The sequence below is a fragment of the Nocardia sp. NPDC050710 genome (genome assembly GCF_040654375.1).
Taxonomy (GTDB): Bacteria; Actinomycetota; Actinomycetes; order Mycobacteriales; family Mycobacteriaceae; genus Nocardia.
Genome location: NZ_JBFAHV010000017.1, coordinates 1 through 115,343, shown reverse-complemented (window position 1 = coordinate 115,343; position 115,343 = coordinate 1). Strand labels below are relative to the sequence as shown.

Here is a 115,343-nt window from a genome sequence, read left to right as displayed (position 1 = left end):
ATATCGCCGAGTTCGCGCACTCCGGTCTTGTAGTAGGGCAGGTGTACGCCCAGGTGGTGCAGATTGTCTTCGTGGGCCATGGCCCAGGCGGGTACGCCGTAGAAGTCGATGCGTCGCACCCGATCCCAGATCGCGGCGTAGTCGATGGTGTAGGGGGCCAGCGGGGTGATAAGCCCCCAGTGTGTGCCGACCACCAACGCGCCGTCACGTGAGACGAACGAGGGCAGGTGGTGCGAACGCTCGGCCCGCACCTTCGGCGCCTTGCCGAGCAACTCCGAGGTGGCGAAAAGGCCCAGTTCGCGGTAGATCTCGATGGCCGTCTCGACCTGATCCAACTCGATCAGGATGTCGAGGTCGTTCATTCGCTTGTAGCGCGGGTCGTGGTAGATCTCGGTCGAGAACAGCATGCCCTTGAGCACCACGCATCGCACGCCGCGTTCATCGAAGCGGCGCAACAACTCCAGCGCCCCGGCCAGGCGCCGGTCATTGACGGCGCCGATATGCGCGGTGACGGCGGCGAAATCGGCGCGGACCGGATCCGGCACCAATGGGTAGAGCCCCTCGGCCTCCAGCCTGCGCTGGACCAACGGCACCGTCGCATTGAGCCGGGCCAGCGCGAAGAATTCGGCCCAGTCGGTGACATCCTTGGCCAACTCGGCCGATTCGGCGCGTTCGTCGGCGCCCGGCGCGGCCAGCGCCGCATGCACCAGCAGCCGTTCGACCGCGGTGCCGCCCACGGCGATATCGGTCCGGGTCATGCCGCACCTTCCTGTTCTGGATGAAAACCGAAGCTCCGGGCGACGGTCGAGATCTGATCGAGCGCGAAATCGAGTTGGGCGCGGGTGAGCGTGGCCATCATGGAGACCCGCAGGCGCTGTTGTTCCCTGGGCACCGCTGGGAATTCGACGCCGTTGACGAAGACGCCCGCCCGATGCAGTGCGGACACCACCTCCGCGACGGCCAGGCGCTGCGGCACCAGAATCGGGATGATCGCCGTCTGCGGATCCACCGCGAAACCCATTCGGCGCAGTTCCCGCACGAAATAGGCGGTGTTGTCGTGCAACTGCTGGATCCGTTCGGGATGGGCATCGATGAAATCGATCGACGCGATCACCGAGGCGACCACCGCGGGCGACAGCGACGCCGAGAACATGTAGGAGCGGGCGAAGAAGCGCAGCGTATCCACCAGATCCTTGGATCCGGCGACGAAGCCGCCGGTGGTGGCGAACACCTTCGAGAAGGTGCCCATGTACAGCTCGACCGAGCCGTCCCCGAGGCCGAAATGCTCCGCGGTCCCGTGCCCCCTCGCGCCGAGCACCCCGGTGCCGTGCGCGTCGTCGATGGCCAGCCAGGCGCCGAAGGAATCACACAGCGCCCGGATCTCGGGCAATGGTGCGATATCGCCGTCCATGGAGTAGACGCCCTCGACCGCGACCACGATATTCGCGCCGGGATTACGCCAACGCACCTGCATCAGCCGATGCCGCAGATTCCGCAGATCATTGTGCGCGAAGGCCATCGACCGGACCCGGCCGAGCTGGATGCCGTCGTAGAGGCTGGCGTGGCTCTGCTCGTCGTAGAGCAGAATGTCGCCGTTGCGCAGCAACCCGGTTACCCAGCCCACATTCGCCGCGTAGCCGGAGGAGAACACCAGCGCCGATTCACAGCCCTTGGTTTCGGCCAAACGCTCCTCCAGGCGGCGGTGCAGCGAGGTGGTGCCGTTGAGCAACGGCGGTCCACCGCAACCGATACCGAACTCCCGGGTCGCGGCGACCGCGGCTTCGATGATCTCCGGTTCGCTGCCGAGCCCGAGATAATTGTTGGAGCCGAGCATGATCAGCTCGCGGACTTCTCCCCCGTCCGGATCCCGTACCTGGACGACCGGACCGGCCGGGCCGGTGATCTCGCGCAGGACGAAGCCGGTGCCCCTGGCATTCGTGACATACGGCCGGAATTCCTCGAAGCGCTGGTCGAAGGTGTGCGCTGCGGGGTCGAGATAATGTTCGAGACTGAAGTTCTCGCCGTGGCCGACGGTCGCGGTCATGATTCGTCCTCGTGCACGATGGTTGCGGTGCCCGCGCGCCCGTCGAGCACCAGCCGATCGCCGGTGGCGACCAAGCGGGTGACGCCGGGAACGCCGACGACAGTGGGGATTCCGAGTTCGCGGCCGATGATGGCCGTATGCGAAAGCACACTGCCCTTCTCGCTCACCAGGCCGCCCGCGGCGACCATGAGGAAGACCCAACCGGGATCGGTGGTCGCCGCGACCAGGATCTGGCCGTCGATTTCCACCTCCGGGTCCGGGGTGCCCAGCACCAGCGCGGGCGCCTCGACACGCCCTGGCGCGCAGCCGATGCCGTGCAGCACTGTCTGCGCGGATGCGTCGACTGCCGAAATCGGGGTGTCGAATGCCGGGTCGTCGATACCCGCCGCGGCGATGCCGGTGGTGACGATCCGGGACGGCAATTCCGTACCGTGCCACTGCTCGTGGTCGTGTTTGCGGGTGGCGACCGTGCGGGCGGCGTCGGTGTCGACGGCGGTGCCGCGGGTCAGCGCGGCGATCTCCTCGTAGGTGAGCCAGAAGATGTCGCGCGGATCGGCCAAGAGACCCGCGGCGTGCATCTGGTTGCCGAACTCCCGGAACACCCTTTTGACCAGGCCGAAGGAGCGGCTGCGACCCAAGCGCATATTCTCGCGCTGCTTCACGTGTTCGCGGGCGCGGCCCAGTGCGATACGGAAGGCCAGGCGTTCGGCCGCGCTGTCACCGAACAGGGCGTCCGCGGTGTGCTCGGCTTCGCGGCGGATCGCCTTTTCGCGCGCTGCCATTTCGTCGATGCTCTGGCCGCCGCGCAGGTAATTGCGCAGCATCGGCACCAGACGCTCGGGATGTTCCCCGAGTGGGTCGGTTTCGAGTTTGAGCTCGTCGACGGTGCGATCGCCGAAAAGTGCGATATGACGCAGGCAATCCGAACGGAAGGCACTGAACTCGGACTGCGCCAGTGTTTTCCACACCGCCTGCGGCTCCAGCGGACCCGTGAAAAGTGCACGCAATGCCGCATCGTCACGGATCGTCGCGGTCAGTGCCAGTGCCGAGCGCACCGGGTCGACGCTGTCGACGCCCTCCTCACCGCAAAACAATTCGTTGCGCAGCGTGATCGCCTCGGTCGCGCCGAGGCCCTTGCGCTCCAGCAGCAGCCCCACGACGTGGAACAACTGCTGGGCCAGGAAGTCGTTGAAAATCTGCACCGAGTACGCGGGCACCAGCTCGTGCAGGCACCGTTCCATCCACTGCAGCAATGCCTCCGGATCGCGTTCCCGCTCGGGCGTTTCCGGGTCGAGGCGGCGGTCGAGGTCGGCGGTGAAGGCGGCCAGTTCGGTGAAGAAGGCGCGAAGCCGACGCGGTAGCCGCAGCCAGCCGACGCCGATGATCGCGAAAACCCGCACCCGCAGCGCGTACATCCGCAGCCGCGCCAGGCCGCGTTTCGGTGCGGCCGGACGCTGATACCTGTTCTCGATATTGAGCGCGGCCTCCCAGCCTTCGATCGCGAATTCCATGCCGGGGATCTGGAGGAACAGCCGGTACCAATTGCTGATGTTGTAGTAGATCCGTCCGTGCGCGGTACCGACCAGATACGGGTACAGGCTCGCCGCATTCCGGTCGACGATGGCGCCGGTCGCGCCGAAATCCCGGTGGCAGGCCCGGAAGACCTGTTCGTAGGCGGCGCGCAGGATGGAGAAGGTCAAGGGGCTCGACAGACCCGGGTAGGACTCGGCGACATTGACATTGTCGAAAATCGTTTCGCGGGCCCCGGTCGCGGTGACCGGACGGGCCTGGAGCAGGAACAGGGTGCCATCTGCGGCGTAGGCCCATTCGACATCCTGGGGTGCGCCGAAGGTTTCGGCGAGCGCAGCCGCGGTGCGCGTGAGTTCCAGAATCCGGTCGTCGGTCAGCGCGGGCGCGGAACTGCCGCCCGCGATCTCCGCCACCGTGGTGCCGGAACCGGATTCGGCGACGACGCGGCTTCGCTTGTCGACGACGGTGCGGGAAACGATGACGCCCGAGGCATTGTCGACGAAGTAGGTATCGCACTCCACCGTGCCCGCCACCACACCCTCGCCGAGACCGAGCGCGGCCGACACCACCGATTCGGCCGGATCCCCGGTTTGCGGATTGCAGCTGAAGACGACCCCGGCGACCGCGCTGTCGACCAGCACCTGCACCAGCACCGCACAGTCGACGCCGAAGTTGTCCAGACCGCGGTGCGCTCGATAGAACAGTGAACGCTCGGAGTAGGCCGAGGCGAGCACCTCCAGCACGGCTCGCGACACCCCTTCGGGCGCGACGTTCAGCACCGTATCGAGCTGGCCCGCGAATGAATCGGTCGCCGAATCCTCACCGCTGACTGAGGACCGCACCGCCAGCCGCACCGGGCCGTCAGCCCATTCGGCGATCGCGGCGTCGAGATCGAACACCACCGCCGCGGGCAGGGTGCGCCCGAGGATGAGGCCGCGGATCGCCGCCGAAACCGAGCGCAGCGACACCGGGTCGGTGTGGTCGAGCGTCTCCAGCAATTGGGCAATGCCCTCGGCGACGGGCGCGAGGATTTCCGCGCACGCCTCGGTGGTGACCACCACGAACGGCGGCACCCGGTAGCCGGCCGCCAGCAGGCGACCGAGATTCGCGGCCTTGGCCCCGAATCGCGCGGTGTGCTCCGGCGCCGCGGCCGACCGTGTGGCCAGCGTCGCGGCGGGCACCACCGCGCCGATATTCGTTGGGTTCATAGCTTTCTGCCTCTGTGTATCGAAAGGGCATGGGGGTGTGCGCCCGCTCGGCGCCCTGCGTTCATCGAGCCGACTCCGCCAGGGTGTCGGTGGCGGGCACCGCTGGTGCGCGCCGCGTCAGCCGCACCAGCACCGGGTCGGGGGTATTGGAGATCTCCGGGTTCTCACGCACCCGCAGACCGTTCACGAGTTCGATGTCGTAGCGCGACAGCAGCATCGCGAGGCCGACGCGCAATTCGGTCAGCGCCATATGCTGGCCGACGCACAGATGCGCGCCCCAACCGAACGGGAAATAACGGAACGGCGGGCGGACCCTGGTGCGTTCCTTGGTGAACCGGTCCGGGTCGAAGGTCAGTGGGGAGTCCCAGAATTCGGGGAAGCGATGGTTCACGAACGGACTGATCACCACGATCGCCCCCGGCTCCAGATCGAAACCGTCGAAGCTGTCGGCCTCGATCGCGGTGCGGCTGAAGGCCCAGGCGGGTGGGTGCAGCCGCATCGCCTCGTCGATCGACCGGCCGGTCAGCTCCAGTGCGGGCAGGGCGTGCGCCATCTCGACTCCGTCGAGCGCCGAGTCGATCTCGGCCCGAACCCGGTCGAGCACCGCCGGATTGCGGCACAGCTCGTAGATGGTCCAGGCCAGCGCGCCGCCGGTGGTCTCGTGTCCGGCCAGCAGGAAGGTCAGCACCTCGTGGCGCAGTTGTTCGTCGTCCATGGCGTGGCCCGCGTCGTCGCGGGCGGCGAGCAGGCGACTCAGCAGTGAATCGGCCGCTCCGGCATCGGCGGCACGGTGGCCTTGGATGACGTCGTCGACGACCCGGTGCAACCGCGTGAGTACGCCGCGGAAACGCCGGTTGGCCGGTGTCGGCACGGTCGGCGGGACTTGGATCGGCGCCGCCATATGTCGCATCACCCAGGACACGCCCGCGCGCACATCGTCCTCGATCTGTGGCAGCACCCCGTCGATATCGGCGCCCATGACCGCGCGACACACCACATCCGCCGCGAAACCCATCAGCTCGGGAACCAGGTCGAAGGCCGCGCCGTCGGCGGCTCGCGCGTCGAGCCGTTCCAGCATCCGCTGCCCGCAGGCGATCATCAGCGGAATCTCGGTGTCCACATGTCTGCGCGCGAAGGCCGGTTTGATCAAGGCGCGCTGGCGTTTCCAGAGTTCGCCGCCACTGGTCAGCAGCCCGGGACCGAGCAGATAGTTCAGGCTCTGGTAGCTGATGCCCTTCGAGTATTTGGCCGCGTTGGTCACCAGCACCTGGTTGATGTGATCCGGATCCACCAGCAGGTGCAGTTGCTGGTGTACCAGCCGCAGTCGCACGCTGCCGCCGTACGCCACGGCCTGCTCGTAGAACAGGGTGAGCGGATCCGCGCGATAATCGAGGTAGGCGCCGAGCGGATTCCGCAGCGCCGGCCCCGCGAGCGGGCGGCCGGTCATGCCGCTCCCCCGGCTTCGACCAGTTGCGGCGCCGCCAGTTCGAGGAAGATGCGTCGAGCCTCGGCGCGCTGCACCTTGCCACTCGTGGTCTTGGGGATGCTGCGCGGCGGCACCACCCGGACATCGGCGGCCAGCACCCCCGTGCGTTTGCTCACCGCGACCCGCACCGCGCGCCGCAGCGCGTCGTGTTCGTCGGCGGCCAGCCCGGATTCGACAATGAGGTGCAGGTCCTCGGACAGACCAGCGGCATCCGCGTGTCCGACCGCCGCGACACCACCGAGTCGCACGCCCGCCACCTGCTCGGCGGCGATTTCGAAATCGGTGGGCAGGTAGTTGGCGCCGCGGATAATGATCAGGTCCTTCTGCCTGCCGGTGATCCGCAGTCGGCCCGCACGCAGATAGCCGACATCGCCGGTGTCCCACCAGTCGTCGGTGCGTGCCGCCGCGGTGGTGTCGGGGAGCCCGAAGTACCCGATGGTGGTCGACGGACCGCGGAACTGGATCCGGCCGACCATATCCTCACCGCAGGGTGCGCCGTCGACGTCGACGATGCGCACCTCCGTGCCGAGCACCGGCTCGCCGCAGTCCACGATCTGCATCGCATCCGGATCGTCGGCCGGAACATCGAGGGCCACATGGTTTCCGGTGAGGGCGCGGCGGGATACCGAATCGTAGGCGACCGGGGCGTGCGGGCGCGCGACGGTGACGGCGAGTGAGGCCTCCGCCATGCCGTAGCAGGGCACCAGTGCGTCCGGCGGCAGGCCCCAGGCGCGGAAACGATCCACGAAGCGCTGCACGGTGGGCGGGTGAATCGGTTCCGCGCCGCAGAACAGGAACCGCCAGCTCGACAGGTCCACCCCGTCCAGTTCGGCGTCGGTCACCCGAGCCGCCGCGTACCCGTAGGCGAAATTGGGTGCGGCGGTGAAGGTTCCGCCGTATTTGCTCACCGCGCGCAGCCAGTCGCCGGGACTGCGCAGGAATCGGCTCGGCGGCATCAGCACCGCGTCGATACCACGGAATACGGGCGTCAGGAAGCCGCCGATCAGTCCCATATCGTGGTGCAACGGCAACCAGCCCACCCAGGTGTCGCCCGCCCCCATGGCCGCGGCAAGCGCGATCTGCTCGCAGTTGGCGGCCAGATTGGCATGGGTGATCTGCACCCCCTTCGGTGTTCCGGTGGAGCCCGAGGTGGCCTGGATGAACGCCAGATCGCCGGGTTCGGGCAACCGCGGAGCCAACGCGGGCGCGTCCGGGGTACCGGCCACGGCGTGCAATGCCGCACCGTCCATTCCGGCCGTGCCCGCAGGGAGCGATGCCGCCTCCAGCACGGTCGCCGTGGTGACCACCGCGGTCGGTTCGAGGTAGTCGAGCAATCGGTGGAATTTCTCGTAGAACAGCTCCGCCGAACCGAATCCGCCGGGCGTCGCCACCGCGGTGGGCACCGCGCCGAGCAGGAGCGCGCCGAAGAAGGCGGTGACGAACTCCGGGGAGGTGGGCAGCGAGAGCATCACCCGGTCACCCGGCCGCACCCCGGCGGCGGACAGCGCCGCCGCCGCCCGCCCCGCAGCTGCGGCGAGATCATCATGGCGCCACGAGAATTCGCCGTCGACGCCCCGTTCCGGCACGAAGATCGTCGACGCGCCGTCGGATCCACGATCGGCATTCGCGAGCAGTGCGTGCACAATACTCGGGTACCGCGGTTCCAGCCGCGCGGTCATGCGTCACCCCGCACGTACTCGATGATCTCGGCAACCGTATTCAACTGTGCCGCCACATCTTCGGGAATCTCGATGTCGAACGCACGCTCCAGCTGAATGGTCAGCTCGATGGCCGTCGGCGAATCCAGTCCGTAGTCGATCAGCTGCGCGGCGGCATCGATATCGTCGGCCGCCACCCACAGCACCTCGCCGACGATCGCGCGCACCCGCGCCTCGATATCGGCGACGGGACGGGTATGTGCACTCATCCGAAAAGCTTTCCTTCCATGACACAGGCGCGGACGGACTCGTCGAGGTCGACGCCGTCGCCGGTGTCGATGCGATGGAAGCCGACCTCCGGGTAGGCGACCGCGAGGGTGTCGCGCACCCGCAGGTAGCCCGCGCGCAGGGCGGCGAGCCGTTCCGCGGTTTCGTGCGCCTCCTTGAAGCCGTCGGCGGACCGTTCCGCGCAACGGGCCGCAGCCTGCTCCGGCGGGGCGTCCAGCCAGAGCACGGCATCGGGCAGGGTGGTGCGGAAGCGGGCGGCGAAACCCGCGACCGATGCGGTGATTTCGCGGCCCACCAGGTCGGCGATCTCCGACAGCAGCAGCCAGATATCGGGGGCGCTGCCGAGCCGGGTGGATTCGCGACGCTGCCAGGCCAGGATGTCGTCGAAAGTGCCCGGCCGGTGTCGCTCCAGCACCGCGGCGATCTCGGCTTCGCGATCGTGACCGTTCCATTCCGGGCGGGCCAGCGCCACGTACAGCGGGCCGTAGACCAGCAGTTCGATCAGCGGATGCCGTTCGAACACCAGGACATCCGGCGCCCAGGTGTCCACGAAGTGACGTTCCACCGGACCGAACAGCGTCATCTGCAGGTACATGGCGGTGGCTTTCATCTCCAGGCTGGAGATTTCGTCGCATCCGACGCTGAATGCCTTGAGCTGCTTGGATAGATCGGTGAGCGGAACGTCGCGCGTGTTGTGGAAGTCCGGGCAGGTCATCGCGGCGAACGAACCCGGATCCCCGGCCGGGGCCAGCTCGCGCAGCCGCGCCATGACCGATGACTTGCCCGCGCCGTCGATGCCGACAATGGCGACGCGGCGGGTCATCGGTCGTCCTCCCGCAGCTGGGCCAGTACGGCCTTGGTGATATCGGCGGGGGCGGCGGTGCCGTCCAGACGCACCCACGCCAACTCCTCCGACAGCGCCTCCAGTGCGTCGTGGCTGCGCTGCTGGAAGTCCAGGAACGCCTTCTCGTCCCCGTAGCCGCTCTCGTAGTCGCTGCGCAACTGCTTGCGCCCCAACGCATCCTGCGGGCTGACCGTCAGATAGAAGGTGCGGTCCGGCTCCGGGAAGCCCGCCGTGAGCTGCCGCAATATCGCGGGATCGCCGCCGTGGGCGACCTCGGTGGCGTAGTACTTGTACCAGTACGCATTCGCCAGCATGATGTCCACGCCGCGCGCGGCGGCCAGATCGAACGACAACTGCATGGCGTGGAACAGGAAGTGCGCGCGGCTCAGCGGCGTGAGCAGCTTGAGGTAGCCGTAGATCTCGGAGGGGCTGGACCAGGGCAGCTTCGAGGAAACCTTCGGATCCAGGAAGGCGTCCCAGATCGTGACCGCGGCGACACTGTGGCCCTGGGCCTCGAATTCCGCGGCGATCCGCGCCACCTGCGTGGTCTTGCCTGAGCCGTCGCCCCCCGCGATGCAGATCAAGCGCTTGCGTGCGGTCAGTTGTTCATCCCTTCTCGGCGCCGGGCGCGGGGGCGCCGGGCGGGCTGGTTCGTCGGCGGGCGCGGCCACCTCGGCCGGTGCACTCGACGATTCGATCGTTGTCGTGTTGTCCGATTCGACTGTGGTGGTGACTGTTTCGGGGCTTTCCAGCGACACCGGCGGCTCGCTGCGCGACTGCGCGTCCACCGTCGGCGCGCCGTCCCGCGCGGCCGCGTCGGCAACCGTCGCCGCATCGAGGACGCTGATCACGCCCGCGCTTCCGTCGACCCGGATCCGCTGGCCCGAGCGCACCGCGCTCGTCGCACCCGCGACGTTCAGCACCGCGGGGATCCCGTATTCGCGCCCGATGACGGCGGCGTGCGAGAGCATGCCGCCCACCTCGGTGACGACCGCGGCGACCAGGCCGAGCGCCGGGGTCCAGCCCGGGTCGGTGAAACGGGTGACCAGGATGTCACCCTCGCGCAGCTGGTCGATATCGGACAGCGCGGTGATGACCCTGGCGGTGCCCTCGGCGACACCGGGACTGCACCCGAGTCCGGTGAGATCGCCGTCGCCGATTTCGCGCACCGCCCCGACGGTGACCCCGCCGCCGAGTTCGTGCGGCGGCGTCAGATCCCGATATCCCGCGTATACCGCACGGCGATAGACGATCCGGGGCGTCAGCTCGGCTACCTCGACGCGCCCCGCGACGAGATCGCTCAACTCGTGGATGCTCAACTGGAACGCGTCGTCGGCGTATTCGAGCGTGCCCGCCGCGGCCAGCCGGACGCCCGCCTCCACCACGTAGGCCCGCACGATCGCGTAGCACTGCGAGGAGAATTCCCGCATCCGCTCGCGCGCGACGAGATACTGCCGCATCCGCTCGACGTGCTTATCCACGGACTTGGCGTACTTCACGCGGGTCAGCGGCTTGGCGCGCACCCGGGCCCGTAGCGCGTCGAATTCGGCCTGATAGCGCTTGCGCTGCTCCACCAGGGTCATATCGGGATCCGCGGGGGCGGTGCCGTGTTCGAGCATTACCGCGATCATCGAACGAACCCGCTCCGGGGCCTCGGACCAGCGCGGGCAGGTCAGGTCGAGCTCGGCGTCGGCGTGGAAGCCCTGCTCGGCCACGAACTCCGCTAGCGCCGCATCCCATTCGGCGCCGTCGAGACTGTATTCAACTGCCACCCGGTGCAATTCGACGATGCCGCGCTGCAATTGCATATGGCTGATGTCGGCGAGGCCGACCATCAGGTCGATGGCCGAGGTCGAGCCGCCGGTGGCGGCGTCCACCTTGTCCAGCAACTGCTTGAAGTCGGTCTGCACGCTCGAGTTGTTGTAGATGGTGGTGAAGTAGGTGCGTTCGGTGGCGGCATGGAAGGTGAGCAGGCAGTCTGCCAGGTCGGCGGCGAAGGTGGCCTCGTCGGTCTGCGGGAGGTCACGGACCCGGTCACGCCAGATCGCGTACTTCGCGGGCCATTCCGCCGCGAAGGCGTCCACCGCGGCCAGTTGGTCCCGGTAGCTCTGCTGGACGGCCAGAGCGGCGGGCAGCGCCCTGGCAATGGTTTTCGCATTGGTCGGGGTACGGTGCGGCCCGTCGGGCCCGTACTCGTTCAACACGCCGAGGTCGTCGTCGAAGTGCTGCTCGTCGAAGCCGGGGATCTTGAAGAAGCACTGCTTCACCGCGCTGACATTCCAGTAGGCGCGGCCGTAGTACATGGCCATCCAGTCCGGCCGCACGCCCGGCTCGGCGAGCTTCAACCGTTCGAAGAACTGCTGCATCGAGTACTGGAAGGCGTTGTCGTACAACGAGAACATCATCGGCGTGCAGACCCGCGCCGAGACACCGCCGTCGCGCAGGTCCGCATCGGAGAATTGGTCGATGTCGGTGCGCCAGGCGATTGCGGTGATGGCCCGCGCCTGCAGCAGCCACAGCTTGCCCGCGCCGTCGATGGCCCATTCGATATCTTGCGGGCGATGCCGGTGCGCCTGCACCGCCAGCATCAGCGCGGCCAATTCGGCGGTGGCCGTCGGCTCCAGCTCGACATCCTCGCCGCCCGCGTCGCGTTCCACCACCTCGCCGTCGAACAGCCGCAATGTGTACCGGGTGGGTGTCAACTGGCCCGAGACCAGTCGCTCCCCCAGCCCCGCACAGCATTCGACGACCGCATGTTCCTCGATGCCGCTGAGTGCGTCGATGCTGAAACCCACACCCGCGTATCTGGCGTCGACCATCCGCTGCACCAGTACGGCCACCGACGCCTTCGCCTCGGTGTAGCCGTGTTTGGCCAGATAGGTGCGGACCCGTTCGTTATGCACCGAGTCACGGCACTGCCCGATGTAGTCGCGCAGCGCCGACACCTCGGTGATGTCCAGATAGGACTCGTACTGTCCGGCGAAGCTGGCGTCATCGAGATCCTCCAGCACACCGCTCGAGCGGGCGGCGACCGGGAATCCGCCCAGCGCCTGCACCCAGCGGGTGAGATCGTCGTCGCTGATCGTGTCGAGGTCGAGTTCCGCGGGCACCACGAACCCCGGCGGCACTTCGAAACCCGCGACGATCAGCTCGTGCAGGGTCGCGGCCTTACCGCCGGCTCGGTCGGGGGTGAAGTCGGCCGCGCCGAGGAACATCGGCGCGGGTGTCGGGCTATCGGACACGGTGGGGGCTCCTGTCGGAAGCAGAACCGGGCGCACCTCGTGACGTGCCGCCAACTCGCGGGCGGCGCGCACACCGGCGACGGTGAGTCCGCCGTAGGAGGGACTCGCGGTCTCGGGCTCGAAGCCGAGCAGCACGGTCTCGGCCATGCACGCGTAGACGACGCCCGCGGGCAATCCGGTTTCGGGGAAGGGGGGTGTCTGGCCGAGCGGCAGCGCCATGCGGCCGCCGGAGACCAGGGTGATGTTGGGGCGTTCGGAGACGGCGGGATCCACGTCGCCGGGGACCGCCAGATCGCACACCAGCACCGGGTGGTCCGCGGCTAGCAGATCCGGCGTGATGAGCGGGACGGCCGAATTGGTCGCGGTGAGCACGATATGGCACTCGCGCAGGGAGGCCAGATCCTCACTGATCTCGACCACGCCCGGCGCGGTGGGCATGAGTTGTTCGGCGACCCGGCGCAGCCGACTCGCCGAACCGGGTCTCCCGACCAGGGTTACCGAATCGGCAAGGGGTGCAATGAGTTCAGCCATCACAGCACCGATATTTCCGACCGCGCCGAGAATGCCGACGCGCCGGTTCCCGGGTGCGAGCCGGGTCAGCTCGACGCGCACCACCTCGAAGGCGCAGGCGGCGGTGAGCGAATTGCCCGAGGTCACCGTGACCGCGTCCTCCACCACATCGCGGGAGGCATTGGTCACGATCGAGGTGTAGCCGCCGAGCCCGATCACCGTGGCGCCGAGCGCGATCGCCTGTTCGACGGCCTCCAGCACCAGATCGCGCAGCCAGGCCCGATGCCCGGCGCGCCGGGATTCGATGATCTGCTCGGCGGAGATCGGCACCGCGATCAGGCAGACCTCGACCGTGGCGCCGGTGGGCGAAGTGACGAGTTGCCTTGTCAATTCGAAGGGTTCGGCCACCCCCCGCAGCCGCTCGAAGAGCGCGGCGAACTGCGCGTCCGACCACTCGGCGAGTTCCGGCGCGAACCGGCGCAGATCGGCCGCCTCTGGCAGATTGGCGAGGAAGACCACCCGGTTCGGCGCGTCGAAATCCCTCGCCACCTCCGGAGTACGCCGCTCGGACGGTGGTTTATGTTCGGGCACCTGCCACTTCGTGGTGACCGGCGCCGCGAGGTGCGCGAGCAGCCGGGCCAGGTCGCCGCGGTGCAGCAGGGCGGCGAGGTCGTCCAGCGCCGATTCCAACCGGACCAGATCGGCCTCGGCGAGGAATGCGGACGGCTGGATGCGCAGCGTGGTAGGCGCGGACAGCGTGGGCAGCATCCGGATCCGGTGGGTGTGCAGCAGATAGCCCGCGACCACGTAGCCGAACATGTCCGGATCGCAGATCTCGCGCAGCAGCGCCGATTCCGGGGCGGGCGGAATCAGTTCGATGCCCTGCAACAGCCCGCGGCCTCGCACGCCCGCCAGCTCCCGCGGCCAGCGCCGCGCCACCGCGTCCAACCGGGCCCGCAGTCGTGCGCCGGTATCGGAAATCCGGATCTGGTTGTCCCGCAACAGGTCCAACGCGGCCTCGGCAACCGCGCAGGACAGTTCGTCATCGGCGAAGGTCGAGGTGTGGTAGCGGCCGAAGTCCGAAACCGACCCGGCGCGGTCGACCAAGAGCGCCGAGATCTTCACCAGTCCGCCACCCAGTGATTTGGACAGCAGGTAATAGTCCGCGGAGACCCCCGACGGCGTCGAGGCGAGGAAGGTGCCGGTGCGGCCCATGCCGGATTGGATCTCGTCGAGTACCAGTGCCGCCGCGTGCCGATCCGCGAGTTCGCGCAGGGCGCACAGGGTGGCGGCGGGTACCTCGCGGACCCCGCCCTCCCCCTGGATGGGTTCGGCGAATACCGCGGCAATCGGCGATATATGCGTCTGGGACAGCACCGGCCGACCGGTAGCGTCCACGCTGATCCGGGATACCGGTCGCAGTTCCTCGGCAAACGCACCGGCCACGTCATCGGGCGCCCAGGTGTCGAGCTTGCGACGCTCGGGCCCCGGAACCACCAGGTCCGCCGGGGTATCGGCCTGCTCGGTGAGCGCGAAGGCGCCCGCCGTCTTGCCGTGGAAGGCATTCGCCAGCGAAACGAAGACGGGTCCGCGCCGCGCGACTTCCTCGACGATGCGCAGCGAATCCTCCAGAACCGCTGCCGCCGAGCGAGTTTCCTCACCCTCCGGGCCGGATCCGCTCTCCGGGGCCGTTACCGGACGCACCGCATGCAGTCCGTCACGGCGTACCTGCCGCAGCGTGCGCCGCAGTTCGGTGCGCAGTTCGGCCAGGCCGCGGGCGTGCGCGACCGCCGCATGCCGGACGGCCGCCTCGACCGCGTCGGCGCCGGTGGATCCGAAGGTCACGACGTACTCGCGGCCGGTACTCGCGCCGACCAGCTCCGACAGCCGGCGCGCCAAACGGGCAGCGCCCGGCCGGACGCTGCCTTGCGCGACGAACGGGGTCTGCTGGTTCAACCGGGCGGTCGCCACCCGAGTCAGCGCCGGATGGTTGTGCCCGAACAGCGCCGCGCCGAAGCCGCCCACCAGATCGAGCACCCGGGCGCCGTCCGCGCGAATCAGGTTGTCGCCCTCGGCATCGGCGTACACCACATCGAGGTGGCAGGCACGCAACAGTCGCGCCAGCCCGGGCCGGTTGTACCGCGCGAAGTCATCGAACAGCTCCGGCGACGCGGCGGCCGAGTCGGCCGTCGCCGCACCCTCGTACTGAACTCTCGAGGCCACGCGACTACGCTCCGGCCCCGGTGCGGCGGCCCACCTCGGCCGTCACGCACTCGATCACATCGCGCGCGGTATGCAATGTGGCGGCCTCCGCGTCGGAGATCTCCACACCGAAGGCACGCTCGAGTTCGATGATGATTTCGGCCGATTGTACCGAGTCCAAGCCATAATCCAGCAACGGCGTATCGACATCGATATCGTCGACTCGCAGGCCGGTGCGAAACAGCTCCAGTACGCGCTCGGTCATCGCATCCGGCGAGGTCATTTCACACCCCCGGTCGCGCTCGAAACCTCCACGCCCCCCGGCGGCACAACCCCCGACGCACCGTTTGCCGATGCCACACAAAACTTAACTTTTCCCTGGGCAGCGCAGGATTCGACGACAGCCGAGACCGCGATCACTTGTCCTCCGATATCGACAACCAAGACTGTAATGCCTCATATCTCGTCACTGTGCACAACTGTCAGCAACCACAGTCGCGCCTTGACCAATCTGTACACCGCTGATCTGCGGGTTGCAATCCGAAAAGCACTGCCGGACAGCGCCTCTCGACGGCAGGCAATCTGATGGCTAATTCTTCTCGGCAAAGTGCATGAAACGCCGCGTCACCCATAAGAAACCGGGCATGACAGCACTCCGTCCCAGACAACATGGACCCCGATTTCGGGTTACGCCCATTCCCCCGAATCGATGACCGAAGACCCGGTAAGTGAGATTTTCGGAAGTTCGCTGTTCACGATTGGTTCACCGAACGGATGGGGGAGATTTGAAACCAACCTATCGGTATTTTTTGATTGAATTGAGCGCTACCATATTTCATCGATAAAGCCCAGCCGATTAACGCCTTCCTTACCCGATACCGGCGTCGCGGGGCGCCATTCGAACGCACGGCAAACTTTTACCAGCGACCATGAATGTGATGGCTTTCATTACCGGAGGGTAGACCTACCGACTATGTGAGGCATCACAATATCGACCGAGAGCCGATTTCCGATCTCACAGAAGCCGCGGAATCGGTCCATTCCCCCGATGCTGCGGTTAGTGTGAATGCGCCACACAGTAATTCCCGGGGGCGGAAGGAGTCGTCAATGACCGTCGACAGCTCGGCCCGACCGAGCCTTACCCTGTCGGGCAAGCCGATGTCGTCGCCACTGCAGGACATACGGACACTGTCACGTCAGATGGTGGGCCATTTCGTGGAGAATGTCGTGCCCTGCGGCACGCTACCCGGGGACGCGATCTCCGGGGACGTCACGGCGATCACCCGGGTATGCCTGGAATTTGCGGTCAGCATGCTGGACGGCAAGGACATCCCGGCCAAGCTGCAACGCCTGCAGGACGCCGCCGCCGGATGGGCCCGCGAGGGCGTGCCCATCGACACCATCCACCACTCGATCCACGAGGGCTTCAAGATCGGGCTCGATCTGGTCGTCTCCGGCGCGTCCATCAAGGACTACGACAATCTCGTCGACGGCGCCAAGGCCGTGCTCGAGATGCTGGACCAGATCACCTCCGCGATCTCGGTCGCCTACGTACGCGAATTGCGTGCGGTGGTCAGCGAACACCACACCGCGGTGCACACCCTCACCTCGGCGCTGCTCGGCGGGCACAGCACCTCGACAATGGCCCGGGAATGCGGCATTGCGATAGCAGATTCGTATGCAGTTGTCGCGGTGGCAATCCCGCCGCATCGTGAAGAACATAACCCGGCGGTGGACGGTCAGGTGGTGGCGCGACGCAAGTTGCGGCGGGTGCAGGCCGAACTCGCGATGCGGTGTGGGAACAGTGCGCTGTCGCTACTCAGTGTGGACGGCGGAACCATACTCGTACCATCGGCCATGTTCGACAATGTCGAACTCGACACCCTGATCACCCAGCTGTCGCACGCCGCCCAGGTCGGGATCACCGCGACCATGATCGATGCCGCGCCGCAACAGATCCCGAACGCCGCCGACCAAGCGCACGAACTTCTCGACATGGTGCAGCGGCTGCAAGCGGTGCCGGGGATGTACCGATTCGACGAGCTGGCCTTGGAATACCAGCTCACCCGCCCGGGCCCCGGGCGCGAATACCTCGGCTCGCTACTGGATCCGTTGGATGCACATCCCGAACTGCTGGAGACATTGCAACGCCACATCGGCAACAACCTCAACCGACAGCGCACCGCCCGGGTGCTACATGTGCACACCAATACCGTCGACTACCGGCTCAAGCGGATCGGCCAGCTCACCGGCTTCGATCCGTCGCAGCCGTCCGGGCTCTGGTATTTGCGGTCGGCGCTGGTGGCGCGCACCTACCGCGCGCCCTGAAAACGGCTGCGCCGGGGATGATCCCGACGGATCACCCCCGGCTCTACCATGTCGTCACAGGGAGCCATCACCGCCGATCAGCCACGGGTTGAAGGTGCAGTCGAGCTGCGGGTGCCCCGCCGGATCCAGCGCCCGCAGCACAATCGACAGCGCGCGCGGCGAATACATCATCGTGAGGTGGTCGGAGACGTCTTGTTCGCAACCGTCCTGCAGGACGATGTTGTCGACCTTTGCTCCCGGTCCCGCCTTCAGGAATGTCAGATCATAGGGATTGGTGACCCAGTCGTAGCGGGTGCCGACGATGGTGTAGTCGATTCCGGGGACGGTGTCGCCGTTGGCATTCAGCTTGTTCACGAAATCCGACCCGATGGTCTGCTGGATGCCGGAATGACCGACGAACATCTCGATGAAGCCGAGGATGTCGATCCCGAGATTGTTGATCGCTCGGCCCAGCGCGCCGATACCGTCCAGACTGGTGCCGTGGTGGGTGGCGCCGAAGGTGAGCAGACTCTTCACCTTGCCAACGCCACCCTCGTACTTGGTGTACCAGTTCGCCAGTGCGCCACCCTGCGAGTGCGCCACGATATCGACGGTTGCCGCTCCGGTGGCGGCCAGCACCCGATCCACAAAGATGGCAACCTGTTTCGCCGAATCCTGGATGTAGCCGGTGCCCATCACGCCGGGCAGTATCGAGCCGAGACCGCCGCCCTCGAGGAGGTTCGAGCGGCCGTAGTTGAAGGTGAAGACGCAGAAGCCCGCGTCTTTGATCGGCTGACCCATATACGCCAGGGCGTTGTAGGCGTTCATCCAGGTGCCGTGCAGCGCGACCACCGGACGCGGATGCTCGGCGGTGGGCTTGCAATTCCAGTCATTGGTTCCCGGCGGGGCGACATCGGGCTTCGACAGACCGTAGCCGAAGGCGGACACCCACGAGGTCATCGGCGGGCCGTAACCCACAGTGTCGCTGGCATACCCGCCCGCGGAGCCCGAACTGCTGCCGGAACCGCCGTAGCAGTTGCCCGAACCGTTGCCCGACCCCGCGCCACTGCCCGAGGTACAGGCCGAGCCGGAACCGCCCGCGCTGCCCGAGTTCGCGGCCGGGCGCCCCTTCAGCCCGGCCGAAATGTATTCCGCCAGTGTCTGTTCGGTGGGCGCGGACTCCGGCGCCGCATGCGCCGCAACGCCGGTGAAGCTCATGGCGTGACGCATACGCCCATCATGACCGCGGCGCTGGTACTTCGTTTCATCAGATGCCTTCCCGCAGAACGTCAACGTTCGAGTGCCAGTGCCCGCCGTGCCGGACGGCGGGCACTGAAACTGCGGCAACGCTAGGGCGAGCCCGATCCGGCAACCAGGCAAGAGATCGGTCTCTGGACATTTCATGAATGCCGCTGACGGCGTTCAGTGATTGCGCACAGCGCACTTCCGCGGCGACATTCCTGGAGTACTCACAGCCCCATGACAGACATATCGGTGCTGGTCACAAGCTCTCGGGCCGCGATACCAAAACTACTGCCGCACAACGATGAATTCTCCTCATATTTCGAAAACATCCGCGCCGCACAGCGATACCGGGCCGACCATGGACACAGTTACCACCACTCGAGCCAATTGATGGCTAATCAACGGAGTTGCCATGTTCGACACGATTTCGAGCGCCCTGCCGCGCCGCGGTGGCATCGCATGCCTGCTGCTCGGCGCGCTCACCGTCGCGGCCGCCCTGCTAGAAGCCCCGTACGCGCTCGCCGACGGCACCGGATCGGCCGCGACGCCGGATCCCGCGCCCGCCGCTCCGTCGTCGCTCGGCTTCCGCGGCCCCGGCACCGCGATCGTGGTGCTCGGCTACGGCCTGTTCCCCGACGGCGCCATGCGCCCGGAACTGATCGCGCGGCTGCACGCCGGATTCGCGCAGGCACTGCTCGCACCCGCCTCCCCGATCATCGTGACCGGCGGCAATCCCCGCGGGGGTGTCACCGAGGCGCAGGCGATGGCGCAGTGGCTGATCCGGCACGGCATTCCGCCCGACCGCGTACACCTCGAGCCCGACGCCTCCAGCACCGCTGAGAACGCCGGCGAGTCGGCCCGCATCATGCGGGATATCGGGGCCCGCGACGCGGTCGTCATCACCTCGACCGACCACCTCGACCGAGCCGTCGGCGACTTCCTCGACGCGGGCGTCGAGGTCGTCGGCACCGTCACCCCCGATCAGGTCCCGCTGCTCGCCGCCCCGTTCGGCTCGATCGCGTGAGTCGTCGCGATACAGGAGCAACGATGCGTGAATCCGCCACCGAAATCGCCGTCGCCCGATCCCCCGTCGACCACTTCTCCGTCACGATGTCGCCCGATCCGATACGCGGCGAAGCCATTCGGGAATTCGCGCATGCCGTGCGGGACTTCCACCCGGCGTATCGGGACGCCACCCGAACCGGATTACCCGCGCTCGTCGCCCCGGCGACCTTCGGCGCGACAATCCTCACCGGGGTGCAGCGCGATATTCTCGGTTCCCTGATACCGGACGGCAGCCCCGACCGAATACTGCACGTCGACCAGGTGCTCGACCTGCGACGACCGCTCGTCGAGGGCGATCAATTGATCTGCCGCGCCCATGTCGAGTCGTTGCGGTATTTCGCCGACTATCACGTGCTGACGATCCGAGCCGCACTCATCGACCAGCAGGGTGCGATCGCGCAGACCGCCACCACCTCGCTGCTGACCCGCATCGGCGGCGAGCACTGCCGTGCCGTAGTCCACGAGCACGCCACGGCTCGCGGAGCGGCATACGCCGATTCAATCAGCGGACCTCGACCCCGAATGCTCTCCCGTGCCATCGATATCGACGAACTCACGGTCGGGTTCGAGTTGCCTCCCTGGACGGTCGAACTCCGCGGTGGCGACCTCGTCCGCTATGCGGAATTGACCGGTACGGCCGATCCTCCGCTCGTCGCCGACGGACCGTACGGCTCCGCGGGCGCCGACCCGGTTCTCACCCCGAGCACCTTCGAGCTCGGCCTCGCCGCAACCTTTCTCACCTCCCGGCTGGGCGTCCGGACCGTCCTCACCCGGTTGCGCACCCAGTCCGCCCGGCACACCCACTACCTCACTCTCTCATCGCTGGATTTCGCCGTTGTCGAACTCCGTGGCCACGTAACCGCTCTTGACACCCCACACCGTCGCGTGACGGTCGCGATGACGGCGCACGCCAACGGCCGCGCGCTGTTCAGCTACGCGACCGCCGAGCTCCAAATTCCGCAAAGTTCCTGAATACGGCTGGTACGCAAGGAAACAGCGCGGTACTGGCACCGCGGGCATCGGGTCGATCCACTCGACCCGATCGCGGCGATTGCTCCGGTTTTGTCACAGATTTCTCAGCCGCGAGTACTGGTACACCGCACGAAGTCGCGGATCATGGTGTCCATGAGCCGTACATCTGCAAGTGCATCTGCAAGAACATTCGACTTTGATCGAATTATGAATAGCGGGCGCTGCCGTGCCGCGCGGCGGGGGTGACATCGTGCGACAGGAACGTTCGAAGCTCACGCTGGAATCGGGGATCCTCACGAGCGGACCGTTCCTACTGGTCCTGCTGCTCTTCGTCGGCATCGCCATCCTGACCCTGGTGGTCTGCCAGATCGTCGTCCTCTTCGGCGGCGGCTACTCCTACCCACCCACGACCACGCCCGATCCCCCGGCTGTCACCACGACCATCCGGCAACCGGGCCCCTGCGAACCGTTCTGCTACTGGCGCACCGACGCGCCAGCCGCCGCCGAGGCACGCTGAAGCGCACCGCCCGGCCGAAGACGGAAGGTACCGACGCTCAGGCCGACACCCCGGCGGGTTCCCACGGCGCATACCCCGCGGTCAGTCCGGTGAGCCGGGCGAGGCGACGGTGCGATTCCAGTCGGGCGGTACGGTCGTAAGTGCTGGTGTGCACCAGGATTTCGTCGGCGCCGGTGCGCGCCACGAGATGTTCGAGGGCATCCGCGACTTCGTCCTCGGTGCCGTGGATGTGGTCGCGCAGAGCCTCATCGAAGATCCGGCGCTCCCGCTCGGTCATATCGAGCTGTTCGATCTCCGACGGCGGGATCAGGACCGGGAACTCGCCCCTGGTGCGGGAGTACGCATTGGACCACGCCTCCGGCAGGAGGAGACGGCGGGCTTCCTCGGTGCTGTCCGCGATGACGACGGCACCCGAGACCATCACGTAAGGTTCACTACCCCAGGCCGTTTCACGGAAGGCGGTCCGGTAGCGCTCGATCGCTTCCACCATCCCGTCCACACCTGCGACCGCGGCGATGACCAGGGGCAGCCCGAAGCGAGCCGCGCGTTCCGCGCCGGATCCCGTGGCCAGCAGGTAGGCGGGTACGCGCAAACCCTCGGCAGGCCAGGCGTGCACGCCGAGCCTGCCGTGCGTGAAGTAGTCGAGCACCTCGGTGAGCTGTGCGTCGAAGTCCTCGGCATCGGTCTTGCCGTGACCGAGCGCCCTCCGCACTCCGTCGGTGAAACCCACCGACCGGCCGAGTCCCATATCGATACGACCGGGGAAGAGCGATTCCAGCACCCCGAACTGTTCGGCCACCACCAACGGCTGATGGTTGGGCAGCATCACACCGCCGGTCCCGATCCGGATCTGTGAGGTCGCCGCGGCCGCGGCGGCCGCGAGCACCGTGGGCGCCGACCCCGCCACACCGGGCACGCTGTGGTGCTCCGACACCCAGAACCGGTGATACCCCCATTCCTGCGCCAGCCGCGCGAACTCCACCGTCTCCCGCAACGCCTCCGGATGTCCCTGACCACGCCGTACCCGCGACCGATCCAATATCGAGAGCCGCACATCCCGCAACGCCGAAGTCATACCTGTGTCAACGCACCCGCGACCGCCTCATTCCACCCCGGGATCTGTGAGGTCGCGTCACACGGTCAGCTCGGCTGGGGTGCACCCAGCGCCGCGGCGAGCACCGACCAGGCCCGGGGTAGTTGGGCCTCGAAGTCGACCCAGGTATGCATGCCGACGTCCGCGTAGTCGACCGTCGCGGGGATCTTCAGTTCCGCCAGGCGGGTAGCGAGACGCTCGGTGCAGGCTCGGGCGCCGGCCTCCAACGCCGCGCCGCCACCGGCCACACCGAGGGCATCGACGATATTCGGCGCGTTCGCCACCGCGACCAGATCCGCGCCGGTCGGGGCGCCGGAGGCGGCGGAGAGATAGATCGCCGTACCGCGGAGTCGTTCCGCACCGAGCACCGTGTCGTGCGCCGCCCACTCCGGGGAATTCGGCGGACCCCAGAGATTTTCCGCATTGCCGCCGCGCGAGGCAACCGTAATGGTGGTGACGGCGTGGCCGAGCGGATCGGCGGTGGAATAGCAGCCGCTCATGCCCGCGACCGCGCGGTAGCGGCCGGGGTAGCGCTGGGCGAGCATCATGGCGGCCTGAGCGCCCATCGAGACACCCGCGATAGCGCGCGTGCCATTGGACTTCACCAGCGATTCGACAATGGGCGGCAGCTCGTCGGTGAGGAAGGTTTCCCAGCGGTTCAGCCCGAGCGCGGCGTCGTGACGCACCCAGTCGCTGTACATACTTCCGGTGCCGCCGCTGGTGAGCACCACATCGACCGGCTTATCCGCGAAATATTCCGCTGCCCCGCCCTTGGTGAGCCAACCCGAGGTCGCCTCACCGTCGACGCCGTCCAGCAGATACAGCGTGGGTCGTGGCCCGGATCCGCTGCCCCGCAACACATCCACCACGATGATGCGGCGCATCGCGGCCGAGGCGATCTCCAGCCGCTCGCGATGCGGTCCCACCGTCTCCCTCGAAATGAGCCCGGTGCGAGTCATTTTCGGGTCGACGGCCGGTGCCTGCGGAATCGCCTGCGGACCCGCGGGTTCCGCACTGACCTGCGCCCCGATGAATACAGCCGCCGCCGCGGCGACAGCTGCCATCGCCGCGGCGGTGATCGAAACTCGTCTGCTCATACGACCGGGGCAGCTCGTTCCGCAGGCCGCGCGGCCATCCGGTCCAGCTTCTTCTCCGAACGGTCCATCGGGGTACCCCGGACTCCGTCCAGCGAAAAGAATTCCGAGATCTCGCGGCGATAGCAGAGCAGATTGTCCTCGGTGAGTAGATTCGTGACCATGGTGGTCCGCGTCACCTCCGACAATCGGGATCGGCCGGGCTCACCATCGATTTCACCCGGCGCCGCAAAATCGCGGCCGTCGTCCCACCATACATAGTCGTGCGGATACCGTGCCTCGGCTCGGCGCAGATGTTCGCCGAGGCCGCGCTCGGCAACGGGCTCCAGCTCGCGCGGAATGTCCCCATCCGTCAACGCGGTCGTCACTCGTAACTCCTTTGTATGCCCGGGAATCCGGAGCATATTCGACAGTAGGTCGGCGAACCCGGATTCGAAAGCCGATTCACCGGGTGCTGGACTCAGTCACAACCCCGTATATCCGGCACTGTGCGTGCGACAACCGTCACGCTCTCAGATTTCGGCTCGATCACCACCCGTCGCGTCCGGCATCGCGGCGACCGGGTACCAGCCCGGCGGTCGATCGGCGGCCCGAAGGCGACCGAGCAGTTCGTGCGCGCGGGCGGCCAGTTCCGGTATCCGCGCGGTGGGCCCCGCGACGACCGCGGCGGTCAACGGCACCTCGGCGGCCGCGCTGACCAGTTCCAGCACCTCGGCGGTCATGGCCAGCGGGATCAACGCCGAGGCGGCCTCGATAGGGACCAATACGGTGCCGCCACCGGTGGACAGCAGAGACAGCGCACGCGATCCGAGCGGGTCGGCCAGCGCCGCCTGCACCCTGCGTAGTTTGCGGCGGGCGGCCGAGTCACCGCTACCCGGCCGCCGCTCATCGGGATGCGCCGGAATCGACACGGCGACCACCTGATACGACGCCGCGATGGCGATCCCGGTCCGCCTGGCCAATTCCGCGACGCCGTGCCCGCCGAGCAACGCCGAGATCAGGGTCTGCGCGGCGGTCTGGTGCTCCTTGGCGACCAGCCGATGCTCCTCGACATAGGCCGTCGAGGCCGCCATGGTCACCATCTCCAGCGCCCGCACGATGAGCTGCGCCCCGGCCATCACCTGTTCGGCGTCATCGCGACCCGCCTCGGCGGCGAGAAACTCCAGGCCGGAACGGATTCCGTCGTGATAGGCCCCGAGTACCGTCTCGAGCGCGACGCCCTCCCGCGCCCACCGGACCGCGGATCCAGCGATTTCGGCCGGCTGCCCACCGGACGAGGATCGCGGCCCGAGCACCTTCACCGCCTCCGCCAAACAATTTCGCGTGATCGTCGCGAGATCACCCGGCGCGGCGCCACGCGGACGATACGCCAAATGTTCGACGAGTCTGTTCTCCAAGGTCTCGGTGCCCGACCCGGTCTGCATGCCCACCATGACTGTTGAAGGCTAGCCATCAATGCATGGGAATTGGGTCATATGACCGCGAACTTGGTATCTCATCAGGCTTTACGCCACACCTTGGGCGAAATCACAAGTAGATAACGACATTTCGCGACGGATAATCGTCATGCCTCGGATCGTGGCCCGATGCCGCAGCGCCGACGGCGCAATTTCCCGGCGCCGCGTCGCAGCCACGGTAGGCTACCCACCGCACGAATGGGACGGCCGCTGGAGGCGTCACCGGCGGGCCGCCCGCGGACCGTGACCGAGCACTACACTCCGCCGGACCGCGGCGCCGGCGGGCGGCCCCGACCTGACAGGGAACCCGGCCCCGCTGTGAGCTGTTCCATCGGATCGACCGTACAACTGTGCGCGGCGTCTCATCACCGATAACATCGAGCGCCGCAGCCCCGGTACGGTGATCCCGGCAGCCCGGGTCGTAACGGCGAGTTCGATAGGACGACACTGAACACATGAGCGGTACGCGAGAGAAGCTGGAAGAGCTCCGGGACATCCTCGAGCTCGCCGAAGAACCGGCTGGTGAGACCGGCATCGCGAAGCGCAAGAGCAAGGGCATACCCAGCGCCCGGCAGCGCGTGCGCATGCTGCTCGACCCGGGCTCCTTCGTCGAAATGGGCGCGCTGATGCGCCAGCCCGGCAGCAATAACGCCATGTACGGCGACGGCGTGGTCACCGGCCGCGGCTACATCGACGGCAGACCCGTCGTGGTGATCGCACACGACCAGACGGTGCACGGCGGCTCGGTCGGCGAGATGTTCGGCCGCAAGGTGGCCGCCGCCATGGAGTTCGCCCAGGAGAACGCCTGCCCGGTGGTGGCGATCAACGACTCCGGCGGCGCGCGCATCCAGGACGCGGTCACCTCGCTCGCGTGGTACGCCCTGATGTGCCGACGCCAGGAGGATTTGTCCGGATTCGTGCCGATGGTGGCGGTCATGCTCGGCAAGTGCGCCGCGGGTTCGGTGTACGGCCCGGTGAATATGGACGTGCTGGTCGCGACCGAGAAGTCGTATATGTTCGTGACCGGTCCCGAGGTCATCAAGGCGGTGACCGGCCACACCGTGAGCGCGGACGAACTGGGCGGCGCCGCGGTCCAGGCCGAGATCGGCACCATCCACCACGTCGCCCCCGACGAGCAGGCGGCCTTCGACTGGGTCCGCTCCTATCTGAGCTACCTGCCGTCCAGCTGCCTGGAGCAGCCGCCGGTGGTGAATCCGGGAATCGAGCCCGAAGTGACGGCGCACGATATGGAACTGAACTCGATCATCCCGGATGCCGACAAGGTCGGCTACGACATGCACGAGATCCTGCTGCGGATCTTCGACGACGGCGAATTCCACGAGATCGCGGCCGCCACCGCACAGAACCTGATCACCGGCTTCGCCCGGGTCGACGGCCGCAGTGTCGGCGTCGTCGCCAACCAGCCGCAGGTGCTGGGCGGCGCACTCGACGCGCAGTGCTCGGATAAGGCGACGCATTTCATCCGGCTGTGCGACGCCTTCGGTCTGCCCGTCATCTTCGTCGTCGACACCCCCGGCGTACTGCCCGGCATCGAGGAGGAGCGGGCCGGCGTGATCAAGCGCGGCGGGCGCTTCTTCCGCGCCGTCATCGAGGCCACGGTGCCGATCGTGACCATCGTGACGCGCAAGGCCTACGGTGGCGGCTACGCCGTCATGGGCTGCAAGCAGCTCGGCGCCGACATCAGCCTGGCCTGGCCGACGGCCAGGATCGCGGTGATGGGCGCGGAGAGCATGGTGGGCATCATCGGCCGCAAGCAGCTGGAGGCGGCGCCGGCGGACCAGCGGGAGGCGGTTCGGCAGCAGATGATCGATTTCTACAACGCGACCATGGCCACCCCGTGGATCGCCGCCGAGCGCGGCTACATCGACGCGGTGATCGAGCCGTCGCAGACGCGCCTGGAGATCCGCAAGGCGTTGCGACTGCTGCGCGACAAGGACGCGATCCGCAAGCCCAACCCGCGCAAGCACAGCCTGTTCCCCGTCTGATCGCACCGCGCTTTGTGCACCGTCACAAGGCCACCGTGCGGTGTTGTGCGATCTCCGAGGTTCGTCCGCTCACCAGGTCATCCCAGGCTTGCGTCCAATATGCTCGGTGACGTACCGGGCCCTCGTTCGCCGCGCAGCGGCCCGGTCACGCGGTGTGCCCGCTGAGCTCGTTCCCTACCCTTGCTCGGCGGGCACGCCGCACTTCGGGCGCCGCCCGGGCGGATTCACGTCGCGTTGTGGCCACCCCAGGTGAGCCCGGCGGTCGCCCACTCGCTTTCCCACATCCGCGCCCTCCTGCGGTCCAGACCGGTGCGCAGCATCAGGTAGCCGCCAGAGCAGCCGATCAGCACCGCGAAAATGATGGCGGAGCAGGTGAACAGAGCACGGCTCAACGGGCGGGTCGCGGACGGCGGCTCCACCACGCGACCCGAATCGTTGAGCCACACCGGCACGGTCGCCCCGGGTTTCACGAGCACGGTGGAGTGGTAGTCGGCGACGCGGGTGCTGCCGTCCGTCTCACGCCAGGACACCTTCACGGGTGTGACCGGCGCGTACAACGGCGCCTGGCCGACCTCGAGTACCGTGGCGTCCACCCGGTGCAGCTGCGCAGTCTCCGCTTGCACGGCTCGATTTTCCTCCTCGTACAACGGTTTGCCGAGCAGTAGCGCGACCAGCGGTACCGCAAGGAGGACGAGCACCGTCAGCAACGCACCGACCCCGGCCTGCAGCCGGTCCTCGCGCCTGCGCATCGGATTGCGATCCAACCCGACCCGGCGGCAGGTCCGGCGGACGACATTGACCGACCCGGTAGTCATGACACTGACTCCTCGTACTGGATTTCGGTTACCAACCCCCCGAGCGTCTCGAAGAAGCCCTCGACCAGAACGGGCAGCGCGGCGGGGTCATCGCCCACGGCCCAGGTCTGCAGTGCGGCTAGGAGCAAGCCGGAGCCCGCCGCGACGGCCGCGGCGGGACGCAGGTCGACGGCGGGGTCGACCTGCAGGCGCGCGGCGATGATCTGCACCGATTCCCGCAGCCCTTCCACCCGGATGCGCTGATATCCGGCGAACAGGGCGGGCTCGGTATCGAAGCGTTGGAACAACTCCCAGCGGCGCACCAGCAGCGCCGCGCGCTCGCCACCGTATTCGGCGGTCAGCCAGTCGTGCACCGCGGCGCGGAACGCGACCAGTGGCGGCTCACCGGGGGGCCTGCGACGCAGGGCGTCGTTGAACAGGTGGATGTCCTGGTCCACGTCGCCGAGGATGGCCTCCTCGATGGAGGAGAAATGCCTGCTGAAGGTTCGCCGGGTGACCCCTGCCCGCACGGCGATGTCCTCGACGCCCACCGCGTCGAGACCCCGCTCGGTCAGCAGGTCGAATGCCGCGCGGGACATGGCCTCGCGACTGCGCCGTGTGCGCAGTCTACGGCCGTCCAGGTCGACAGCATCGTCGCTACCCATGGCATCAGTCTACAACTATTGTCCCGTCGGGACATAAGTTCGGGGCGATTTCCCGTATCGCCGAGTCGGCCGGGGTCGATCGACCCGGGCTCGGCGCACCGGGGCGTGATATGCAGATAGCCACTCGGCATCACAAAGAAACGTTCGAGTTTTTCCTGATGTCATTTGTGAGTTATCACAAAACGACGCGAAAATTGCCCGCCGGAACCCCTCGTGCGCATACCCGGTAAATACATCCCAGGACCGCGCCGGAGAAAGCATAATGGCGTTCGACTACAGCCGAATTCGAAGGGTCAAGCAGCTTCGAACAGGGCTTCTACCAGGAGAAACGGTGAATGCTTGACCGCAGTTGACGACGGGGTTACAAATGAGTTCTCCGCCGACCCGAGCTGTTCGAACCGGCCGACGAGAATTGCACGCCAGTGGTTACCGATGTCATCGACGTGGTCGCGGAGTTCGCGATCCCCCGCCCCGCGGTATGGGCTCTACTCCTCGAGCCGCAGACCTATCCCAGAGTTTTTCCCGGAATCGGGGCGTGTGAGCCGCTGGAGAGCGTCGACGGACATGCGATGCTGCGGTTCCGGGTCGGCACCGCCGAGCTCGGGATCCGTTCACACACCGTGCGCCTAGTGGTCGGTCGTGTCCGCGACGGCTTCGAACTGCAGTGTCCGGCGGTGGGCAGCTTCGCCTCGGTGCGCGTGCTCGGCGATGACAAGCACACCCGGATCGTGGTCACCTTCTTCGCCCCGACCCGTATGCATCCGGCCCTCACCGAACTGTCCAACTCGGCGGTGATCGAGTGGACCCGGCGCGGGCTGCGGCGTGTCGAAGATCTGGTGCGCGGCGCGAGCACCTCGGTAGTTGTCAACGGCGAGAACACCCCGGTGCGCCGGCGCGCGGAGGTCGCCAAGCAGATCGTGTCGACCGGCGTAGTACTCACCTACCGGCTCGACCTCGGGGTCAAGCAGCTGCGCCGCCTCGCCGAGTGGGGCTTCAACCTGGCGGGTGGCTACGCGGCCGCGGCCGCCTTCGCACCGGCCCGCACCGCCCTGATCGATACGCACGGCAACCGCAGTTTCGGCGAGATGCACGACCGCACGCACGCGCTCGCCGCCGCCATGCACAGACTGGGACTCGGCGCGGGCGACGCCATCGGACTGCTGGCCCGCAATCACCGCGGCATGGTCGAGACCATGGCCGCCGCGGGCAAACTCGGCGTCGACGTGGCATTGCTCAATACCGGGCTGCCCGCGCGCCGGATCGAGGAAGTGGTACAGCGCGACAAGCTGTCGGCACTGTTCGTGGACGCCGAATTCGATCATCTGGTCCAATATCTGCACGCCGATATCGCCCGCTACGCCTGCGATCTCCGCGAACCGGGTACCGGCCCGACCACCATTGACGAGCTCATCGCGCTGGGCCACCGCGATTTTCCGAAGCCGACGCATCCCGGCAAGCTGATCGTGCTCACTTCCGGCACCTCGGGTACGCCGAAGGGCGCGCGGCGCCCGCACGCCAAGGGGTTCGGCACTATCGCCGCACTACTCTCGCGAATCCCGTTACGCACCAACGACACCATGCTCATCCCGGCGCCGCTGTTCCACACCTGGGGGCTGGCCGCGCTTCAGCTGAGTACGGCGCTGCGCGCGACCGTGGTGCTGCCCTCGCAATTCGATGCCGAGGACTGCCTGCGCCTGATCGCCGAGCATCGGGTCACCTCGTTCATCGCGGTGCCGATCATGGTGCACCGCATCCTCGAACTGCCCGCGCACGTGCGCGAACGCTACGACACCTCCAGCCTGCGGGTGGTCGCCAGTTGCGGTGCGCCGCTGGCCGCGAGCACGGTGCTGCGCTTCATGGACGGCTACGGCGACATCCTCTACAACGTCTACGGTTCCACCGAGGTCTCCTGGGCGACCATCGCCGATCCCACCGACCTCCGCACCGCCCCCACTACTGCGGGTCGCCCGCCGCTGGGCACCCGGGTCGCGGTGCTCGGACCGGATCTGCGACCGCTCCCGGTCGGCGCGACCGGACATATCTTCGTCGGCAATCACATGCTGTTCGACGGATACGTCAATGCCGCGCCGCCGAACGAGGCCGACGGCATGCTCGATACCGGCGACCTCGGATATCTCGATGCCGCGGGCCGGTTGTTCATCGACGGGCGCGACGACGAGATGATCATCTCGGGCGGCGAGAACGTCTTCCCGCGCCCGGTCGAAGAGGCGCTGGCCTACCTGCCCCAGGTCAGCGAGGTGGCGGTGGTAGGCGTGCCGGATCACGAATTCGGGCAGCGCCTGGCGGCATTCGTGGTCAAACGCGAAGGAGCGGGGCTGGATTCGGATATGGTCCGCAACTACATCCGGCATCGGCTCAGCCGCTTCTCGGTCCCCCGCGATGTCACCTTCCTCAGCGCACTGCCCCGCGGCGAGACCGGAAAAATCCTCAAGCGGCTCCTGGCGGGCCCCGGAGTCACAGACCCGCCCATCATCGGCACGGTCGCACCCGGATCCCCGTGATATCACCCCGCACGTGCGGCCCGACGGCCTGCGGCACTGGAAATTTCACGATCGGCACCCATCGCCGCTGTGAGTCCGACGAAGGTAGCCGTGACCCGCATCCTCGCGACCGGACCGAACCTACTCTGCTGTTATGTCTGCGATCGACAATCGTCCGGCCATGGTTGTCCGGACCCACGAGATTCTCAACTACTTCGGCAAATGCCCGGAATGCGGATATCCCGCACGCGCGACCGAGGTTCGCGGGTTGAGCGCCGGGGGCGAGATCGAGGTGGCCGTCGCCGCCAGCTGCGATCTGCCATGCGGCTGGTCGGGTTCGGTGCCGCTCACGATCATGACCTGACCGGCATGCGATACCGAATGATCACTCTCGGCCGCGACCTGCTGCGGCTACTGGTGGCGCTGTGCTGCCTGGCCGCTCCGATCGCGGGCTGCGCCGCCTCGGCCACCGAGCCCGCGGCCTCGAATGCCGGTGCCCCGTCTTGGGATCCTTGCACGCGAATCTCGGACGGCCTGATCCGCGAGGCCGGGCTCGACCCCGCGACCAAACGCCGTGACACCGCGATCTCTCCGGGCCCGCAGTGGGCAGGGTGCGGATGGAGCAGTGCGACGACCGCGTTGCGAATCTTCTCCGCCGACAAGGCCGCCGTCCAGGAAGTCCGAGACCTGCCAGGAGCCCACGAATTCACCGATATCACGATCGCGGGCCGCGACGCCCTGCGCTACCGGCCGGATTTCGCCGATCCCACCGTCGACTGCGCATTGGTATTCGCCACCGCGAACGGAGGCCAGGTGCGGTTGCGGTTCGACTCCCGCCCCGATCCCGCGGCCGATCCCCCCGCGGCCTGCGATCTGCTGGTCGAGACGGCGACCGTACTGATTCCGGCGCTGCCGTGAGCGCGGCGCCCAGCGTCAGCGCAGCAGCACTTGCGCCGTCGCTTTTCCGAACAGTTTCCGGTCACCGCAGGTTCCGGTGAGGTTGATGGTCGCCGCCCGCCGGACGGGATCCACGGCCTTGACCCGGCCGCGGAATTCGACGACGGTCGCCCGGTCCGATGCGACCGGCGCGAACCCGGCGAACCGCACCCAGTAGTCGGTGACGGCGGCCGGATCCCCCAGCCACGAGGTCAGATATCCGGCGCCGAGGCCCATGGTGAGCAGGCCGTGCGAAATGACATCGGGCAGTCCCACGGCTCTGGCGATCTGGTCGCTGAAATGGATCGGGTTGGCGTCGCCGGAGACGCCCGCGTAGTTGACCAGATCACCGCGGGTGAGCGGCACCCGGTGCGGCGGCAGTTCGGTGCCGACCGCGACATCCTCGAAGGCCAGGGTAGTGCGCGGGAGCCGCTTCATCGGCTCGTCGAACAACTCGGCGGGGGCCATCTCGTCGAAAGATTCGACAAGGCCCGAGGCCACGAGCGCCGCGTCGGGGTCGCGCTCGTCCCGGTGCCGGTCGACCAGCGATTGACCGCTCTGAACCACCCCGTCGGCCGCTCTGGCCAAGTCCGGAGCCACCGCCGCGCCGGTCTGCGCGACGACTGTGGCGTGCGCGGACTGCACGGGTTCCTTGTCCTGGTTGGTGAGCACGTTGTTGATCACCATGAAGTCCTTGTCACCGAACTGGCGGAAGGATTCCACGAAGAAATCGGATTGCAGTCGGTCCCCGGCGACCAGCGGCCGCCGCATCCGGATCCGCTGCTCGGTATGCAGTACCTGACCGAGGTCGTAGCCGGTGAGCAGCGACTCGAACATCGCCCGCTGCAGGCTGGTCCAGAGGATAGCGGGAAAGGTCGCCGGCGCGATCAGACCGTCGTAGCCCAGGTCGGCGGCGGCCGCCTCGCTCTGGTGTGCCGGGTGCCTATCCTGTAACGCCCTGGCGAACTCACGGATCTTCTCGCGCCCGACCTCGTAGTGATCCACCATCCGGTAATGGCGTCCGACAAGGGCCTCGGCCTCTTCGGACGCCGACATTGCGTGGTGTGTGGGAAACGCGGTCATATGAGATAGATCGTTCCCGTCCGCTCGAACGCAACCATCGCCGACCGGATTTTCAGCATTCGTTCGGTGCGGGCACCCCCCGCAGCCGCTGATCCATCCAGGTCATCGCCTCCGGATAACCGAGGCCCGCCGCGATGACGTGCTCGCCGAGCACGCTGCGGTAAACAGCATTCGCACCGAGCGCACACTGTTCGCGATACAGGTTCCGCGCGCCCTCGGCCGGGATCCACCATTCCTGCTCGCCATTGTAAATATAGAGCGGGACAGGCGATTTCATGCCTTCCATCCGGGTCACCCGGTAGATCTCGGCCGCGAAGTCCGAATGCAGCGGCTCGGGGAAGTTCGCCGCGATGTCGATGGGCAGCATCAACACGCCGATGGCGCCGAATACGCTGGCGCACAGATCTTTCACCGGTGAGGTCGCCACCCATTGCGCCAGGTGGTTCATTCGGCCGAGGATTTCCGAGCGCTCGCGGGCGATGCCGAAAACCGCCGCCATGAAGATGGCGGAGGCCAGGTTGCCGTCCATGCTGCGGGCAAGGATCTGGTAGTCGGCGGGTACACCGCCGAACGCGGCCCCGGCCACGACCTCCGTCAACTCCGGCGCGTAATCGGACATGAGCTTCACAGCACCGTGGGTGGCAATGGCCCCGCCGGAGTAGCCGACCATCCCGTACCTGCTGTCACCGAATTCGTCGGGTCGCAGTGCGCGCACCGCCCGGATCGAGTCCAGCACGGCGTGGCCCGCGACCACCGGCTCCGCATAGGCCATCCACGGCCCCTCGTGGTCGGGGATCAGCACCGCGTAACCGCGTAGCAGCGCCAACTGAATGGTCGGGGGAATGTAGTCGGTAATGCTGATTTCACTATTCCACCCGTAGGCCATGCTGTACCCGGGGGTGCATTCGCGACCGAGTCCGTCGATCGGCAGATTGTTCACTACCACCGGCCGCATGCCCGGACCGGACCAGGCGCCGGTCGGCAGAACCAGTGTCGCGGTGGCGAACGACGGTTGCCCGTGGGAGTCGGTGGTGCGGAACTTCAGCAGCAATGCCTGCTGGAACGGCATCAGCACCAGCGCCGCCGCGGTGGTCGTGACATCGCGCACCTCGATCAGCTCCCCCGGCGCGAACTCGGCCAGGTTCACGGGCCACGCGTCGAAGATCGGATCGCGGACCGCCGCGGGAAGCACCGCCCGGTGCAGCGCCAGCAAGGCGGGCGATGTGGTGGCCAACTCCACGTCCGACGAGTTCGGTAGTGGCGCAGCGGGAATCGGCGGGGCGGGGATCACCGCGTCGATCCACTGTTGCAGGCCGGGCAGGATCGCCCCCGAAGCATCCGGTACCGCGGGTAATCCCGACAGATCAGGCGGCGGCAACGCGGGCAGCCCCGGAATCGCTGGTAGCTCGGGTCCCGGCTCGGCCGCTGCCGGGCCGGCGACCGCCGGGCATACGAGCAGCATCGTCAGGAAGATGGCACGCAAACATCTCATAGCACACGCCTCTGGGTGCGACAACGGGTTTCGCTGCGCCCGGGCGTGTGTGGAACCCCCCGCAATGCCCCCTGTCGTACCGGGCGCAGAGAAATCAGGCTAACCCCGACCACCCGATCGGAGGCCGGTTCGTGCCCGATTTGTGCATGCCATGACACCGAATCGCAATAACCGAGGCTTTGCGCCCTGTGCCGCAGGGGCCATGTGCCCCTGCGACATTCGCCGGGACCACGCGCCCCGGCGGAACTCTCAGCAGTTGCTCGGTGCGGGTTCCCCGCGGAAGCGTGCGTCGAGCCAGCCCAGCGCCGCCGGAATGCCGAGCACCGCGGCGGTCAGATGGTCCGGCACCGGAATCTGCTCGGTCTGGACCTTCACCCCGGCGCCGCACCAGCGCTTATCGGTATTCACGATGGCATCCACCGGGACCAATCCATCGATCGGCGAATGCCATTCGAAGACCGGAGTTTTCGGCACCCCGTCATAGAGCTCGAGGCTGTTCTCCTCCACCACCGCGCGGGCGGTGCTGTCGTTGATCATGGTGGTGGATTTGGCGAAGTCCAGCGCGCCACGACCGGCGCCCGCGGCGATGATGTCGTTGGTGCAGCTGTTCGCGATCGCGTCCCGCGCGGCCAGGCCGCGATCGTTCAGCTGGTCACTGAGCGGGAACCGTTCGGGATACTCGCGCTCCAGTCCGAGTCCGGCGGCCAGCGCCAGCCCGAAGACCGGATGCGACCCGAGACCGAGCCCCTCCAGCATCTTCACCAGATTCATCGGCACCCCGCCCATCGCGGCGCCCGCGATCTCCAGTTCGGGTGCGTAGCGCGGAGCCAGCGCCGCCGCCCACGCGGTAGCCATGCCGCCGCCGGAGTAGCCGACCATGGCCACCGGGCTCTGCGCGACCTGAAGGTCGGATACCCGCTTGGCCGCGCGGATACCGTCGAGGGTGATCTGTCCGCCCAATTTGGCCGCGCCGTAAGCGAATTGCGGACCGAGGTGATCCGGCAGCGCGACGCTCCAGCCGCGGGCGAGCAGCACATTCCAGCCCGGCGCCTCGCGCACGATCAGATTCGGGTCACCGGTGTAGAGCACCCGAGACACCGAACATTCCGAGCCGAGGCCGTTGATGATGTGCTGGAAGGACAGCAGTGGCCCGTCCTTGCGGTGCGCGCGCGGCGTCAGCACCGTGGTGGTGGCCGCGATCGGCTTGCCCTCGGAATTGGTGGAGCGGAAGCGAATCAGCGTCACGGTGGTCTCCGGGAAGATCACCAGCGGCGGCATGGCTCGCACCCCGAGCACATCGCCCGGCTTCTTGTCCGCCAGATCGGGCGGCGTCGCATAGAACGGATCCGGGTCGGGCGCGGGGTACAGCGGCGCGCTGTGTCCCGCACCTGCCACCGCGAGCACCATCAACAGTCCGAGCGCCATCGCTCCGAGTGCGCGCAGCCCGGTCCTACTGCGCCGCACTCCGCTGTTCAAGCCTGCGGCCTGAATCACGTCTTGCCTCCCCACCTGGGTCCAACGTCGGGATCCATCAAACGCATCGCGGCCGGAGAATGGCAGGCCCACGTGGGAACGTGCTGACAATTCACAAGTTTCGCACAGTGTGGTTGTGGGCGTGCCCCGGCGGGCCTCGTGACTGTCCCCACCGACCCCCTGCCCGTCCTGTGAGATATCAAGCAGGCCATAGAAACATATACCGCACCATGGTGCGCGGCCTACTGTCATCTCTCTACCGAAGCGCGATCGCGCCGGGTTCGGAAGGGAGACGGTGGCATGGACGGCACTGTGACAACGGCGACCCGGCGGGCGCCGGAAATACCGACGCGACGTGTCACCGTCTACTTCGACGGACCGACCCCGGCCGACACCATGGTGCTGGAGTACGCGGCCACCAGCACCGAGGCGTGGGAGTTCACCTCGGCCGCCGTGCATGCCGGGCTGACGGTCACGGTGGACGGCAGAATCCGGCCGGATCTACGCCCGCTGCCGTGCCGCTCGCTCTGGCGCTGAGCGGCTCGTCACGGACGATCCAGTACCCGGCGCAGAAAGTCCACCGCATCCGGATACGCCTGACGCGCCGCGCCGAGGTGGTCCCCGGGATAGACACCGACCTGCAGATCCGCACCGCCCAGCGTCAGTTCGGTGATCAGCTTGACACTCAGCGGCGCGGGCACCTCCAGATCGGCGACGCCCTGCCCGAGGAACAACGGCGCCGAATATCCAGTGGTGGGAATCTCCAACATCGAGCGCACCGCCAGCGCCAATTCCCGGTCCTGGAGCGGCCCGTTCAGCATTTCCCCGATGGAGATGCCGCGTACCAGTTCGTCGGCCTCGGCCACACAGTTCTCCTCGACCACTCGCAACACTTCGCGTCCGGTCGGCGTGAGGTAGCGGTCGACATCGAGCTCCGGCGCGGTGGCCCGCAATCCGGCGACAATCATGGCGAAGTAGGCGGTCGTCACCCGCAGCGGCAACCGTGGCACCCACGGGCCGAGCAGGGGCGCGATCAGCTCGAGATTCGACGGCGTGCCGGTGGCCGCGGCGCCGCGAAAGTCGAGCTCCGGCGCGTCCTCGGATGCGGTCCGCGCGGTGAACAGCGCGGTCTGGCCGCCTTGTGACTGTCCGAGCACCGCCCATCGGACACTCAGCTCCGGGACCACCGTTCGCGCCGCCCGCACCCCGTCGATAACGCTGCGGGCCTGCGACGGGCCGTCCAGGTACGGGTGGGTGCCCGGCGTACCGAGTCCCACGTAGTCCGAGATCACCACTGCGTAGCCCGCCCGCAACAGCCCCGGGTAGACGGTGTCCAGGTAGTAGTCACGGCGCTGCAACGTGAACGCGCAATGATCGGCGATGCCCACGCTGCCGTGCGCGTAGGCGACGATCGGCCACCCGCCCGGCGGCGGTGACCCCGGTGGCAGGTAGATCACGGCGGTGCTGCGCATCGGACCGCGCGGGCCGCGCGACCAGTACGTCATCCGGTATCCCGCGTCGGCCTCCTCGACCCACACCTGGTCCGGCACCGCCGACACGTCGATCACCACACCCGGCGCATCCCCCGGCTGCGCCGCCGCGGGCACCGCCACAGCGACGGTCGCCGCAACCAGCACCCCCATCGCACCCGCGACCATCCGACTCCGCATCACCGACCGACTATCACCAGTTCCGGCCGGCTCGGCAAGACACCACAATCGGTGTCCCGCACCACGCGCGCCTCGCGCGACGCGGGCAGTGACTACGCTCGGTTGGGCGCGTGGGCGACCGCGGGCCGACGACGAACGCGGGAGGATCGACGGTGACATCCATATCGCGAGGACGCGTGCACCGCCGATCGCTGATTGCCCGCACCGCCGCATTGGCCTGCGTGACATTGGTGCCGGTACTGGCCGCGGGCTGCGGATCCGAGGACACCGCAGCCGCTCCGGGTACCGCGGCAACACCCGCGCCGGCCACCACCACCTCGACGACACCGGCCACACCGGTCGCCGTCTTGCCCACGGTGGACCCGTACGCCGATGTGCCCCTCATCGACCACGTGGAGTGGACCGAGGCCGTGGACGGCACGCGATTACTCGTGTACCCGTCCACGGCGGGGCGGCGCACTACCTTTCCCGGCTCCGACGAACGCGCTTGGCAGGAGGTACTCGCACAATCCCCCGATGCCCAGACGCCCGGCATGCGCGACCAGTTCATCTGCCACTGGGAATGGGCCCGGCTGGTGCAACCGAACAAGCCGAGCTGGAATCTCGAGCCCTGGCGGCCCGCGGTCGGATATCAGGCCACGGTTGCGGCCTCGTGCAACCCCGGCGGCCCCGAGCGCTGAACGTCCGCCGGACGACATCGTGATAACGCCGGGCTACCGGATCATCGCACCGTCTACCGAGAGGATCGATCGATGCACATTGTCATTGCGGGCGGCCACGGGAAGATCGCTCTGCTGCTCGCCGAAGCGGCGGCACGGCGCGGCGATACCGTGGAAAGCCTCATACGCAATCCACAGCACGCCGACGAGGTCGCCGCGACCGGCGCCCGTCCTCTCGTCTTCGATCTCGAACAGGCCACCGGCGTAGAGCTGACGGCGCTCGTGAAGGGTTCGGACGCAATCGTTTTCGCCGCGGGTGCGGGGCCGGGCAGCGGTGCGGCGCGCAAGTACACGGTCGACCGGGACGGCTCGGTACTGCTCGCCGAGGCGGCCGAACACGCCGGCGTCCGCAGATTCGTCCAGATCTCCACGATGGGCGCCGGTCAGCCACCCGCCGGGGGAACCGATGAGGTATGGGCCGCCTATATCGATGCCAAAACGCAAGCGGAGGAAGACCTCCGGAGCCGCGCGCTGGACTGGACGATCCTGCGTCCCGGCCGACTGGTGGATACACCGGGCACCGGTCTGGTCACCTTGAGCGCACCCCCGCTGGGCCGCGGCGATATTCCGCGAGCCGATGTGGCCACGGTCATCGCCGAGTTGCTGCACACACCGGAGACCGCGGGCGCCACCCTGGAGCTCATCGCGGGGTCGACCCCGGTGACCGACGCCGTGGCAATGACCGTTAGCTAGAAGGTAACCGAACGCGATGGCGCGCAGCCGTATTGATGCCGGGGCGACGGTGCGGGGGTCACTCGATGTACTGCCGCACCCACCGCACGGGCGCGGCCGGTTCGACATGAATGTCGGTAGCAGGACGCTCCTGGGCGCAGGATTGCACCGCCGACCTGGACCGAACCCCTCGCGCGATCCGTAGTCCCGGTGGCGGCGGGCACCGGCAACGCGGCGACCATGCCGACGCCCGTGATGAAAAGGCCGAGGTACACCCTCTTTCCTTTGCCCTGCTCAGCTGGCAGTCCATGACCGGCGACCGCACACATCGACCACCCTGACCGCGCTCGCGCGTGGGATGGAGCGGATGACCCGACCGAACCGCCCGGTCGGAACGACGCGAACAGCGCCTGGAATCCTGAAAAATGGTTTGTGCGAATGCAATCGATCGTGCAGATGTACTTGCATCTGAAAGCCCAGCCGACCTAAACTCAGTCCCGCAGTGCTTTACAGGGGACAACCAGGGGAGGCCGCGTGAGCGAACCGACGGCCATGTCGCCATGGGTTTGCTGCCGCCAAACGTCAGGGGCGTTCTGATGAACCAACCACTTTCCGGCGGCCGGCTCGGATACGCCGATGCCGCACTGGCCGACCAGCCAGCGAACGGTACAACAACTATGAGCACACCCTCGGCCCGCAGCGGCCACAGGAATACCATGTACTCGCGGGAAACCGCAGTCGCATTCGTCATCGATGCCGTCGAGTCCACCGGTGCGGCCACCAGGAACGATTTCGACATCGACCGGATCGTCTCCACCGCGCACGCGCTGGCCGACGATTGGGATATGAACGCCCTGCAGCCCGCCACGTTCTGGCGTATCGCGTCGAGCTTCATCAAGCAGTAGCCGCGACGCCCCGGCACGCGGGTCCGTCGTCGGCCGCGGCCGTCTTCGGGACGCGCGCCGGACCGCCGTCCAGTGTGCCGGAACTTCCGCATCGCACGGGCGGTGAATTACCCCCTGTCTTGCGAAACCCCCTGTCGCGCCGATTATTCGCCGCATATGTTCCGCTGACGGTGGCCGGGATCCCTCGGGTCTGTCCGTACCAGCCTCATCGCGGCGATGCAGGGCGAAAAGACAACCGGGTGCGTGCCGAACGGATTCGGCGCGCACCCGATTTCGGTAACAGTCTCGGTCTACAGCTCCGCGGCGTATCGCGCGAGCAGCTCGACCGACTTCTCCGGAGGCAGCGCCTGGACGCTCAGCCGGTCCATGACCGACAGATACAGCGCCAGATCCTGCCTGCGATCCAGGTAGAGCGCGCTGGTGAGATGCTCCAAGTACACGATGTCGGGGAGTTCCGGCTCGGCGAAGCGCAGGATGCTGAAGGAACTGCCCGCGGCGGCGTGCTCGCCCGCCGAGTACGGCAGCACCTGAATCGTGACATTGGGTAGGTCGGCGAGCTTGATCAGATGTTCCATCTGTTCGCGATGCACGCGCGGACCGCCGACCGGGCGGTGCACGGCCGCTTCGTCGATGACGGCCCACACGATCGGCGGATCGTTCCGGAACAGCAACTCCTGCCTGCGCTGGCGCACCGCGACGCGGCGATCGGTATCGGCGTCGTCGCTGCCGAGCGCGAGAACGGCCCGGGCGTAGTCCGGGGTCTGTAATAATCCCGGAACCAAATGCGCCTCGTAGGTACGGATCTTGCGCGCCGCCTGCTCCAGCCCCAGATACGTCCCGAACCAGGACGGCAGCAGGTCACTGTAGCGATGCCACCAGCCGGGCTCGTTCGCCTGTCGCGCCAGATCCAGGAACGCCTCACGCTCCGCGGGATCGATGACCCCGTACAGGGTCAGCAGGTCGCGGATATCCCGTTCCTTGAAGCCGGTGCGACCCAACTCGAGGCGGCTGATCTTGGCATGCGAACCACGGATCGCATCTCCCGCGGCCTCTCGGGTGATACTTCGACTCTCCCGGAGTTTGCGTAACTGGCCACCGAGCGCGATCCGAAGCACAGTCGGACCACGTTCGGCGACAACTGATTGCACACGACCGTCGTCATCGGGTTCTGCGATCATGGAGTTCGTCTCCGATACTCGAGGTTGCCCACCAGTGTGTCATACAAGCGACGTCGCGAAACACACCGCACCGACCGCAATGTTACCTTTCAGCTAGTCAAATCGTCGAACTCTCCGGCCTTCGCGCCGCGAACGAACGCGTCGATCTCCGGTCGGGTGTAGAACAGCACACCCCCTTCCGGGTCCCGCGAGTTGCGCACGGCCACAAGACCGTTGGATGCCTCGGCCACTTCGACGCAGTTGCCGCCGTTCGGGCCGCTGAAGGAACTCTTACGCCACGCACTTTCGATCTTGTGCGCAGATGTATCCGACATTTCCCCACTCCTCGATCACGCCAGTGTAGAGATGAGAGTCGCCGGTCTTGCAGATGCACGCTCAAATGTTCTTGCATTTGCACCGGCATGTGGACGATAGCACGAAGTTCACCCTGTCGGGCAACATAATTGGTACCTACCGGTCGGCTTTCTCGAAGGTTCGGGCCCATACGTCGGAAATCAGGTGTTCAGGTCACTGATCCCCGCCGCTTCCCCGGTTCGAATCTTGTACTGTCACAGTGCACATCCGATGTACCAGCCATTCGCGACACCCGTTCGCGGCGTGCCGCAGTACACGCTTGCTGAGGAGCTCACCGCAATGCCCGAAGACCACGCACCGCTCATCCGAACCGATATTCCACATTCAGCCCGAATTTGGAACTACTGGATGGGCGGTAAGGACTACTACGAAATCGATCGGGTCGCCGGTGACGCGGGCGTCGAGGTCGACCCCGACATCACCACGATGGCGGTGCAGTCCCGGCAGTTCCTCATCCGCGCGGTGCGGTTCCTGGCCAGCGAGATCGGTATTCGCCAGTTCCTCGACATCGGTACCGGCCTGCCCACCATGCAGAACACCCACGAGGTGGCGCAGAGCGTGGCGCCCGAATCCAAGATCGTCTACGTCGACAACGATCCGCTGGTGCTCACCCACGCCCGGGCATTGCTGACCAGCACCACACCGGAAGGTGTTACCACCTATATAGATTCGGACTTCCACTTCCCGGAGCAGATCATCTCCGACGCCAGGAACGTGCTCAACTTCAACGAGCCCATCGGCGTCATGTTCATGGGGGTGCTCGGACATGCCAAGACCTACGACGACCTGTTGCGCATCGTGCGTACGGTGATGGACTCCGTCCCGTCGGGCAGCTACCTGGTGATGTGGGATGGCACCGACGACAGCAAGGCCTACGTGACCCTTTGCGAGAACTACACCGGAACCGGTGGCGTTCCCTATGTTCCGCGCCCCCAGGATCAGATCCGGGCCGTCTTCGACGGACTCGAGATGGTCGATCCCGGATTCACCTCCATCACCCAGTGGCGCGCCGCCGATGCCGAGGTCGGCGAGATACGGCCGATCTCGGCATATGGCGCCGTCGCCCGCAAACCCTGAGCGAGGTCCGAGCGAATTTCAGTGGTGCCACGGCGATTTCCGACCGGTAGGTCGGAAATCGCCGTTTTCATACCTTTCGGTTTTATATCTGGCGATTTCCCATACCTGTTGGTCGTTCGTGCAAATGTGCTTGCATCTGTAAGGCACAGACGCATAAACTCGGAGCCGAGAACGGGGAGGTACGCAGGGAGTAGGTACCGGCGTCGCCACATTTCGCCTCCCCCAAGACATATGCGAGGGGCGGTCGCCATGAGCCAGGCATTCCAAGGTCCCCGCCGCGTCGCCGTTGCGGGCGCCGGCATCGAAACCTTGGGGCCCCGAATCGTTCCCGACCGCACTACCACCGACTGTGGCAGCGAGCCCGGTGGGCTCACCTATCGTCGCGCCCGCGAGATCCTGTACCTACACGAGGTACACGGCCCGCAGTGCAGGCAATGGCTGGCGGCGGCGGCCTATCTGTCAGCCGGACTGGACGACGAGTAGCTCCCAAATCACCTAGCACGCATTAATGTTCGTGCGAATGTTCTTGCATCCGTGTCGAACACCGCATTAAGATCGTGCACGATAGATCATGGATTCGCACCCGGGCCCGTGCCGGCATCGCCACACGGGCTTATGTGCGTCAGAGTCCAGAGGCGACGCATGGACCAGCCATTACATCGTTCCCGCAGATTGGGCATCGCCGATGTGGCCGCCGCCTACGGCACCGAGGCGCTGCATCACCGCATCGCCCAGCTGCGAGCCAGGGGACAGCACTATGCCGCCGTGGCGATCGAGCACGAAATCGACGGTGGCGCAGCCCTGGATGGTTACGACGGCTGAGCCCACCGGCGCGGCGCCGTGGTAGATGACGCCGAAACCGACGGGCCGCTGGATCTTTTCCGCGCCGCACCCGAACTTCAGGTACCGGGTCGGTGACCGTGCCGCCCCGTGAGTGCGCGACCACGTCCGCCCGCTCCGCACCCGTGGCGGCGAGCACTTGATCGGCGGAGCCCGCCCTCGGCCGTGCATCGACACCACCGGCCGCGGGCGCCCGGCATCGATGTAGTCGGCCTGCCCGCTTGTTCGGCCTGCCCGCTTGTTCGGCCTGCCGCTTGTTCGGCCTGCCCGCTTGTTCGGCCCACCCCGTGTTCGGCCTGCCGCTTGATCGGCCCCCGCCCCGCTCGGTCGGCACTCGCACCGGCTCGGCGGGCGCACCGGGGGAACCGAGCCCGGCCACCTGTACCGTGGTCCCCACGATCACCACGCCGGACGGAACCCACGGCCGCTTCCGGCCGAATTCGTCATCTTGCGCAAACCTCCCTACACCCACCGTCGGCGTCGAAGCCGCAGGCCACGCTAATGGCGCGCGACATCCGCACCGGGAGAAATCGCAGGGTATGGAGCTTCCCACCATCGCGGCGGGACGCGATTCGAGCTATGCACAACGAGGCGCGGTGCAATCGATCTCACCGAACCCTCGCCATGCTCATAACTGTTTCGTATAGTGATGCAACAATTCGGGCGCAGATCTATTACGCCTGATAGCCACTGGAGCGACACGTATGACCTTCTCCGCGCTGGACCTGTCCACCGATCTCGCCGACTCGGCGCTCGAAATCGGCGGCCAGCCGGCATCGGTGCCCCTACAGAACACCGACCGGGTCGCCTCGCGAATGGTCGGCTACTTCGCCACCTGCATGGCGCCCTGTCGAACGCTGCCCGGCGAGCAACTGCGCGGGGATGTCACCAAGATGACCCGCAGCTGTCTGGCACTAGCCGCCGAAATGTTCGACCGACGTGCGGTTCCGAATGAGGAACGGCTCACCGAGGTCCGCGAGGCGGCCGCCCAATGGGCCAGGGAGGCGGTGCCGCTCGGCACCATCCTGCGCGCCTACCACGAGGGGCTGCGGATCGCGTTCGGCCTGGTCACGGCGCGCGCCAAGGCCGACGACGTGGACGAACTGCTTGTCGCCACCGATCTGATGCTGGAGCTGCTGGAGGCCATCACCGTGGCCGTGTCCGACGCCTATGTCGACGAGCAGCACCTCGTCGCCCGTGAGCACCAGACCGCCAGCCAGACCCTGGCCTCGGCTCTACTCAGCGGCCGCGGCAGTTCGGCGCTGGCGCGGCAGGCGGGCATTCCGATCGCGGAGTCGTATCAGGTGGTGGCGCTGTCGATTCCGGAGCACCCGGACGAGCGCGATCCCCGGGTCGACGCGCATGTCGCCGCGCGCCGCAAACTACGACGACTACAGTCCGGACTCGCGACCGCCTTCGAATCCCGCGCGCTGGCATTGCTTTCCACCAAGGGCGGCACGCTGCTCATCCCCATCGGCGACGAGGGGCCGGTGCTCACCGCCGAGGTGCTCGCGGTGTTGGCCGAGGCCGCCGAGGTGCCGCTGACGGCCACGCTCGTCGCCAGCGATACCGACCAGGTGCCCGAATCCGCCGATCAGGCCCATGAGCTGCTCAATCTTGTGCGGGTCGGCGGTCGCGTCCCCGGTCTCTATGAGATGGCCGACCTGGCGGTGGAGTATCAGCTCACTCGCGGCGGCCCAGCCACCCGCCGCATCGCCACCATCCTGGACCCGCTGGACGCGCATCCCGAGCTCTTCGACACCATGCGCGCGTACCTCGGCAACGATATGAATCGCCAGCTCACCGCGCGTCAGCTGTATGTGCACCCGAACACCGTCGACTACCGGCTGCGCCGCATCGCCCAGCTCACCACCATCGACCTGGCCACCTCGGCGGGCATCTCACAGGCGGCCATCGCGTTGCTCGCCCGCGACCTCGATCGCAGCGTCGCCCGCCGCTTGTGAGGGTTGTTTCGAATTCGTGCTGGTCACCACGCGAATAACGCGGGATCCTGGAACCCCGTGCCCCTGGATGGTGTAAATATGCGAATCGCGGAGATCTTGCGTAGGAAGGGCAGCGACGTCGCGACCGTCACGCCCGAGACTACGGTGCGCAGCCTGCTCGATACCCTTGCCGTCAAGAACATCGGAGCGGTGGTGGTCTCGCCCGACGGAGTGACGATCGTCGGCATCGTCTCCGAGCGAGACGTGGTCCGCAGCCTGCATCAGCACGGCGCGGCCCTGCTCGATATCCCGGTCTCGGCGATCATGACCGCCGATGTGCGCACCTGCGCCCCCGACGACCGCGTCGACGGGCTGCGCAACACCATGACCGAGCACCGCATCCGGCACCTGCCGGTGGTGGAAGACGGCCGGATGATCGGAATCGTCAGCATCGGCGATGTGGTGAAGAGCGCCATCTCCGAACTCGCCACCGAACGCCAGCACCTGGTCGAGTACTTGCAGGGCAGGTACTGAGACCAGCCTCGATTCAGCCGGTCGATGCGCGGACAGCGGCGGCATGACATGCCGCCGCGGCATGAAAGACGTTGTCCACGTGAAACCTTCGAAGATTCCGAAAAGTGCGTATCGTTGGTGACGTCCATCGCATCCTGCGGAGGGAGCGTCATTTGCGGTCACCTGCGCCCGGGTCGGGTGTCGCCCGGCCGTCGGCCACGCGGCTACCGCCGCCGGGCGCGCGGCCCACGACTCCCCCGGAGCCCATGCGCGCCATGGTCCGCGCGATGTTCCCGGCGCTGGCCGAATCGAATGTGGTGTACCTCGACAGCGCGGCCACCACCCAGAAGCCGCTACCGGTGATCGAGACCGTCCATCGCTATCACGCGTCTCGGACCGCCAACGCCGGCCGCGGCACGTATCCGTGGGCGACCGGTCTCAGCACCCAGCTCACGCGGGTCCGCGACCGTACCGCGACATTCATCGGGGCCGCGCACCCGGACGAAGTGGTCTTCACCGCGGGCGCCACCGCCGCGCTGAATGCCGTCGCCCTGTCATGGGGGCTGGCCGCGCTCACCGACGGTGACCAGATCCTCTACAACCCTCGCGACCACGCTTCCAATGTCTACCCGTGGCACCACCTGCGTCAGCTGCTCGAGCGGTTCGGCCGCCACATCGAGCTGGTGCCCTACCGGATCACCGACGCCGGCGAGGCCGATACCGCCGATATTTTCGCCAAGATCACCCCGCGCACCCGGCTCATCACCACCAGTCATGTGCACCATGTCTTCGGTGGCCGCACCACCCTGGAGGAGTTGCGAGGCCGGATCGATCCCGCGATCCTGCTGTGTTTCGACTGTAGTCAGAGCGGCGGGCACCTCCCGGTCGATGTCACCGAGCTCGGCGCCGATTTCGCGATCTTCGCCGCGCACAAGATGTTCGGCGCGCCCGGCACCGGAATCCTCTACTGCCATCGGCGAATGCATGATCGGCTGCTCCCCTTCCTACCCGGCGGCAATACCGGGGTGCGGCTGACCGAAACCGGTTTGACGGCCACCGGCATGCCGGATCTGCTGGAGGGCGGCACGTACAACATTCCCGGAATTCTCGCGCTCGGCAGCGCGCTCGAGGTGTTGGAGTCGTTCGACCTCGGGGTGATCGCGGCGCACAATCGTGAGCTCACGCTGCATCTCATCGACGGGTTGAGGCAGGTGCCCGGATTGGACTTCCTGCCGGGTCCCGCGCACGCGTCGTGCGCCGTGGGCTACGGCATCCTCTCCTTCACCCTGGCCGGAATATCGGCCGCGGATGTGGGTTTCGTGTTGAGCGAACTCGGTTTCCTGGTCCGCACCGGCCTGCACTGCACCTCGTCGAACGGGGACGCCGAGGACCTCGACTCGGTGCGTGTCAGCACCCATATCTACAACACCGTCGAGGAGATCGATCGGTTCATCCAGTGCGTCATGACGATTGCCGAGGAGGTTTCGTGACCGAGCGCAGCGACAATCCGCGCTACGACCGGAGAGCCGCATCCCGGGTCCTGGCAGGACTAGCCCACCCCGGGCTGTTCGAGGGTCCGCTCGTCGCGCCCGAGCCGCGCCGCATCGAGTTCACCTGCACCGCACTGCGTACCGAGCCCAATAGTCATCTCACCTATTCGCAGCGGCTCTACCTGGACCGATTCATGCGTCCCTGCCTCCCCTATCAGGTCACCAGTGCGACGCACCGGATCGCCTGGACCGACAGCGACGGTATTCCCAATACCGGCCACTACCGCGCCGACGGCCTCGGGCCGATCGTTCCGATCGCCATGCGCGAGGCCGTGCTGGTGCTCTGGCACGCGCTCAACGCGAATACCACACTGGCCCAGCGCATCGCCGCACTCGGCCCGCGCGAGCACGCGGTACTCGACGGCACCACCACCGATCACGAACCCTTGGAGATCTTCCGGGTCGGCATCGAGGCGACGGGCCGCGCGCTGGCCCAGCACGCCCTGCTGGCCCGTCAGACTCCTTACCGCAGCGCCGCCGAATTCGCCAGGGGCATCCACGGTTCCGGCCTCTTCGCGGCGGTGGCCACCCGCTGGTACTGGGAATTACAGGCCTCCACCTACCGGCGTGGCATGATCCCGGTGACGCTGGCGACCCAGCCCGACGGGACCGTGCGCTATACCGCCGAGACAGTGGCGACGCTGCGCGCGATGAAGGACACCACCATCGCCGATGCGCATACCGTCATGCGCCGGGCAACCAGAGTCGAGGGGCTCAGCGTCGCCGACGCCATCGCCAAGTACCACGACGACCTCGATCTGATCTCCCGCCAATACGCGCTGTTGCCGTCGGGGACGCGCCCGGCCTGCCTGGCCGCCACGCCGCATCAGCTCGACGGCGCGCATTACAGCATCCTGCCGGTAGTGGTCGATCGTTTCGTCACTGTCTTCGCCGAGATCGCGGCGCGCTGTGAGATCGCCGAGGTCGCCGTGGAATTGGACGAAGCGACCGCCGACGGACCCGCCACCGCCGAGGACCGGGTGTTCTACGTGCCCGATATGACGTGCAGGCACTGCGTAGGAACCATTACCGGGGTGCTGGAGTCGATGGATGTCGAGGTCGCCGAGATCGACCTGATCAGCAAGCGGGTGGTGGCCGAATTCCGCAGTCCGCGCAATCGGGTCCGCGCGTTCGAGGCGATCCGGGACGGCGGCTACAACCCGGTGGCGGACCGCCCGCAGACCGCGCAACCGTCGGAATCCGCGGTATGACGGCGCCGCTTCCGGCGCTACCCGCGAAGATCCACCCGCTGGTACGCGACTTCCTCGATTCCCGTGACGCCGTCGAAGACACCCTGGTCCGCTTCGGTTCGCCGGTGCACCTGGTGTTTCCGCAGGTCTACGCCGAGAACCTGAAGCGCATGCGCGCCGTGCTGGAGAAACGGATACCACAGCACCGGATCTGCTACGCGCACAAGGTGAATCAGTCCCGCGCCTTCGTCCGCACCGCGGAGCATGCCGGGATCGCGATCGATGTCGCCTCCCCGCAGGAGCTGGCCAGCGCCATCGGCGCCGGATTCGGGCCGATGCGGATCGAGGTGACCGGGCCGAAGGGTGATGTGTTCCTGCGCGATCTGATCGATTGCGGCGCCACCATCAATGTCGACAATTTGTGGGAGTTGCGCCGGATCGCCGAACTCGCCGGCGATCGTGCCAAAGTCCCCGTACTGCTGCGGGTCTCGGGTTTCGACGGGACGCCGATGAGCCGGTTCGGGGTGCCGATCGGGCATATGGATCGCGCCTTCGACATTCTGTCGGCCCATCGCGGCCGAATCGCATTCCTCGGCTTCGCCTTTCACATCGACTCCGGCGAGCCCGCCGAGCGCGTCCGGGCCATCGACGCCTGTCTGAATCTGGTCGAACAGGCCTACAGTCACCACCTCGCGCCGACGGTGCTGAATATCGGTGGTGGGTTCCGGCAGGTGTTCACCGCCGACGCGGATCGGTTCGACGGATATGTGCGCTCACTGCGGGAGGCGCTGCTCGGCCGCGGTGAGTCGATGAGTTGGGCGAACAACACCTTCGGCTACCACATCGAGGGTGGCGCGGTGCACGGCACGCCCGTCTTCCACAAGTACGCCAATACGATTCCGGCGACCAGGATGCTGGACGATCTGCTCACCGCACCCCTGGAGCGTCACGGCGGTCGCACCGTCGCGCAGGTCGCCGGGGACAATCTGCTGACCGTGTGGCTGGAACCGGGCAAGGCGCTGGTCGACCACGCGGGGGTTACCGTGGCCAGAGTGGTGTTCGTCAAGGAGCTCGCCGACGGGACGGTACTGGTGAATGTCGACCTCAGCCGGGATTCGGTGACACCCGCCGACCAGGAGGTGATGGTCGATCCGATCGTGCTGCCCAGCGCCGCGCACGAATCCGCCGCACTGCCGGTCGAATTCGGTGATGGCACGGTGCGACCGCTGCGGTCAGCGGCCGATACCGCGCCCGCGCTGCGCCCGGCTGCCGAGACCGGTCCGGTCGGCGTGTATTTCGCCGGGCACCTGTGCCTGGAGCGAGATCTGATCACCAATCACAAGGTGTGGTTGGCGCGCTGCCCGCGGCCGGGCGATCTGGTGGTGTTCCCGAATACCGCCGCCTACCACATGGATCTGTCGGCCGCCTCGGCCTCCATGCACCCGGTGCCCGCGAAACTGGCTGTCGCACACCGGGCGGGCAGTTTCCAGGTATGCCGGGATATCGACTACGAGCCGCATATTCCGGTCGGGCTCCCACCGAGAGGCACTCCCCCCCGCGGCCCGCGGCGTCCGCAGGCTCCCCGCCGTTCCACCGGGGCGCCGTAATGCGCTACGACCACATCACCGAATTGATCGGCAACACCCCGCTGCTGCGCCTCGACCCCGCCGTACACGGGCTCGACAAGGTCGAGCTGTACGCGAAACTGGAGTCCTACAACCCGTTCGGCTCGGTCAAGGACCGGGTGGCGTGGGGCATGATCCGCGACGAACTCGACGAGATCGGCGCGGCCGGACAGACCCTCATCGAGGCCTCGAGCGGCAATACCGCGAAGGCGCTGCGAATCCTCGGCGCGCTGCACGGCATCGGGCTGCGCGCGGTGACCAACCGCATCAAGGTGGCCGAGGTACGCGACCTGTTGCAGTTGCTCGGCACCGAAATCGTGGAATTGCCCGGCCTTTCCGAATGTCCGGATCCGACCACCCCCAATGACGTGTACTCGGTGATCGAATCGACCATGGCCAAAGAGCCGGGCGCGTACCACCATCCGTCGCAGTACACCAACGAGAAGAATATCGAGGCCCACAGCGAGGGCACCGGCCGCGAGATCCATGAGGATCTGTCCGCCGATGGCGGCACCCGGGTCGACTATCTGATCGGCGGGCTCGGGACCACCGGTTCGACCCGTGGGGCGGCCACCTATCTGCGCAAATACAATCCCGAAATGCGCACCATCGCCGTCGTTTCGGAGCGGTCGGACTTCATTCCCGGTATCCGCTCCGAAACCGAGATGTGGGACGTGGGCCTGTTCCAGCCCGATTTCTACGATCGGATCGTCACCGTGGAGTCCGGGGCCGCCGTGGACGCCACCCTCCGGCTTGCCACCGGCTACGGCATCCTGGCCGGACCCACCAGTGGGGCGGCCTACGCGGCCGCGCTGGAAACGCTGGGGGCGCTGGATCTTTCGACGGCCACCACCGATCCGGTGGTGGCCGTCGTCATCGTGTGCGACCGACTCGAACCCTATCTGTCCTACATCAAGAAGCGCAGGCCGGAGCTGTTCGGCCGAACCGACCACCGCCGGAATCCGACCACAGCGGAACTCGATGCGACACCGACGCTGTCACCGATCGACCTGACACGGCTGGAGCTCACGGGTCGCCCGGTCATCATCGATACCCGCGGCGCCATGGCCTATCGGATCGGACATGTGCCCGGCGCGCTGAATATCCGCGACGATCAACTCGACGACATGCTCGTGCAGGGGATGCCATTCCCCCGTTCGCGCCCGGTGGTTTTCGTCTGCCCGGTGGGCGAGGTGTCGTTGCGCTTCGCGGCCTTGGCGCAACGTGCCGGCTACGACGCGGCAAGCCTGGAGGGTGGGATCATCGCCTGGCGCGATGCCGGTCTGCCGATGGAAAGCGGCACATAACCGGTTCGCGGCGACCTCCCCGGTTCGACTGCCCGGTGCCGTCACGGCCTCGGCGAGGGACGGCCCGCACACACTCGGCCGGTGGTGGTGCGGGTTCGCGCGCTGCGGCGCATTAGTGTGGGACGGTGCAGACAGGCCAGGAATCAGAGGACGCCGGTCCCCGCATCTGGGGCGGGACGACGCTCACCGAGCGCCGCGAGGCTCGCCGCACCGCGCTGCTGGAGGCCGCGCTGGATCTGATCGGGGAGGCCGGTGCCGCCGGCGTCACCATGCGCGCGGTGTGCAGGCGGGCCAATCTCACGGACCGCTATTTCTATGAGAGCTTCGGCAGCCGTGACGAACTACTCGACGTGCTGTACCGGGAGGTGGCGGCCGAATTCCTGGATCCGATGACGGCGTTCGCGGTCGCCGACGATCCGAGCCGGGACCACACGCTCTCGGAGGTACTGGTCGACAAGGTGCTCGAGGATCCGCGCAAGTCCCGGTTGTTCCTGGTGGAGCCGTATTCGAGCACCGGGCTCGGCCAGACCACCATCGCGGTGATGCCCGCCTTCACTCGGCTCATCCAGGATCACCTGTTCGCGCATATCGAGGATCCGGTCCGGCGCAGGCTGGCCGCGGTGACCATGGCCAGCGGCAATGCGGGCATGTTCTCCGCATGGCTGAACGGGTCACTGCGCGCCACCCGGGAACAGATCATCGATCACTGCGTCGCGACCATCACGGCCTACCGCGCGATCTACCGCTAGAACGAGCGCCGAGCCTCCTGAACGGCCCGCCCACCTCCGAACGAGGTGGGCGGGCCTTCGTCGTTGTCCGGCGGGGAGGCGACCCGCAGGCATTTGACGGCAGGTGCCATCACTTCTAAATTGATGGCATACGCCTTCACATGCGAGCCGTTCCACGAAAGGCAGTGCCGCCATGCCGCTGTTCAACCCGAAGACCGAAACCTTCGCGGAGTTCGACCCCAAGACCCGAGAACTGCTGACGGCGCTCGTCGGCTTCTTCGAGGGCAAGGGCAAGCGGGCGCTCACCGCGGACGCGCACCGCGCCGAGTGGTACGACGACTGGATGGGCTTCCTGGCGGAATCCCGAATCCTGGCCTATATGGCGACGCCGAAGGCCCATGCGGGCGGCGATCCGGATAAGCGCTGGGATACCGCGTTCATCTCCAAGTTCAACGAGATCACCGGCTTCTACGGCTCGCAGTACTGGTACGCCTGGGGCGTCTCGACGCTGGGCCTGGCCACGATCTGGCAGAGCAACAACGGCAAGGCGCACGCCAGGGCGGCCGAAGAGCTCGATCGCGGCGGGATCATCGCCTTCGGCCTCTCCGAGAAGGATCACGGCGCCGATATCTATGCCACCGACATGCTGCTGACCCCGGACGGCGCCGGCGGATTCACCGCCACCGGCGGCAAGTACTACATCGGCAACGGCAATGTCGCGCGGATCGTGCCGACCATCGGACGGCGCACCGATATCGAGGGGCCGGACGCCTACGTCTGGTTCATCGCCGACAGCGAACATCCGAACTATGTCCTGGTCGATAATGTCATCCACGGCCAGAACTACGTCAGCGCCTACGATTTGGCGAACTATCCGGTCGCCGCCGACGACGTCCTGCACACCGGACGAAAGGCCTTCGACGTCGCGCTCGCGGCGGTCAACTGCGGCAAGTTCAATATCGGCATGGTGGCGCTCGGCATCGTGCAGCACTGCTTCTACGAGACCATCAACCAGGCCTCGTCCAAAATTCTCTTCGGCCATCCCGTCACCGAGTTCGGCCAGGTCCGGCAGATCCTGTCCGACAACTACATTCGCATGACGGCGATGAAGCTCTACCACGAACGGGCCATCGACTACATGCGCAGCTCCACGCCCGAGGACCGGCGCTTCGTGATGTTCAACTCGATCGGGAAAATGAAGGTGACCAGGGAGGGCGAGCGGGTGTTCCGCGAGCTCTCGGATGTCATCTCGGCCAGGGGTTTCGAGAAGGACAGCTACTTCGCGGTGGCGCGCGGAACCATCGATTCGATGCCGCGACTGGAGGGCACCGCACATGTGAATATGGCGCTGACGCTGAAGTTCATGCCGAGCTTCCTGTACAACGCCACCGAGCTGCCACCGGTCCCGGTGCGCCGCGATCCCGGCGACGACGAAGCGCTGTTCCGCCAGCCCGGCGCGGCGGGATTGGGCAAGGTGCGATTCAACGACTGGCGTTCCGCATTCGCGGAATACCGGCACCTGCCGAATGTCGCGCTGTTCCTGACCCAAGCCGAGAGCTTCGTACGATTCCCGGTGCAGGCGCCGCCGACCGAGGCGCAACAGAAGGATCTGGACTACCAGCTGGCGGTGGGCGAGTTGTTCACCCTGCTCCCCTACGGCCAGCTCATTCTGGAACAGGCGAAGATCGCGGGGACCTCGGAGGATATCGTCGACTCGATCTTCGAGGTGTTCGTGCGAGACTTCTCGATGTATGCGCTCGGCGTCTTCTCGAAGTCTTCTTCGACTCAGGCGCAACAGGATTGGGCGCTCAGCGCGCTGCACAAGCCGGTCGCCGACACGCAGCGGTCGGACCGGATCTACGACGAGGTGCTGAGCTATGCCGGCACCTACGAAATGAATCCCTGACCCGCATACCGGTTTCGGCCGAGAGCCGCTGTCTACGGATGGCGGCTCTGCGCCGTTTCGGGCATACGGTGCGGCGTGCGCCCGATCACACCCGGGTTGCCAATACTTCCGGACGGGTGTTTACTGGCCAACGCAAGGTGCCGATCGTTCGCTGAGGCTCCTTCACGGATACAGGCCAGCGACCCCGAACGTCGAGAGACGCCCCGGGTCAGGACAGGTCTCCCCGGCCTAAGGGGTGACCCCGATTGGCTCCCGGCACCCGTCGGGTTACGCCGTGAAGTGCCAAAGGTCTTACGAGGAAAGGTCCGGACCGGCAAATACTGGGAAAATGCCACAGTGCCGGGTTCCTCAACCGTGCATCTGCGACGAATTACGTCCGCGCCCGGCCGTGCCGCGCGCGCCGATGCAGCCGAGGGAGGTGAGCCGGATGCCCGGCGGAGACACTAGGACAACCCTGTTTGCCAATAATTCACCCGGCGACACCGCGGGAGCCGATCACGGAGCGGGACGACACCCGTAATCTGCGGTTCGATGGTGCGCTCAGCCATGTCAGGGAGTGCGTGATGTCAACGGTAGAAGTGATCCTGCGGCTGCTGACCGGCGTCGGCCTCGGCGCGATGGTCGGCTTCGAACGCCAATACCGGGCGCGGATGGCCGGCCTGCGCACCAATGCGCTCGTCGCCGCCGGTGCGACGCTGTTCGTACTGCTCTCGGCCAACGGATTCGAGGGCAATACCGCGGATCCGACGCGGGTCGCGGCGCAGATCGTCTCCGGCATCGGATTCCTCGGCGCGGGCGTCATCATTCGCGACGGACTCAACGTCCGCGGCCTCAATACCGCTGCGACACTGTGGTGTTCGGCCGCGATCGGCGCCCTGGCCGGGGCGGGCATGTACACCACCGCGCTGGCGGGCACGGTCGCCGTGGTCGTGGTCAATATCGCGCTGCGGGCCGCCGGGCGCGCGGTGGACCGCAGGCCCGAATCGGTCGACGAGCAGCCCGCCGCCTACGCCTTCAGCGCCGTCACCAATGACGCGAACGAGGCACACGTGCGGGCGCTTCTGGTGCAGTCGTTGACCCGCACCGACTTCCGGCTGGTGTCGGTCTCGAGCGCCAATACCGAGCACCCGGGCCGGGTCGAGGTGCGCGCCGAACTCGTCGGCGATCAGCGCGACGACCGGCAGATGGAGTCCGCCGTGAGCCGGCTGAGCCTGGAACCATCGGTGACCAGCGTCGGCTGGCACACCACGATCGATGAGACGGTAGGCGGAGCGCGGGCATGACCTCGCCGCGCTCAGCGTCGGCTACGCCAATGGGCGAGGTTTTCGCGGGTGAACAGGGTGTCGGGGTCGGTGGGGCCGAGGGTGCGGGTTTGGTCGGTGAGCAGGGATTCGTAATCGGCTATGGCGGCGGTGAGGTCGCCGCTTTCGGCGCGGTGGTGGGCCAGGTTGTTGCGGGCGCGCAGCGTGGTGCGGTGGTCGGGGCCCAGGATGAGCAGCAGGCCGGCGCAGAGGCGTTCGAAGTCGGCGATGGCGCCGGCGCGGTCGCCGCTTTCGGCGCGCCAGTGGGCGAGGTCGTTGCGGGTGGTAAGGGTGGCGGGGTGGTCGGCGCCGGACAGGTGGAGGCGGGCGGCGAGCAGCGCCTCGAGTTCGGCGACCGCTCCCGCCGGGTCACCCGTACGGCCGCGCAGGCGGGCGAGCTGATGGCGGGTGTCGAGGGTGGCGGGATGATCCGGGCCCAGGATGCGCAGGCGGTCCGCGAGCAGCTGTTCGAAGTCGACCACGGCGGTGTGCGGATCGCCCTTGTCCGCACGGTGATTCGCGAGGACGGTGCGGGTGACGAGCAGACCGGGATGGTCGGCGCCCAGTACCGCGAGCTTGTCGGCGATGAGTTCTTCCAATTTGTCGGTGACGTCGTGGGCGTCGCGGCTGCGCAGGCTGAAGGTCAGCAGATTGTGCCTGGCGTCGAGGACGCTCGGGTGGGCCGGGCCGAGCACCCGTAACATATCGCTGACCAGCAGCGCCAATTCCGCGATGGCGGTGGCGTAGTCGCCGTCCTCACCGCGATAGAGCGCGATATTGTTCCTGGTGATCAGGGTATTCGGATTGTCGGGTCCGAGCACCCGGAGCTGGTCGGCCAGCAGCCGCTCGAATTCACCGATGGCGCCGCGGGTGTCACCACCGTGCGCGCGGCAGTAGGCGATGTTGTTGCGGGTGGCCAGGGTGTCGGGATGATCGAAGCCGAGCACCCGCAGCCGGTCGCGCAGCAATCGCTCGAATTCCGTTCTGGCTCCGGCGAAGTCGCCGATACTGCTGCGCACCCCGGCGAGATTGTTCCGGATGACCAGGGTTGCGGGATGATCCGGCCCGATGACGCGCAGCTGATCCGGGATCAACCGCTCGAATTCGGCGATCGCGGTCGCGTGATCACCGCTGTCGGCACGGTATCCGGCCAGGCTGCCGCGGGTGCCGAGGGTGTCGGGATGGTCCGGTCCGAGGATGCGCAGCCGATCGGCCAGCAGGCCCTCGAACTCCACGACGGCACCGACCGGGTCTCCGGATTTGCCGCGCGAGCTGGCCAGGTGGTCGCGGGTCATCAGGGTGTCCGGATGGTCGGCGCCGAGCACCCGGAGTTGGTCGGCGAGTAGGCGTTCGAACTCCACGACGGCGCCGTTCAGATCACCACTGCGGGCTCGGCACCAGGCCAAACTGTCGCGGGTGTCCAAGCTGACGGGGTGTTCCGGTCCGAGCACCCGCAGCCGATCGGCGAGCAGCGATTCGTACTCCGCGATCGCGCCGGGCAGGTCGCCGCTCTCGGCGCGAAATGTCGCCAGATTGTCGCGGATGCCCAAGGTGTCGGGGTGGTCGGCGCCCAATGCCCGCAGGTGATCGGCGTACAGCAGCTCGAACTCTGCGATCGCGCCCGCGAGGTCGCCGCGGTGGGCACGGTAGTAGGCGAGATTGTTGCGAGTACGGAAGGTATCGGGGTCGCCGGGCGCCAGGATGCGGTGTTGATCGGCGAGCAAGCGCTCGAACTCCGCGACGGCGCCGTTCAGATCGCCGCTCTCGCCCCGCAGCCACGCCAGGTTGTTCCGGGCGACGAGTGTGAACGGATGCACCGGGCCGAGCAGTCGCAGTTCGTCGGCGAGCAGCGCTTCGGTCTCCATGATCGCCCCCACCAGGTCACCGCTGAAGCCACGCCAGCGGGCCAGGTTGCCGCGGGCGTGCAGGGTGTCCGGGTGGTCGGGCCCGACGGCGGCGAGGAACGAGGGCAGCCAGGCCACCCACAGGTCGCGATTATCCGCGGCGCGTGGAGTTTCCAGCCGCGTGAGGAAGGCCAGCGCCGCACTCGAGTCGCCGTGCGCCAGATAGTGGCGGGCGCCCGAACTGCGGGCATAGGCCATGGCCTGGGGACTGGCGCTGGTCTCGATCGCCCGGCTGATCGCCCAGTGCGCATCGGCAAGTTCTATTCCGAGCCGGGCGGTTTCGGCGGACAGCGCGGGCAGCAGCGCACCGTGTGTCACACCGAGCGTCTCCTGGTCGGTGCCCGGTCTGCTGCGGGTGACCAGCACGCCGAGGCTCACGGTCAGGTCGCGAATCCGGCTGACGCCGAGCTCCGTACCGAGCGAACCCATTGCCGCATCGAGCAATTCGAGCGGCAGCACCGGTCCGACCCCGGCCGCGACCAGTACGCCCAGCAGCGGCCCGAGTGCGGCGGCGCCATCGGAACCCACCGCGCGCACGGCCTCCTCGACCCGCAGGGCGATCACCCCGTCCAGCCCGACCTCTTCGGCGACGGCCTGTCCGGTGATATCGGTGACCACCTCGGTAAGCAGTCTGGCCAGTAGCCACCCACCCGCCACGGTCGCGGGATCGCTTGCGGCGGAGGGTGTCTCGACCAGAAGTCCTTCGATCCACCGCACCCAACCCGACCGATCCGGCTCGATATCGTCGTCGTGAACGGCGCCGATAATGGCAGCGATATCGTCGGCGGCGGGCTCGACCACCTCGATGCGGTGCATATGCGCCAGCGCGGGATCGTGCTCGACCCCCGCGCCCTCCCGGAATCCGATGATGACGCGCACATTTCGCAGTGCCGGGCGATCGGTCAGCTGGGCAACGGCGCCGATCAACAGCCGCCGAGTGCCTTCTTCGGGCTGGTTCAACCCGTCCAGCACGATGGTGGTCCGGCGACCGGCCTGCGCCAGCCGCCCCAACGGACGGCACACCTCGATATCGAAGGCGTCGAGTTCGGCGGCGTTCGCCGCGGCCGCCTCCCTGGTCGCCTCGCGCGCCGCGGCGAAGCCGGGCAGCCGGGCCGCGAGCTGGGTCGCCAGTTCGGCGGCCACCCCGGCGAAGGAACTGTTCACCGTCAAAAAGACGGCGGCGGTGATGTATTCGGGCGCGACCGGCAGTGTATCCACCAGGCTCGGCCGGATGAGCATGGCCAGCAGGGTGGATTTGCCGACCCCGGGCGGGCCGACGACCGCGCGCAACCGATGCCCGCCCGACTCCACGATCGCGGTGAGCGTCTCGCGCACGGTGGCGGTGAGCAACAGCCTACGCGTCAGATGATCGACGAAACCCGCTGCGGGCCTGCCGGTCACGGCATCTCGTCGGCGTGCCACATTGGGCACCAACCACAATCCGGGGTCGCCGCCGGAGCCCGAGACGGTGCCCGAGGTGAACGATAGATGGTGCGGCTGCTGCCGGGTACACGCCACCGCGACCGGGCCGACCAGATCGGAGGGCAGCAGATTCTCTCCGCGTGCGGGCAGGCCCGCGTCGAAGGTTTCGAGCAGGGTCCGGGTGAAGCATCCCGAATACGCGGGTCCGTCGCCCGCGGCGACCAAGAGTTCCATCCGCCCCGCCGACCGGGCCAGCAGATCGGTCCAGCGGCGGGCCGCACCGAGCACGCCCTGTTCCGGTTCGCACGCGTCGACCAGCACCACCAGGCCGTCCAGCGCCGACTGGTTGAGCCGTTCCCGGATCTCCTGAGTCAAGTGGAACGCGGTGCGCGAGGTAGGCACCGCGGGCGAATCGTGCCCGAGCAGATAGAAATCCTCCTCGCCGGTCGACACCCCGTGCCCGATGAACCCGAGCAGCAGGGTCGCCTGCTCCGCCGCGGCGGCCGCGAACGCTTCGTCCACCGCCGCGACCAGGTCCGCGGCGGTCGGATTCAGCACCGGTCCCGCCACCGCCCTGGCGGGTCGCCAGCCACCCGCCGCGGTCAGACTGGTATCCAGTCCGGTCGCCAGCTCGGAGACGAAACCCAACTCCCCCAGCGCGGCACACTCCGATCCCACAATCAGCGCAAGCCGTCCAGCCATGCAAGGACGATACGCGAGCCACGCGATACCCTCAGCGCCACATGACGACTCGGCGCATTCGCGTGGATGTCGACTCGCGGAAACGACCGGTGCGACGAATTGGGTGAATCGGGCGGGACTTTCGGGCAGTACGCTGAGATCATCGATCGACCGGTGCGGGTTGAGCTCGCAGGTTCCGATGCCTAGCCGAGGAGTTGCGTGCGATGACCGACCCCGTGCAGGGAATGACGGGTACGCTGACATCGCCGATCCGGGGCGCCGGAATGTTGGGGGAGGTGCTGGTGGCGATTCGCGGGGGTACGGAGTTGTATATCGCGCGGGGGAACGAGCCGATTCGAGCCGGTACCACAGTGTTGGTCATCGCCGCCCATCCCGGGCGCATCGTCGATGTCATCCCCTGGATTCCGTTGGCCCCGGATCCGCTGGAAGAAATCTGAAACATTATGGGAGGCTCACGTGCTGGGGTACCACGTACCGGATCCGGATGAGGCGATGCTGGTCAGCGGCGCCAAGGTCAAGGACAACGCGCCGTTCAAGGTGGTCATCGGGCGCGGCGCCTGGGTGGTGCCGCTGTTCCGCAAGGTCAGTTATCTGTCGCTGGCCATGTTCGAGGCGGAGATCAAGGAACGCTGCGTCACCAAGCAGGCGATTCAGCTCGATGTCCGCGCGGTGATCGCTTTCAAGGTCGCCAACGACACTCTGTCGATCGTGAATGCCGCGCAGCGATTCCTTTCCGAACAGGAAAGGGAGATGTCGGTGCTGACCGGTCGCATTTTCTCGGGTCATCTGCGCTCCATCGTCGGCTCCATGACGGTCGAGGAGATCATTCGGGAACGGCAGAAGCTGGCCGACGAAGTACTGGTCGCCTCCAAGGTGGAGATGAGCAATATCGGGCTGTGGGTCGATTCGTTCCAGATCCAGTCCATCGATGACGGCAATCTCGGCTACATCAATGCGCTGGCCGCCCCGCACAATGCGGCGGTACAGCGGGACGCGCAGATCGCGCAGGCGCAGGCCGCGCAGAAGGCCGCCGAGGCCGAACAGGAATCGCTGCGCAGGCAGGCCGAGTACCAGCGCGAAACCTCGATCTTGAAAGCGCAATATCAGCGCGATATCGATAAAGCCAACGCGGAGGCTGCCCAGGCCGGCCCGCTGGCCGAGGCGATCGCCATGCAAGAGGTCCTGACGGCGCAGGCGGAGCAGGCCCGCAAAGAGGCGCATTTGCGCGAACAACAACTCCAGGCCGAGGTCGTGAAACCGGCACAGGCCGAGGCCGACCGGGTGCGCATCCTGGCCGAGGCGGAGGCCGACCGCACCAGGATCCAGGCCGAGGCGGCCGCGTCGAACAACCGAATTGCGTTGGACCAGTTGCTGATCGAACAACTGCCCGAAATTGTGAAACAGGCCTCGGCCGGACTGTCCAACGCGAACCTGACGGTGCTCAACGGACCGGACGGAGTCGGCGAATTGGTGAACGGAATGGTCGGTCAGGGCCTCACCGTCTTCAACTCCCTTCAAAAGGCGCTTTCGAACAACGACGTGGATAATGCGAGCTAAAGTGGGCCAGTAGTGACGGCGGCGGCGAGGAGCGGGTGTTGGTGTCCATCGGGAAATTGGTGTCGTTCGACAGCTCTCGAGGGTTCGGGTTCATCAGGCCGGAGGACGGCGGTCCGGATGTGTTCGTCCACGTGAACGACATCGGCCTGGATGAGGACGAACTGCGCCAGGGCCGGGTATTCGAATTCGATGTCACCGAGGGCGATCGTGGTCCGAAAGCTGTCAATCTCACTGCCGTCGGCGGCCCGCCCGTCGGCCCGCCACCCAGGCACAAGAAGGACAGATCCATCTCCGGTCAACTCTCCGCCGCCGAACATAAACGCCTGATCACCGAGCTTCTACTGGACGCCAGCCCCGCCCTCACCGCCGGTGAAATCCTCACCATCCGCGACCGCCTCACCACCTTCGCCGAACAGCACGGCTGGCTCGACAACTGAGCCGGCACCCTCCCCGGGTACAGGCAGAACAGCACCTTCGCCTTCGAATAGCCCGCACACCGTGTCGGTGTGCCGTCGGCCCTCGAATACCTCCGACCTGTCGGTGCATGCGCCTACGATCGAGCCCGACACCGCGTACCGATGAGTCTGTGTCGGCCACGGCGTCTATATGGGTGACCGACAACCCCAGGAGGAGCGCGTGGACCTACCGGTCATGCCACCTGTCCGGCCGATGCTGGCGAAGACGGCGCCATCGGTGCCGCGCGAGCCCGGTCTGAGCTACGAGCCGAAATGGGACGGCTTCCGCTGCATCGTGTTTCGCGACGGTGACGAAGTCGAACTCGGCTCCCGCAACGACCGCCCACTCACCCGGTACTTTCCCGAGGTCGCCGATCTGCTGAAGCGGGCGCTGCCGGAGAAATGCGTGGTGGACGGCGAGATCGTGGTCGTCACCGATCAGGGTCTGGACTTCGACACGCTCCAGAACCGGCTGCACCCCGCGGCCTCCCGCGTCAACAAACTGGCCGTGGAAACACCGGCCAGCTTCGTCGCGTTCGACCTGCTCGCACTCGGCGACAAGGATCTGACCGGCGAACCGTTCGCCGAACGCAGGCGACTGCTGGAGACCATCCTGGATACCGAATTCGCGCGGGTCCACCTCACGCCGATCACCCAGGACCCCGACGTCGCCCAGGACTGGTTCACCCGATTCGAGGGAGCGGGCTTCGATGGGGTCATGGCCAAATCCGATGAGCTCGCCTACCTGCAGGACAAGCGGGTCATGCTGAAGATCAAGCACGAACGCACCGCCGATTGCGTGGTGGCGGGCTTCCGCTGGCACAAGGACGGCGAAGGCGTCGGCTCCCTCCTACTCGGGCTCTTCGACGACGCGGGCAATATGCACCACGTCGGGGTCGCCAGCAGTTTCACCGCGGCCCGTCGCAAGGAGCTGGTCGAGGAGCTGAAACCGTTGCGGGAGAACGCACTCGAGAATCACCCGTGGCGGGAATGGGCGGACGCGGCGACGCAGGCGAAGGCCGACGGCAAAATGCCGGGCGGGGTGAGCCGATGGACCGGCGGCAAGGATCTGTCCTGGGAAGCATTGCGCCCGGAACTGGTCGCCGAGGTCCGCTACGAACATGTGCAATCCGGGCGACTCCGGCACGGCGGAAGGCTGGTTCGGTTCCGCACCGACCGCATCCCCGAATCCTGCACCTATGCTCAGCTCGACGAGGTCGCCCCCGCCGAGCTGAGCACCATCTTCGAGGAAGCGGCCAAAAAGTGAGTGCGTCGATCGAGATCGAAGTCGACGGCAGAACCGTCACGATCAGCAACCCGGACAAGGTCTACTTCACCAAGCGCGGTGAGACGAAACTCGATCTGGTGCGGTACTACCAGGCCGTCGCCGGACCGTTCCTCGGCGTGGTCCGGGACCGGCCGCTGCTACTGGAGCGCTATCCCGATGGGGCGTCCGGCAAGTCGTGGTTCCAGAAGCGAGTGCCGAAATCGGCGCCGGACTGGCTGCACACGGTCGAGGTCTCCACCCCCAACGGCACCACGAGCGACGCACTCGTCGCGCACGACCTCGCGCATATTCTCTGGGCGGTGAACCAGGGCTGCCTGGGTTTCCACGTCTGGCCCAACCACGTCGCGGACCTGAATATCGCCGACGAACTGCGCATCGATCTCGATCCCTCCCCCGGCATCACCTTCGACGATCTCAAACACGCCGCCGTGCTCACCCGGGAGCTGTTCGGCGAGTTGGGCATCGAATCGCGGCTCAAGACCTCGGGCTCGCGTGGACTGCACATCTATGTCGCGCTGGAAGAGAAATGGGACGGCTACCAGGTGCGTGCCGCCGCGGTGGCGCTGGCTCGCGAACTGGAACGCAGACATCCCGGGGAGATCACCGCACAGTGGTGGAAGGAGGAGCGCGGCAACCGGGTATTCGTGGACTTCAATCAGAACGCTCCGCACAAAACGGTTTTCGGCGCCTGGTGCGTGCGCCCGAAGGTCGGCGCGCAGGTCTCCACCCCGATCGCCTGGTCCGAGTTGGACGGCGTGGTGCCGGATGAGTTGACCATCGCGACCGTCCCGGCTCGGCTGGCCGAATTCGGTGATCCCTGGGCGGGGCGAACCCCGCAGTCGATCGAGCCGCTGCTGGAGATGTCCGAACGCGATATGGCCGCGGGCCTGATGGACGCGCCGTGGCCGCCGCAGTATCCGAAGATGCCGAACGAGCCGCCGCGGGTGCAGCCGAGTCGAGCCAAGAAGCCCGAGTAGGCGCTCCGGCTATTCGGTCCAGCGCACCCAGGTGCCGCTGCGCCCGGATCCTTCGCAGACCAGCGCGCGCCCGTCGGTGGTGCGGCCGGTCTTGGAGACCGACGGATCGCATTTCGTTCCCGCCTCGAACTGGCCGGTGCCGACATTGAACGGACCCGACCACTGGTATCCGCCCGATGTCCCGGCCACGGATAGGCAGAGCAGGGTGCCGCCGTCGGCGCCCTGGCCGATCTGCCCGAGCTGGTCCTCCGGGCAGGCCGCACCCTTGCGCCCGACAACCTGGGGGGTCGCGGTGACCGTCGGCGTCGACGTCGTGGTCGGCACGGGGGTGGTCGGTGCCGCGGTGGTCGCGGGGACCGCGACGGTCTGCGCGATGACGGGCTGTTCGGCCCTGATCAGCCCATCCGAGAACGTCTGCCCGGTCAGCACCACGAACGCGGCGATCGCTCCCGCCTCGGCCAGTCCGAGCAGCACCGCGAAGGTCGCCATGCCCCTGCCTTTGGGGTGACCGAAGGCGATGAGGCCGAATACGATCGCAACCGGGAACAGGGCCAGCAGTGCCGCGACAAGCGCGACGATCGCGTAGGGGTTGACGATCGGCTTGGCGTCACCGCGCCCTCGTCCGCGTTCCTCGAGACGCACCTGCGGCCAGCGCTCGCCGGGGTCCTCCTCCGCCGGCTCCGACCAGCGCTCGCGCTCGCGCTCCTCCCACTGTTGCATTCGTGCCATACCCAGGTACCTCTCGCATCCACCATTCGCGCAGGAACCTCGGGCTGCCCGAACCCCGCCCCGATCACGACAAAGGATAGGGGCAGGAAAGCGACCATATGGCCCGAAATGTTGTATGAATTGCCACCAGTTTCGGGGGCACAGCGGAAAGAGCACCGACCGGGTTCACCGCGGCGACGGTCCCAACGAGCCGCAGTAACGAACCGGCAAACCCCCCTCGCGAAACCGGCGGCGGAGGTTCATGCTGATCAGAGGCCGAATCTCCGACCAGGCGCAGCCACCATCAGGAGGATCCATGTTCGATAGCAAGGCTTCGGACAAGAAGGAACGGCCGTGGCATGCCCAGGCCGGTGACCTCCTCGGCGATGACTACAACGTTCCCGGCATCATCCTGTGCGCGTTCGGCGTCGTCGGTCTGGCCTGCACGCTCACCGCCGCGGGCTATGGATTCATCGGATGGACGCAGGTCGGAGCCATCCTCACCGCGGCGCTGTGGATCACCGGGGTCGGTGCGCTGCTGGTGGAGCATCGCCGCGAGGAGGTCATCGAGCTGAGGTACGGCAGGCAAGGCCACGCGCCCGGGCATCTCTCGCCCGTGCGCTACGGCGCGCTTGCCCGTCGGCCCTCGCCCGAATTCACGAGCTGACCGAACCGGTGCGCCGGGCGTGGCATGCCGACACGCACGACGCGCCATTGTGCACTCAACGCCCGCGATCGATCTTCGGCATCGTCTCGGTGACCAGCGTCATGAGCATGTCGGCGAGGAGTGCGTGCACCTGATCCCGGTCCAGCGTGCGTCGCACGATCCATTCCCGCCCGGCCACCTTCACCAGGCCGCCATAGGCGCGCACCAGCGCACGCAACTCCGCACCGTGTGCCGAACCGGACATGCCGACCATCAACAGCATCCGGTCGGCCGCCGCGTCGTCGGCTTGATCCAGGATCTGCTGGACCTCGGGGTCATCGCCGACGCCTTCGTGGCTGGTCACCTTCACCCAGGTGCTGCCGTGCTCGGCGATGGTGTCCAGCAACCACCGCACGCTGGCATCGACGCGCTCGCGATCGGTACCGGTCGGCACGACCATGTCATCAATACGCGGCAACGTCACCATGCGGCGGACCACCGCGAGATACAAATCCCGCTTATTACCGAAATAGTGGTTGATCAGGCCGCGCGCCACGCCGGCCCGCTGGGCCAGTTCCGCGGTGGAGACCGCCGCGTAGGGACGCTCGCCGAACATATCGATGGCGCAGGCGAGGATCTGCGCGCGACGCTCATCCGGTTCCAGCCGACGTCGCCGTGGCGTCTCCGCGACGGCGCCGGTCGGAGCCATCGCGGACGACCCGTTCTCGCTGCGGGTTTCAGAGAGATCGGGCAATGAGATCCTTCATCACCTCGTTGCTACCCGCGAGGATGCGCAGGACGCGGGCGCCGGTATAGAGCTGGGAAATCGGGTACTCCGTCATGTAGCCGTAGCCGCCGAACAGTTGCAGGCAGCGATCGACAACGATACCGAGTTGGTCGGTGAGCCAGTACTTCGACATCGCGGCGGTGGGAATATCCAGCTCGCCGCGCAGGTGCTTACCGATGCAGTCATCCAGGAACGTGCGGCTCACCTTGGCGATGGTGGCACATTCGGCCAGCTCGAACTTGGTGTTCTGCATGGCGAACAGCGGCTTGCCGAAGGCCTCCCTGCCCTTGGTGTAGTCGATGGTCAGCGTGACCGCCTGCTCCATCATGGCCACCGCGATAATGCCGGTGACCAGCCGCTCCTGGGCCAGCAGCTGCATCATCTGATAGAAACCCTGGCCCTCGGCCTCGCCGAGCAGGTTGGCCGCAGGCACCCGCAGGCCGTCGAAGAACAGTTCGGCGGTGTCCTGGGCCTTACCACCCATCTTGTCGAGGATGCGGCCACGCTTGAAGCCCGGCGTCTCGTCGGAGACCTCGGCGAAGATGAGCGAAACACCCGCCGCGCCCTTGGTCGGGTCGGTCTTGGCGGCGATGATGATGCCGTCGCACAGCCAGCCATTGGTGATGAAGATCTTCGATCCGGTGATGACGTACTCGTCGCCCTCGCGGACCGCTCGGGTCTTGATGTTCTGCAGGTCGGAGCCGGTGCCGGGTTCGGTCATGCCGATGGAGAGCACCATTTCGCCGCTGGCCGCCTTCGGCAGTACCCGCCGCTTGAGCTCTTCGGAGCCGAAGTGGTGCAGGTAGGGCGCGATGATCGCGCTGTGCACGGGCAGGCCCATCGAGCCGTCGCCAGCGAAGGCCTGCTCCTCGATGATGGCCGCCTCGTGTGCGAATGTTCCGCCACCGCCGCCGTATTCGGCCGGGATCGAGGGGCAGAGCAGGCCGAGCTCACCGGCACGGTTGTAGAGGTGGCGGTCCGGGTGGCCTTGCTTGACGAACTTCTCCTCGTGCGGAACGACTTCCTTCTCGAAGAATGTCCGCGCGAGTTCCCGTACCGCCTCGACCTCGTCGTCACTCCACGCCGCGCGTGCCATCTTGTCGATCCTTACTTCGCTGTGCCGATGCGGCCCGCCCGGTCCCCTCGCAGCGCCGCAGGCTGCTGCCGCCAGGACCGGCGCGTGCGCCGCGGGTCCGGCCTCGGCGCCGGTCCCACGACATCAGATTCCACCACTATTGGCACGTTGTCAACAAACCGGGCATATGTCGGCCGGGCATCGTTCGGGGACGATCTCCGGTCAGCCCGCGGTGCGGTCGGCCCGATCGACGGCGGCGAGCGTGGTGAAGATCGGGGTGTCCGGATCGGCCGAAATACCCTGGCGACGCAGAAATCCGTCGATCAGACCCCAGACGAATTCCGTGGCCTGGTCGACGAATTCGGCGGTCCGCTCGGGCGCGGGACGACCCGTGTCACCCAGCCAGAGATCGGTGGTCGCCACCACCACGCCGACCACGGCGCGTGACAGGTAATCGATGCCCGCCGGGTCGATGGGCAGCGATTCGGCGATATCGCGGGCCTGTTTCGCGAAGCGGCCCGCCGCGGCACGGCCCAGGTCGAACTGGAGCACCGAACCGTCCGCCTGCTGGGTCGCCTGCGCTTGGCCGAGGAAACGAAATACGTTGGGGTGCTTCAGAATGCTGTCCGCGTAACCGGCCAGCACCCGGCCGAGCGCGATACGCGGGGGTTGCAGCATCAGGGTCAGATCATTGCCCGCCGCGGCGGCGGCCGATTTCGCCATCCGGTTACCGATCTCGGTGTAGAGATCGGCCTTGTCGGCGAACTGGCGGTACAGACGGGGTTTGGTGATGTGGGCCTCGCGGGCGATGTCGTCCATGCTCGGGCGCGGGCCGTCCCGGTCGATCACCCGGATCGCCGCGTCGACGATCTCCTCGCGGGATGTCGCCCGCGGCGCGGGTCGGACATTGACTCGGGGCATAGTACGGAGCATACACGTACCGCCGGTACGTTCATCGCGCCGCAAGGGTCCAACTCCGATGACGCTTCCAGCCTCCACTGCGATCGACAGGGCAACGAGGCATGTTCGTCATCCGCGCCGAATCCGCGCAATCGGTGATCTACCTCATACCGACCGACCGTCTCCCGCATTGCGTCGGGCCGATCGTACTGTCAGTATCGAATAGCGTACCGGCGGTACAAGCGCGTGCCGGGATCCGACCGCGATGGCTCATCGACCGAGGCAGCACATATGACCGAACCGCTCGACAGCACCGATCCGACCGGCACCCATCGGCCGATCCGCACCTCGAGGGTGCCCGGCGCGGGGGCCGAGCTGGCCGTCTACGAATGGGGCGATCCGGCGGGCGATCCGTTGGTACTGGTGCACGGCCTCTCGGATACCCATCTCGTGTGGACCGATGTGGCGGCGCTGCTGGCCGATGGCTTCCGGGTCATCACCTACGACCTGCGCGGGCACGGCCGCTCGGCGAAACCCGATGCGTCGCGCGAATATCGGCTCGACCGACTGGCCGACGACTTCTTCGCGCTGGTCGAGGCGGTCAGTCCGAAACAGCCGGTGCACGTCTGCGGACACGGGTGGGGCGCGGTGCAGATCTGGGAGGCGGTCTGCGATCCGCGGGCCAATACCCGGATCGCCTCGTTCACCGCCATCGCGGGCCCCAACCTCGACCATGTCGGAATCACCCTGCGCGAGCTGGTCACCAAGCCGGAGCGGGCCGGGCAGCTGCTGACCGACCGGAAATTCTGGCGGCACGGCGCGGGTTCGGCGCAGATCGCCGCACAGCGCATCGCCTATCCGCCGCGCGTGCGGACCTGGCTGATCGAACGGCTCGGCGGCATCGCCCGCGCACATGCCCCGATCGCACCGACCTGGCGCGGCGACCTGGCAGCGGGCGCGCGGATCGCCCGGGCCAATCTTGCGCACCACCTGCTGCGGCCGCGGACGCGGCGGACCGCGGTTCCGGTACAGCTGGTGGTCGACACCACCGACGTGCTGGTGCCCCCGTTCCTCTACTACGGCAGCGCGCGCTGGGTGGACCGATTGTGGCGCTGCCCGATTCCGGCCGACCACTGGCTGCCGGTGACCGAACCGCTGCTGGTCGCCGAGGCGATCGCCAACTTCGTCGAGGATCTGCACGCCGCGAACGCGCCGTATCCGGGCGCCGACGCCACCGACCGCTAGTTCCCCGACCGCCTGACCCACCTCGCACGGCTGCGCGAGCGCGGCCCCGGTGATCGGGCGCTGGAACCGGCCGCGGCACCGCTTCGCCACCCGAACCGACCGCCGGTCCGGGTCGTGGAGTCGCCGATGCGAGAATAGGTGGGTCAACCGTCACTGTTCACGAAGGATCCCCCCGCATTCCGATGGCCGCACACACCACGTCGCCGATCTCGACCGACCCGGCCATCGACCCGGAGGATCTGGCCGCCTGCCTGCGCGTTCTGGAGCAGGCGGGGCAGCTGGACAAGGATCATCCGGATTCGGTCGCGGTCCAGCGCGCGGTCGGGCACATGTTCAAGAAGCTCAAGCAGCGGCGGCGGACCGAGGCCAGGGCGGCGGTGTCGGAGGCGGACCGGGCCGTGGTCGCGGCGACCGCGACCGGCTCGCCGAGCCGGATCGATGACGAGACCGCGGGCATCCCGATCAGTTCGTCGGCTTCCGGCGCGAGTGCGGGCACGCTGATCCGTCCGCGCCCCTGCTACATCTGCAAGCAGCGCTACACCCGGGTGGACGCGTTCTACCACCAACTGTGCCCGGATTGCGCGGCCAGCAGCCACACCAAGCGCGACGCGCGGACCGATCTGACCGGCCGACGCGCACTGCTCACCGGCGGCCGCGCCAAGATCGGCATGTATATCGCGCTGCGGCTGCTGCGTGACGGCGCGCACACCACCATCACCACCCGCTTCCCGAACGACGCCATCCGCCGCTTCGCCGCCATGGACGACAGCGCCGACTGGCTGCACCGGTTGCGCATTGTCGGCATCGACCTGCGCGACCCGGCCCAGGTGGTCGCGCTGGCCGACGATGTGGCCGCGCAGGGCCCGCTCGACATTCTGATCAACAATGCCGCGCAGACCGTGCGCCGGTCCCCCGGCGCCTACAGTGCGTTGGTCGAGGCGGAGTCCGGTCCGCTGCCCGCGGGCGCGCTGCCGGATACGGTGACCTTCGGCAAGACCATGCAGGCGCACCCCACCGCGCTCACCGCGTCTCTGACGCCGACGCTCACCGCCGCCGATGTCGCGGAACTGGCCTTGGTCGCGGGATCGGCCACCCCCGAACGCATTTCGCGCGGCATCGCGATCGACGCGGGCGGTTTGGTGCCGGATCTGGCGCATACCAACAGCTGGGTGCAGACGGTCGCCGAGGTGGACCCGACCGAACTGCTCGAGGTGCAGCTGTGCAATTCGGTCGCACCGTTCATCCTGGTGTCGCGGCTGCGCCCGACCATGGCCGCGGCGGCGGCGCGGCGCAAGTACATCGTGAACGTGTCCGCCATGGAGGGGCAGTTCTCGCGCGCGTACAAGGGCCCGGGCCATCCACACACCAATATGGCCAAGGCGGCGCTGAACATGCTGACCCGCACCAGTGCGCGGGAGCTGTTCGAAGAGGATTCGATCCTGATGACGGCCGTCGATACCGGATGGATTACCGACGAGCGTCCGCATTACACGAAGATGCGGCTGGCCGACGAGGGCTTCCACGCCCCGCTGGATCTTGTGGACGGCGCGGCCCGCGTCTACGACCCGATCGTGCAGGGTGAGACCGGGACCGATCTCTTCGGCTGCTTCCTCAAGGACTATCAGCCGTCGCCGTGGTGACACCCCTGACCTGATCGGGCGCGAAAGTGCCCGCCACGGCCGGTTCCGGAGCAGAATCGCAGGCGATGCCGCTACGAAAGGGGTCGCATGCCGAATGCGGAGGGACTCGGCGCCGTGCTGCGCGACAGGTTGCCGTTCCTGCGTTGGTCAGCGCTTCGTTTCGTGCTCGGCGGGCCGAGCCTGCTGCGCACCGGGCAGGTCGGAGACGGCCGCGAACAGGCGCTGCTGGAGCATGTGCTGGCCACCGTGACGGCGGGCGACACCGATGGCGTCATCACCGCCATCGATGATTTCGCGCGCCGGCGCAGCCTGTTGATGAACGTCGGCGACGAGAAGGGCGCGCTGCTGGACGCGGCCGTCCGCCGGGCCGAGCCGGCCGTCCTGCTCGAGCTGGGCACCTACTGCGGCTACAGCGCGATCCGCATAGGGCGGGCGATGCCCGAGAGAGCCCGGTTGGTGTCGATCGAGACCAGCCCCGCGAATGCGGAGATCGCCCGCGCGATCATCGAATACGCGGGCCTCACCGACCGGGTGAGCGTGCTGGTCGGCAAGATCGGCGACGACGGCCGGACCCTGCGGACCCTCGCCATAGAGCACGATTTCGGTCCGGGCACAGTGGATTTCGTCTTCATCGACCATTGGAAGAACGCGTATCTGCCGGACCTGAAGACAATCCTCGCCGCGGGCTGGCTCCATCCCGGGTCGATCGTGGTCGCCGACAATGTGAAAATGCCGGGCGCACCGGGCTATCGGCGGTTCATGCACGAGCGGGAGGGCCGCTCCTGGCGCACCGTCGAACACAAGACACACGTCGAATACCAATCACTGCTCCCGGATTTGGTGCTCGAGTCCGAATATCTGGGCTGAGCCCACCCGCGGGCCCGGGCATCCACCGGTGATCGCGATGCGCGGCCGCCGCCACCGACCGCTGCCTATGCTGAAGATGTGCTGTACCGGCTGTTGGCCGATGCCACCGCGGCCGTGCATTTCGCGTTCGTGGTGTACGTGGTGATCGGCGGATTCCTCGCGTGGCGCTGGCCGCGCACCATCTGGCTGCACCTGCTCGCATTCGGGTGGGGGTTCGGGACGATCGTGATCGGCTACGAATGCCCGCTCACCGACCTGGAGGATTGGGCCAGTCGCCAGGCCGGCGAGAACGGTCTGCCGCCGAGCGGCTTCATCGACCACTACCTGACGGGTGTGATCTATCCGGAGAACGCGCTCGGCCTGGTACGCGCGCTCGTCGCGATCTGCGTCGTCGTGTCCTGGGTGGGCTACATCCGGCTCCGGCGTCGCCGCGGCATATCGGCCACGCCCCGGGTTCACTCGCCCGGCTAGCGATCCGCCTCCGGGCGCAGACCCAGTCGCGTGGCGACGACGGCGACCACCCCGTCGACCCGCTCGTCGAGATAGAAGTGGCCGCCGGGGAAGGGCGCGACCGTGTAGGCGCCGGTGGTGTGCGGTTCCCACTCGGTCGCCCGCGCGTGATCGACGGTCGGATCGTCGGTGCCGAACAGCACGGCGAGATCGCAGCTCAGCGGGTCGCCGGGCCGGTAGCGGTAGGTCTCCACCGCCTGATAGTCACTGCGCAGAGCGGGCAGCACCAATTCGGCGACCGCGGGTTCGGCGCGTAGCACCCCGATCGGCGCGGGATCATTGGCCAGGCGTTCCAGCTCGGCGATGAGATCGTCGTCCGAACCCAGGTGCAACCGACCGGATTCCTCGAATGTCGGTGCGGGACGTCCGGATACGAACAGCGACCCCACCGGCTGCCCGGCGCCCTCCAGTCTGCGGGCGGTCTCGAATGCGAGCGTCGCCCCCATGCTGTGCCCGAACAGCGAAAGGCCGGTGATGGGGCGCTGCCGAAGCAGCTCCACCGCAATGCGATCGGCGAGCTCTTCCAGATCCGGGATCGCGGGCTCGCCGATCCGGTCCTGGCGGCCGGGATACTGCACGCCGAGAACCGCGGCGCCGGTTCCCAACCGCCCGGCCATCTCCTGGTACGCGTTGACCGAACCACCGCCGGGTGGGAAACAGACGAGCTGGTGGCGCGGAGCGGGATCCGAACGCAGCACTCGCAGCCAGTCGGTACCGGTGATCGTCTGCCTCATCGCCACCTCTCATCTCGTCCAGCGCACCGATTCTGCCGCATTGCGCCGAGATTGCCCGTGGCGACCTGTCTGGCTTCGCCACACCGCACCGTGCGCGGAACTACTACTGTCGATGTGGTGAACGCGCACGCACAGCTGGTCCACGACTACGAAGCCGGAATCGGTGTCCCCGCCTCCGCCATTACTCCGGTCCCCGATCCCGGCAATAATCTTGCTGCGACACTGCCGGTTTGGGCATTAGCGGCCGGATCGGTGGCCGCTACGGCCGCGGCCTCGAACCGGTTGCGCGACGCGCACGGACTGGCCCCGGTGGCGCATCGGATCGACCCGGATCGGATCACCGCGTCCTTTTGCAGCGACCGGCTGCTGCGCGCCGACGGCAGGCAGCCCACCATGTTCGCGGAACTATCCGGCTTCTTCCCGACCTTCGACGGCTGGGTGCGCACCCACGCCAACTACCCGCACCACCGGGCCCAGCTGCTGGCAGCACTCGGACTACCCGATAACGCGCCGCTCGATCTCGCGGTGGCACAACTGGCCATGAGCCGGGCCTCCGATATCGAGGAGACCGCCGCCGCCTATGGGGCGATCGCGGTCCGGGTGCGCACCGAGGAGGAGTGGGCGGACACCCCCGAGGCGGTGTCCGCCGCCTCCGGGCCGCTGGTGGCGATCGAGGCACGCGCGGACCGGGCGAGCAGCCAATCCCGCTCGGATGCCACCCCGTTCCAGCCATTGCGCGGAATTCGCGTACTCGATCTGACCCGGGTCATCGCGGGCCCGGTGGCGACGCGGACCCTCGCCCTGCTCGGCGCGGAGGTGCTGCGGGTGGATCCACCCTTCCTGGCCGAGATTCCGTGGCATTACGTCGACACCTGCCAGGGCAAGCTCTCGACCCGGCTCGATCTGCGCGACCCGGCCTTCTACGAGCTGTTGGCCTCGGCCGATGTGCTGGTCACCGGATACCGGCCGGGCGCGCTGGAATACGCGGGCCTCGACCTCTCGGTGCGGCCCGGGCTGGTGCACGGGCGGGTCTGCGCGTGGGGTGACACGGGTCCCTGGGGTGGGCGCCGCGGATTCGACAGCATTGTGCAGGCCGCCACCGGCATCTCGATTATCGAAGGCGCCCCATCCGTGCCCGGCGCGTTGCCCGCACAGGCGCTCGACCACGCCTCCGGCTATCTGCTCGCGGCGGGTGTGATCGACGCGCTGGCCGCCCGCACCTACGACGGCATCGGCCGCGACATCCGAGTATCGCTGGCACGCACGGCGTCCTGGCTGCTCAGCGCGCCCGGCCGGACGATCAACCACGGCCCTGCCACGCCGCCGCACCCGGATGCCGCGGTACTGCACGGCAAACTCGTCACCGCCGCGCCCGCATTCGCCGAGTACCCCGACTACGCCTGGCCCGCCCCGGCCTACGGTGGCAACACCCCCGCCTGGTCGGTGCGCACCCGGTAGGCGACGCGAGGCAGGCCACGAAAAATCCTTTGCGGATTACCGTCGGTTGCCGATGAAATGGTGGCTCACGAACCGTCAGCACCGACATGACCGCCACCGAGATCATCACGCCGGAGGGAATCGGCACCATGGCTACCTCCGCCCCCACCGCGGACCGATCACCGGCGCGCGCCGGACGCACCGAGTGGATCGGGCTGGCCGTGCTCGCGCTGGCCTGCCTGGTTTACGCCATGGACCTCACGGTGCTGCATCTGGCCGTACCGATGATCAGCTCCGACCTGCATCCGACCAGTGCGCAACTGCTGTGGATCATCGATATCTACGGCTTCATGGTGGCGGGTCTGCTGATCACCATGGGCACGCTCGGTGACCGCATCGGGCGGCGGCGCATCCTGCTGGCGGGGGCCGCGATCTTCGCGCTGGTCTCGGTCGTGGCGGCGTTCGCGCCGACCTCGGAGATCCTCATCGGCTGCCGGGCGCTGCTCGGTATCGCCGGGGCGACGGTCGCGCCGTCCACGCTGTCGTTGATCTTCAATATGTTCCGCGATGCCAGGCAGCGGTCGGTCGCGGTGGGCGTGTGGGTCGGCGCGTATTCGGCGGGCGGTGCGGTCGGACCGATATTCGGCGGCGTGCTGCTGGAGAACTTCTGGTGGGGTTCGGTATTCCTGCTCGCGGTGCCGGTCATGGTGCTGCTGCTGATCCTGGGGCCGAAGGTGCTGCCGGAGTTCCGGGATCCGGAGGCGGGCAGGCTCGATCCGGTGAGCGCGGCGCTGTGCGTGGCGACGATGATCGCGGTGGTCTTCGGGATGAAGCAGATCGCGCAGGACGGAGTGGGCGTCGGCTCGGCGCTCGCCCTGGCCGGCGGTGCGCTGCTCGGCGCGCTGTTCGTGCGGCGGCAGCTGCGCCACCCGGATCCCATGCTCGATCTGCGGTTGTTCCGGTTGGGCAGGTTCCGGATCGCTCTGGTGGTCAATATGATCGGAATCTTCGTCGCCTTCGGCTACTTCCTGTTCATCGCCCAGTACTTCCAGCTGGTGCTCGGTATGACGCCGTTGCAGACCGGACTGGTGATGGCGCCCTCCGGACTCGGATTCATCATCGGCTCCCAGGTCACCCCGCGACTGGTCCGGGTGGTGCGACCGGCGTATCTGATCAGCGGCGGGCTCGCGCTGGCCGGGGTCGGGTTGCTCACGATGACGCAGCTCGCGGCCACCGGGGGTTATGGCCTGGCGTTGGCCGCGTCGGTGATCTGCTCGCTGGGGCTGGCCCCGGTGTTCGGCATCACCACCGAGATCATCGTCGGATCGGCGCCACCAGAGCAGGCGGGCGCGGCCTCGGGGGTCTCCGAGACCGGTGCCGAACTCGGTGGCGCGCTGGGCATCTCGATTCTGGGCAGTATCAGCATCGCCATCTATCGCGGTGATCTCAGCGCGACGCTGCCCGCGGAACTGTCCGACGAGGCGACCGGATCGGTGCGGGATACGCTCGGCGCCGCCGTGCAGGTCGCGGCCGAACTACCCGGCCACATAGGCGATTCGGTTCTCGGCGCGGCGCGTGAGGCGTTCCTGCACGGTGTGCACATCACCGCGGGGATCGCGGGTATCGCGTCGCTGCTCATCGCGGTGGTGGCGCTGCGGCAGTTACGCGATGTCCCGGTGAGCGAGGGCGAAGTAGCCGAGAACGAAGCGGCCGAGAACGAGCGGCACTGACGGGTCACCCCGGCGTGATCGCCTGCCATGCCGCGGCGAATCGGTCGCCGTCGGGTACCGTGCCGTCCGGGTTGATGAGCCACAGCACCGAAAGGCCCTGGGTCAGAGTGAAATACAGCTCGGCCACGGCGTCGGCCTGCTCGGCGGTCAGCTCCGGATGTGTTTCGCGCAGCGCGGTGGCGATATCCGCGTAGGCGTGGGGCAGGTTCTCCGCCATGAATGTCTGCGACTCCGCGGAGCGTGCGACACGCAGTAGATTCTCCATACTCGCCAGCATGCCCTCCCGGTTCTCCGCGAAAATCGAGGGCAGGCCGTTCAGCATCGACGCGAACGCCTCCGGCATCGGCCGCCCCTTCGTCGCCCGGATCAGCGCCTCCATCCCATCGCCGATGCCGCTGCCGAGCGCCTCGGCCAGCGCCTCGGTGATCAGCCGTTCCTTGGAGCCGAAGTGGTAGCCGATGGCGGCCAGACTGACGCCGGCGGCGGCCGCGATGTCGCGGGCGGTGGTCTTGGCGACACCGCGCTCCATGATCGCCTTGCGCGCCCCGGCCAAGAGGTCTTCTCGGTTTCCCATGCCTACCAGCCTACAACACGTCTCAGACATATGTGCCAGACGGGTGTACCAACACGTCACCGTGGGCGACGCACATAGTTATCCGAACGGTCGCTACGCTCGTGCTGTGCGGCAGCAGATCATCTTGGACGTCGATACCGGCATCGACGACTCCCTCGCCCTGCTCTACCTGCTGGCCTCCCCCGATGCCCAGATCGTCGGCATCGCGGCCACCGCGGGCAATGTGCCCGCGGCACAGGTGGCCGTCAACAATCTGGCGTGGCTGGAGGTGTGCCGGGCCCCCGAGATCGAAGTCGCGCTCGGCGCGCCGGAGCCGCTGGCAATTCCATTGCGCACCACCGAGGATACGCACGGACCGCAGGGTATCGGCTACGCCGAACTGCCGCCCCCGACGCGGGCCCTCTCGGAGCGAACCGCGGCCGAAATGTGGGTCGCACTGGTCCGCGCGCATCCGGGCGAGCTCATCGGCCTGTGCACCGGACCGCTGACGAATCTCGCCCTGGCCCTGCGCCTCGAGCCCGCGCTGCCGCGGCTGCTGAAGCGACTGGTGATCATGGGTGGCGCCTTCAACCACCCCGGAAATACGACGCCGACCAATGAATGGAACGTGCACGTGGACCCGGAGGCCGCCAAGGAGGTCTTCGACGCGTTCTCGGCGGCGCCCGCCGATCGCAGACCGCTGGTGTGCGCACTCGACATCACCGAGACCATCGAAATGGTCCCCAAGCATCTGACCCTGCTCGCGGAGCGCGCGGGAAGCGTACCCGCCGAAGCGGTTTCGGAGGCAGACCACGACGGGATCCGCTCGACGGCGCCGAATCCCCTGGTCCGCTACATCTCCGACGCGGTCAGGTTCTACTTCGAATTCCACCGGCAGTACGACCAGGGCTATATCGCGCATATGCACGATCCCTTCGCGGCCGCGGTCGCCCTTGATCCGACACTCGCGGTGACCCGGCCCGCGACGGTGGACGTCGAATTGACCGGAACCCTGACTCGGGCCACCACCGTCGCCGACTGGGCGGGCGTGTGGGGCCGGGAACCCAACGCCGACATCGTAATCGGCACCGATCCAGCGGCATTCTTCGATCGGCTGATCACCCGGGTCGGCGACTTCGCCCGGGCTGTCTACCCGCCGGTCGAACGGAAGGCGCGGTGAAGCGCACCGCGCCGCGAATGCGCGGGCGCGCCCGCGGCGAACAGGAGATCCGGTGATCGCAGGCGACGACGACAATACCTATCTCGCCGAATTTCGCACCCGGCTGGAACTGCCCGGAATTATCGACGTCCACACCCATTTCATGCCGGAGCAGGTCATGCGGAAGGTATGGGCGTACTTCGATTCCGTGGGTCCGCTGACCGGGCGAGCGTGGCCCATCGCCTACCGCGACGACGAGCAGGTGCGGCTGAAGGCATTGCGGGGCTTCGGTGTGCGCGCCTTCACCTCGCTCGTCTACCCGCACAAACCGGATATGGCGGCCTGGCTCAACGAATGGACCGCCGACTTCGCCGAGCGCACACCCGACTGCCTGCACACCGCCACCTTCTACCCCGAACACGGCGTGGACAGCTATGTCGAGGCGGCCATCGAGCGCGGCGCCCGAATCTTCAAGGTGCACATCCAGGTCGGCGATTTCCATCCCGGTGACCCGCTGCTCAACCCGGTGTGGGGCATGCTGGAGGACAGCGGCGTTCCGGCCCTCATGCATTGCGGTTCCGGACCCGCCCCCGGTACCTACACCGGTCCGGAACCCATTGCCGCACTGCTGCACCGGTATCCACGCCTGCGGTTGATCATCGCGCATATGGGCACCCCCGAATACTCCGAATTCCTGGACCTGGCCGAGGAATACCCCGGCGTCCACCTCGATACGACCATGGTCTGGACCGACTTCAGCGAGGCCGACGCTCCCTTCCCGACTTCCGAACGCGGCCGCCTGCGGGACTTCGGCGACCGTATCCTATTCGGCAGCGACTTCCCGAATATCCCGTATTCGTATGGGCATTCGATATACGCGCTGGAACGGCTCGGGCTCGGCGACGTCTGGCTCCGGCAGGTCTGCTACCAGAATGCGGCCCGGATGTTCGACGTGAACTAACCGGGCATATGCGCAGCCTCGGGATCGTCGGCATGCCGCGATACCGGCGATGCGGGTGCGGTTGGGGCCTCGGTTACCCGGCTCCGGGATCGGCGCGCCGGGACAAGCCGCTCGCACGCAGGACGCGGCGGGCGATGGCGGCGCGGATGGATTCGTCGGTGCCGATGATCCGGACGTGGCGGCGGGCGCGGGTGATCGCGGTGTAGAGGAGTTCCCGGGTCAACAGGGTGGATTCGGGCTCGGGCAGGACCACCGAGACGGTGTCGTACTGGCTGCCCTGGCTGCGGTGGATGGTCATCGCGAAAACGGTGACCACGGCAGGGAATTGGGTCGGATGCACCAGGTAGGGTTCGCTGCCGCGTTGGAGGGCGGCCCGCAGTGAACCGTCCGGAAGCCGGACGATGACACCGGTGTCGCCGTTGTAGATGCGCGCCTCATGGTCATTGGCGGTGACGAGCAGCGGTTGACCGGGATACCAAGAGGACCGGTGTGATTCGAGTCCGGCATCGGCCGCGGCGGCCCATTCGGCGGCCATTCGGTCCCAGCGTTCGACGCCGAACGGACCCTGGCGGTGGGCGCAGAGCAGGCGGTGGGATTCCAAGGCGATCAACGCACCCGCGGCATTGCCGCCCACGGCGGCAGCGGTGACGGCGTGGGCCGCGTCGACCACATCGGCGCGCACCGCGGCGGTCTGCTCGGGAGTGCACAGGGACAGTTCGGGGCCGCCCGCGCGAAGCAGCTCGAGGGCGCTGTCGGCGTCGCCCGCCCGGACCGCGACCGCGAGATCGGCGATCTTCCCGCCGAAGCGGCGGCCCCGGGTCAGCCGGACGATGCCGCCGCGCAACCTGGTTCGTTCGAGCGCCGACAGCGCTTCCGGACCGGCCTCCGGCGTCGGGGAGTCCAGCACCTGATCGAGTACCGGATTCGGCTTCCCCACCACGGGTCCCGCGACCAGGTCGGCGAGCACCGCGCCCGCGTCGACCGAGGCGAGCTGGTCCGGGTCACCCACCAGTACCAGGCGGGTATCCGGTCGCAGCGCGGCCAGCAGGCTACTCATCATGGTCAGCGACACCATGGAGGTTTCGTCGACCACGATCACGTCGTAGGGCAGCCGATTGAACTCGTGGTACCGGAAGCGGGTATTGCGGCCGCGCTGCCAGCCGAGCAGGCGGTGCAGCGTGGCGGCGGTGAGCTCCGGCAGTCCGAGGGCGGCGGCCTGTTCGCGCACCGCCTCCTGGAGCCGGGCGGCGGCCTTGCCGGTGGGCGCGGCGAGCGCGATACGCAGCACGGGGAGTTTGGGATTCGCGCGTCGATGCGCGTCGAGCAGCGCCAGAATGCGGGCGATCGTATGCGTCTTGCCGGTGCCGGGCCCACCCGCCACCACGGTGGTCCAGTGCGTGGCGGCCAGCGCGGCCGCCAGGCGCTGACGATCCGGGGCCACCCCGGGCGGGCCGTCGAACAGACGATCCAGTTCCCGGCGCACGATCGCGGGATCGACCACCGGGTGGTTGTCCGCGCGCTCGGTAAGCACCCGCCGAATCGTCTGCTCCTGCTGGAAATAGCGTTCCAGATACAGCAGCGGCCCCGCACCCGGCTGGGCGGGCACCAGCCGCAGCGGTGTCAGCGGCCCCGCCGGTCCGCCGCATACCAGCGGACTCACCCGTAGCGCCGCTACCACCGCGTCGGTATCCGGCCACGGCAGCGTCGCTGGATCGATACCCGTTCCGGCATCCCAATTTTCGTCGGCGTCCACACCGATCTCGCGAATCCGGTCCAGCTCGAGGCAGACCGAACCGGAACGCACCGCCCGGACGGCCAGCGCGGCCGCGAAGAGCACCTCTTCGGAGGGTTCGCGGCCCAGGCGGCCCAGCCGCAGCGCGACATGCACATCCGCGGCGGACAGCACCCCGGCCTCGTTGAAGGTGCGCAGCAATCCGGTGCCCCGCTGCGCCAGCTGAATGGAGGTCATCGCATCACTCGAATCCCTGGATGCCACACGGAACGACCGCACCGGCCAGCAGATCCGACAGGGCGATGACCAACGCTACCGGCGGACTCCAATCGAAGGTTCCGCGCCCTGGCGGCGTATTCGGCCCGACCATGCCGCGAACGAAGAGGTAGGCGCAGCCGCCCAGATGGCGGGCCGGGTCGTAATCGGGCAGCCGCCAGCGCAGGTACCTGTGCAGGGCAACGGAATACAGTAGGGCTTGGAGTGGGTAGTGGGAGCGCAACATCTCCGCTGCCATCCGATCGCGGGTGTAGTGATCGACGGTGAGATCACCGGTACCGAGTCTGTTGGTCTTGTAGTCGACGATGATGAAACGCGCGGGCGCGCCCGGAGTGTCGGTGATGCGCAGGACCGCGTCGATGCTGCCGGTGAGGTAGCCGCGCAGTGGGGTGTCCTCCAGCGTCGCGACCTGGTCGGCGTAGGAGTGGAAGATATCGTCGAGGCCGAGGTGCTCGCGCAGCAGCTCGGCGATCTGGCGCAGGGTCGACGACCGCGCGCCCGCGGTATCGCCACCACCGAGGGGCAGCTCGAACTCGAGCTCGTTGAGCTGGTCGCGGCCGGATATATCAGCGAGGCAACCGAATCCGAGTGGAGTTCGCAGTACGGCCAGCAGCGCGGCGCCGAGCAGCACCGGATCCACCTCGGCCATCAACTCCGCGATCGCCTCGCGGCAGCGGGTGTGCACCTCGGTTTCGAGATCCGGTGCGTCCCTGTCGATTCGCTCCAGGACGCCGTGCACCAGGGTGCCGAACTCGGCGCCGTAGGGCAGAGCGTTCATCAGCGACGGGGCGCCCGCGATCGGTTCCTCCGCCAGGATCGGCGCGTCGGCGGGTTCGTCACCGGGGCCACGCTCGTCCTCGGGCTCGGTCTCGGCGACGAATTCGTGTGCGCCCGCGGTCAGCGCCGAGTAGGAGGTGCGCCGCCATTGCAGGTCCATGATGCGGTCGAAGTGGGCGGCGGCGAGCTCGCCGGTCACCGGTTCGGTGCGTACCCGTCGGAGCTCGACGCTATCGGGGGGCGCCACGGCGGTCACCGAGATCGCCTCCCCGGCACTGCCCGCCCATGCCGACAGGGTCTGCACCGCAACGGCATCCGCGGGCACCGCGGCCCGGCTCGGCACGAGATCGCCACCGTCCGGGCGGCCGAAGATCATGCGGTGCAGCGGGGAGGCCGCGGTCGTGATGGCGGGCGCCCACCAGGCGACGACCTGGCATTTCGCCCTGGTCAGCGCGACATACAGCAGCCGCAGTTCCTCCCCCGCCTCCTCCGTCTCGCTGCGCAGCTTGCGTTCGTTGTATCCGGCGGCGTCGGGTCCGCCCACATCGAGTACGCGAGAGCCGTCCTCGGCGTGAAACAGTAAGGTCGCCGGGTACGGGTTCTTGGCGCTGTCCCACGCGAAAGGCAGATAGACGACCGGGAATTCGAGGCCCTTACTGGCGTGAACGGTCGCGATCTGCACGGCCGCGGCATCGCGGTCGAGCCTGCGGCTGCGGTCCGCCACACTCCCAGAGGCCGGATCACGCACCCGATCGGCCAGCCAGCGGGTCAACGCGGTGAGTCCGAGCCCCTCGCCGAGCGCGATCTGATCCAGCAGCTGCGCGATATGGCGCAGATCGGTCAGCTGCCGCTCACCGTTCTCCACCGTCAGCAGGCGCTGTGCGAGATTCGCCTCCGCGGAAAGCTTTTCGAAGACCGCCGCGAAACCGGCGCGCGTGAACAGCCGGGCCGCGTCGCGCAACTGGGCACTGATGCGGCCGACCAGATCGGCGCCGCCGCTATCGATCTCGGCCGCAGTGATACCGAGCAGCGGGGTACACGCGGCCAATCGCACCCGATCCGACCGGTGCGGCTGCTCCAGCGCTCGCAGCAACCACAGCCAGTCCGTGGCACTGGCGGTCCCGAAAACACTGGTGCCACCCGCGAGCACCGACGCCACCCCGACCCGGTCCAAAGCCGCTCGCACCACGTCGATTTGGGTTCGTGTGCGCACCAGCACCGCGATATCACCGGGACCGATCGGCCGCCGAGCCGAGGACCGCACACCCGAACCGGCACGGAGGCCGCCATCGAGCTCCGCGGGAATTCCGCCCACCGACTCGCCCGCCCCGGCCCACGCGCTCTCCGAGGCGGTGGCGGTACCCGATGCACCAGGTCGCCGGTGATCCGCGAGTGGCTGCCCACCATCCGCATCGATCTGCGCACCGGATTCGAGCAGCCGGACGATGTCGGCGGCGAGATCGTCGGCGACCCCGGCCCGCAGCCGCCCGACTGCCGGGAAGCCGGACTTGTTGAGCGGACCCGCACCGGTGCGCGGCAGACAGCGCAGGCGCAGCGGGGTGATGAGTTCAGCGGAACCCGACAGACGGGTCCAGGGGCGGGTCGCGGCGACCGGATAGACGGAGATGTCGTGATGGCCCAGTGCCGCACCACCGTGCAGGTGGTCGAGGGCGGCCAGCAGGCCCGCGTCGCTGCGCCAGTTGGTGGTGAGCTCGCGGCGGCTGCCCGCGTGTGCGACGGCGTCGAGATAGCTGAGCACCTCGGCGCCGCGGAACGCGTAGATCGCCTGTTTCGGGTCGCCGACCAGGACCAGGGTGGTGGTCCCGTGGAAGGAGCGGCGCAGGATGTCCCATTGCAGCGGGTCGGTGTCCTGGAACTCGTCGACCAGGGCAACCCGGTAGCGGTCACGAATGCGCGCGCACGCGCGATCACCGTGCACCGGGTCGGCGAGCACCTCGTGCAGCAGGACGAGCAGGTCGTCGAAGTCGCGCAGCCCGGCAAGCCGCTTTCGACGCTCGGTTTCGGTGCGGACAGCGGCGGCGAAGGCGACCCGCTCCCCCGCGGGGCCGTCGCCCGTCGGCATCAGCTGTGCGTGCCGATCCCGCACCGCGGCCACCGCGAGGGTATGCGCTTCCTTCAACGGGAACGGCGGCTCGGCGCGGGCATAGCGACGCAGGTACAGATCGTCGGCGACGGTGAGCACGAGTTCGTCGACGTTCTCGACCAACCGCGCGCCGGGATCATGTTCTCCGGCAAGCCCGAGCTCGTCCAGCATGCGCTGGCAGAAGCTGTGCGTCGTGGCGATGGTACCCGCGTCGAAGTCCGACAGCGCGACCAGCAGTCGGGCCCGCCTGCGCCATACTTCCGCCGAATCCGCCTGCGCCAGATGACGAATCAGGTCGTCACCGTGGTGCTCCGCCGCCGCCGGGTCGGCGAGCGCCGCCGCCACCGTGACGAACCGGTCCCTGGCCCGTTCCCGAAGTTCCTGCGTGGCAGCCCGGCTGAACGTCACCAGCAGTAGCTGCGAAATATCGACGCCCGCCTCGGCTACATACCGCACCGCCAACCCGACGATCGCATGCGTTTTCCCGGTCCCCGCACTGGCCTCCAGCACGGTGGTCCCGGTCGGTAACGGACCGAACGGATCGAACGTTTCCGCGCCCCCGAGCACCGGCGCCGCGATATCCGCGTCCTGAACCGTCATGCCAGACCCCGACTTCCACCGCTCGCCAGCCCCCGACCCGTCGCAGCGCCGAGCCTACTGCGCCACCACGGCACCCCCGGGGACCCCGCCCGCGCGTCGCGTCGATCCGAGGCCGCCGCGCCGCCGGCTCCCGTATCGACACCGGGCTTGCTGTCGACGGCCACCGGACCCACGACACCCGCAGCACCCACAACAGCCGCAGCACGACCACCGCCGAACTCGCCCTCGACGGCTACCTGACCGACGACACCCGCAGCACCCACAACACCGGCAGCGCGGCCACCACCGAACTCGCCCTCGACAACTGTCGGACCTACAACACCCGCAGCACACCCGACAGCCGCAGCGCGGCCACCACGGAGCTCGCCCCCGATGGCTACCAGTCCGACGACACCCGCCGCATGCTCACCACATGCCGCACCCGCACTCGCACCCGCCACGGACCTTCGCGCAGTTCTGTGTGGTGCGGTCGCGTAGAGCGTGCGTCGAATCACGATGGGTCGAATGATCATGGCTGCCCCTGCGTTTCGGCCGACAGCAGAGGGGCCCAGAGGCGGCGGGCGAGGGCGCCGAAGCGGGTGGTTTCGCCCCGTTCGCCCGCGGGGGCGGAGGCGGCCATCAGGTGTTCGAGGCGGGGGGCGGGGCCCCAGATGTAGCGCAGGTGGCGGTCGGTGTGGTCGCCGAATTTGCCGGGACCGTTGGGGCCGCCGTTGAATTCGCGTTCGGCCGCCGCGATGGCGTCGTCGGTGCTCGCGCCGCGGAAGCGCCGGTCGGCGTAGGCGGCGGTGGCGGTGGGCGCGATCGGCAGCGGTTCGGTGAGGCCCGCGTCGCGGAGCCGCACCAGTTCATGGAGGATCTCGACGGCGCCGGGCGCCTCGGGCGCGGTGAGCTCGGAACGCCAAGCGGGCCGGTTGAATTGGCCCCGGCCGGTGGTGACGGCGCGCCAAGAGCGATCCTCGGTGGCAGCCAGCGCGAGCAGCGCGACCCAGGCGGCGATCCGATGTTTCGGGGCCAGCCGGGAGAAGGTGGTGCGCACCAGGGTTTCCCCGCGCACCTCGGGCACGGTGCCGGTGAGCCTGCGGCCGTTACCGAGGTCGATGGCGATGTCGACGGCACGCGCGGGCGTCTCGTAGTCCGATACCGAGGCGCGCACCAGCTTGTCGACGGTGTGCTCGATCTCGTCCAGAACCGCACCGCCGAGCCCGAACGGGGGCAGCGTGCCGCGGCGCCACTCCGCGGCGCGCAGTCCGGACGGGTCGGCGCCGGTGAGCCGCGCGGTCAACATGCGTTCGCCCAGTTCCCATTTGGCGAGACCGTCCAACTCGATCGGGAGCCGATCCGCGATGTCCTCTTCGTGTTCGGGCACCCGCAGGCCGAGCCGCTGCCACAGGAAGGCGCGCACCGGATGTTCGGCGAAGGACATCAGATCCGCGAGCGCCACATCGGTGAGCTCCGGTGCCGGCAGTGGTTCCGGCAGAAACGGTGACCGCGGGCGCGCGGGTTGGCCGGCCGCGACCGCACCGGCCAAGGCGACCGTGTCGAAGCTGAAGGGCCGCTCGGCGTGGAAGTTCCGGCGATCGAAGCTCTGTAGCGGATGCCGCGTCACCACCCCCGGCGCATCGCCGAGGTATCCGCGCACGGCGTCCAGCAACTCGGCGACCGGAATCGCGGGTGGGCGGTGCGCACCGCTGACCGGGTCCGCGCCGGTATGGAACACCAGCAGCCGCTCCCGTGCGGCCATGATCGCGTCGAGCAACAGCTGCCGGTCCTCGCTGCGTGAATCCCGTTCGCCCAGTAGCGGATTGCGGGCAAGCACGTCGTCGCCATCGATCCCGCCCGCGCGCGGAAAGACGTCATCGTCCAGCCCGAGCAACACCACAACCCGGTGCGGCACCGACCGCATCGGCACCAGGGTGCAGACGGTCAGTTCACCGGTGCGGAAGTTGGCGCGGGTCGGGCGGGCGGCGAGCCTGTTCGCCAGCAACACGCCGACATCGGCCAAGCGCAGCGGCGCCTCGCCCGCGTACTCGGTAGCGGCGGCGAGCTCGCGGCGGGCCTCGGCGCGCACCCACGCCTGGCTGTCCGGTACGTCGGTGAGCAGATCCAGCGCGCGGCCGAGCACCGCCGCCCATTCCGGCGCCGGACGGGGGCCGCGCAGATCCCGTAGACACACCGCGAGCCGGTCGATGAACTCAGCGAAGCGGCCTGCCAGGTCGACGTCGTTGCTGTCGACATCGTCCAGCGGCAGCGCCAAATCCAGCCAGTCCTCGGTGGTTTCGTCCGCGGTGACGCCGAGCAGGATCCGGTCCACCGCGCCGTTGAGTGTGTTCTGCCCGAAATCCGCCAGCCCGAATGCCTGCCGCTGCCGTTGCCCGATCCCCCACCGCGCACCCGATTCGGCCGCCCACTCGCGCAACCGCTCGATCGCGTCGTCGTCGAATCCGCATCGGCGTCGAACCGTTTCGGAGGCCGCCAGATCCAAGACCTGGGTCACCGTCACCCGGCCGTCGGCCAATTCCAGCAGTACCCCGATCACCGCGAGCAGCGGGTTGGTGACGCCACGCCCCCGATCAGCGAGCCGCACGCGCAGCAGCTGCGCGGCATGTACCGAATCCCCCTCGGCCTCACCGGATCCCGTCACAGGTGAGCCGAACGCGGCCCGCACCAGCGGCGCATACGCCTCCACCTCCGGGCACATGATCACGACATCCCGAGGCTCGAGGGTCGGATCGGCCGCGAACAACCCCAGCAGCGCCTCCCGCAGCACCTCCACTTGCCGCGTCGGTCCGTGACACGCGTGCACCTGCACACTGCCGTCCGCACCGCGGGCCGCCTCCGCGACCGGCCACCGATCATCCCGAATGCCCGCCTGCAACGCCTCGAGCAACGTCACGCCCCGGACGACGCCACCGGTATCGGGCCCGCCGACACCGATTTCGGACGGCAGGTGGGGCACCGGAATTTCCTGTGCCCCATTGCGATTCGGTGTGCTCTCACCCGCATGACCGCCGACTGACGCCGCCGCGAGTTCCGGTCCGGAAACCACCACGTGTTCATCGATGCCGATCGCGCCCGATCCGGTCAATCGTTGCTGCAACTCGCGAACGTCCCGGCCGAGTCCGGACAGCAACGGGTGCCGCACGGCGGTGACGGTGGTATCGGCGGCCCGGGAGCCCGCGGCGGGACGGTCGGCGAGCGCGGCCCACATGGCCGGGCTCGGGTGGGCCAGCCACAGGTGTACGTCACGGGCGACAGCGAGGGCGGTGAGGACAGCGAGCTGGTCGGTCGGTAGGCGGGTGACCCCGAACAGCGAAATACGTTGCGGCAGTTCGATCAGATCGGGTTCGGCACGCAATCGTGCGCACGCCCCGGCCAGGCGTTCGGCCGGACTCGGCGCATCGACCGCGGCGCGCAGCCGCCGCCAGAGGGCGGGCTGCCAGCGCAGGTCGTCGGCTACCGGCTGTCCCGCACCGTCGGTGTCGGCGCCCGCCGCCCACTCGGCGATCAAGGCGGGGCGCTGCGCGGCATAGCTGTCGAAGAGTGTGGCCAGATGTGCCGCGGTGGCATAGCGTCTACCGATTCGATGATCCCGACCGGTGGGATCGGTCGCGCCGAGGTGACGCGCGAGCACCGCCGCCCACGGTTCGGTGACCGATGCGTCGATCACCCGCAGCAACGCCCACACCACTCGCTCCGACGCCCACGGGTCGTCCTCGGGCCGGATCCCGCTCGCCGCCGCGAGCGCCTCCGCCACCAGCGCCGCCGGGGACGGGAACGCGATATTCGCGGCGACACCGTCACCGCCCCGCCGCGACGCGGGCCCGGATACTCCGAGCACACCGGACAGCCGCTGCGTCAGCCAGCGCTCCACTCCTTTGGCGGGTACCGCCACCACCTCCGCCGCGAACGGATCCGCGAGCGGCGCCGCCAGCAGCGCGGCGAGTGCGTCCGCCAGGGCGTCGGCGCGCTCGGCCCGGTGGATGTGCAGCGGCATTGGTCGTTTATACGCCAGCGACCCACGCGCAACCGAGTCGCCCCGCCCGCACCCGAGTGAAATAAGCCACACGCGAACGGATTCCTCGGCCGTGTCACCTCGAATCGACGGATCCGATGTGCAACAGTGCTGAACCGGGGAGGAACGGGAGAGCTGGATCGAAAGGCTGGTTTCGCGTTCATGGATGCGATGGTGATTCCCCTGGTGCCGAGAGGCGGGTTCACGGTCCGCCGGGTCGGTGATCGATGGGAGTTGGTCAACTCGCGCTTTTACGGCCGCACCGTCGTCCTGTATTCCTGGCCCCGCGACCGCCACGGCGAGGCCTTCGAGCACTGCTATCGCCTCAACGGCCGCACCGTCGAGGAACTGCGGGCCGCGTTCCGCTGAGCCGCCCGGCCCGCCCCGGATCGAAACTCACTGCGGTGCAAGTGCGCAACGCACTGTGGTAGCACAGCACACGGTCGAGCTCAAGACGTGCGTACAGCGCGGCGATGTGCCATCGTGGTCCCTCGTGCGTTCCCCCTCGGCCCCCACCCGGACAACTCCCCGCGTGGTCGCATCCGCCTGTGTCCTCGCCTCCGCTGCGATTCTGCTGTCGAGCGCGCCCGCGCTGCTCCCCGCGTCCGCACTGCCCAGCGCCCAAGCCGCGCCGCCCGCGCTCACCCGCGGCTGCCTGCCCGGCTTCGACTGCGATCTGAGCCAGCGCATCAATGCCGTCGACAACTATCTGCGCAGCCGCCCCGGCCTCACCGGTTATGTGCTGCGGGATCGGGTCACCGGCGGGGTGTACGCGAATGAGAATGCCGAGCAAGCGGTCTGGACCGCCTCAACCATTAAGCTGGCCATCGCGGTCGATCTACTCAATCGCGCCCGGGTCGGTGCGATCGCGCTGGGCCCGGACGATCGCGGGCTGATGGAGTCCATGCTGGCCACCTCGAACGACCAGGCCACCGACCTGCTCTGGAACAAGTACTCCGGCCTCGACCGGATGGCCTTCAACAACGCCTTCCGCGCCAACGGCATGGTCTCGCTGGTCCCGCAGCCGACCAATACCGCGCTCTTCCCGGACTGGTCTTTCCAGAAATGCACCGCCGCCGATCTGGACCGGCTGATGGACTACGTCCTGAACCGGATGCATCCCGACGACAAGAATTACCTGCTCGACCGCATGCGGTCGGTGGACTTCAACCAGCACTGGGGCGTGTGGGGTGCGGGCGCGCGCATGCGCCCCGGCCTGAAGAACGGCTGGTCCGCCGAGCAGGGCGGCTGGGTGGTGAATTCGGTCGGCTTCGCCGGACCGGGTGAGCGCTACACCTTGGCGATCATGAGCTCGCTCGGCACCGACGGCGGCTACACCGAGGGCGCCGACACCGACACCAAGGTCGCCGAAATGCTGCTCGCGGGTCGCTGAGTCGGCAGGTCTCACACAGCGGCCGAGGTGAGACCGGGCATGCCCCGAGTCGTCCGCCGGTTTGTCGGCAGACGACCCGGGGCATGCCCATGCCCGCAGCGACAGCCGATACTCGGGCCCTGCCGCGGCAGCGTCCGCACCACCGGTGAGCCAGGCACCCGCCGCATCACGCGTCGTGTCGCCGCAGGTTCTGCCATCCCGCCCAGAGCGCGCGGCCGCCGAGGAGTCCGGTCCAGGGGTTCAGCGGCCCGGTCGGGTCGTGCACGAGGACTTGGCGACCGGGATCGCTGGCGCACGGTGCTGTGGCTCGAAGCACGGCTGGCTCTCAGCGCGGTGCTACTCGCCGTGTGCGTGCCGATGGTCCTGCTGTGTGCGGATCTCCTCGCGGCCGCGGCAGGCGTCACGCTCGACGCGCTCGTGCGGATCGAGCAAACGCACTGGTGGTACGCGATTCTCGCACCGGTTCCGCCGCTGATGGTCCTGGCGATCCTCGTCGGGCTCGGCACGGTGGTCACGGCGCTGGAGGAACGCACCGAACAGCTCCTCGAACACAATCGTCTCGCCCGCGAACTCCACGACTCGATCGGTCACGCGCTCACCGCCGCGGTGCTCCAGGCCGGGGCGGCGCGCACCACGAACGACCCGGACTTCACCGCGCGGGCCCTGGGGGCCATCGAGGAAACGGGACGTGCCGCGCTCGCGGACCTCGATCGCGTCCTGCGCGTGCTGCGCGACCCCGACGGGCCTGGTGCCCGACGCCCGACGCTGGCCGACGCCTGCCGTCTGTTCGAGTCCGCGAGATCGGCGGGCGTACCTGTCGAGGACAGGACGACCGGGCCGCTCGACCGCGTCCCCGGACCGATCTCGCGGGAGGGCTATCGGATCCTGCAGGAGGCGCTGACCTGCTCTACCCCGCCGCCGTGCGTGCGCTGGCGGTCGGCCGCGGCAACGCACGCGCGCGTGACCTCCTCGACCGCGCCGGTCTCACCGAGCGCGAGGCGGCCGTGCTGCGTCTGGTGACGAAGGGTCTGTCGAATGCCGAAATCGCCGCGCAGATGTTCATCGGTCCCGAGACCGTGAAATCGCATGTGAGCGCGGTGCTGGGCAAGCTCGGGGTGCGCGATCGCACCCAAGCGATGATCGTCGCCTACGAATCAGGTTTCGTCACACCGTGATTCGTTGATCTCCGGTCCGATGGCCGAACCCGCGGGCTGCCAATCGAGGTCGACTGCCGTGAAGTACCCGTGCCCGGCGCGGTCGAACTGTGATCGGGTCACCCTGGTATCCCTGGTCAGCGCGTCCACGATCGGCCAGCCGACCGCGCAGCGGTCCCGGTCCAGCGGGAATCGGGTGGTCGCGGACAGCCGCACTCGCGCCACCTCGTCGGTGCAGGACAGTTCGCAGTCGAACATCGATCCATCGATGGCGCAGTCGACGAGTCCGTGCGCGACCTCCTCGACGATCAGCCCGAGTTCGGCCGCGCAGTCGGCATCGGAATAGGCGACCAAGGCGGTCTCCTCCACGGTCGCGCGCAGCATCATCACCCCGATGTCCCGCGCCGGTACTCGCACGCTGACCGTTCCGGTAGTCGGTCGGGGCGCGTACATCGCTGCCATCGTGCTCACCGCCTTGTGAGGCTCGGATACGCATCGGTCGACGATGGAGTACCCAGGTACGCCCTCCCGCCACACCGGGGACGGATTCACCGGCACGCGTCATCGAAGATCTCGCGGGGCGTGGGAGGCCTGGAAGCCCGACCGAACAGGTCGCGGTGACCGATCTCGCAGCCATGCCGGACGCGGTGCTCCGGGTGGATCGCCCACGCTCGGGTCTTCCCCTCCGAACGGGATCCGACGCCGTCCATAGCGCGATCCGCGACCGAAGTACGGCAGCTCGACAGCGCCGCGAAGAGGTCTCGAATTCGGCGCGTACGCTGCGCCTTCGGACCGTGACAGGTCGGCGGTGGACATCGCAAACGCCGCTCGGCGACACCAGGTGTCGTATTGTCTTTTTCACAATTGATTCGGCCGGATCGGGCGAACCGGGTTCACGCCGTCCGCCCCGCGCCGGTGAGGCATCGCACCGCGGAAGATCACGAACCGGGATCTCGCCGTGACGCTCCGAATGGCGCCGACTACCGTTGGTCGGGTCAAGGAACCGTTCGCGGGGGAACCCCAGGTCTGTCGAGGAGCAGGACGATGAGCACTCAGGATATCGAGACCCGCCGTCACCAGGTGGTGGTGATCGGCTCGGGCTTCGGTGGCCTGTTCGGCACCAAGCACCTCAAACACGCCGACGTCGACGTCACCCTCATTTCCAAGACCTCCACCCACCTGTTCCAGCCGCTGCTGTACCAGGTGGCCACCGGCATCCTGTCGGTCGGCGAGATCGCGCCCGCCACCCGGCTGGTGCTGCGCAAGCAGAAGAACGCCCAGGTACTTCTCGGCGATGTGGTCGACATCGACCTCACGACCAAGACCGTCACCTCGCGGCTGCTCAACCAGAACACCGTCACCTCCTTCGACAGCCTGATCGTCGCCACCGGCGCGCAGCAGTCGTACTTCGGCAACGATCAGTTCGCCACCTACGCCCCCGGCATGAAGACCATCGATGACGCGCTCGAGCTACGCGCGCGCATTCTGGGCTCCTTCGAGGGAGCCGAGCTGGCGACCACACAGGAAATGCGGGACCGGCTGCTCACCTTCGTGGTGATCGGCGCGGGACCCACCGGTGTCGAATTGGCCGGGCAGATCGCCGAACTCGCCGACCGCACCTTGGAAGGCACCTTCCACAATATCGATCCGCGTGACGCGCGAGTGGTCCTCGTCGAGGGTGCGGGCGCGGTACTCGGCCCGATGGGACCGAAGCTCGGCGGCAAGGCGAAGCGGCGACTGGAGAAGATGGGCGTCGAGATCCAGCTCAACGCCATGGTGACCAACGTCGACGCGCACGGCGTACAGGTCAAGGATGCCGATGGCACCGTCCGCCGCATCGAATCCTCGTGCAAGGTGTGGTCGGCCGGTGTGCAGGCCAGCCCGCTCGGCAAGATGTTGGCCGAACGCTCCGAGGGCACCGAGACGGACCGGGCCGGGCGAGTCGTCGTCGAGCCGGACCTCACCATCAAGGGCCACCCGAATGTCTTCGTGGTCGGCGACCTGATGTCGGTGCCGGGCGTGCCAGGACAGGCGCAGGGCGCGATCCAGGGCGCCACCTACGCCGCCAAGCAGATCAAGGCCGGGCTGAAAGGCCAAGCTCCGCAGGATCGCAAGCCGTTCAGCTACTTCAACAAGGGCAGTATGGCGACGGTGTCGCGGTTCAGCGCCGTCTGCCAGGTGGGCAAGCTGGAATTCGGCGGCTTCATCGCGTGGCTGGCCTGGCTGGCGCTGCACCTGTACTACCTGGTCGGCTACCGCAGCCGGATCATCACCGTGATCCAGTGGTTCGTCACCTTCCTCGGCCGCACCCGTGGGCAGATGGCCGCCACCGAGCAGTGGGTGTTCGCCCGGCTCGCGGTCGAGGCGGTGCAGGCCGATCAGGAGGAGGCCGACGAACTCGCGGCCGCACTGGGTGCGCCACCCGCCGAGAACGGGCGCACCGCCGCGGAGCGGGCCGCCGCCGACCGCCGGGTGGGCTGATACCGATCCGTGCGGGATTCCCTGTGGGGGTGGGAAATCCGGGCACGGCACTCCAGTAATAGATTCGCCGCTCCGGTGCCGATATGGCCGGGGCGGCGTCTTCGTATCGCCACCGCGGGCCCTTCATTCGGCACCACCCTCGGCGCCGTTCGATGGACCACCCCGTATCGAAATGACTCGATTTCAGATACTCGGCGAATATCTGGCCAGCACCGTCCATACAGGTTCACGAGTGAACTTCGCCGAGAACAGCCCTATTTCAAATCACTGGCTAATTGATAGCAACACATCGGGTTCTGTGTCGCGCGGAGACGGACCAATCCGGGTGCCGCCCGAATCCGAATGTGGGACGTCGAGCATGAATTCCTCCGGATGAAAGGCGACGCATGGGCACAGGCAAACACAGAGCTCTCAACCCGCAGCGACAGAAAGTGGGCTCGGTGGTCGCGGCGGGTGCGGTTCCCCTGGTTTTGGCGCTGGTAGGTACCGGCACCGCCAATGCCGAGCCCGCGCAGTCCAATACGGTCACGCAACCGGACCGGAAGGCGCAGTGGCCCGCGGCCGACGCGCCCAACGCGACGCCATACGAGGGGCTCGAAATCCCAGACGACACGCACAGCTCGCTGCAGTGGTCGCGGCCGATGCCGGACGAGCACTACCTCGCGCCGGTCGGTGTTCTGCGCCCGCCGGTGCAGGTGGTGCCGGTGCCGCCGATCGCTCCGCCGCCAGGCCAGCTTCGCTTCGGTGATGTCACCGTGCCCGCGCCGGACTGGATCGATCCGGAGCAGGCAATCCAGATCAACGACACCGCGGCCATAGCCGAGGCCAATTTGGCGACGTTCCTGGATTCCATCGGCATGGAGCGCAGCCGCTCGGACCGGATCGCCGGTCAGACGATCGGCACCGGGGCCATGGGCGCCGTCGCCGGTGTCGGCGCTTCCGCTCCGTTGGCGCTGACCTCGGCCGCCGTCGGTGGCGTATGCGGCCTCGTGGCCGGGCTGCCGTTACTTCCGGTCGGCCTCGTCGCCGGCCCCGCGCTCGGTGCCGCCGTCGGCGCGGCCGTGATCGCGATCCCCGCTGCCGCGGTCGGGGCGGCAGCGGGTGCGGCCGTCGGCGCGGTCAACGCCTTCAACGCACCCTCCCGGGTCGTCGGCGACTGATCGTCCGAATACAGAACGGGTGGGATCCGGCAGCACCGCCGGATCCCACCCGTTTCGCATCCGCTACGCATCCGGAAGCTTCCGGACGGCCGTAGCGGCACGGATCCCTCCACTGTTTCTCGATCCAAGGGTTGGGAACGAGCCGATCACACCTCCAGTTCCTCCTCGATACCCTTCAGCCGGTGCCGCGCCATCGCCAGATTCGCCCGGCCCTTGTCCAGCGCGAGGTAGAGGAACAGACCCCTGGACTTGCGGCCGGTCATCGGCCGGATGATGTGGTACTGGCTCGACAGCGTGATCAGGACGTCCTCGATGTCCTCGTTCAGCCCGAGCTGTTCGATGGTGCGCATCTTGGCGCGCACCACTTCGGTATTGCCCGCGGCGGCGACCTGCAGGTCCAGGGTTTTGGAGGTGCCGAGCGTCCCCAGCGCCATACCGCTGTTGTAGTCGACGACGGCAGCGCCGATCGCGCCGTCGATCACCATCATGTTCTTCAATGACAAATCCATGTTGGACATGCCGGTTCCTTTCATTCGGTGGGTGTTGCCTGATCTTTTCCGTGGTCGTTCGACATCGACGTCAGATGTTCGGCGATGGCGCGGGCCACCGGGCGCGACTCCAGATGGAGTCGGCCCACATTCACTTCGGGACCGGCCAGCACGGTCAGCGACGTCCAACCGGCCGCGTACACCACGACGTGGCCTTCGGTGCCGCGCACCACAACCTCGTGGAATCCGCCGCCGTGCGCGGTGGTGGCCAGCCGATACGACAGCGCCAGGTGCGAGGCGGCCAGCGCGGCCATCCCATTGGGTTCGACATTCGATGGCAGATCGTGTGCGATGAGCAACCCATCGCTGGAGGCCACCAGCGCACCGGTCAACTGCGGGACACGCCCGCGCAGCGCCTTCAGCTCCGCCAGCACCACCGCATTCGGTTCGGGTCCGGACATCGCCACCTTGGTCAACCTTCCCATCAGATCGCCGAGCAGTTTCCTCCGCGCGGTCACGCAAGCTCCTCCAAAGCCGCCCGCAGGCGGACGAGCACGTCGCGGTCGACAGGCTCCCAACGGTCCGGGACGGGAAGCGCTGCCGCCTGCCGCACCCGGCGCCTGGGTAGCGACGCGGTCTGGGTGACAGAGGGGACGATGGCCACCGGCCCGGTCATGGCCGGCTGTGCTGTCATCACCGGAACGGGAGTCGCGGCGGGCGGTTCGATGAGCCCCGCCGCGGTCAGATCCCGCACCGCCACCAGACAGCCGTAGGTGGTGCGGCCGAGGTCGCGTGCGATCCGCGCGACACTGCGCCGGGCGTCGGCGGCGGCCAGCACCTCGACCTGACCGCCGGTGAGTGTGACGCGCTGCCGTCGGACGCGCCGGGCGGGTATGACCGGGGTCCGGTCGACCAACTCGGCGGGCCACGGCCCGGACTCCGGATCGCCGCGCCGCCTGCACTCGTGAACCAGTGCGCGCGGGGGGATGTGACAAACCGGTGCGAGCCAATGCGGTGGCGCGGGCCGGAATTCGGGTACCGCGGATGAGGCGAGCATGAAATACGCGGCGTCGAAGACCGACAGCAATGCCAGTGCTTCCAGCCGCGGCCGCCTCAGCACGGAGCCCGGATCCCCGGCACCCGCTCGCTGCCAATCCTCGGCGCTGGCCACGCCCGCCTCTATGACGAGCCGATCCAGCCCGGTCGTCCGGCGACAGTCGGCGGAGACGATCGCGCCTTCGGCGAGATGGAATGCGCCGTCGCCCGCGCGCAGCATTCCGGTCCGTCCCTCCTTTTCCAGTCGCCGCAGTTCAACTGCCAGTTCAACGCCCATGCCCGTCCTCAGCCAATTCGACGAGAATTCCCTGGAGTTGGAATCGCGCCATCGCCAGATTCCCGGTGTCACCGTCGAACAACACGTGTACGAAAAGGCGGCCGTCGAAGTCTCCCGGCACCGGATTCAGCAGGTGAAATCCACGGGTACCGCAGACTATGAGCTCGGTGACATCGTCGTCACGACCGCTCGCCAGCGCCGGGCAACCGAGCACGGCGCGCACCACATCCGTTGTGGCAGCGGCATCTTCGTGCTCATCCACGAGTTCGTGCTCTCCGGCCGCGGCGATCGCGAGACCGCTCGCCCCGTCCACCAGGGTCACGCTGCGCGCGCCGGGAATGTCCATGATGCGTTGCAAGCATCCGTCTATACCGATCACGCGCCCCGGCCTGTCATGTGTACGTTTCCGGAATTGGACGCTACACACATCGCGAGCGGGCTGTAAAGAACTCGGCAGAGAATTCTGACCACCCGAAGTATTTCCCCAGCAAACGCCATAAGAATACCTCGCGGTATTCAAACCTGCCGGTATCCGATGCGCGTGAGCGATTGTGAACTCACCAGTAATAAGTACCAATCGGTATTCGAAAATATGAGCTGATCCGCGGCGATTTCCGTCTCCGACATGACGTGTCGAGCCCGATCAGGACTGTTCAGCAACCTCGGCCGCGCCCCGGGTACAGCCCGTGCCGATCGACCGCACCGGTATATGGCAAATCCGAGGCGTCCGGCCGACCGCCGGATGAACGCCGCCCAACTCGGCCATCACCCGTGCCGGATCAGCCGAGCATCGCACGCCCGCAACACGATCCGCGGTCGACAGGGCCGAGGCAGCCACCGCCGCCCCGCTACCCCCTCGCGCATCTCCCCCGGACCCGGCCTCGGACGACGGGCGCGGCACTGACTCGACCGCCGGTCGCGATGTATCGGAACCCGATACGAAATCGCATATCGAAAGACCGACGAGATCCGGGCCGTCGCCACACCGGATTTCCCGCCACCTCTGATCAGGTGCCAGCAACGGCCGCATCCCATATCGTCGGCACAGCATCTGGTTGCCGGAATTCAGCACAATACTTCAACCATCAATGCACTCTGGCCTGCACATATCACCCGCGGGCGAAATTCTCCGGAAGGACCGCTGGCGCGACATGCTCAGCTGCCGAGAAATCCCGCGCTTTTCACATTTCCCCCTCGAAGCGAATTCGCCGCGCTCAGCATGCGACCCGTTCGAGTGAATAAGGTTCCGCCCGCGGCAAGGGGCAATCGAGTCGCCGCCAAACCGTCGGTTTCGGCCGTGCGGTCATCGGGATAGATCAGTTCGCTGTCGAGGGCGCGCGGTGCGGCGATCGCGTCATCGGTCGCGCTGTCGTGGCCGAGTTCGAGTCGGTGTCGCAGCAGCGGTGTGGGACCGATGTCGGCGATGAGGTCGCCGCGCCAGCCGCCGTGATCCTCGCCGGTGCGGCCGATCTGGACGCGTTCGCGCAGGCGGATTCGGGCGTCCGGCGCGAGCCGCACGGTGGTGACGGCACGGTGTTCGGCGCCGCCCGCGATGATGGTGGGTTCGGGGTCGAAGTCGAGGTCACCGCCCGTGGCGACCTCGAAGTGCCAGTGCGCCAACGAGACCGGAGTCACGGCGCCGGGCAGGGCGATGGTGGCGGCGACGGAGCGCACGATCAGGCGCGCGCCCGGGCCGACCACGATGGCGATATCGAGTTCGTCGCCGCCGAGCGGTGTTGCCGCGGTACCGATCAGGTGCACGGTGTCCGGCGCGGTGCGGCGGGCCGACAGTCCGCCGCTCGCGTGGATTTCCGGCAGCGCGGCGATACGCGCGACAATCCGTAACTCAGTGCGCAACGGCGGATTCGGCCGGATCGTCGGCGATGCGCAGCTGTTCGCGCACCCAGGCCAGCACCGGGGTGGCCGCGGGGTCGGCGGTGAGTGAGATCAGCGCGGTCGGCCTGCCCTCGCGCACCTTCGCGGCATCGCGTTCCATGACCCCGAGGTCCGCGCCCACCAGCGGGGCGAGATCGGTCTTGTTGATCACCAGCAGATCCGAGAAGGTCACACCCGGTCCGCCCTTGCGCGGCACCTTGTCGCCGCCCGCCACGTCGACCACGAAGATCTGCACATCGATCAGGCCCGAGGAGAAGGTGGCGGTGAGGTTGTCGCCGCCGGATTCCACCAGGATCAGGTCCAGCGGAGGGTTGGCCGCGATCAGATCGTCGATGGCGTCGAGGTTCGCGGTGATGTCGTCGCGGATGGCGGTATGCGGGCAGCCGCCGGTCTGCACCGCGGTGATCCGCTCGTCCGGCAGCACCGCATGCCTGCGCAGAAAGTCGGCGTCCTCGGTGGTGTAGATGTCATTGGTCAGCACCGCCAGCGACAACTCCTCGCGCAGCTGCCTGCACAGCGCTGCCACCAGCGCGGTCTTACCGGACCCGACCGGTCCGCCGATACCGATCCGCAGCGCCTCCCCCGGTGTGCGCTCTCGTTTCGGTCGATCGTGCGAATGATCGTGCGGTTCACCGTCGATCAGGTGCGGGGGCATGGTGGCGGTCTCCTTCTCTCGCGGACAGATCGGGTCAGCTGGCGAACAACGGCATATCGCGGTGCAGATGTCGCTCGGCGAGTACATCCTGCAACGGATCGGACAGGGCGGCGAGTCCAGTGACGGCCTCGGCCGCGGTGCGGTCGCACAGCTCGGCGAGGCGGACCGTGCACGCCGCGACGGCGGCGGGGTCGAGCGCGAGCAGGCGTTGCGTGGCGGTGGCGGCCCCGGTCAGCGTGGTGTAGACGACGACGGCGGCGATGTCGGGCGGCGCTATCCCACAGGCCGCGCCGACCACGCCGAAGACCGTCGAGAGGTGTGGCTTCACACCGAGCGGGGTCCAATCATGCTGCGGCCATAGGTGTTTGGATAAACGCAGCAGGCCGCGCCCCTGGGCGCGGGATGCGACCCGGGCCGCCGGTGCCGGTGTCCTGGCGTCGGCCTCCAGTTCGGCCCGCGGCGCGTCGAGCGTTCCCGCGCAGACCGCCGCGGCGAGCGATGCCGCCACCAGACCCGAGGTTCGGACACGCCTGCGCAGATACAGTTCGACCGTCGCGACATCGCGCACGAGCCCCGAGGAGATCGCCTCCTCGACACCGCCGGAATGCACATGCCCGCCGATCGGCAGACGTGAATCGGCCAGCGCGAACAGCATCGCCAGACTCGTCGCACCGCTCTCCCGCATCCGCCGATCCTATGCCCCGGCAGTCGCCACGCCTTGCCGGTCGGCCACGACACCGACACCGCGTCCAGGCCGGATGCCCTCACCTCGATATCAGCGGCGGAAGGCGCGCTCCATGAACCGCTGCGCCTGGTTGCGGGTGAGATCGGTCCACGCCTGGACCGGGGCCGACCACCACGGGGCGATCTCGCGCGGTTTGGCGGTGACCGCGTGACAGACCAGGTCGGACGCCTCGTCCACGGTGAGTCCGGGCACCCTGCTGAAGTCGGTGGGCGCGCTCATCCGGGTGTGCACGAGCGGCATATAGATCGATGTGGTGGTGACACCATCGGCGGAGATTTCGGAGGCGACGCTGCGCAGCCACACATCGAAGGCGGCTTTCGAGGCCCCGTAAGCCGACCACCGCGGGGCGGGCGGCATGAGCACGCCCCAGGTGGACATGTTCACGATGTGCCCCTGCCTGCGTTCCCGCATATGCGGCAGTACCACCAGCAGCAGTCGCACCGGGCCCAAGTAGTTCACGTCGATGGTGCGGGTGAAGTCGTGGAACCGGTCGTAGGACTGGTCGATGGAACGGCGAATCGATTTGCCCGCATTATTGATCAGCACGTCGATCCGGCCGTGTTCGGCGAGCACGGTGCGGCCGAGTCGTTCGACCGCGTCCATATCGGTCATATCGGTCGGATAGACGTGCGCGGCGCCGCCCTGCTCGGCGATCTCGGCGGCCACCTGCGCCAAGGCGTCGCGCGAACGCGCCACCAGCAGCACCCGCGCGCCCGCCGCCGCCAACTTCTTCGCGCTGGCCTTGCCTATGCCGTGCGAAGCACCGGTTACCAGCACGATCCGCCCGGCGACCGCCTCGCGCAAGGATTTCTCGCGCGGCCGGGAGGTCGGATACAGCAGCCTGCTCGCGACCCGTTCGGCGAGCGGTCGCCCGTTGGATGTGGGCCGGGTCTCGTTCACACGATCAAATGTATGGGTTCGGGATCGGTTTCGCGCCCCCCTCATGCGCTCCGGCCAGGTATTTCTACGCAGCCGCCCAGGTAGAACGGCGCTGGGCGCGCGACGTGGTCCACGGCGAGGATGGGCGGATGTCGGCACAGCGGGAATCCTGGGGCCTCGCCTGGATCGGTCGGTGGATCGGTCGCGTCATCGCCGTTCTGGTGTTGATCCCGATCCGGCTGCTCTGGGAAGGCGTGACATTGATGGGCCGCGGGATCGTGGCGGCGCTGGTGTTCTTCCTCGAACATCTGCTGGAACCGGTCTGCACGCTGTTGTGGCACTGGGTGATCCGGCCCGCCTGGCACTTCGTCGCGAATATCCTGTGGGGCTGGCTGCTCCAGCATGTGCTGTGGGGACTCGTACTCACCCCGGTCCTCGCGGTGATCCTCGACTACGTCCTGCGCCCGGTGCGGCGCGCGATCGAGGAATGGCTGTGGCGGCGGGTGCTGCGGCCGGTCGCGGGGTGGTTGTGGCGACGGGTGTTGTATCCGGTCGCCAAGGCCGTCGCCCTGGTCGCCCTCGTCCTCGGCGAATGGTTTATCGTCCGCCCGTTGTACGCGCTGTGGCGCTGGGGCCTGCACCCGCTGTGGCGTGCCCTGCGCACCATCCTGCGCTTCGGCTGGAAAGTCGCCACCCTCGTCGTCGCGGTGCTCGTCGTGATGCCCTGCGCGTTCGTCTACCGAACCGTCCTGCGTCCGATCTTCGCCGCATTCACCGTCGCGTGGCGCACACTCGTCACACGCCCGCTGCGATGGAGCTACCGCAATGTCATCACCCCGATGAACCGCTGGGCCGCCGACACAATAAATGCCGCCCTCGGCCGCTGACCTGCGCCGACCGGGCCCGACAACCCGAACCGCCGGACTCGGGTTCCCCGACCTGGTCCACCTGTCTCAGTGCGAGTGCGCACCGACCGGACGTTCACGCTTCCCGGTGGCGAGCAGCGCGATGACCGCCATAACCCCCAGCAGCACCGCACCCGCCGTCGTCGCGACATGCATTCCACTGACGAAGGATTCACGGGCGGAGTCGATCAAGGCGGCGTCATCTCCCGAGTCCTGGATCGTCTCGCCGAGGGTCTGCGAGTACTCCCCGCCGGAGCGGAAGACCAGCGCCGCAAGCGATCCCAGGAGTGCCAGGCCGAGGGCGTTGCCGAGTTCGAAACTGGTTTCGGAGATTCCGACGGCGGAGCCCGCACGTTCCGGCGGCACCGAGGAGACCGCCACCTCCGACACCAGGGTGAAGGCGAGACCGTACCCGATGCCCGCGATGGTGGAGCCGGTGAGATACCAGGCGAGGCCGCCGTCCACACCGACACCGAGCAGCATGAGATTGCCGAGTGCGGAGGCGAGTAGTGCGAGGACGAAGGTGGCGCGAATGCCTATTCGGTGGCCGACCCGCGCGCCGCACATCGAGCAGATGAACACCGCCACGGCCATCGGGATGCCGAGCAAGGCCGCCTGGAGCGGGTCGCGCCCGGTGACCGATTGCAGGTAGACGCTGGTGAGATAGCTCATCGCGGCCAGCGACATCATGCCGACCAGGCTGGAGCCGATGGCGACGGAGAACTTGGCCCGCCGGAATAGCTTCAGATCGAGCAGCGGTTCGTCGAGATGGCGCTGCCTTCGCACGAACAGGGCGAGGATGGCGGCGCCGACCAGCAGGATGACAATCCCCTCGGCGTCGATGCCCTCGGCCGCGGCGTGTTTGATCGCGTACACCACCGGCAGGATGCCGCCGATGGAGAGCGCGACACTGGGCAGGTCGAGTGGCCCCAGCACCATCGACCGATGTTCGGGCAGCAGGAACGGGCCGAATGCGAGCAGGATCAGCAACACCGGGATGTTGATGAGAAAGACCGCGCCCCACCAGTACTGGTGCAGCAGCAGCCCACCGATGATCGGGCCGATCGCGGAGCCGCCCGCGAAGAAGGCGGTCCAGACTCCGATCGCGGCGGCCCGTTCACGCACATTCGGGAACAGACTCGAGATCAGCGCGAGGCTGGACGGCAGCAGCGTCGCGCCGCCGATGCCCATGAGCGCGCGCGCCGCGATCAGCACACCGGCACTCGGGGCGAAGGCGGCGATGACCGAGGCGATGCCGAAGACGGTGGCGCCGGCCAGCAGGATATTGCGCCGCCCGATCCGGTCGCCGAGGTTACCCATGGTGATGAGCAGGCCCGCGATCATGAAGCCGTAGATATCGAGGATCCACAGCTGCTGCGCGGCGGACGGGTCGAGATCGGTGGTCAGCGTCGGCATGGCGAGAAAGAGCACCGAGATATCCATCGACACCAGCAGCACCGGCAGCAGCAGCACCGCGAGACCGAGCCAGGCGCGGCGCGAACCGGCACCCGCGGGCGCCGCAGACCGCACTGCCTCCACCTGTGTCATCAATGATTCCCTCTCCAATGGCGCGTACGCCGTACGCATGAGTCCGGGTACAGTGTACGCATGCAAGCCGGAAACCGGAAGCGAGTCATGGGATGACCGAGCCGAAGCTCACCCGAGCGGCCATTGTCGAGACCGCGATCACACTGGCGGACTCGGACGGCATCGATGCGCTGTCCATGCGGCGCATTGCCGACCGCATGGACGTCGGCGCGATGTCGCTGTATCGGCATGTGGCCAACAAGGACGAATTGCTCGCGGCGATGACCGACGAGGTGTCGCGGCGCAATCCGTACCCCGACCCCACCGGCAGACCATGGACCTGGCGGGACCGGGTGCGCATCGCCGCCGAAATCGATTGGGCGCTCTACCAACAGCATCCGTGGGTCCTGCTCGCCTTCGCGACACCGCGTTACAGCTTCGGCCCCGCCGGATTGGCCTGCCTGGCCTGGCTGGTCGAGGGGTTCCGCGAACTCGACGTGACGCCGCGCGAGGCGATGCAGATGTCGTTCTCCGTGTGGAACTACATCTCCGGCGCGACACTGCCGCAGATCAGTTCGGCGCTGATGGCGCGCAAGGGTATCGAGCCCGATGCCAACAACGGCCTGCGCGCACTGCTGAACGGGCGGCCGATGTGGACGCCGCCGCCCGCGCTGGCCGAACTGGAGGGCGCCGGGGTCAGCGAGCTGACCTCGGAGGAACTGCTCTACGCCGGATTGGCCACGCTCTGCGACGGATTCGAGGCACGGGTGCGGAATCGGGCGCCGCTGTTCGTCTCGGACTCGCCCGCTTGACCACAAGCTAGGTTGAGGTTGCAGAGTCGTCGCCATGAATACGATCCGCCTGCACGCCTTCGGCCCGGCCGAGAACCTCCGCTACGAGACCGTCCCCGATCCGGCACCCGGCCCGGGCCAGGTCCGGATCGCCGTCGCGGCGGCCGGAGTTCACGTCATCGACACCGCCTTGCGGCAGGGCCTGCCAGGTCCCTATCCGCTGCCGGAACTGCCGACCATTCCCGGTCGCGAGGTCGCGGGCATCGTCGATGAGATCGGTGACGGTGTCGATCCGTCCTGGATCGGCAAGCAGGTGGTGACCCACCTGGGCACCGTGCCCGGCGGATATGCCGCCCTGGCGGTCGCTGATGTCGTTCGGCTGCACGAGATTCCGGCCACCCTCGACCCCGCCGCCGCGGTCGCGATGATCGGCACCGGCCGAACCGCCATGGGCATACTGCAATTCGCCGATCTGGGACCGGAGAGTGTGGTCGCAGTGACCGCGGCCGCGGGTGGGATCGGGACCCTACTCGTGCAATACGCGAAGAATGTGGGCGCCACCGTCATCGGGCTCGGCGGTGGCCCGGCGAAGGTCGAGCGGATCGAGGCCAACGGCGTGGACCTCGCGGTCGACTATCTACTCCCCGACTGGCCGAGCCGCGTGCGCGGGCTGCTCGGCGACCGCGGCCTCACCGTCTTCTTCGACGCGGTCGGTGGTGAAACAGCCAGGGCTGCGCTCGATCTGGTCGAGCGGGGTGGGCGACGACTGGTCTACGGATTCGCCGGTTCGGGGCCGGACGACGCACCCGTCACCGAGGCGGAGCTCGCCGAGCGCGGGATCAGCTCCCCGGCGCTGCTCGGTCCGGCGATGCTGCAACCGGTCGGCGGTGATATCCGGGTGCTGGAGGATCGGGCGCTGGCCGAAGCCGCAGCGGGACGGCTGCGCCCGGCGGTGCAGCGGTTCCCGCTCGCGGACGCCGCGGGCGCGCACCGGGCGATCGAAACCCGCGCGACGATGGGGAAGGTCGTCCTCATCCCCTGAACCGACGAAAACCATTCGACGCGAACGCGTGTCGGTGGCCCGGTCTCTCACCGCGGGCCACCGTCATCCCGCCGCGCACGCGACTCGGCCGACGAACCGGGTCGCGCGGACGATGACATCGACGACGGCGGTGAAGCCGATCGGCGGTCCAGGGTGGCCGAAAACCGATTGAGCCTCGGATTCCGCACCCCTACTCTCGACCACATGAGCGAACCCAGCGAATCCGTGCCCATCGCGCTTCGCGGAGCCGAGCAACGGCCAGGCGCGGGCACGAGCGGTAATTCCGGACTACTCAACGTGGTAGACGTCGAAGCGACCTGTTGGTCGGGTAAACAGCCCGCCGGTGCGGTGAGCGAGATCATCGAGATCGGCATGACCGTCGTCGACCTCGCCGCGGGCGAACGAATTGCCAAGCACCGCATCCTGGTTCGCCCCGCACGCTCCACGGTGAGCGAATTCTGCACCGAATTGACCGGACTCACCCAGGCCGAGGTCGACACCGGGATCCCCTTCGCCGACGCCTGCCGATTGCTGGCGACCGAGCACCGTGCCGGGGAACGCCCCTGGGCGAGCTGGGGCGACTACGACCGCCAACAGTTCGAGAGGCAATGCGCGGCCACCGGCACCCCGTATCCGTTCGGCCGCAGGCATACCAACGCCAAGCTGGTGTTCTCCGAGGCCTACGGCCTCAACCGCCGCCAAGGTATGGCCGGAGCGCTCGGCATCGCCGGGCTGCCGCTCGAGGGCAGGCACCACCGTGGCGAGGACGACGCCTGGAATATTGCCGCCCTCGTCCTGGATATCGCGGGCCGCTCCGCGTGGCGCCTCACCTCCGATGGCGGCGACTACTCCCCGACCACCGCGTAGGCGAATCCGTCCCAGCCCTTCGAGCCCACCGTCTGCACTACCGTCGCATCCAATCGAGGCTCGGCCGCCAGCAATTCGACCAGCTCGCGGCTCGCGCGCACCGCGGCGTCCTCGGAGTCGGCGTCGACCACAGCGCCGGCACGTACCACATTGTCGACGATGATCACCGCACCCGGCCGAGTCAGTCGCAGCGCCCACCGCACGTAGTTCGCATTGTTCACCTTGTCCGCATCGATGAACACCAGATCGAACGGCGCGGGCTGCTCGTCGGCCAGCACCGGCAAACTGTCCAGCGCCGCACCGACCCGGATCTCGACACGGTCGCCCACGCCGGCCCGATCCAGATTCTCCCGCGCCACCTTCGCATGCCGCGGGTCGTACTCCAGCGTGATGACCAGCCCCTGCTCCCCGACCGCCCGCGCCAGCCACGTGGTGCTGAACCCACCGAGCGTGCCGATCTCCAGCACCCGCCGCGCCCCCGTCGACCGCGCGAGCAGATGCAGGAATTTGCCCTGCGCGGCGGAGACATCGATGGCGGGCAACCCCGCCTCCGCATTCGCCGCCAATGTCGCCGTAGTCTCGGGATCCCGCACCAAGCTGTCCACGATGTAGCCGTCCACGTCCGCCCAGTCAGGTGTCGTCATACCGGAAGTCTGCCATCCGATCCGCATCGGGCGGCGGGTCGGAATCAGTCCGCGTACAAGGCTGGCACGGCGAGCGTTCCGACGTCCCGGATTCCGGGGTCGAGCCGCCCTGGCATCGGCCTGCCGGAACGATATGTGACCGAAGTATGACGTCCCGGCGGGGCGGGGATTTTCCGCGCCGGAGCGCGGGTTGTACGTGGGGCCGATATGAGGAGGTCAGGTGGCACAGGAATACAACCGGAATCCCGCGGCGATCGCCGCCCTGTCGCCCGAGCAGTACCACGTCACCCAGGAGAGCGGGACCGAGCGGCCGTTCACCGGCGAGTACTGGGACAACCACGAGCCGGGTATCTATGTGGATGTGGTGTCCGGCGAGCCGTTGTTCGCCTCGGTCGACAAGTTCGACAGTGGCACGGGATGGCCGAGTTTCACCAAACCGATCGATGCCGGAAATGTGGTCGAGAAGCGGGACTTCAGTCATCTGATGGTCCGCACCGAGGCGCGTTCGGCGCACGGTGACAGCCATCTCGGGCATGTGTTCCCCGACGGGCCTCGCGCGGCGGGCGGCCTGCGGTATTGCATCAATTCGGCGGCGCTGCGGTTCATCCACCTCGATAACCTCGAGGCGGAAGGTTATGGGCAGTACAGGGCTCTCTTCACGAAGGAGGACGCGTGACCGACACGCGGAAGGCGATTCTGGCCGGCGGTTGTTTCTGGGGCATGCAGGATTTGATCCGTAAGCAGCCGGGGGTGCTGTCGACGCGGGTCGGCTACACCGGCGGCAGTAACGACAACCCCACCTATCGCAATCATCCGGGCCATGCGGAGGCCATCGAGATCATCTACGACCCGGCGCGTACCGACTACCGGGCGCTGCTGGAATTCCTCTTTCAGATCCACGACCCGACGACGAAGGATCGCCAGGGCAACGATATCGGCAGCAGCTATCGTTCAGCGATCTTCTATCTCGACGACGATCAGAAGCGCGTCGCCGTGGATACCATCGCCGATGTCGACGCCTCGGGTCTGTGGCCCGGCAAGGTGGTCACCGAGGTGACCCCGGCGAGCGAGTTCTGGGAGGCCGAGCCCGAGCACCAGGACTATCTGGAGCGCTACCCGGACGGCTACACCTGCCACTACCCGCGACCGGGCTGGACGCTGCCTAAGCGCCAGACCACCGCGTAGGCGCACAGTGCGAGCCTGCGGGAGGCCGCGGGTCCGCTGAACATCGAGGGCAGGTACCGGCACTCCGGTACCTGCCCTCGATCATTTAGATCGCATGTCGACCATCGGCATCGAAATTCGGCCGCCGGGCGACCCGTCACATCGTGAGGGTGATCGGCTCGTCCGGTGGCCCGGAGATCAGCAGGTCGGCAAGGAGCGAGCCCAGGTCGGCGGGGACCAGCCGATCGCTGGTCGCGTTCAGCTCGTCGAGTGTCCACCAGCGGTGGCCGGTGATGGAGATTCGTTCGTCCTCGGTGAAGCCGGTGGTATCGATATCGAATTTGTCGACGCGGACCAGGAAGAAGTGTTCTCGGCAGTCGTAGGTGGTCCCACCCCATGTGCCGAACGCGCGGCGACGCCAGACCTCCGGTCCGAGCGGCAGTTCGGTCAGCCCGGTCTCCTCGCGTGCCTCGCGGGCCGCCGTCTGTTCCAGTGTTTCGCCCGCTTCGCGACCACCTCCGATCGGACACCAGAAGGTGTGGCCATCGGAGTCGTCGGTGCTGGAGAACAGCAGTAGCCGATCGGTCTCATCGATCAGCAGCAACCGGGCGGAGGTGCGGAGTACCGCTGGCGGGTCCTGCGCGGGATTCGGTGTCATCGAACTGTCCTTCCGAGTGACCGCATGATCGACGGAGCACCGGCTCGCGAGGCGACTTCATCCCAATGCGAATCGAATACCCCTCTGGCACAGAATAACTGGCCGGCACAACCGGTTGAGTGGACCGCAGGAGGGGGTGCCGCGTCACTGCGCGAACCGATTTCGACTCCGCGGCCGTGTGAGATGCCGCCGCTTGTCGGCGGCATCCTGTAATCAGCGCTGCGAGCGTTGTCTGAATCCGCCCGCCGGTCCGCCGCCGACCTACACCCGCGCATGCGACAAGGCCCCCGTCGCCTCATCGAGTGCTATGGCCGATCCGCCGACGCGCTTCCCGTAACAGCGGGCTCACGAGGTACATCCCGTCGGGATCGGGTGCGTCCAGGCACGCCCAGTATTCGAGCTTCTGCGCAATTCCTGGCGCTTCCGTGGCCTTCCACACCGCAACCAGAGCGTCGACCAGCGGCTCGGTTCGTTCAACCAGATCGTCCTCCGCCGACGCGAGAACCAGATCGTCCTCCGCTGACTCGAGAACCAGATCCAGCAACCAGAAGCTCAGCTCCCAGTCCGCCTTGTTCGCGAGCAACAGATCAACGAATTCATCGAGCCGTGCCGGATCGGCTACCTCGATAGGCCAATCCTGCATCCAGTCTTCGTACGCTACGTTCGCCAGCTGCGCCACCCGCAACGCCGAATCCCCGCCTGGGTAGATCATGCCGCTGAAGGTAGACCACATGGCGATCGTTGGCGATCGAGTTAGCGCTCCATGGGATTTCTACCGCGAAGGCGCTCGGACAATAGGCGTCAATGGCTGCGGGCAGAACTCCGTTCAGGGCGATGTCCGACGACGAACATCCGCTCATGCCGTATGGCGCGCTGACCAAAACGGTCAGCGTAGCCGACGCACCATCGTCGAACTGGTGGTCCCGACCCGGTTGACGATCCGGCGTCCGGATACGTCGACGAATCCGAGCCGCTCGTACAGCCGCTTGGCCGGGTTGGTGTCGCGTACGCTGAGGCTGATTGCCGCCCACTGTGTTTCGGTCTCGGTGAGCAGCCGGGCCAGCATGGCGGTGCCCACTCCGCTGCCGCGGGCCTGGGGGGCAACGCCGATGGCCAGTTCCGGCGTCTCGTGGTCGAGGTAACCATACCCGGCGTCGTCGCCGGTGAGCAGTCGCACCCAAGCGGCGCCCAGTGGCTCACCGTCGAGTTCACCGATGACTCCGAGATCAGTTGGCAGACCCCACTTCTCGACATACCGGGTCAGTTCCGGCATGACTCGCAACTCGTCCGGCGACGTCATCCCCGTCTCGGCGGCATGCGACGCCTCGAACAACATTGCCCAGAGAAACGGTTCGTCGGCTGCCACGGCGAGGCGAACGGATACGTTGATCATGTGGCCCAACAGTAGGGCTCGAGACCCGAGGTTCCCATCGAATATCTCCCCCTTCAGGGGCGGGCAAAGCTGACCATTACGGTCGACATCTCACTGGCCGAGCTTGCCGGTGAATTCTCCCATGCTCGGAGTCCCGATGTGACAAGGCGTGTTTGTTCGGAACTCGCCCGGAGCCGATCTACCCTCCCGACAGCGAACGGCTTTCACCCGACGCGGAACCACGACTTACCAAAGACGAGTGAAACACTCTGGGCGCCAGGACATCCTGCGATTGCCGCTGGGCGCGCGACTGAACAGTGCGGAACGCGCCGCGGCTCGAGACATCCAGCAATGCCGCATACAGCGCTGATCGGACCGGCCAGGCCGACACCGGCCGGGAACCCATTGTGCCGACGCACTCTGTTCGGCCCTCAGATGAAACATTGTGCGCCGCGCTTTCTAAAAGCTCACCTGCGGCTATGGCTGGAGGCTGCAAGGATCGGTGTGTGATCTGGCCGCTATTTCTTTCCCGCGACCGCCTGGACGATGGCGAGGTGTCGTTACAGCAGTACAGCTCCACCGACGCTGAGGACCTGTTCCTGGCGCTGCGCGATGAACGCGTATGGGAGCACATCCCCCGCACGGTGCCAGAGGATTTCAGCATGCTCGATGTGGACATCGTGACCAGCATCGCGGCCGGAAAGAGGCTGACATTCACTGTCCGCCGAGCAGGGGTCGTGGTCGGCAGGACATCGCTGATCTGGGACCCGTCTGCCCCGGAGGGTGTCGAAATCGGGGGAACCCAGTTCACGCCAGCAGTCTGGGGCACCGGGATCAACACGCGAGCGAAGGCGTTGCTGATTGGTGAGATGTTCGCGCAAGGGGCAGCGTGGATCAGGTTTCGCACCGACGAGCGAAACTTCCGATCGGCGGCCGCGATCCGCAAGCTAGGTGCGACTGACCTCGGCGTGCACCAGGACAACATCATCCGTCGAGACGGAAGTACGCGTCGTAGCCGCTTCTTTCGGCTTGATTCTCCCGCGGAATGTGTGCCGGCACCGCAGAGCTGATGTAGTTCGAAACATCCGCTACTGCCGCGATCAAGGTGGTGAATAGCTCGCCGATCGCGGTCATCGTGGAGCATGGGTACCTCGACCGATATCGACGTCGCCTTCGTCGGTGACGATCTCGTGCTGCGGCTGGCCGGCGCGGCCTACCTCGCCCGCTACACCGGAAGCGCGTCTCCGACGCTGGGGCTTTCGCATCTGCAGTTCGAGGCGCTGCTTACGGTGGCGCAGGATTCGGCCCATGCCAGCGATTCGCGTTGGTGGCGACGCTCGCATTGCTGGGAATGTGGATCTTCGAAGCCTGCGGATCCGACATCGACGATCTCGGCGAAGAACACAGGCATAGAGTCCTGCGAGTTGTCGGCAAGGGCACCAAGGTCGTTCTGGTGCCGCTACCGCCAGCAGTGGGCCGGGCACTCGACCAATCGGGCGGTAACCGCGAGCAGCCCAATTCTGCTGAACACTCGCAGCCGACGAATGGACCGCCATTGCGCAACCCGTCGCCTGCGGAAGCTGGCACAGAACATCGGGATGCGGTTACCGCAGATGCATCCGCATATGCTGCGGCACACGTTCGTGACCACCATGCTCGACGCGGGAGTCGGCCTACGAGACGTACAGATCGCCGCCCTCATGCCGACCCGCGCACGACCATGCGCTACGACCGGGCGCGAACGAATCTCGACCGGCACCCGAACTACATTTTGGCCGCCTACATGGCCTCCGGCACATGACATCTCAACCGTGCACTACCTTGCCGAATTCAGGGTGTCCGCAGGAGCGTGGACTCTCGGCGGCACCGATGAATTTTGTGTGGATCCGTCGTCGATACCGCTGGGTACACCGACCGCGGTGGGCCTGTGCTGGGGCCGTTCCAGCGTGGGAAGAAACACATGGAGGCAATGATGAGCGTCGACGACCGAGCAGGAGCAAACGATCCCACAGCGATCCGGACGGGTGAGCAGGAGGCGCAGTGAGCGGTATCAGGGTATTGGTGGCGGGGGCGAGCATCGCGGGGCCCGCGCTGGCCCACTAGCTGCGCCGGCGGGGGGCCGAGGTGACCGTGGTGGAGCGGGCCCCCGAGCTGCGTCCCGGTGGGCAGGCGGTGGACGCGCGCGGGGTGGCCAAGGAGGTCATCCTGCGAATGGGGCTGGACGCGGCAGTGCGCGCGGCCCGCACCGAGACCGCTGGCGCGTACACCGTGGACGTGGACGGGAACGTGCTGGAGACCTATCGCGCGGATGACGACGGCGGCGACGGGTTCATCTCGGAGATCGAAATCCTGCGCGGGGACCTGTCCCGGGTGCTCCACGACGAAACCCGGGACAGTGTCGAGTACGTCTTCGGCGACCGGATCGCCGAGCTCACCCAGGACGCGGACGGGGTCGACGTAGCCTTCACCGGCGGCGACCGGCGGCGCTTCGACCTGGTCGTCGGGGCGGACGGGCTGCACTCGGCGCTGCGCGCGATGGTCTTCGGGCCGCGCGAGCGGTTCGTCCGCCATCTCGGGCACGTGCTGGCCTTCTACAGTGTGCCCAACGAGTTCGGGCTGGACCGCTGGCTGATCGACTACCAGGAGTCCGGGCGCTCCGCCGGCCTGCGGCCCATCCAGGACACCACCCGGGCGATGGCCATGTTCTCCTTCCCATCGGCCGACCTCGACATCGACCACCGCGACGTCGCGGCCCAGAAGCGCCTGCTGCGCGACCGGATGGCCGGCATGGGCTGGTTGACCCCGCGCATCCTCGCGCACCTGGACGACACCCCGGACTTCTACCTTGACCAGGTCGCCCAGGTGGTGATGGACCGCTGGTCGAGCGGACGGGTGGCGCTGCTCGGCGACGCGGCGTTCAGCTCGTTATCGATGTCTGGGCAGGGCACCGGGCTGGCCCTGGTCGGCGCCTACCTGCTGGCCGGAGAGCTGGCCGCCGCAGGGTGGGACCCGGAGGCCGGGTTCACCGGCTACGAGGCACGGATGCGCTCGTTCGTCGAGGCCAACCAGGAGATCGGCCGGATGAACGCGCGCAGCCGCGACGTCCCCGGGCCGGACGCCCAGCCGAGCACGGAACTCGACGTCGAGTGGCTCCCCGAGCTGATCGAGCGCGCGATCAACGGCATCGAGTTGCCCGACTACGCAGGGGTGCCGGACTCCGGAGCCCCGGCCGGACCGCCGATCACCTCGTCGGCCAAGCCATCGGTGTCACATAACGTGTCGAGAGGGACGACGCTTCGGTAGGCCCACACCGGACTACGTCCCCTCCTGCCGTGTCGCGCGCTGACCGAAACGGTCAGCGTGGGTCTGCCGCTGGGCGAGACCGACTGCGGCTCAATACATCCGCTACTGCCGAATATCGTGCGGGTTTCTTGCCCGTTCCGGTGCGGGTGGTCCACCCTTGGCAGGTGGATCCGGATGACCTGGTGGTGATTGAACTGTCGGCTGATGAGCGGCAGCTGCTGTGGTGGGGTTTAGGTGAGTGGTCCGGCCCGGCTACCTGTAGTGAGGCGCTGGCGATCGCGATGGACTTCGAAAGCGTGGCCGACCTGCTCGAACAGGAGCGGCGGTTGCGTTCGGCGTTGGAGGCGGGAGAGGTGCTGAGTGCACGAGATTGGCGGCGCGCGTTGTTGGCGACCGAGTTCGTCTTCGCCAGCGACGTTTTCGGAGCGGGCGTGGAGTGGTCGATCACCACACGGCTCGGGGACGAGGAGACTGTTCGTACGCTTCGCCGGTTGCAACGCAAGTTCGCCCGCGCCGGTGTGTCGTGGTGCCGTCGCTGACCTGGATGTCCGCTCATGCCGCGTATCGGACGAGTGTTCGGCGGGGCGGTCGGGGTTGCGTCACGTTTGTTCGGCTCCGCTCAAGCACTCGTGTGGCGGAAACCGGCCGGGTGTTTGAAGGTGCTGTACCGCCTCTGGCCCGAGCCAGAACTGCACTACCGAGACTGGGATGACGCGGACGCACTGTATTGCCGCGACCCGCGCGGGCTGGCGGTCGTGCCGGACACCGAGTGACTGTCGGAGTTCTGTCAGGGGCATCGTTATGCATGAGTACTTCAGCAGACATCGACGTCGCCTTCGCCGGTGACGATCTCGTGTTGCGGCTGGCCTCAGCCGCCTACCTGGCCCGGTTCTCCGGAACCTCCCGCATCCACTGCAGCTCGGACCTGCGCCTGTACTTCGCTTGGTGCATCGACCACCACGCCATCCCGCTGGCCATGAGCCGAGCCGAGATCGAACGCTATGCCGGATGGATGCGCGAAGTCCGCCGATTCAAACCCGCCACCGTCGCGCGCCCGCATGGCAGTAGTGACCGGCTTCTACCGCACGTGCGTCATCGACGGCGTCCTGGCACACTCACCGGCTGAGTACGTGCGCCGACCACGAGTCTCGAACGAGTCACCCACGCTCGGTCTTTCGCACCTGCAGTTCGAAGCGCTGCTGTCCGCGGCACGGGACTCGGCCAACCGATTCGACTTCGCCTTGGTGGTAATGCTCGGGTTACGGATCTTCGAAGCCTGCAGCACCGACATCGCCGATGTCGGCGAAGAACACGGCCATCGGGTCCTACGCGTGGTGGGCAAGGGCTCCAAGATCGTGTTGATTCCGCTACCGCCTGCGGTCGGCCGCGGGATCGACCGTGCGATCGCTGACCGCGACCCCGGACCGATCCTGCTCAACTCTCGCGGCCGGCGAATGGACCGACACTGCGCCACACGGCGGCTCCGCGTCCTGGCCAAGGCGTCGGTGGTCCGGCTTCCACACATGCACCCGCACATGCTGCGACACACCTTCGTCACGACGATGCTCGACGTCGGAGTCGATCTACGTGATGTGCAGATCGCCGCTCGGCATGCCGACCCGCGCACCACCATGCGTTTACGACCGGGCTCGAAACAATCTCGATCGGCATGCCAACTACATCCTCGCCGCCTACATGGCCTCGGGCACATGACAACTCAACGCCCGCACATGCCGAGGACTGTGTACATCGAGCAAATTGGCGCCGAGTCCAGCAAACTGTTTGCGTGAGAACCGAAGTAGCTTCGTTCGTTGCCATGGGGCCATTGCCCGATTGGGATACCAGCGAGGAGCTGATCTCATACCGCCAAGCTCAACTGGAGGCGATCCTTCCGCCTGTGACCGACGAGGAAGCTGCCACACTAACGGAGTGCTTTGGGCCAGACGACTGTTATGGCCTGGCCTGGTCCTTAGTGCACCTCATCGAGACCAGTCCCACCCCCGCGATCACCACCAAACCAAGGCCCGACGCCAACGAATGGCGCTACACGCTCTGGCTACGGGCAGTGAACGGTGGCCTGATCGCGGAGGGCGACATCTGATCATCCACGCTGAATTCCGAGCAAACGCACGCTTCTGCCGCTGAGCGCGTGCTCAAAGCGTGTCGAAGGACCGGATACTGACGACCGCACCCGCTGCGCGCAGCGCAATCGCCAGAACCTCCATTTCGACCCGGGTTCCCTCGAGCCCGCTGGTACAGAGTTCCTTGGCCATCGCGCGGGCGTCTGTGAGCGACAGCGCTCTGACGTTTCGAAGAGCCTGCATCACCGCCACTGGTGTGGCGCTACCCGCAGCAAGCTGGAGACCGGTCGGGCCGTTCGCAGCCAAGATCGCCGTGCGCATCCCAGGGTGTGGTGTCGGGTAGCCGCATTCGTTCCAGCGGGAACCGCATTCTGGGCAGTCGCCTTCGATATCCCAGTGATGTGTACCGGCCGTGAGCACTTCGACGACCGTGGCTTCGATCAGCGACCCGCATCCGATGCAATCGGTCGTGTAAGGCGCGGATTCGAGCACGGTGTTCACCTGTCGAATCCTAGATTCGACGTTTGACGGGCGTGCCGAGAACGCGCGCTCATGCCGCTGGGCGGGCAATCTGGGCAGTGAGATCCACTGCGGTGCAGACCGTCCCACGATGCCGCAGGACGCGCGCACCTCTGGTGACAGACCTGACCTTATGTCCCGTGGACGACAGAATCGCATCTCTGGATCGGCTCGGTGGGCCACCTGAACTACATCCTGTCCGCCTATATGGCCTCAGCCAGATGGCATCTCAACCATCCGCACATGGCTCCCCTCTCGTGTCAAGGCGCAGTCGGCAGGTCGGGGCTATTCTGGATGGTGGTGAGTCCGGGTCGTGGCTTGTCCGAAGGGCTGGTGTG

104 protein-coding genes and 1 riboswitch (1 of these 105 running past the window's edge) are annotated in these 115,343 nt (G+C 67.4%); of the genes, 57 read left to right on the top strand and 47 right to left on the bottom strand.

All coding sequences use genetic code 11. The features are described from left to right. The 9 genes from AB0H61_RS25660 to AB0H61_RS25620 form a co-directional block, all read right to left on the bottom strand. On the bottom strand, window positions 1-758 hold the 5' portion of the coding sequence (locus AB0H61_RS25660; RefSeq protein ID WP_357309056.1) for a nucleotidyltransferase family protein. The gene continues 643 nt to the left of window position 1, outside the view; 758 of the gene's 1,401 nt are visible here — the first part of the coding sequence; its start codon is at window positions 756-758; its stop codon lies beyond the left edge, outside the window. Next, a complete protein-coding gene (locus AB0H61_RS25655; RefSeq protein WP_357309053.1) occupies window positions 755-2,044 on the bottom strand; it encodes a pyridoxal phosphate-dependent aminotransferase family protein in 1,290 nt (429 codons plus the stop codon). The genes AB0H61_RS25660 and AB0H61_RS25655 overlap by 4 nt, the downstream gene beginning before the upstream one ends. Next, window positions 2,041-4,782, bottom strand: a complete 2,742-nt coding sequence (locus AB0H61_RS25650; RefSeq protein WP_357309050.1) for a PEP/pyruvate-binding domain-containing protein — start codon at window positions 4,780-4,782, stop codon at window positions 2,041-2,043. The genes AB0H61_RS25655 and AB0H61_RS25650 overlap by 4 nt, the downstream gene beginning before the upstream one ends. A 61-nt stretch (window positions 4,783-4,843) precedes the next feature. Next, window positions 4,844-6,229: a cytochrome P450 gene (locus AB0H61_RS25645; RefSeq protein ID WP_357309047.1), complete on the bottom strand. Its 1,386-nt coding sequence runs from the start codon at window positions 6,227-6,229 to the stop codon at window positions 4,844-4,846. Next, window positions 6,226-7,947: a fatty acyl-AMP ligase gene (locus AB0H61_RS25640; RefSeq protein WP_357309044.1), complete on the bottom strand. Its 1,722-nt coding sequence runs from the start codon at window positions 7,945-7,947 to the stop codon at window positions 6,226-6,228. Before AB0H61_RS25640 ends, AB0H61_RS25645 begins: the two co-directional genes overlap by 4 nt. Beyond that, complete coding sequence (locus AB0H61_RS25635; protein WP_357309041.1) at window positions 7,944-8,195, bottom strand: phosphopantetheine-binding protein; 252 nt, start codon at window positions 8,193-8,195, stop codon at window positions 7,944-7,946. The genes AB0H61_RS25640 and AB0H61_RS25635 overlap by 4 nt, the downstream gene beginning before the upstream one ends. Beyond that, window positions 8,192-9,037 carry a hypothetical protein gene (locus AB0H61_RS25630; RefSeq protein WP_357309038.1) on the bottom strand — a complete coding sequence of 282 codons (846 nt, stop codon included), beginning with the start codon at window positions 9,035-9,037 and terminating at the stop codon, window positions 8,192-8,194. The genes AB0H61_RS25635 and AB0H61_RS25630 overlap by 4 nt, the downstream gene beginning before the upstream one ends. After that, on the bottom strand, window positions 9,034-15,033 hold the full coding sequence (locus tag AB0H61_RS25625) for an aminotransferase class III-fold pyridoxal phosphate-dependent enzyme (RefSeq protein WP_357309036.1): 6,000 nt from the start codon (window positions 15,031-15,033) through the stop codon (window positions 9,034-9,036). Before AB0H61_RS25625 ends, AB0H61_RS25630 begins: the two co-directional genes overlap by 4 nt. Window positions 15,034-15,037: 4 nt before the next feature. Beyond that, complete coding sequence (locus AB0H61_RS25620; protein WP_357309033.1) at window positions 15,038-15,295, bottom strand: acyl carrier protein; 258 nt, start codon at window positions 15,293-15,295, stop codon at window positions 15,038-15,040. Between the two features lie 824 nt (window positions 15,296-16,119). Between AB0H61_RS25620 and AB0H61_RS25615 the strand changes: the two genes are divergently transcribed. Beyond that, on the top strand, window positions 16,120-17,340 hold the full coding sequence (locus tag AB0H61_RS25615; protein ID WP_357309030.1) for a helix-turn-helix domain-containing protein: 1,221 nt from the start codon (window positions 16,120-16,122) through the stop codon (window positions 17,338-17,340). 54 nt (window positions 17,341-17,394) lie between these two features. Here the strand turns inward: AB0H61_RS25615 and AB0H61_RS25610 are convergent, their stop codons facing one another. Further along, window positions 17,395-18,549 (bottom strand): lipase, encoded by a 1,155-nt coding sequence (locus AB0H61_RS25610; protein ID WP_357309027.1) that lies wholly within the window; start codon window positions 18,547-18,549, stop codon window positions 17,395-17,397. Between the two features lie 427 nt (window positions 18,550-18,976). On the opposite strand from AB0H61_RS25610, the gene AB0H61_RS25605 reads away from it, so the two are divergent. The 3 genes from AB0H61_RS25605 to AB0H61_RS25595 all read left to right on the top strand — a co-directional run bounded on the left by AB0H61_RS25605 (window position 18,977) and on the right by AB0H61_RS25595 (window position 21,118). Next, complete coding sequence (locus tag AB0H61_RS25605) at window positions 18,977-19,588, top strand: YdcF family protein (RefSeq protein WP_357309024.1); 612 nt, start codon at window positions 18,977-18,979, stop codon at window positions 19,586-19,588. 23 nt (window positions 19,589-19,611) lie between these two features. Next, on the top strand, window positions 19,612-20,601 hold the full coding sequence (locus tag AB0H61_RS25600; RefSeq protein WP_357309021.1) for a MaoC family dehydratase N-terminal domain-containing protein: 990 nt from the start codon (window positions 19,612-19,614) through the stop codon (window positions 20,599-20,601). Between the two features lie 250 nt (window positions 20,602-20,851). After that, entirely contained in the window at window positions 20,852-21,118 is a 267-nt protein-coding gene (locus AB0H61_RS25595; protein WP_357309018.1) for a hypothetical protein, read from the top strand. A gap of 37 nt (window positions 21,119-21,155) precedes the next feature. On the opposite strand, the gene AB0H61_RS25590 is transcribed toward AB0H61_RS25595, so the two are convergent. From AB0H61_RS25590 to AB0H61_RS25575, 4 genes are all read right to left on the bottom strand, one after another. Beyond that, complete coding sequence (locus tag AB0H61_RS25590) at window positions 21,156-22,193, bottom strand: LLM class flavin-dependent oxidoreductase (RefSeq protein ID WP_357309015.1); 1,038 nt, start codon at window positions 22,191-22,193, stop codon at window positions 21,156-21,158. Window positions 22,194-22,258: 65 nt separating this feature from the next. Continuing rightward, window positions 22,259-23,308 carry an alpha/beta hydrolase family protein gene (locus AB0H61_RS25585; protein WP_357309012.1) on the bottom strand — a complete coding sequence of 350 codons (1,050 nt, stop codon included), beginning with the start codon at window positions 23,306-23,308 and terminating at the stop codon, window positions 22,259-22,261. Beyond that, entirely contained in the window at window positions 23,305-23,673 is a 369-nt protein-coding gene (locus tag AB0H61_RS25580; protein WP_357309009.1) for a hypothetical protein, read from the bottom strand. The genes AB0H61_RS25585 and AB0H61_RS25580 overlap by 4 nt, the downstream gene beginning before the upstream one ends. A 144-nt stretch (window positions 23,674-23,817) precedes the next feature. Continuing rightward, entirely contained in the window at window positions 23,818-24,738 is a 921-nt protein-coding gene (locus AB0H61_RS25575; protein WP_357309006.1) for a transcriptional regulator, read from the bottom strand. A 479-nt stretch (window positions 24,739-25,217) separates the two neighbouring features. On the opposite strand from AB0H61_RS25575, the gene AB0H61_RS25570 reads away from it, so the two are divergent. Continuing rightward, window positions 25,218-26,768: an acyl-CoA carboxylase subunit beta gene (locus tag AB0H61_RS25570; RefSeq protein WP_357309003.1), complete on the top strand. Its 1,551-nt coding sequence runs from the start codon at window positions 25,218-25,220 to the stop codon at window positions 26,766-26,768. 224 nt (window positions 26,769-26,992) lie between these two features. On the opposite strand, the gene AB0H61_RS25565 is transcribed toward AB0H61_RS25570, so the two are convergent. Together AB0H61_RS25565 and AB0H61_RS25560 are read right to left on the bottom strand one after the other, a co-directional pair. Beyond that, entirely contained in the window at window positions 26,993-27,583 is a 591-nt protein-coding gene (locus tag AB0H61_RS25565) for a hypothetical protein (protein WP_357309000.1), read from the bottom strand. Beyond that, window positions 27,580-28,227, bottom strand: coding sequence for a TetR family transcriptional regulator (locus AB0H61_RS25560; protein ID WP_357308997.1), 648 nt, complete (start codon window positions 28,225-28,227; stop codon window positions 27,580-27,582). The genes AB0H61_RS25565 and AB0H61_RS25560 overlap by 4 nt, the downstream gene beginning before the upstream one ends. 422 nt (window positions 28,228-28,649) lie before the next feature. Between AB0H61_RS25560 and AB0H61_RS25555 the strand changes: the two genes are divergently transcribed. From AB0H61_RS25555 to AB0H61_RS25545, 3 genes are all read left to right on the top strand, one after another. Further along, window positions 28,650-30,749: an AMP-binding protein gene (locus AB0H61_RS25555; RefSeq protein WP_357308995.1), complete on the top strand. Its 2,100-nt coding sequence runs from the start codon at window positions 28,650-28,652 to the stop codon at window positions 30,747-30,749. A 133-nt stretch (window positions 30,750-30,882) separates the two neighbouring features. Continuing rightward, complete coding sequence (locus tag AB0H61_RS25550; protein ID WP_357308993.1) at window positions 30,883-31,092, top strand: hypothetical protein; 210 nt, start codon at window positions 30,883-30,885, stop codon at window positions 31,090-31,092. Window positions 31,093-31,097: 5 nt separating this feature from the next. Continuing rightward, entirely contained in the window at window positions 31,098-31,646 is a 549-nt protein-coding gene (locus tag AB0H61_RS25545) for a DUF3558 family protein (protein ID WP_357308990.1), read from the top strand. A 15-nt stretch (window positions 31,647-31,661) separates the two neighbouring features. On the opposite strand, the gene AB0H61_RS25540 is transcribed toward AB0H61_RS25545, so the two are convergent. From AB0H61_RS25540 to AB0H61_RS25530, 3 genes are all read right to left on the bottom strand, one after another. Beyond that, window positions 31,662-32,720, bottom strand: coding sequence for a fused (3R)-hydroxyacyl-ACP dehydratase subunits HadA/HadB (locus AB0H61_RS25540; protein ID WP_357308988.1), 1,059 nt, complete (start codon window positions 32,718-32,720; stop codon window positions 31,662-31,664). 79 nt (window positions 32,721-32,799) lie between these two features. Beyond that, window positions 32,800-34,239: a lipase family protein gene (locus tag AB0H61_RS25535; protein ID WP_357308985.1), complete on the bottom strand. Its 1,440-nt coding sequence runs from the start codon at window positions 34,237-34,239 to the stop codon at window positions 32,800-32,802. Between the two features lie 249 nt (window positions 34,240-34,488). Continuing rightward, complete coding sequence (locus AB0H61_RS25530; protein ID WP_357309267.1) at window positions 34,489-35,664, bottom strand: lipase family protein; 1,176 nt, start codon at window positions 35,662-35,664, stop codon at window positions 34,489-34,491. A gap of 348 nt (window positions 35,665-36,012) precedes the next feature. On the opposite strand from AB0H61_RS25530, the gene AB0H61_RS25525 reads away from it, so the two are divergent. Beyond that, entirely contained in the window at window positions 36,013-36,249 is a 237-nt protein-coding gene (locus AB0H61_RS25525; RefSeq protein ID WP_357308982.1) for a hypothetical protein, read from the top strand. A gap of 8 nt (window positions 36,250-36,257) precedes the next feature. On the opposite strand, the gene AB0H61_RS25520 is transcribed toward AB0H61_RS25525, so the two are convergent. Then, window positions 36,258-37,382, bottom strand: a complete 1,125-nt coding sequence (locus tag AB0H61_RS25520; RefSeq protein WP_357309264.1) for a lipase family protein — start codon at window positions 37,380-37,382, stop codon at window positions 36,258-36,260. Between the two features lie 152 nt (window positions 37,383-37,534). Between AB0H61_RS25520 and AB0H61_RS25515 the strand changes: the two genes are divergently transcribed. The 3 genes from AB0H61_RS25515 to AB0H61_RS25505 all read left to right on the top strand — a co-directional run bounded on the left by AB0H61_RS25515 (window position 37,535) and on the right by AB0H61_RS25505 (window position 39,678). After that, complete coding sequence (locus AB0H61_RS25515) at window positions 37,535-38,062, top strand: DUF2599 domain-containing protein (RefSeq protein ID WP_357308979.1); 528 nt, start codon at window positions 37,535-37,537, stop codon at window positions 38,060-38,062. Window positions 38,063-38,134: 72 nt separating this feature from the next. Then, on the top strand, window positions 38,135-38,794 hold the full coding sequence (locus tag AB0H61_RS25510) for an NAD(P)H-binding protein (RefSeq protein ID WP_357308976.1): 660 nt from the start codon (window positions 38,135-38,137) through the stop codon (window positions 38,792-38,794). A 695-nt stretch (window positions 38,795-39,489) separates the two neighbouring features. After that, a complete protein-coding gene (locus tag AB0H61_RS25505) occupies window positions 39,490-39,678 on the top strand; it encodes a hypothetical protein (RefSeq protein ID WP_357308973.1) in 189 nt (62 codons plus the stop codon). A 290-nt stretch (window positions 39,679-39,968) separates the two neighbouring features. On the opposite strand, the gene AB0H61_RS25500 is transcribed toward AB0H61_RS25505, so the two are convergent. Together AB0H61_RS25500 and AB0H61_RS25495 are read right to left on the bottom strand one after the other, a co-directional pair. Then, window positions 39,969-40,856 carry a helix-turn-helix transcriptional regulator gene (locus AB0H61_RS25500; RefSeq protein WP_357308970.1) on the bottom strand — a complete coding sequence of 296 codons (888 nt, stop codon included), beginning with the start codon at window positions 40,854-40,856 and terminating at the stop codon, window positions 39,969-39,971. An 89-nt stretch (window positions 40,857-40,945) separates the two neighbouring features. Continuing rightward, a complete protein-coding gene (locus AB0H61_RS25495) occupies window positions 40,946-41,170 on the bottom strand; it encodes a DUF397 domain-containing protein (protein WP_357308967.1) in 225 nt (74 codons plus the stop codon). 319 nt (window positions 41,171-41,489) lie between these two features. Here AB0H61_RS25495 and AB0H61_RS25490 point away from each other — a divergent pair, with 319 nt between their 5' ends. The 12 genes from AB0H61_RS25490 (at window position 41,490) to AB0H61_RS25435 (ending at window position 55,172) form a co-directional block, all read left to right on the top strand. After that, on the top strand, window positions 41,490-42,287 hold the full coding sequence (locus AB0H61_RS25490) for an SAM-dependent methyltransferase (RefSeq protein WP_357308964.1): 798 nt from the start codon (window positions 41,490-41,492) through the stop codon (window positions 42,285-42,287). A 249-nt stretch (window positions 42,288-42,536) separates the two neighbouring features. Beyond that, on the top strand, window positions 42,537-42,770 hold the full coding sequence (locus AB0H61_RS25485) for a hypothetical protein (RefSeq protein WP_357308961.1): 234 nt from the start codon (window positions 42,537-42,539) through the stop codon (window positions 42,768-42,770). A gap of 159 nt (window positions 42,771-42,929) precedes the next feature. Then, window positions 42,930-43,109: a hypothetical protein gene (locus AB0H61_RS25480; RefSeq protein ID WP_357308958.1), complete on the top strand. Its 180-nt coding sequence runs from the start codon at window positions 42,930-42,932 to the stop codon at window positions 43,107-43,109. A 722-nt stretch (window positions 43,110-43,831) separates the two neighbouring features. Next, a complete protein-coding gene (locus AB0H61_RS25475; RefSeq protein WP_357308956.1) occupies window positions 43,832-45,091 on the top strand; it encodes a helix-turn-helix domain-containing protein in 1,260 nt (419 codons plus the stop codon). 78 nt (window positions 45,092-45,169) lie between these two features. After that, complete coding sequence (locus AB0H61_RS25470; RefSeq protein WP_357308953.1) at window positions 45,170-45,604, top strand: CBS domain-containing protein; 435 nt, start codon at window positions 45,170-45,172, stop codon at window positions 45,602-45,604. Between the two features lie 152 nt (window positions 45,605-45,756). After that, a complete protein-coding gene (locus AB0H61_RS25465; RefSeq protein ID WP_357308950.1) occupies window positions 45,757-47,073 on the top strand; it encodes an aminotransferase class V-fold PLP-dependent enzyme in 1,317 nt (438 codons plus the stop codon). After that, window positions 47,070-48,344 (top strand): heavy-metal-associated domain-containing protein, encoded by a 1,275-nt coding sequence (locus AB0H61_RS25460; protein WP_357308947.1) that lies wholly within the window; start codon window positions 47,070-47,072, stop codon window positions 48,342-48,344. The genes AB0H61_RS25465 and AB0H61_RS25460 overlap by 4 nt, the downstream gene beginning before the upstream one ends. Then, window positions 48,341-49,930, top strand: a complete 1,590-nt coding sequence (locus AB0H61_RS25455; protein WP_357308944.1) for a decarboxylase — start codon at window positions 48,341-48,343, stop codon at window positions 49,928-49,930. Before AB0H61_RS25460 ends, AB0H61_RS25455 begins: the two co-directional genes overlap by 4 nt. Further along, window positions 49,930-51,255 carry a pyridoxal-phosphate dependent enzyme gene (locus AB0H61_RS25450; protein ID WP_357308941.1) on the top strand — a complete coding sequence of 442 codons (1,326 nt, stop codon included), beginning with the start codon at window positions 49,930-49,932 and terminating at the stop codon, window positions 51,253-51,255. Before AB0H61_RS25455 ends, AB0H61_RS25450 begins: the two co-directional genes overlap by 1 nt. A gap of 125 nt (window positions 51,256-51,380) precedes the next feature. Then, complete coding sequence (locus AB0H61_RS25445) at window positions 51,381-52,004, top strand: TetR/AcrR family transcriptional regulator (protein ID WP_357308938.1); 624 nt, start codon at window positions 51,381-51,383, stop codon at window positions 52,002-52,004. 172 nt (window positions 52,005-52,176) lie between these two features. Next, window positions 52,177-53,889: an acyl-CoA dehydrogenase family protein gene (locus AB0H61_RS25440; RefSeq protein ID WP_357308935.1), complete on the top strand. Its 1,713-nt coding sequence runs from the start codon at window positions 52,177-52,179 to the stop codon at window positions 53,887-53,889. A 136-nt stretch (window positions 53,890-54,025) separates the two neighbouring features. Next, a riboswitch (M-box (ykoK) riboswitch) is annotated at window positions 54,026-54,197 on the top strand. Between the two features lie 255 nt (window positions 54,198-54,452). Then, window positions 54,453-55,172: an MgtC/SapB family protein gene (locus AB0H61_RS25435; protein WP_357308932.1), complete on the top strand. Its 720-nt coding sequence runs from the start codon at window positions 54,453-54,455 to the stop codon at window positions 55,170-55,172. Between the two features lie 11 nt (window positions 55,173-55,183). Here AB0H61_RS25435 and AB0H61_RS25430 read toward each other — a convergent pair whose 3' ends face one another. Further along, complete coding sequence (locus AB0H61_RS25430) at window positions 55,184-59,218, bottom strand: tetratricopeptide repeat protein (RefSeq protein ID WP_357308929.1); 4,035 nt, start codon at window positions 59,216-59,218, stop codon at window positions 55,184-55,186. A 203-nt stretch (window positions 59,219-59,421) separates the two neighbouring features. On the opposite strand from AB0H61_RS25430, the gene AB0H61_RS25425 reads away from it, so the two are divergent. The 5 genes from AB0H61_RS25425 (at window position 59,422) to ligD (ending at window position 63,495) form a co-directional block, all read left to right on the top strand. Beyond that, window positions 59,422-59,655, top strand: coding sequence for a hypothetical protein (locus AB0H61_RS25425; RefSeq protein WP_357308926.1), 234 nt, complete (start codon window positions 59,422-59,424; stop codon window positions 59,653-59,655). 19 nt (window positions 59,656-59,674) lie between these two features. Beyond that, window positions 59,675-60,775 (top strand): SPFH domain-containing protein, encoded by a 1,101-nt coding sequence (locus tag AB0H61_RS25420; protein WP_357308923.1) that lies wholly within the window; start codon window positions 59,675-59,677, stop codon window positions 60,773-60,775. A 35-nt stretch (window positions 60,776-60,810) separates the two neighbouring features. Beyond that, a complete protein-coding gene (locus AB0H61_RS25415) occupies window positions 60,811-61,212 on the top strand; it encodes a cold shock domain-containing protein (protein WP_357308920.1) in 402 nt (133 codons plus the stop codon). Between the two features lie 199 nt (window positions 61,213-61,411). Further along, window positions 61,412-62,497: an ATP-dependent DNA ligase gene (locus AB0H61_RS25410; protein ID WP_357308917.1), complete on the top strand. Its 1,086-nt coding sequence runs from the start codon at window positions 61,412-61,414 to the stop codon at window positions 62,495-62,497. Further along, entirely contained in the window at window positions 62,494-63,495 is a 1,002-nt protein-coding gene (ligD, locus tag AB0H61_RS25405) for a non-homologous end-joining DNA ligase (protein ID WP_357308915.1), read from the top strand. The genes AB0H61_RS25410 and ligD overlap by 4 nt, the downstream gene beginning before the upstream one ends. Before the next feature lie 9 nt (window positions 63,496-63,504). Here the strand turns inward: ligD and AB0H61_RS25400 are convergent, their stop codons facing one another. Continuing rightward, the gene (locus AB0H61_RS25400; protein ID WP_357308912.1) at window positions 63,505-64,224 is read right to left on the bottom strand and encodes a hypothetical protein; all 720 of its coding nucleotides are present in this window, start codon (window positions 64,222-64,224) and stop codon (window positions 63,505-63,507) included. Window positions 64,225-64,519: 295 nt separating this feature from the next. Between AB0H61_RS25400 and AB0H61_RS25395 the strand changes: the two genes are divergently transcribed. After that, window positions 64,520-64,870 carry a hypothetical protein gene (locus tag AB0H61_RS25395; RefSeq protein ID WP_357308909.1) on the top strand — a complete coding sequence of 117 codons (351 nt, stop codon included), beginning with the start codon at window positions 64,520-64,522 and terminating at the stop codon, window positions 64,868-64,870. A 55-nt stretch (window positions 64,871-64,925) separates the two neighbouring features. Here the strand turns inward: AB0H61_RS25395 and AB0H61_RS25390 are convergent, their stop codons facing one another. The 3 genes from AB0H61_RS25390 to AB0H61_RS25380 all read right to left on the bottom strand — a co-directional run bounded on the left by AB0H61_RS25390 (window position 64,926) and on the right by AB0H61_RS25380 (window position 67,632). Further along, a complete protein-coding gene (locus AB0H61_RS25390; RefSeq protein ID WP_357309261.1) occupies window positions 64,926-65,558 on the bottom strand; it encodes a helix-turn-helix domain-containing protein in 633 nt (210 codons plus the stop codon). A 28-nt stretch (window positions 65,559-65,586) separates the two neighbouring features. Beyond that, window positions 65,587-66,732: an acyl-CoA dehydrogenase family protein gene (locus AB0H61_RS25385; RefSeq protein WP_357308907.1), complete on the bottom strand. Its 1,146-nt coding sequence runs from the start codon at window positions 66,730-66,732 to the stop codon at window positions 65,587-65,589. A gap of 201 nt (window positions 66,733-66,933) precedes the next feature. Beyond that, window positions 66,934-67,632 carry a TetR/AcrR family transcriptional regulator gene (locus tag AB0H61_RS25380; protein ID WP_357308904.1) on the bottom strand — a complete coding sequence of 233 codons (699 nt, stop codon included), beginning with the start codon at window positions 67,630-67,632 and terminating at the stop codon, window positions 66,934-66,936. 270 nt (window positions 67,633-67,902) lie between these two features. On the opposite strand from AB0H61_RS25380, the gene AB0H61_RS25375 reads away from it, so the two are divergent. The 4 genes from AB0H61_RS25375 (at window position 67,903) to AB0H61_RS25360 (ending at window position 71,834) form a co-directional block, all read left to right on the top strand. Continuing rightward, window positions 67,903-68,856: an alpha/beta fold hydrolase gene (locus AB0H61_RS25375; protein WP_357308901.1), complete on the top strand. Its 954-nt coding sequence runs from the start codon at window positions 67,903-67,905 to the stop codon at window positions 68,854-68,856. A 182-nt stretch (window positions 68,857-69,038) separates the two neighbouring features. Further along, window positions 69,039-70,496 (top strand): SDR family NAD(P)-dependent oxidoreductase, encoded by a 1,458-nt coding sequence (locus AB0H61_RS25370; protein WP_357308898.1) that lies wholly within the window; start codon window positions 69,039-69,041, stop codon window positions 70,494-70,496. Window positions 70,497-70,583: 87 nt separating this feature from the next. After that, window positions 70,584-71,363 (top strand): O-methyltransferase, encoded by a 780-nt coding sequence (locus tag AB0H61_RS25365; protein WP_357308895.1) that lies wholly within the window; start codon window positions 70,584-70,586, stop codon window positions 71,361-71,363. 78 nt (window positions 71,364-71,441) lie between these two features. After that, window positions 71,442-71,834, top strand: a complete 393-nt coding sequence (locus tag AB0H61_RS25360) for a DUF2784 domain-containing protein (RefSeq protein ID WP_357308892.1) — start codon at window positions 71,442-71,444, stop codon at window positions 71,832-71,834. On the opposite strand, the gene AB0H61_RS25355 is transcribed toward AB0H61_RS25360, so the two are convergent. Then, window positions 71,831-72,607, bottom strand: coding sequence for an alpha/beta fold hydrolase (locus AB0H61_RS25355; RefSeq protein ID WP_357308889.1), 777 nt, complete (start codon window positions 72,605-72,607; stop codon window positions 71,831-71,833). The two genes, AB0H61_RS25360 and AB0H61_RS25355, sit on opposite strands and share 4 nt — an antisense overlap. A gap of 117 nt (window positions 72,608-72,724) precedes the next feature. On the opposite strand from AB0H61_RS25355, the gene AB0H61_RS25350 reads away from it, so the two are divergent. Next, on the top strand, window positions 72,725-74,065 hold the full coding sequence (locus tag AB0H61_RS25350; protein ID WP_357308886.1) for a CoA transferase: 1,341 nt from the start codon (window positions 72,725-72,727) through the stop codon (window positions 74,063-74,065). Window positions 74,066-74,151: 86 nt separating this feature from the next. Then, the gene (locus tag AB0H61_RS25345; protein WP_357308883.1) at window positions 74,152-75,774 is read left to right on the top strand and encodes an MFS transporter; all 1,623 of its coding nucleotides are present in this window, start codon (window positions 74,152-74,154) and stop codon (window positions 75,772-75,774) included. Window positions 75,775-75,778: 4 nt separating this feature from the next. Here AB0H61_RS25345 and AB0H61_RS25340 read toward each other — a convergent pair whose 3' ends face one another. Continuing rightward, the gene (locus tag AB0H61_RS25340) at window positions 75,779-76,348 is read right to left on the bottom strand and encodes a TetR/AcrR family transcriptional regulator (protein ID WP_357308880.1); all 570 of its coding nucleotides are present in this window, start codon (window positions 76,346-76,348) and stop codon (window positions 75,779-75,781) included. 106 nt (window positions 76,349-76,454) lie between these two features. On the opposite strand from AB0H61_RS25340, the gene AB0H61_RS25335 reads away from it, so the two are divergent. Together AB0H61_RS25335 and AB0H61_RS25330 are read left to right on the top strand one after the other, a co-directional pair. Beyond that, a complete protein-coding gene (locus AB0H61_RS25335) occupies window positions 76,455-77,507 on the top strand; it encodes a nucleoside hydrolase (RefSeq protein WP_357308877.1) in 1,053 nt (350 codons plus the stop codon). A 55-nt stretch (window positions 77,508-77,562) separates the two neighbouring features. Next, complete coding sequence (locus AB0H61_RS25330) at window positions 77,563-78,447, top strand: amidohydrolase family protein (protein WP_357309258.1); 885 nt, start codon at window positions 77,563-77,565, stop codon at window positions 78,445-78,447. 73 nt (window positions 78,448-78,520) lie between these two features. Here AB0H61_RS25330 and recD read toward each other — a convergent pair whose 3' ends face one another. The 3 genes from recD to recC all read right to left on the bottom strand — a co-directional run bounded on the left by recD (window position 78,521) and on the right by recC (window position 87,930). Then, window positions 78,521-80,416: an exodeoxyribonuclease V subunit alpha gene (gene recD, locus AB0H61_RS25325; protein WP_357308874.1), complete on the bottom strand. Its 1,896-nt coding sequence runs from the start codon at window positions 80,414-80,416 to the stop codon at window positions 78,521-78,523. 4 nt (window positions 80,417-80,420) lie between these two features. Continuing rightward, on the bottom strand, window positions 80,421-83,936 hold the full coding sequence (locus AB0H61_RS25320; RefSeq protein ID WP_357308870.1) for a UvrD-helicase domain-containing protein: 3,516 nt from the start codon (window positions 83,934-83,936) through the stop codon (window positions 80,421-80,423). 508 nt (window positions 83,937-84,444) lie between these two features. After that, complete coding sequence (gene recC / locus AB0H61_RS25315) at window positions 84,445-87,930, bottom strand: exodeoxyribonuclease V subunit gamma (RefSeq protein WP_357308867.1); 3,486 nt, start codon at window positions 87,928-87,930, stop codon at window positions 84,445-84,447. Between the two features lie 189 nt (window positions 87,931-88,119). On the opposite strand from recC, the gene AB0H61_RS25310 reads away from it, so the two are divergent. From AB0H61_RS25310 to AB0H61_RS25295, 4 genes are all read left to right on the top strand, one after another. Beyond that, entirely contained in the window at window positions 88,120-88,317 is a 198-nt protein-coding gene (locus tag AB0H61_RS25310) for a hypothetical protein (protein WP_357308864.1), read from the top strand. 163 nt (window positions 88,318-88,480) lie between these two features. Continuing rightward, a complete protein-coding gene (locus tag AB0H61_RS25305; protein WP_357308861.1) occupies window positions 88,481-89,341 on the top strand; it encodes a tat pathway signal sequence in 861 nt (286 codons plus the stop codon). A 297-nt stretch (window positions 89,342-89,638) separates the two neighbouring features. Beyond that, entirely contained in the window at window positions 89,639-90,361 is a 723-nt protein-coding gene (locus AB0H61_RS25300) for a histidine kinase (protein ID WP_357308858.1), read from the top strand. After that, window positions 90,358-90,516, top strand: a complete 159-nt coding sequence (locus AB0H61_RS25295; protein WP_357308855.1) for a LuxR C-terminal-related transcriptional regulator — start codon at window positions 90,358-90,360, stop codon at window positions 90,514-90,516. The genes AB0H61_RS25300 and AB0H61_RS25295 overlap by 4 nt, the downstream gene beginning before the upstream one ends. Here AB0H61_RS25295 and AB0H61_RS25290 read toward each other — a convergent pair. Further along, a complete protein-coding gene (locus AB0H61_RS25290; RefSeq protein WP_357308852.1) occupies window positions 90,496-90,948 on the bottom strand; it encodes a hypothetical protein in 453 nt (150 codons plus the stop codon). The two genes, AB0H61_RS25295 and AB0H61_RS25290, sit on opposite strands and share 21 nt — an antisense overlap. A gap of 591 nt (window positions 90,949-91,539) precedes the next feature. On the opposite strand from AB0H61_RS25290, the gene AB0H61_RS25285 reads away from it, so the two are divergent. Then, a complete protein-coding gene (locus AB0H61_RS25285) occupies window positions 91,540-92,976 on the top strand; it encodes an NAD(P)/FAD-dependent oxidoreductase (RefSeq protein ID WP_357308849.1) in 1,437 nt (478 codons plus the stop codon). A 386-nt stretch (window positions 92,977-93,362) separates the two neighbouring features. After that, window positions 93,363-94,136 (top strand): hypothetical protein, encoded by a 774-nt coding sequence (locus AB0H61_RS25280; RefSeq protein WP_357308847.1) that lies wholly within the window; start codon window positions 93,363-93,365, stop codon window positions 94,134-94,136. Window positions 94,137-94,282: 146 nt separating this feature from the next. Here AB0H61_RS25280 and AB0H61_RS25275 read toward each other — a convergent pair whose 3' ends face one another. The 8 genes from AB0H61_RS25275 to AB0H61_RS25240 all read right to left on the bottom strand — a co-directional run bounded on the left by AB0H61_RS25275 (window position 94,283) and on the right by AB0H61_RS25240 (window position 100,153). Beyond that, window positions 94,283-94,654, bottom strand: a complete 372-nt coding sequence (locus AB0H61_RS25275) for a hypothetical protein (RefSeq protein ID WP_357308844.1) — start codon at window positions 94,652-94,654, stop codon at window positions 94,283-94,285. A gap of 11 nt (window positions 94,655-94,665) precedes the next feature. Then, window positions 94,666-95,142: a roadblock/LC7 domain-containing protein gene (locus AB0H61_RS25270; protein WP_357308841.1), complete on the bottom strand. Its 477-nt coding sequence runs from the start codon at window positions 95,140-95,142 to the stop codon at window positions 94,666-94,668. Continuing rightward, window positions 95,139-95,957, bottom strand: a complete 819-nt coding sequence (locus tag AB0H61_RS25265; RefSeq protein ID WP_357308836.1) for a hypothetical protein — start codon at window positions 95,955-95,957, stop codon at window positions 95,139-95,141. Before AB0H61_RS25265 ends, AB0H61_RS25270 begins: the two co-directional genes overlap by 4 nt. Then, window positions 95,947-96,315, bottom strand: a complete 369-nt coding sequence (locus AB0H61_RS25260; protein WP_357308833.1) for a hypothetical protein — start codon at window positions 96,313-96,315, stop codon at window positions 95,947-95,949. The genes AB0H61_RS25265 and AB0H61_RS25260 overlap by 11 nt, the downstream gene beginning before the upstream one ends. 797 nt (window positions 96,316-97,112) lie before the next feature. Beyond that, window positions 97,113-97,814, bottom strand: a complete 702-nt coding sequence (locus tag AB0H61_RS25255; protein ID WP_357308830.1) for an urease accessory protein UreD — start codon at window positions 97,812-97,814, stop codon at window positions 97,113-97,115. Continuing rightward, window positions 97,804-98,508 carry an urease accessory protein UreG gene (ureG, locus tag AB0H61_RS25250; RefSeq protein WP_357308827.1) on the bottom strand — a complete coding sequence of 235 codons (705 nt, stop codon included), beginning with the start codon at window positions 98,506-98,508 and terminating at the stop codon, window positions 97,804-97,806. Before ureG ends, AB0H61_RS25255 begins: the two co-directional genes overlap by 11 nt. Before the next feature lie 34 nt (window positions 98,509-98,542). Beyond that, window positions 98,543-99,193, bottom strand: coding sequence for an urease accessory UreF family protein (locus AB0H61_RS25245; protein WP_357308824.1), 651 nt, complete (start codon window positions 99,191-99,193; stop codon window positions 98,543-98,545). A 90-nt stretch (window positions 99,194-99,283) separates the two neighbouring features. Continuing rightward, window positions 99,284-100,153, bottom strand: coding sequence for an SDR family NAD(P)-dependent oxidoreductase (locus AB0H61_RS25240; protein WP_357308821.1), 870 nt, complete (start codon window positions 100,151-100,153; stop codon window positions 99,284-99,286). A 128-nt stretch (window positions 100,154-100,281) separates the two neighbouring features. Between AB0H61_RS25240 and AB0H61_RS25235 the strand changes: the two genes are divergently transcribed. Beyond that, window positions 100,282-101,019, top strand: coding sequence for a hypothetical protein (locus tag AB0H61_RS25235; RefSeq protein ID WP_357308818.1), 738 nt, complete (start codon window positions 100,282-100,284; stop codon window positions 101,017-101,019). A gap of 66 nt (window positions 101,020-101,085) precedes the next feature. On the opposite strand, the gene AB0H61_RS25230 is transcribed toward AB0H61_RS25235, so the two are convergent. After that, window positions 101,086-102,585 carry an MFS transporter gene (locus AB0H61_RS25230; protein ID WP_357308815.1) on the bottom strand — a complete coding sequence of 500 codons (1,500 nt, stop codon included), beginning with the start codon at window positions 102,583-102,585 and terminating at the stop codon, window positions 101,086-101,088. Window positions 102,586-102,677: 92 nt separating this feature from the next. Here AB0H61_RS25230 and AB0H61_RS25225 point away from each other — a divergent pair, with 92 nt between their 5' ends. The 3 genes from AB0H61_RS25225 (at window position 102,678) to AB0H61_RS25215 (ending at window position 105,264) form a co-directional block, all read left to right on the top strand. After that, window positions 102,678-103,376 (top strand): TetR/AcrR family transcriptional regulator, encoded by a 699-nt coding sequence (locus tag AB0H61_RS25225; protein WP_357308812.1) that lies wholly within the window; start codon window positions 102,678-102,680, stop codon window positions 103,374-103,376. 34 nt (window positions 103,377-103,410) lie between these two features. Continuing rightward, window positions 103,411-104,397, top strand: coding sequence for a zinc-binding dehydrogenase (locus tag AB0H61_RS25220; protein ID WP_357308809.1), 987 nt, complete (start codon window positions 103,411-103,413; stop codon window positions 104,395-104,397). Between the two features lie 204 nt (window positions 104,398-104,601). After that, window positions 104,602-105,264 (top strand): 3'-5' exonuclease, encoded by a 663-nt coding sequence (locus AB0H61_RS25215; protein ID WP_357308806.1) that lies wholly within the window; start codon window positions 104,602-104,604, stop codon window positions 105,262-105,264. Here the strand turns inward: AB0H61_RS25215 and AB0H61_RS25210 are convergent. Continuing rightward, entirely contained in the window at window positions 105,243-105,908 is a 666-nt protein-coding gene (locus AB0H61_RS25210) for an O-methyltransferase (protein ID WP_357308803.1), read from the bottom strand. The two genes, AB0H61_RS25215 and AB0H61_RS25210, sit on opposite strands and share 22 nt — an antisense overlap. 220 nt (window positions 105,909-106,128) lie before the next feature. On the opposite strand from AB0H61_RS25210, the gene msrB reads away from it, so the two are divergent. Continuing rightward, the gene (gene msrB / locus AB0H61_RS25205; RefSeq protein WP_357308800.1) at window positions 106,129-106,584 is read left to right on the top strand and encodes a peptide-methionine (R)-S-oxide reductase MsrB; all 456 of its coding nucleotides are present in this window, start codon (window positions 106,129-106,131) and stop codon (window positions 106,582-106,584) included. Next, complete coding sequence (gene msrA, locus AB0H61_RS25200; protein ID WP_357308797.1) at window positions 106,581-107,093, top strand: peptide-methionine (S)-S-oxide reductase MsrA; 513 nt, start codon at window positions 106,581-106,583, stop codon at window positions 107,091-107,093. The genes msrB and msrA overlap by 4 nt, the downstream gene beginning before the upstream one ends. Window positions 107,094-107,229: 136 nt before the next feature. On the opposite strand, the gene AB0H61_RS25195 is transcribed toward msrA, so the two are convergent. From AB0H61_RS25195 to AB0H61_RS25185, 3 genes are all read right to left on the bottom strand, one after another. Next, window positions 107,230-107,730: an NUDIX domain-containing protein gene (locus AB0H61_RS25195; RefSeq protein ID WP_357308794.1), complete on the bottom strand. Its 501-nt coding sequence runs from the start codon at window positions 107,728-107,730 to the stop codon at window positions 107,230-107,232. 295 nt (window positions 107,731-108,025) lie between these two features. Further along, window positions 108,026-108,442, bottom strand: coding sequence for a hypothetical protein (locus AB0H61_RS25190; RefSeq protein WP_357308791.1), 417 nt, complete (start codon window positions 108,440-108,442; stop codon window positions 108,026-108,028). Window positions 108,443-108,616: 174 nt separating this feature from the next. Then, window positions 108,617-109,123 carry a GNAT family N-acetyltransferase gene (locus tag AB0H61_RS25185; RefSeq protein WP_357308788.1) on the bottom strand — a complete coding sequence of 169 codons (507 nt, stop codon included), beginning with the start codon at window positions 109,121-109,123 and terminating at the stop codon, window positions 108,617-108,619. Between the two features lie 485 nt (window positions 109,124-109,608). Between AB0H61_RS25185 and AB0H61_RS25180 the strand changes: the two genes are divergently transcribed. The 7 genes from AB0H61_RS25180 (at window position 109,609) to AB0H61_RS25150 (ending at window position 114,506) form a co-directional block, all read left to right on the top strand. After that, entirely contained in the window at window positions 109,609-110,172 is a 564-nt protein-coding gene (locus tag AB0H61_RS25180) for a GNAT family N-acetyltransferase (RefSeq protein WP_357308785.1), read from the top strand. A gap of 72 nt (window positions 110,173-110,244) precedes the next feature. Beyond that, window positions 110,245-111,075, top strand: coding sequence for a tyrosine-type recombinase/integrase (locus AB0H61_RS25175; protein ID WP_357308782.1), 831 nt, complete (start codon window positions 110,245-110,247; stop codon window positions 111,073-111,075). Window positions 111,076-111,205: 130 nt separating this feature from the next. Then, entirely contained in the window at window positions 111,206-112,405 is a 1,200-nt protein-coding gene (locus AB0H61_RS25170; RefSeq protein ID WP_357309256.1) for an FAD-dependent monooxygenase, read from the top strand. A 164-nt stretch (window positions 112,406-112,569) separates the two neighbouring features. After that, window positions 112,570-112,944, top strand: coding sequence for a hypothetical protein (locus tag AB0H61_RS25165; protein ID WP_357308779.1), 375 nt, complete (start codon window positions 112,570-112,572; stop codon window positions 112,942-112,944). Between the two features lie 266 nt (window positions 112,945-113,210). Continuing rightward, the gene (locus tag AB0H61_RS25160; protein ID WP_357308776.1) at window positions 113,211-113,531 is read left to right on the top strand and encodes a hypothetical protein; all 321 of its coding nucleotides are present in this window, start codon (window positions 113,211-113,213) and stop codon (window positions 113,529-113,531) included. Then, entirely contained in the window at window positions 113,464-114,195 is a 732-nt protein-coding gene (locus AB0H61_RS25155; RefSeq protein WP_357308773.1) for a tyrosine-type recombinase/integrase, read from the top strand. The genes AB0H61_RS25160 and AB0H61_RS25155 overlap by 68 nt, the downstream gene beginning before the upstream one ends. Continuing rightward, window positions 114,192-114,506, top strand: coding sequence for a hypothetical protein (locus AB0H61_RS25150; RefSeq protein WP_357308770.1), 315 nt, complete (start codon window positions 114,192-114,194; stop codon window positions 114,504-114,506). The genes AB0H61_RS25155 and AB0H61_RS25150 overlap by 4 nt, the downstream gene beginning before the upstream one ends. 52 nt (window positions 114,507-114,558) lie before the next feature. On the opposite strand, the gene AB0H61_RS25145 is transcribed toward AB0H61_RS25150, so the two are convergent. Continuing rightward, window positions 114,559-114,987 carry a hypothetical protein gene (locus AB0H61_RS25145; protein ID WP_357308767.1) on the bottom strand — a complete coding sequence of 143 codons (429 nt, stop codon included), beginning with the start codon at window positions 114,985-114,987 and terminating at the stop codon, window positions 114,559-114,561. Window positions 114,988-115,343 lie beyond the last annotated feature (356 nt).

Excerpts from the sequence above, each read along its gene's own strand:
- AB0H61_RS25190 (WP_357308791.1), bottom strand. The coding sequence starts at position 108,442 with ATGATCTACCCAGGCGGGGATTCGGCGTTGCGGGTGGCGCAGCTGGCG.
- AB0H61_RS25510 (WP_357308976.1), top strand. The coding sequence starts at position 38,135 with ATGCACATTGTCATTGCGGGCGGCCACGGGAAGATCGCTCTGCTGCTC.
- AB0H61_RS25480 (WP_357308958.1), top strand. The coding sequence starts at position 42,930 with ATGGACCAGCCATTACATCGTTCCCGCAGATTGGGCATCGCCGATGTG.
- AB0H61_RS25635 (WP_357309041.1), bottom strand. The coding sequence starts at position 8,195 with ATGAGTGCACATACCCGTCCCGTCGCCGATATCGAGGCGCGGGTGCGC.
- AB0H61_RS25280 (WP_357308847.1), top strand. The coding sequence starts at position 93,363 with ATGGGCACAGGCAAACACAGAGCTCTCAACCCGCAGCGACAGAAAGTG.
- AB0H61_RS25435 (WP_357308932.1), top strand. The coding sequence starts at position 54,453 with ATGTCAACGGTAGAAGTGATCCTGCGGCTGCTGACCGGCGTCGGCCTC.
- AB0H61_RS25195 (WP_357308794.1), bottom strand. The coding sequence starts at position 107,730 with ATGACACCGAATCCCGCGCAGGACCCGCCAGCGGTACTCCGCACCTCC.
- AB0H61_RS25210 (WP_357308803.1), bottom strand. The coding sequence starts at position 105,908 with ATGACGACACCTGACTGGGCGGACGTGGACGGCTACATCGTGGACAGC.
- AB0H61_RS25155 (WP_357308773.1), top strand. The coding sequence starts at position 113,464 with ATGGCAGTAGTGACCGGCTTCTACCGCACGTGCGTCATCGACGGCGTC.
- AB0H61_RS25320 (WP_357308870.1), bottom strand. The coding sequence starts at position 83,936 with ATGACGGTTCAGGACGCGGATATCGCGGCGCCGGTGCTCGGGGGCGCG.
- AB0H61_RS25395 (WP_357308909.1), top strand. The coding sequence starts at position 64,520 with ATGTTCGATAGCAAGGCTTCGGACAAGAAGGAACGGCCGTGGCATGCC.
- AB0H61_RS25185 (WP_357308788.1), bottom strand. The coding sequence starts at position 109,123 with ATGATCAACGTATCCGTTCGCCTCGCCGTGGCAGCCGACGAACCGTTT.
- AB0H61_RS25440 (WP_357308935.1), top strand. The coding sequence starts at position 52,177 with ATGCCGCTGTTCAACCCGAAGACCGAAACCTTCGCGGAGTTCGACCCC.
- AB0H61_RS25470 (WP_357308953.1), top strand. The coding sequence starts at position 45,170 with ATGCGAATCGCGGAGATCTTGCGTAGGAAGGGCAGCGACGTCGCGACC.
- AB0H61_RS25585 (WP_357309012.1), bottom strand. The coding sequence starts at position 23,308 with ATGAGCAGACGAGTTTCGATCACCGCCGCGGCGATGGCAGCTGTCGCC.
- AB0H61_RS25355 (WP_357308889.1), bottom strand. The coding sequence starts at position 72,607 with ATGAGGCAGACGATCACCGGTACCGACTGGCTGCGAGTGCTGCGTTCG.
- AB0H61_RS25285 (WP_357308849.1), top strand. The coding sequence starts at position 91,540 with ATGAGCACTCAGGATATCGAGACCCGCCGTCACCAGGTGGTGGTGATC.
- AB0H61_RS25225 (WP_357308812.1), top strand. The coding sequence starts at position 102,678 with ATGACCGAGCCGAAGCTCACCCGAGCGGCCATTGTCGAGACCGCGATC.
- AB0H61_RS25220 (WP_357308809.1), top strand. The coding sequence starts at position 103,411 with ATGAATACGATCCGCCTGCACGCCTTCGGCCCGGCCGAGAACCTCCGC.
- AB0H61_RS25550 (WP_357308993.1), top strand. The coding sequence starts at position 30,883 with ATGTCTGCGATCGACAATCGTCCGGCCATGGTTGTCCGGACCCACGAG.
- AB0H61_RS25505 (WP_357308973.1), top strand. The coding sequence starts at position 39,490 with ATGTACTCGCGGGAAACCGCAGTCGCATTCGTCATCGATGCCGTCGAG.
- AB0H61_RS25600 (WP_357309021.1), top strand. The coding sequence starts at position 19,612 with ATGCGTGAATCCGCCACCGAAATCGCCGTCGCCCGATCCCCCGTCGAC.
- AB0H61_RS25490 (WP_357308964.1), top strand. The coding sequence starts at position 41,490 with ATGCCCGAAGACCACGCACCGCTCATCCGAACCGATATTCCACATTCA.
- AB0H61_RS25630 (WP_357309038.1), bottom strand. The coding sequence starts at position 9,037 with ATGACCCGCCGCGTCGCCATTGTCGGCATCGACGGCGCGGGCAAGTCA.
- AB0H61_RS25640 (WP_357309044.1), bottom strand. The coding sequence starts at position 7,947 with ATGACCGCGCGGCTGGAACCGCGGTACCCGAGTATTGTGCACGCACTG.
- AB0H61_RS25425 (WP_357308926.1), top strand. The coding sequence starts at position 59,422 with ATGACCGACCCCGTGCAGGGAATGACGGGTACGCTGACATCGCCGATC.
- AB0H61_RS25215 (WP_357308806.1), top strand. The coding sequence starts at position 104,602 with ATGAGCGAACCCAGCGAATCCGTGCCCATCGCGCTTCGCGGAGCCGAG.
- AB0H61_RS25245 (WP_357308824.1), bottom strand. The coding sequence starts at position 99,193 with ATGCGGGAGAGCGGTGCGACGAGTCTGGCGATGCTGTTCGCGCTGGCC.
- AB0H61_RS25615 (WP_357309030.1), top strand. The coding sequence starts at position 16,120 with ATGACCGTCGACAGCTCGGCCCGACCGAGCCTTACCCTGTCGGGCAAG.
- AB0H61_RS25500 (WP_357308970.1), bottom strand. The coding sequence starts at position 40,856 with ATGATCGCAGAACCCGATGACGACGGTCGTGTGCAATCAGTTGTCGCC.
- AB0H61_RS25230 (WP_357308815.1), bottom strand. The coding sequence starts at position 102,585 with ATGACACAGGTGGAGGCAGTGCGGTCTGCGGCGCCCGCGGGTGCCGGT.
- AB0H61_RS25535 (WP_357308985.1), bottom strand. The coding sequence starts at position 34,239 with ATGAGATGTTTGCGTGCCATCTTCCTGACGATGCTGCTCGTATGCCCG.
- AB0H61_RS25620 (WP_357309033.1), bottom strand. The coding sequence starts at position 15,295 with ATGACCTCGCCGGATGCGATGACCGAGCGCGTACTGGAGCTGTTTCGC.
- AB0H61_RS25545 (WP_357308990.1), top strand. The coding sequence starts at position 31,098 with ATGCGATACCGAATGATCACTCTCGGCCGCGACCTGCTGCGGCTACTG.
- AB0H61_RS25450 (WP_357308941.1), top strand. The coding sequence starts at position 49,930 with ATGCGCTACGACCACATCACCGAATTGATCGGCAACACCCCGCTGCTG.
- AB0H61_RS25455 (WP_357308944.1), top strand. The coding sequence starts at position 48,341 with ATGACGGCGCCGCTTCCGGCGCTACCCGCGAAGATCCACCCGCTGGTA.
- AB0H61_RS25275 (WP_357308844.1), bottom strand. The coding sequence starts at position 94,654 with ATGTCCAACATGGATTTGTCATTGAAGAACATGATGGTGATCGACGGC.
- AB0H61_RS25560 (WP_357308997.1), bottom strand. The coding sequence starts at position 28,227 with ATGGGTAGCGACGATGCTGTCGACCTGGACGGCCGTAGACTGCGCACA.
- AB0H61_RS25655 (WP_357309053.1), bottom strand. The coding sequence starts at position 2,044 with ATGACCGCGACCGTCGGCCACGGCGAGAACTTCAGTCTCGAACATTAT.
- AB0H61_RS25485 (WP_357308961.1), top strand. The coding sequence starts at position 42,537 with ATGAGCCAGGCATTCCAAGGTCCCCGCCGCGTCGCCGTTGCGGGCGCC.
- ureG (WP_357308827.1), bottom strand. The coding sequence starts at position 98,508 with ATGCCCCCGCACCTGATCGACGGTGAACCGCACGATCATTCGCACGAT.
- AB0H61_RS25570 (WP_357309003.1), top strand. The coding sequence starts at position 25,218 with ATGAGCGGTACGCGAGAGAAGCTGGAAGAGCTCCGGGACATCCTCGAG.
- AB0H61_RS25495 (WP_357308967.1), bottom strand. The coding sequence starts at position 41,170 with ATGTCGGATACATCTGCGCACAAGATCGAAAGTGCGTGGCGTAAGAGT.
- AB0H61_RS25610 (WP_357309027.1), bottom strand. The coding sequence starts at position 18,549 with ATGCGTCACGCCATGAGCTTCACCGGCGTTGCGGCGCATGCGGCGCCG.
- AB0H61_RS25175 (WP_357308782.1), top strand. The coding sequence starts at position 110,245 with ATGGGTACCTCGACCGATATCGACGTCGCCTTCGTCGGTGACGATCTC.
- AB0H61_RS25525 (WP_357308982.1), top strand. The coding sequence starts at position 36,013 with ATGGACGGCACTGTGACAACGGCGACCCGGCGGGCGCCGGAAATACCG.
- AB0H61_RS25310 (WP_357308864.1), top strand. The coding sequence starts at position 88,120 with ATGGTGATTCCCCTGGTGCCGAGAGGCGGGTTCACGGTCCGCCGGGTC.
- AB0H61_RS25370 (WP_357308898.1), top strand. The coding sequence starts at position 69,039 with ATGGCCGCACACACCACGTCGCCGATCTCGACCGACCCGGCCATCGAC.
- AB0H61_RS25340 (WP_357308880.1), bottom strand. The coding sequence starts at position 76,348 with ATGGGAAACCGAGAAGACCTCTTGGCCGGGGCGCGCAAGGCGATCATG.
- AB0H61_RS25160 (WP_357308776.1), top strand. The coding sequence starts at position 113,211 with ATGAGTACTTCAGCAGACATCGACGTCGCCTTCGCCGGTGACGATCTC.
- AB0H61_RS25380 (WP_357308904.1), bottom strand. The coding sequence starts at position 67,632 with ATGCCCCGAGTCAATGTCCGACCCGCGCCGCGGGCGACATCCCGCGAG.
- AB0H61_RS25530 (WP_357309267.1), bottom strand. The coding sequence starts at position 35,664 with ATGGCGCTCGGACTGTTGATGGTGCTCGCGGTGGCAGGTGCGGGACAC.
- AB0H61_RS25520 (WP_357309264.1), bottom strand. The coding sequence starts at position 37,382 with ATGCGGAGTCGGATGGTCGCGGGTGCGATGGGGGTGCTGGTTGCGGCG.
- AB0H61_RS25475 (WP_357308956.1), top strand. The coding sequence starts at position 43,832 with ATGACCTTCTCCGCGCTGGACCTGTCCACCGATCTCGCCGACTCGGCG.
- AB0H61_RS25365 (WP_357308895.1), top strand. The coding sequence starts at position 70,584 with ATGCCGAATGCGGAGGGACTCGGCGCCGTGCTGCGCGACAGGTTGCCG.
- recC (WP_357308867.1), bottom strand. The coding sequence starts at position 87,930 with ATGCCGCTGCACATCCACCGGGCCGAGCGCGCCGACGCCCTGGCGGAC.
- AB0H61_RS25235 (WP_357308818.1), top strand. The coding sequence starts at position 100,282 with ATGTCGGCACAGCGGGAATCCTGGGGCCTCGCCTGGATCGGTCGGTGG.
- AB0H61_RS25590 (WP_357309015.1), bottom strand. The coding sequence starts at position 22,193 with ATGACTTCGGCGTTGCGGGATGTGCGGCTCTCGATATTGGATCGGTCG.
- AB0H61_RS25345 (WP_357308883.1), top strand. The coding sequence starts at position 74,152 with ATGACCGCCACCGAGATCATCACGCCGGAGGGAATCGGCACCATGGCT.
- AB0H61_RS25375 (WP_357308901.1), top strand. The coding sequence starts at position 67,903 with ATGACCGAACCGCTCGACAGCACCGATCCGACCGGCACCCATCGGCCG.
- AB0H61_RS25645 (WP_357309047.1), bottom strand. The coding sequence starts at position 6,229 with ATGACCGGCCGCCCGCTCGCGGGGCCGGCGCTGCGGAATCCGCTCGGC.
- AB0H61_RS25390 (WP_357309261.1), bottom strand. The coding sequence starts at position 65,558 with ATGGCTCCGACCGGCGCCGTCGCGGAGACGCCACGGCGACGTCGGCTG.
- AB0H61_RS25400 (WP_357308912.1), bottom strand. The coding sequence starts at position 64,224 with ATGGCACGAATGCAACAGTGGGAGGAGCGCGAGCGCGAGCGCTGGTCG.
- AB0H61_RS25575 (WP_357309006.1), bottom strand. The coding sequence starts at position 24,738 with ATGGTGGGCATGCAGACCGGGTCGGGCACCGAGACCTTGGAGAACAGA.
- recD (WP_357308874.1), bottom strand. The coding sequence starts at position 80,416 with ATGACCTCCATTCAGCTGGCGCAGCGGGGCACCGGATTGCTGCGCACC.
- AB0H61_RS25565 (WP_357309000.1), bottom strand. The coding sequence starts at position 27,583 with ATGACTACCGGGTCGGTCAATGTCGTCCGCCGGACCTGCCGCCGGGTC.
- AB0H61_RS25385 (WP_357308907.1), bottom strand. The coding sequence starts at position 66,732 with ATGGCACGCGCGGCGTGGAGTGACGACGAGGTCGAGGCGGTACGGGAA.
- AB0H61_RS25430 (WP_357308929.1), bottom strand. The coding sequence starts at position 59,218 with ATGGCTGGACGGCTTGCGCTGATTGTGGGATCGGAGTGTGCCGCGCTG.
- AB0H61_RS25265 (WP_357308836.1), bottom strand. The coding sequence starts at position 95,957 with ATGGGCGTTGAACTGGCAGTTGAACTGCGGCGACTGGAAAAGGAGGGA.
- AB0H61_RS25540 (WP_357308988.1), bottom strand. The coding sequence starts at position 32,720 with ATGTCGGCGTCCGAAGAGGCCGAGGCCCTTGTCGGACGCCATTACCGG.
- AB0H61_RS25290 (WP_357308852.1), bottom strand. The coding sequence starts at position 90,948 with ATGTACGCGCCCCGACCGACTACCGGAACGGTCAGCGTGCGAGTACCG.
- AB0H61_RS25650 (WP_357309050.1), bottom strand. The coding sequence starts at position 4,782 with ATGAACCCAACGAATATCGGCGCGGTGGTGCCCGCCGCGACGCTGGCC.
- AB0H61_RS25605 (WP_357309024.1), top strand. The coding sequence starts at position 18,977 with ATGTTCGACACGATTTCGAGCGCCCTGCCGCGCCGCGGTGGCATCGCA.